The 93,315-nt window shown below is 41.1% G+C and carries 88 protein-coding genes and 4 tRNA genes (1 of these 92 cut by a window edge); 63 read left to right on the forward strand and 29 right to left on the reverse strand.

Annotated elements, in window-relative coordinates; genetic code table 11:
- The 8 genes from DAHG_RS18330 to DAHG_RS00665 all read left to right on the forward strand — a co-directional run.
- Positions 1-449 carry the 3' portion of a PDDEXK nuclease domain-containing protein gene (locus DAHG_RS18330; RefSeq protein ID WP_022936383.1) on the forward strand. It extends 133 nt beyond the left edge of the window, so 449 of the gene's 582 nt are visible here — the last part of the coding sequence; its start codon lies beyond the left edge, outside the window; it ends in the stop codon at positions 447-449.
- Between the two features lie 481 nt (positions 450-930).
- Complete coding sequence (locus DAHG_RS00635; protein WP_026880739.1) at positions 931-2,127, forward strand: ATP-binding protein; 1,197 nt, start codon at positions 931-933, stop codon at positions 2,125-2,127.
- Between the two features lie 199 nt (positions 2,128-2,326).
- Positions 2,327-3,871 (forward strand): PucR family transcriptional regulator, encoded by a 1,545-nt coding sequence (locus DAHG_RS00640; protein WP_022936385.1) that lies wholly within the window; start codon positions 2,327-2,329, stop codon positions 3,869-3,871.
- Positions 3,872-4,025: 154 nt separating this feature from the next.
- Positions 4,026-5,816: a thiolase C-terminal domain-containing protein gene (locus DAHG_RS18335; protein ID WP_022936386.1), complete on the forward strand. Its 1,791-nt coding sequence runs from the start codon at positions 4,026-4,028 to the stop codon at positions 5,814-5,816.
- 10 nt (positions 5,817-5,826) lie between these two features.
- Complete coding sequence (locus DAHG_RS00650) at positions 5,827-6,066, forward strand: acyl carrier protein (RefSeq protein ID WP_022936387.1); 240 nt, start codon at positions 5,827-5,829, stop codon at positions 6,064-6,066.
- Positions 6,067-6,116: 50 nt separating this feature from the next.
- Entirely contained in the window at positions 6,117-7,127 is a 1,011-nt protein-coding gene (locus tag DAHG_RS00655; RefSeq protein WP_022936388.1) for a phosphate acyltransferase, read from the forward strand.
- Complete coding sequence (buk, locus tag DAHG_RS00660; protein ID WP_022936389.1) at positions 7,120-8,229, forward strand: butyrate kinase; 1,110 nt, start codon at positions 7,120-7,122, stop codon at positions 8,227-8,229. The genes DAHG_RS00655 and buk overlap by 8 nt, the downstream gene beginning before the upstream one ends.
- Positions 8,230-8,239: 10 nt before the next feature.
- Positions 8,240-8,968 (forward strand): alpha/beta hydrolase, encoded by a 729-nt coding sequence (locus DAHG_RS00665; RefSeq protein WP_161650486.1) that lies wholly within the window; start codon positions 8,240-8,242, stop codon positions 8,966-8,968.
- 91 nt (positions 8,969-9,059) lie between these two features.
- Here the strand turns inward: DAHG_RS00665 and DAHG_RS00670 are convergent, their stop codons facing one another.
- From DAHG_RS00670 to DAHG_RS00690, 5 genes are all read right to left on the reverse strand, one after another.
- Positions 9,060-10,763 (reverse strand): sensor histidine kinase, encoded by a 1,704-nt coding sequence (locus DAHG_RS00670; RefSeq protein ID WP_022936391.1) that lies wholly within the window; start codon positions 10,761-10,763, stop codon positions 9,060-9,062.
- A complete protein-coding gene (locus DAHG_RS00675) occupies positions 10,763-11,530 on the reverse strand; it encodes a response regulator transcription factor (RefSeq protein ID WP_022936392.1) in 768 nt (255 codons plus the stop codon). The genes DAHG_RS00670 and DAHG_RS00675 overlap by 1 nt, the downstream gene beginning before the upstream one ends.
- A 72-nt stretch (positions 11,531-11,602) precedes the next feature.
- A complete protein-coding gene (gene msrB, locus DAHG_RS00680) occupies positions 11,603-12,733 on the reverse strand; it encodes a peptide-methionine (R)-S-oxide reductase MsrB (protein WP_022936393.1) in 1,131 nt (376 codons plus the stop codon).
- A gap of 20 nt (positions 12,734-12,753) precedes the next feature.
- A complete protein-coding gene (locus tag DAHG_RS00685) occupies positions 12,754-13,251 on the reverse strand; it encodes a TlpA family protein disulfide reductase (protein WP_022936394.1) in 498 nt (165 codons plus the stop codon).
- Positions 13,252-13,262: 11 nt separating this feature from the next.
- The gene (locus DAHG_RS00690) at positions 13,263-13,961 is read right to left on the reverse strand and encodes a cytochrome c biogenesis CcdA family protein (RefSeq protein ID WP_022936395.1); all 699 of its coding nucleotides are present in this window, start codon (positions 13,959-13,961) and stop codon (positions 13,263-13,265) included.
- A gap of 572 nt (positions 13,962-14,533) precedes the next feature.
- Between DAHG_RS00690 and DAHG_RS20335 the strand changes: the two genes are divergently transcribed.
- The 16 genes from DAHG_RS20335 to DAHG_RS21070 all read left to right on the forward strand — a co-directional run bounded on the left by DAHG_RS20335 (position 14,534) and on the right by DAHG_RS21070 (position 30,749).
- Positions 14,534-16,066, forward strand: coding sequence for a Na+/H+ antiporter NhaC family protein (locus tag DAHG_RS20335; protein ID WP_084744269.1), 1,533 nt, complete (start codon positions 14,534-14,536; stop codon positions 16,064-16,066).
- A 29-nt stretch (positions 16,067-16,095) separates the two neighbouring features.
- Positions 16,096-17,262 (forward strand): MalY/PatB family protein, encoded by a 1,167-nt coding sequence (locus tag DAHG_RS00710; protein WP_022936397.1) that lies wholly within the window; start codon positions 16,096-16,098, stop codon positions 17,260-17,262.
- 222 nt (positions 17,263-17,484) lie between these two features.
- Positions 17,485-18,132: a flavin reductase family protein gene (locus tag DAHG_RS00715; protein ID WP_022936398.1), complete on the forward strand. Its 648-nt coding sequence runs from the start codon at positions 17,485-17,487 to the stop codon at positions 18,130-18,132.
- Between the two features lie 86 nt (positions 18,133-18,218).
- The gene (locus DAHG_RS00720) at positions 18,219-18,539 is read left to right on the forward strand and encodes a hypothetical protein (protein WP_022936399.1); all 321 of its coding nucleotides are present in this window, start codon (positions 18,219-18,221) and stop codon (positions 18,537-18,539) included.
- Between the two features lie 153 nt (positions 18,540-18,692).
- On the forward strand, positions 18,693-19,124 hold the full coding sequence (locus DAHG_RS00725) for a DUF3795 domain-containing protein (protein ID WP_022936400.1): 432 nt from the start codon (positions 18,693-18,695) through the stop codon (positions 19,122-19,124).
- Positions 19,121-19,681, forward strand: coding sequence for a YdeI/OmpD-associated family protein (locus tag DAHG_RS00730; protein WP_022936401.1), 561 nt, complete (start codon positions 19,121-19,123; stop codon positions 19,679-19,681). The genes DAHG_RS00725 and DAHG_RS00730 overlap by 4 nt, the downstream gene beginning before the upstream one ends.
- Positions 19,682-19,783: 102 nt before the next feature.
- Positions 19,784-20,425 (forward strand): TetR/AcrR family transcriptional regulator, encoded by a 642-nt coding sequence (locus tag DAHG_RS00735; protein ID WP_022936402.1) that lies wholly within the window; start codon positions 19,784-19,786, stop codon positions 20,423-20,425.
- 59 nt (positions 20,426-20,484) lie between these two features.
- Positions 20,485-21,726 (forward strand): MFS transporter, encoded by a 1,242-nt coding sequence (locus tag DAHG_RS00740; RefSeq protein WP_022936403.1) that lies wholly within the window; start codon positions 20,485-20,487, stop codon positions 21,724-21,726.
- Positions 21,723-21,986, forward strand: coding sequence for a hypothetical protein (locus tag DAHG_RS00745; protein WP_022936404.1), 264 nt, complete (start codon positions 21,723-21,725; stop codon positions 21,984-21,986). The genes DAHG_RS00740 and DAHG_RS00745 overlap by 4 nt, the downstream gene beginning before the upstream one ends.
- Positions 21,987-22,163: 177 nt before the next feature.
- Entirely contained in the window at positions 22,164-22,919 is a 756-nt protein-coding gene (locus DAHG_RS00750; RefSeq protein ID WP_022936405.1) for a class I SAM-dependent methyltransferase, read from the forward strand.
- Positions 22,920-23,035: 116 nt separating this feature from the next.
- The gene (locus DAHG_RS00755) at positions 23,036-23,605 is read left to right on the forward strand and encodes a carboxymuconolactone decarboxylase family protein (protein ID WP_022936406.1); all 570 of its coding nucleotides are present in this window, start codon (positions 23,036-23,038) and stop codon (positions 23,603-23,605) included.
- A gap of 109 nt (positions 23,606-23,714) precedes the next feature.
- Entirely contained in the window at positions 23,715-25,130 is a 1,416-nt protein-coding gene (zwf, locus tag DAHG_RS00760; protein WP_022936407.1) for a glucose-6-phosphate dehydrogenase, read from the forward strand.
- 131 nt (positions 25,131-25,261) lie between these two features.
- Positions 25,262-26,899: a putative manganese-dependent inorganic diphosphatase gene (locus DAHG_RS00765; RefSeq protein WP_022936408.1), complete on the forward strand. Its 1,638-nt coding sequence runs from the start codon at positions 25,262-25,264 to the stop codon at positions 26,897-26,899.
- 121 nt (positions 26,900-27,020) lie between these two features.
- A complete protein-coding gene (locus DAHG_RS00770) occupies positions 27,021-27,908 on the forward strand; it encodes a fructose bisphosphate aldolase (RefSeq protein ID WP_022936409.1) in 888 nt (295 codons plus the stop codon).
- 147 nt (positions 27,909-28,055) lie between these two features.
- Entirely contained in the window at positions 28,056-30,455 is a 2,400-nt protein-coding gene (locus DAHG_RS00775) for a DUF2207 family protein (protein WP_022936410.1), read from the forward strand.
- Positions 30,456-30,551: 96 nt separating this feature from the next.
- Positions 30,552-30,749, forward strand: coding sequence for a hypothetical protein (locus DAHG_RS21070; protein WP_146211881.1), 198 nt, complete (start codon positions 30,552-30,554; stop codon positions 30,747-30,749).
- A gap of 58 nt (positions 30,750-30,807) precedes the next feature.
- Here the strand turns inward: DAHG_RS21070 and DAHG_RS00785 are convergent, their stop codons facing one another.
- The 5 genes from DAHG_RS00785 to DAHG_RS00805 all read right to left on the reverse strand — a co-directional run bounded on the left by DAHG_RS00785 (position 30,808) and on the right by DAHG_RS00805 (position 35,917).
- Positions 30,808-32,280, reverse strand: a complete 1,473-nt coding sequence (locus tag DAHG_RS00785) for an IS200/IS605 family accessory protein TnpB-related protein (RefSeq protein ID WP_022936412.1) — start codon at positions 32,278-32,280, stop codon at positions 30,808-30,810.
- A 253-nt stretch (positions 32,281-32,533) separates the two neighbouring features.
- A complete protein-coding gene (locus tag DAHG_RS00790; protein ID WP_022936413.1) occupies positions 32,534-33,427 on the reverse strand; it encodes a sensor histidine kinase in 894 nt (297 codons plus the stop codon).
- Between the two features lie 3 nt (positions 33,428-33,430).
- Complete coding sequence (locus tag DAHG_RS00795; protein WP_022936414.1) at positions 33,431-34,264, reverse strand: ABC transporter permease subunit; 834 nt, start codon at positions 34,262-34,264, stop codon at positions 33,431-33,433.
- Positions 34,257-35,168 (reverse strand): ABC transporter ATP-binding protein, encoded by a 912-nt coding sequence (locus DAHG_RS00800; protein WP_022936415.1) that lies wholly within the window; start codon positions 35,166-35,168, stop codon positions 34,257-34,259. The genes DAHG_RS00795 and DAHG_RS00800 overlap by 8 nt, the downstream gene beginning before the upstream one ends.
- Positions 35,169-35,257: 89 nt before the next feature.
- Positions 35,258-35,917: a response regulator transcription factor gene (locus DAHG_RS00805; protein WP_022936416.1), complete on the reverse strand. Its 660-nt coding sequence runs from the start codon at positions 35,915-35,917 to the stop codon at positions 35,258-35,260.
- Between the two features lie 116 nt (positions 35,918-36,033).
- Between DAHG_RS00805 and DAHG_RS18340 the strand changes: the two genes are divergently transcribed.
- From DAHG_RS18340 to DAHG_RS00840, 7 genes are all read left to right on the forward strand, one after another.
- Positions 36,034-36,858, forward strand: a complete 825-nt coding sequence (locus DAHG_RS18340; RefSeq protein WP_022936417.1) for an alpha/beta fold hydrolase — start codon at positions 36,034-36,036, stop codon at positions 36,856-36,858.
- Positions 36,848-37,759: an alpha/beta fold hydrolase gene (locus DAHG_RS00815; RefSeq protein ID WP_022936418.1), complete on the forward strand. Its 912-nt coding sequence runs from the start codon at positions 36,848-36,850 to the stop codon at positions 37,757-37,759. Before DAHG_RS18340 ends, DAHG_RS00815 begins: the two co-directional genes overlap by 11 nt.
- Before the next feature lie 64 nt (positions 37,760-37,823).
- The gene (locus DAHG_RS00820; RefSeq protein ID WP_022936419.1) at positions 37,824-38,075 is read left to right on the forward strand and encodes a hypothetical protein; all 252 of its coding nucleotides are present in this window, start codon (positions 37,824-37,826) and stop codon (positions 38,073-38,075) included.
- A 135-nt stretch (positions 38,076-38,210) separates the two neighbouring features.
- Positions 38,211-38,936, forward strand: a complete 726-nt coding sequence (locus DAHG_RS18345) for an HAD family hydrolase (RefSeq protein WP_022936420.1) — start codon at positions 38,211-38,213, stop codon at positions 38,934-38,936.
- 93 nt (positions 38,937-39,029) lie between these two features.
- Positions 39,030-39,239: a helix-turn-helix transcriptional regulator gene (locus DAHG_RS00830; protein WP_022936421.1), complete on the forward strand. Its 210-nt coding sequence runs from the start codon at positions 39,030-39,032 to the stop codon at positions 39,237-39,239.
- Complete coding sequence (locus DAHG_RS00835) at positions 39,236-39,715, forward strand: hypothetical protein (protein WP_022936422.1); 480 nt, start codon at positions 39,236-39,238, stop codon at positions 39,713-39,715. Before DAHG_RS00830 ends, DAHG_RS00835 begins: the two co-directional genes overlap by 4 nt.
- Before the next feature lie 57 nt (positions 39,716-39,772).
- Positions 39,773-40,453 (forward strand): N-acetylmuramoyl-L-alanine amidase, encoded by a 681-nt coding sequence (locus DAHG_RS00840; protein ID WP_022936423.1) that lies wholly within the window; start codon positions 39,773-39,775, stop codon positions 40,451-40,453.
- A gap of 63 nt (positions 40,454-40,516) precedes the next feature.
- Here DAHG_RS00840 and DAHG_RS00845 read toward each other — a convergent pair.
- The 8 genes from DAHG_RS00845 to DAHG_RS00880 all read right to left on the reverse strand — a co-directional run bounded on the left by DAHG_RS00845 (position 40,517) and on the right by DAHG_RS00880 (position 44,425).
- Positions 40,517-40,592, reverse strand: a tRNA-Ala gene (locus DAHG_RS00845).
- Positions 40,593-40,652: 60 nt separating this feature from the next.
- Positions 40,653-41,345, reverse strand: a complete 693-nt coding sequence (locus tag DAHG_RS00850; protein ID WP_022936424.1) for a dihydrofolate reductase family protein — start codon at positions 41,343-41,345, stop codon at positions 40,653-40,655.
- Position 41,346: 1 nt separating this feature from the next.
- Positions 41,347-42,210, reverse strand: a complete 864-nt coding sequence (locus DAHG_RS00855) for an AraC family transcriptional regulator (protein ID WP_022936425.1) — start codon at positions 42,208-42,210, stop codon at positions 41,347-41,349.
- Between the two features lie 126 nt (positions 42,211-42,336).
- A tRNA-Ala gene (locus DAHG_RS00860) sits at positions 42,337-42,412 on the reverse strand.
- 17 nt (positions 42,413-42,429) lie between these two features.
- Positions 42,430-42,506 (reverse strand) — tRNA-Ile (locus DAHG_RS00865).
- 83 nt (positions 42,507-42,589) lie between these two features.
- Positions 42,590-43,306, reverse strand: a complete 717-nt coding sequence (locus DAHG_RS00870; RefSeq protein ID WP_022936426.1) for an alpha/beta hydrolase family protein — start codon at positions 43,304-43,306, stop codon at positions 42,590-42,592.
- Position 43,307: 1 nt separating this feature from the next.
- A complete protein-coding gene (locus DAHG_RS00875) occupies positions 43,308-43,886 on the reverse strand; it encodes a nitroreductase family protein (protein WP_022936427.1) in 579 nt (192 codons plus the stop codon).
- On the reverse strand, positions 43,880-44,425 hold the full coding sequence (locus DAHG_RS00880) for an NUDIX hydrolase (protein WP_022936428.1): 546 nt from the start codon (positions 44,423-44,425) through the stop codon (positions 43,880-43,882). Before DAHG_RS00880 ends, DAHG_RS00875 begins: the two co-directional genes overlap by 7 nt.
- A 124-nt stretch (positions 44,426-44,549) precedes the next feature.
- On the opposite strand from DAHG_RS00880, the gene DAHG_RS00885 reads away from it, so the two are divergent.
- Positions 44,550-45,941 carry an MATE family efflux transporter gene (locus DAHG_RS00885; RefSeq protein WP_022936429.1) on the forward strand — a complete coding sequence of 464 codons (1,392 nt, stop codon included), beginning with the start codon at positions 44,550-44,552 and terminating at the stop codon, positions 45,939-45,941.
- 60 nt (positions 45,942-46,001) lie between these two features.
- Positions 46,002-46,077: transfer RNA gene (locus DAHG_RS00890), tRNA-Asn, on the forward strand.
- A 122-nt stretch (positions 46,078-46,199) separates the two neighbouring features.
- Here the strand turns inward: DAHG_RS00890 and DAHG_RS18350 are convergent.
- Positions 46,200-47,714 carry a GGDEF domain-containing phosphodiesterase gene (locus DAHG_RS18350; protein ID WP_022936430.1) on the reverse strand — a complete coding sequence of 505 codons (1,515 nt, stop codon included), beginning with the start codon at positions 47,712-47,714 and terminating at the stop codon, positions 46,200-46,202.
- A gap of 131 nt (positions 47,715-47,845) precedes the next feature.
- On the opposite strand from DAHG_RS18350, the gene DAHG_RS00900 reads away from it, so the two are divergent.
- Positions 47,846-49,312 carry a GntR family transcriptional regulator gene (locus DAHG_RS00900; protein WP_022936431.1) on the forward strand — a complete coding sequence of 489 codons (1,467 nt, stop codon included), beginning with the start codon at positions 47,846-47,848 and terminating at the stop codon, positions 49,310-49,312.
- Positions 49,313-49,343: 31 nt separating this feature from the next.
- Here DAHG_RS00900 and DAHG_RS00905 read toward each other — a convergent pair whose 3' ends face one another.
- From DAHG_RS00905 to DAHG_RS00930, 6 genes are all read right to left on the reverse strand, one after another.
- Complete coding sequence (locus DAHG_RS00905; RefSeq protein WP_022936432.1) at positions 49,344-50,384, reverse strand: MupG family TIM beta-alpha barrel fold protein; 1,041 nt, start codon at positions 50,382-50,384, stop codon at positions 49,344-49,346.
- Positions 50,377-51,798, reverse strand: coding sequence for a PTS transporter subunit EIIC (locus DAHG_RS00910; RefSeq protein ID WP_022936433.1), 1,422 nt, complete (start codon positions 51,796-51,798; stop codon positions 50,377-50,379). Before DAHG_RS00910 ends, DAHG_RS00905 begins: the two co-directional genes overlap by 8 nt.
- 1 nt (position 51,799) lies before the next feature.
- On the reverse strand, positions 51,800-52,705 hold the full coding sequence (murQ, locus tag DAHG_RS00915; RefSeq protein ID WP_022936434.1) for an N-acetylmuramic acid 6-phosphate etherase: 906 nt from the start codon (positions 52,703-52,705) through the stop codon (positions 51,800-51,802).
- A 155-nt stretch (positions 52,706-52,860) separates the two neighbouring features.
- The gene (locus DAHG_RS00920) at positions 52,861-53,715 is read right to left on the reverse strand and encodes a MurR/RpiR family transcriptional regulator (protein WP_022936435.1); all 855 of its coding nucleotides are present in this window, start codon (positions 53,713-53,715) and stop codon (positions 52,861-52,863) included.
- A 57-nt stretch (positions 53,716-53,772) separates the two neighbouring features.
- Positions 53,773-54,642 carry a hypothetical protein gene (locus tag DAHG_RS00925; protein WP_022936436.1) on the reverse strand — a complete coding sequence of 290 codons (870 nt, stop codon included), beginning with the start codon at positions 54,640-54,642 and terminating at the stop codon, positions 53,773-53,775.
- Between the two features lie 164 nt (positions 54,643-54,806).
- Complete coding sequence (locus DAHG_RS00930; protein ID WP_022936437.1) at positions 54,807-55,238, reverse strand: DUF2871 domain-containing protein; 432 nt, start codon at positions 55,236-55,238, stop codon at positions 54,807-54,809.
- A gap of 630 nt (positions 55,239-55,868) precedes the next feature.
- Here DAHG_RS00930 and DAHG_RS18355 point away from each other — a divergent pair.
- The 18 genes from DAHG_RS18355 to DAHG_RS01020 all read left to right on the forward strand — a co-directional run bounded on the left by DAHG_RS18355 (position 55,869) and on the right by DAHG_RS01020 (position 77,718).
- Positions 55,869-57,257, forward strand: coding sequence for an MATE family efflux transporter (locus DAHG_RS18355; protein ID WP_022936438.1), 1,389 nt, complete (start codon positions 55,869-55,871; stop codon positions 57,255-57,257).
- Between the two features lie 82 nt (positions 57,258-57,339).
- On the forward strand, positions 57,340-58,371 hold the full coding sequence (locus DAHG_RS00940) for a LacI family DNA-binding transcriptional regulator (RefSeq protein ID WP_022936439.1): 1,032 nt from the start codon (positions 57,340-57,342) through the stop codon (positions 58,369-58,371).
- Positions 58,372-58,489: 118 nt separating this feature from the next.
- Positions 58,490-59,950, forward strand: coding sequence for a sulfatase (locus DAHG_RS00945; RefSeq protein ID WP_022936440.1), 1,461 nt, complete (start codon positions 58,490-58,492; stop codon positions 59,948-59,950).
- A gap of 12 nt (positions 59,951-59,962) precedes the next feature.
- Positions 59,963-61,222, forward strand: a complete 1,260-nt coding sequence (locus DAHG_RS00950; RefSeq protein ID WP_022936441.1) for a PTS sugar transporter subunit IIC — start codon at positions 59,963-59,965, stop codon at positions 61,220-61,222.
- Between the two features lie 27 nt (positions 61,223-61,249).
- Complete coding sequence (locus DAHG_RS00955) at positions 61,250-61,708, forward strand: hypothetical protein (protein WP_022936442.1); 459 nt, start codon at positions 61,250-61,252, stop codon at positions 61,706-61,708.
- Entirely contained in the window at positions 61,708-63,135 is a 1,428-nt protein-coding gene (locus DAHG_RS00960) for a sulfatase-like hydrolase/transferase (RefSeq protein WP_022936443.1), read from the forward strand. The genes DAHG_RS00955 and DAHG_RS00960 overlap by 1 nt, the downstream gene beginning before the upstream one ends.
- Entirely contained in the window at positions 63,132-63,935 is an 804-nt protein-coding gene (locus DAHG_RS00965) for an alpha/beta hydrolase (protein ID WP_022936444.1), read from the forward strand. Before DAHG_RS00960 ends, DAHG_RS00965 begins: the two co-directional genes overlap by 4 nt.
- A gap of 11 nt (positions 63,936-63,946) precedes the next feature.
- Positions 63,947-64,249 carry a PTS sugar transporter subunit IIB gene (locus DAHG_RS00970; RefSeq protein ID WP_022936445.1) on the forward strand — a complete coding sequence of 101 codons (303 nt, stop codon included), beginning with the start codon at positions 63,947-63,949 and terminating at the stop codon, positions 64,247-64,249.
- Between the two features lies 1 nt (position 64,250).
- Entirely contained in the window at positions 64,251-64,568 is a 318-nt protein-coding gene (locus DAHG_RS00975) for a PTS lactose/cellobiose transporter subunit IIA (RefSeq protein ID WP_022936446.1), read from the forward strand.
- A 1-nt stretch (position 64,569) separates the two neighbouring features.
- Positions 64,570-65,982 carry a 6-phospho-beta-glucosidase gene (locus DAHG_RS00980; protein WP_022936447.1) on the forward strand — a complete coding sequence of 471 codons (1,413 nt, stop codon included), beginning with the start codon at positions 64,570-64,572 and terminating at the stop codon, positions 65,980-65,982.
- Between the two features lie 143 nt (positions 65,983-66,125).
- Positions 66,126-68,438, forward strand: a complete 2,313-nt coding sequence (locus DAHG_RS18360; protein WP_022936448.1) for an HAD-IC family P-type ATPase — start codon at positions 66,126-66,128, stop codon at positions 68,436-68,438.
- Positions 68,439-68,505: 67 nt separating this feature from the next.
- Entirely contained in the window at positions 68,506-68,760 is a 255-nt protein-coding gene (locus tag DAHG_RS00990; protein ID WP_022936449.1) for a zinc ribbon domain-containing protein, read from the forward strand.
- Positions 68,757-69,395 (forward strand): GyrI-like domain-containing protein, encoded by a 639-nt coding sequence (locus DAHG_RS00995; protein WP_110370580.1) that lies wholly within the window; start codon positions 68,757-68,759, stop codon positions 69,393-69,395. Before DAHG_RS00990 ends, DAHG_RS00995 begins: the two co-directional genes overlap by 4 nt.
- 109 nt (positions 69,396-69,504) lie before the next feature.
- Positions 69,505-70,716, forward strand: coding sequence for a metallophosphoesterase (locus DAHG_RS01000; RefSeq protein WP_022936451.1), 1,212 nt, complete (start codon positions 69,505-69,507; stop codon positions 70,714-70,716).
- A 72-nt stretch (positions 70,717-70,788) separates the two neighbouring features.
- Positions 70,789-71,544, forward strand: a complete 756-nt coding sequence (locus DAHG_RS01005; protein ID WP_022936452.1) for an alpha/beta hydrolase — start codon at positions 70,789-70,791, stop codon at positions 71,542-71,544.
- 2 nt (positions 71,545-71,546) lie between these two features.
- Positions 71,547-72,743 (forward strand): ATP-grasp domain-containing protein, encoded by a 1,197-nt coding sequence (locus DAHG_RS01010; protein ID WP_022936453.1) that lies wholly within the window; start codon positions 71,547-71,549, stop codon positions 72,741-72,743.
- A 184-nt stretch (positions 72,744-72,927) separates the two neighbouring features.
- The gene (locus DAHG_RS01015; RefSeq protein ID WP_022936454.1) at positions 72,928-74,691 is read left to right on the forward strand and encodes a flavocytochrome c; all 1,764 of its coding nucleotides are present in this window, start codon (positions 72,928-72,930) and stop codon (positions 74,689-74,691) included.
- 225 nt (positions 74,692-74,916) lie between these two features.
- On the forward strand, positions 74,917-77,718 hold the full coding sequence (locus tag DAHG_RS01020; RefSeq protein ID WP_022936455.1) for an ATP-binding protein: 2,802 nt from the start codon (positions 74,917-74,919) through the stop codon (positions 77,716-77,718).
- 119 nt (positions 77,719-77,837) lie between these two features.
- Here DAHG_RS01020 and DAHG_RS01025 read toward each other — a convergent pair whose 3' ends face one another.
- Together DAHG_RS01025 and DAHG_RS01030 are read right to left on the reverse strand one after the other, a co-directional pair.
- A complete protein-coding gene (locus DAHG_RS01025) occupies positions 77,838-79,058 on the reverse strand; it encodes an MFS transporter (protein ID WP_022936456.1) in 1,221 nt (406 codons plus the stop codon).
- 126 nt (positions 79,059-79,184) lie between these two features.
- Complete coding sequence (locus tag DAHG_RS01030) at positions 79,185-80,402, reverse strand: helix-turn-helix domain-containing protein (RefSeq protein ID WP_022936457.1); 1,218 nt, start codon at positions 80,400-80,402, stop codon at positions 79,185-79,187.
- Between the two features lie 119 nt (positions 80,403-80,521).
- Here DAHG_RS01030 and DAHG_RS18365 point away from each other — a divergent pair, with 119 nt between their 5' ends.
- From DAHG_RS18365 to DAHG_RS20340, 6 genes are all read left to right on the forward strand, one after another.
- Positions 80,522-82,468 carry an AAA family ATPase gene (locus DAHG_RS18365; RefSeq protein ID WP_022936458.1) on the forward strand — a complete coding sequence of 649 codons (1,947 nt, stop codon included), beginning with the start codon at positions 80,522-80,524 and terminating at the stop codon, positions 82,466-82,468.
- Positions 82,461-83,126 carry a selenium cofactor biosynthesis protein YqeC gene (gene yqeC, locus DAHG_RS01040; protein ID WP_022936459.1) on the forward strand — a complete coding sequence of 222 codons (666 nt, stop codon included), beginning with the start codon at positions 82,461-82,463 and terminating at the stop codon, positions 83,124-83,126. Before DAHG_RS18365 ends, yqeC begins: the two co-directional genes overlap by 8 nt.
- Positions 83,101-83,652 (forward strand): DUF3783 domain-containing protein, encoded by a 552-nt coding sequence (locus DAHG_RS01045; protein WP_022936460.1) that lies wholly within the window; start codon positions 83,101-83,103, stop codon positions 83,650-83,652. Before yqeC ends, DAHG_RS01045 begins: the two co-directional genes overlap by 26 nt.
- 172 nt (positions 83,653-83,824) lie before the next feature.
- Positions 83,825-85,171, forward strand: coding sequence for a magnesium transporter (gene mgtE, locus DAHG_RS01050; RefSeq protein WP_022936461.1), 1,347 nt, complete (start codon positions 83,825-83,827; stop codon positions 85,169-85,171).
- Positions 85,172-85,182: 11 nt separating this feature from the next.
- On the forward strand, positions 85,183-85,320 hold the full coding sequence (locus DAHG_RS21630; RefSeq protein ID WP_022936462.1) for a hypothetical protein: 138 nt from the start codon (positions 85,183-85,185) through the stop codon (positions 85,318-85,320).
- 28 nt (positions 85,321-85,348) lie between these two features.
- Positions 85,349-86,467, forward strand: coding sequence for a GGDEF domain-containing protein (locus DAHG_RS20340; protein WP_022936463.1), 1,119 nt, complete (start codon positions 85,349-85,351; stop codon positions 86,465-86,467).
- 55 nt (positions 86,468-86,522) lie between these two features.
- Here the strand turns inward: DAHG_RS20340 and DAHG_RS01065 are convergent, their stop codons facing one another.
- Positions 86,523-87,797 carry an HlyC/CorC family transporter gene (locus DAHG_RS01065; RefSeq protein ID WP_022936464.1) on the reverse strand — a complete coding sequence of 425 codons (1,275 nt, stop codon included), beginning with the start codon at positions 87,795-87,797 and terminating at the stop codon, positions 86,523-86,525.
- A gap of 294 nt (positions 87,798-88,091) precedes the next feature.
- On the opposite strand from DAHG_RS01065, the gene DAHG_RS01070 reads away from it, so the two are divergent.
- The 3 genes from DAHG_RS01070 to DAHG_RS01080 are packed head-to-tail and all read left to right on the forward strand — an operon-like array spanning position 88,092 to position 90,433.
- Positions 88,092-89,264 carry an aminotransferase class I/II-fold pyridoxal phosphate-dependent enzyme gene (locus DAHG_RS01070; protein WP_022936465.1) on the forward strand — a complete coding sequence of 391 codons (1,173 nt, stop codon included), beginning with the start codon at positions 88,092-88,094 and terminating at the stop codon, positions 89,262-89,264.
- 27 nt (positions 89,265-89,291) lie between these two features.
- The gene (locus DAHG_RS01075; RefSeq protein WP_022936466.1) at positions 89,292-89,987 is read left to right on the forward strand and encodes an HAD family hydrolase; all 696 of its coding nucleotides are present in this window, start codon (positions 89,292-89,294) and stop codon (positions 89,985-89,987) included.
- Entirely contained in the window at positions 89,987-90,433 is a 447-nt protein-coding gene (locus DAHG_RS01080; RefSeq protein ID WP_022936467.1) for an aminoacyl-tRNA deacylase, read from the forward strand. The genes DAHG_RS01075 and DAHG_RS01080 overlap by 1 nt, the downstream gene beginning before the upstream one ends.
- 32 nt (positions 90,434-90,465) lie before the next feature.
- Here the strand turns inward: DAHG_RS01080 and DAHG_RS01085 are convergent, their stop codons facing one another.
- Positions 90,466-91,839, reverse strand: coding sequence for an MATE family efflux transporter (locus tag DAHG_RS01085; RefSeq protein ID WP_022936468.1), 1,374 nt, complete (start codon positions 91,837-91,839; stop codon positions 90,466-90,468).
- Between the two features lie 142 nt (positions 91,840-91,981).
- Here DAHG_RS01085 and DAHG_RS01090 point away from each other — a divergent pair, with 142 nt between their 5' ends.
- Positions 91,982-92,494 (forward strand): PocR ligand-binding domain-containing protein, encoded by a 513-nt coding sequence (locus DAHG_RS01090; RefSeq protein WP_022936469.1) that lies wholly within the window; start codon positions 91,982-91,984, stop codon positions 92,492-92,494.
- Complete coding sequence (locus DAHG_RS01095) at positions 92,478-93,143, forward strand: tRNA1(Val) (adenine(37)-N6)-methyltransferase (RefSeq protein ID WP_022936470.1); 666 nt, start codon at positions 92,478-92,480, stop codon at positions 93,141-93,143. Before DAHG_RS01090 ends, DAHG_RS01095 begins: the two co-directional genes overlap by 17 nt.
- Positions 93,144-93,315 lie beyond the last annotated feature (172 nt).

A 93,315-nucleotide genomic window follows, 5' to 3' on the forward strand; every position in this document is an offset into this window, starting at 1 on the left:
AACCAATGATGGAGTCTGATTTGGAAGAAGCTCTTGTCAGACAAATTGAAAAGTTTCTTTTAGAATTAGGAAAAGGATTTATGTTTGTGGGAACTCAGCAAAGGGTAACATTTGGAAATACTCATTATTATGTTGATATGGTTTTCTATAATAAGATTTTAAGATCTTATATATTAATTGAATTAAAGACAATTAAATTGATGCCTGAAGCAGTTGGGCAACTTAATATGTATTTGAATTATTATGCAGCAGAAATTAATGATGAAAACGATAATCCGCCGATAGGTTTAATTTTATGTACTGATAAAGGAAATGTTGATATGCAGTATGCATTAGGAGGTTTAAGTAATAATATTTTTGCTTCAAAATATGTCACATATATGCCTGACAAAGAACAATTAATTGCTCAGGTTGAAGCTGTATTGTCGTCTAATGATAAAACAGAATAAGTGAATATAAGTTTTGTGAGTAGTTATGGCAATGTAACAAGTAAGAATCAAAATACTTATTGCATGCCACAGTTCTCAAACGTTAATCATTTTAATGAGAAGATTAAAGAAGTATTTGGATTTTGAGAGAAGTTTGAATGCTTCTTTTTTTGTTTTCTATCTAACATTAACTGAGTTGGAATTAAATTAAGTATATGATGATTTTTAATCTGAAAATTTCAGAATTTATAAATATAATATTAGCAAAAGGAAATTTTGAAAATTTTAAATTACATTTAAAACTTTTGTGTTGACAAGTCAAGTTAATGAATTAATTTGAGCATTTCTGGAATGTGTTTAATATGCGATGAAATAGTGTTACAAATATATGTAAATTTTGTTTTTTGAAACCAGATATTTATAAAGCACTAAATAAGTGATATACTAATTATGGTTTCAAAACTAAAAAAAATTAAAGTTTCGAAAGTGAGGCTGAGCTATCATGCGTGTTGTTCGTGAACAATATTTAAATCGATTAATAAATTTAAAGGATACTCCAGATATAAAAATCATAACAGGAATACGACGTTCAGGGAAGTCAGAACTAATGTTAGCTTATATGGATTATTTAAATAAGGATAATTCGGATATTAATATTATTTATATTGATTTTATGGATTTGTCCTTTGACATATTAAAAGAGTATCATGCGTTGCATGAATATGTTGAGAAACATTATAAAAAGGACTTAAAGAATTATCTATTCATTGATGAAGTGCAAATGTGTCCAAAGTTTGAATTAGCAGTGAATAGTTTATATTCAAAAAGAAAATATGACATATATATCACTGGATCAAATGCTTTTTTGCTTGGAAATGATTTAGCTACTCTCTTTACAGGACGTTACATTGAATTACATGTATTTCCGTTTAGTTTTAAGGAATATTGTAAATATTACAATACTATTACAGATAAAAATCAACTATTTGATAATTATTTAATAAATGGTGGTTTATCTGGATCATATGTATATAAAACAGAAATTGATAGAAAAACTTATATCAAAGAAGTCTATGAAACAATTATTAACCGTGACTTAGTTCAAAAATACAATCTACCTGATACTCAAGTATTGGGACACTTAAGTGAATTTTTGATGGATAATATTAGTAATTTAACATCTCCTAACAAAATAACCTCGACTTTAAATGAAAATAAAATTAATACGAATCATGTGACAATTGGAAAATATATTAAATATTTATGTAATGCTTTTGTTTTCTATGATATTAAACGATATGATATACGAGGCAAGAAGTATTTAGATACATCGGATAAATATTATTTATGTGATACAGGAATTCGTTATTCTATATTAGGTACACGTAACATTGATTATGGAAGAGCGTATGAAAATATGGTTTGCATTGAATTACTTCGCAGAGGATATGAAGTGTATATAGGAAAACTTTATGAAAAAGAGATAGATTTTGTTGCGAGAAAAGGAAGTGAACAAATCTACATTCAGGTAAGTGATAATATTTCAAATAATGATACGTTTAAAAGAGAGTATGAGTCTCTTTTAAAGATAAAAGATGCATATCCTAAAATGATATTGGCGAGAACACATCATCCCCAATATAGTTTTGAAGGAATAAAAATCATAGATATTGCTGACTGGTTATTAGAAGAATATTAATAAAGTAAAGGATTTATGGGGTGAAAACAACAAAGAATAATATTCTATCTTTATATACCTATGAAATTATTTAAGGTTATCATCTTGTACAGTGATTCTGCCAGCAATTAATTCATCAGCTCATACATCAAATCATTGAACTATTTGATTTTATTTAGTTTATAATGAAGGATATAAAGCTAAGTGCAAGGAGAAAGTTATGATTTCATGGAAAAAGGTCTTGCAGTGTTTTGAAGAAGCTGATTATCATTTGCTTAACACAAGCAATCTTTATCAAGAATATTGGTATTTGCGAACACTTTACAGAGGACTGAGAGCCGATGATGATACCGTATTGTATGTGATTCGATTAAGTGATGTCCCTTATGTATCCTTTGCTGAAAACATAGCTGTCATTGTGATCAATGACACTGAAGGACAACCTGATTCTGAGCAGCCCTCAATGAAGGGGAATGCTATATTGCTGAATGAACAGAAAGAACTTTCCAAAGGATTTCTTAATCTAGAGGCTGAATTTCATAATCAATTCAAGATTGGCTACATCATGCAGAAGCTATTGGACGTTGTTGCCTCTGATGGCGGTATCCAATTGATGATTGAAATGATCTCTGATTTTTTTAAAGAACCGATTGCATTGCTTGATACAGCCTTTCGTTTCATTGCCCGTTCTGAAACCTATAAACCGATCTCCGGTAAATCAATCTTTTCTGATGATGCTCATTATGGTGAAGGCTACAACAAAAGCATGCTCGAATATTTTAAAAAGAATGGTTTATTAGAAGCCATGCTTCATGCCAACGCGCCCTTTTATTTCAAGGTAAAAGAAGAAGAGATTGCGTATTATATGCCCGTTATAGTAAACAAGATCAAGGTCGCTTATTTAATTATCTATTCCAATCAGCCGGAATATGATCGAAAAGATTACTATTTAGAATTTCTGCCACTCTTCTCACAAATGATCAGCATTGAGCTTGCTAAAAGAAACTTTTATTTATTCAATAAGGGTACCTACTACAACTACATATTCTCTTTAATCTTATCGGATGCAAAGGTTGATGTTGAGGATGTGCGTATGCGGCTGAATATCTATGGCTATGACTTGAGATATAATTTATATCTGCTTGAAGTTGATTCCAATATAGAAGAGATTAAAAGTCTGCATAAGGATAAAATTGCTGAATCGATTCGCAATACCTTCCGCAATAGCTTTTATGTATTTAAAGAGGATCGGGTGTTTTTCTTAATCAGCAGACATAAAGATGAGCTTCTTACCTTTGATGAAATGGAAGGCTGGAATATGAGTTTAGAAAGTCAAAATCTGATTGGCGCAATGACTGGACCATTCACTGATTTTGCTGATATTCACAAACATATGAAAGAGGTAAGAATGGTATTGGATGCTGTTTTGCAGACAGATAATCAAAAAAATCTTTATACATTTGAAGAATATCAGACTAAGTCGATGATTTCATATTTAAAGCAGGAAGATATCAGTTTATTTTTATATAAGCCAGTGTTAGATTTAATCGCCTATGATGAAAGACATGGAACGGAGCTTGTGGAGACGTTAAAAGAATATTTGAAATATCCAAAGGAAATTGCATTGATCTGCGATGCTCTTTGTATTCATAAGAATACTTTATATAAACGGCTGGATCGCATTGATTCAATCATGAACTGTGATTATCGCAATGGTACAGAGATCATGAAAATCGAATTAACTTTAGAAATGCTTGGTAAATAAGCAAGGTGTGCTGGCGCACACTTTTTGTTTGCCTATATTGGTTTATGTTTCTATCCTGTCACATTGCAGCGATGCTGGAAAATAAATAGAATTAAATTAGAAATAGTTCCACTATTTACAAGCGAATTTTTTGGTTGAAAGCGAGGAAAAAAACATGAAACCTGGAAAAGTAGCAAACAGCACAACGATTAATCCGTATAGCCGCAGTGTATCAATCATTGGCGTAGGCTGTACACCTTTTATGTACACAATGGATAATCCTGAGACAAATGGTTTGACCGAAGGTGAATTATTCGGCTACGCGGCATTAAAAGCGATGGAAGATGCAGGTGTAAGTCCAAAAGAAGTTGATTTTTATTTCCATGGCCAGGCCAGTCCGCTGAACGGCTCTGATTATATTACACCGAATATGCAGGTAGCTAATTGGTTTGGTATGAAGGGCAAGGGCTCAATTCACCATTCAGAAGCATGCTGCACTGGATATTTAGCTTTGGAACAAGCGGTTAATGCAGTTGCCAGCGGCAAGTATAATTGTGTATTATCCGGCTGTGTTGAATTTGCGGATGGTATCGCGGTAAAGGGAATGCCTGCCTATGTGCATGAAAAATTCACGATGGATAAATTATTAGAGACTACCGCTTGGATTTATGATCGCGCTTATACCCGTCAGATGCTGTCAGGGCCTGTTATTTGCTTTGATGATCCGGCAGTAACTTATCAAAGACAGTATGGATTAACTGAGGAAGAAATGGACAGCGCAATGATCGGTATGGCATTGGCAAGCCGTAAAAACGCTTCAAAAAATCCATTAGCCGTGAATCAGGTACCTTATGAGGAAATGGCTAAGCAAATGGGAATGGATGTACAGACATTCATGAGATCTCAATTCAATCCTAAAATGGGCCATATGCTGCGTGTATCTGGCATGGAGCTAAAATGTGATGGTGCTGCAGCGGTTATCGTTGCTTCAACTGAATGGGCAGTCAAACATAATTTGCCGCATACACCGATTGAGGTGCTGGGTATCGGAAGTGCTGCCTGTGAAGGAAATACACCGCATCTTGAAATCCGCGGTACAGAAGAAGCAATCCGCCAAGTTTATGATTTGACGGATGTAAAGCCTGAAGAAATTGATTTGTTATATGCGAATGACTTTATCATTTCAAGTCAGCTGATTGCGGCGGAAGCCAGCGGTTATATGCCAAGAGGTGAAGGCTGGAAATATTTTGTTGAGGGCAGAACGGCCTACGATGGTGATAAACCAATCAACACCAATGGCGGACGTACCTCATTTGGACACGCTCATGCTGCCAGCGGTTTAGCCGATATTTATGAAGCTGTCCTGCAAATGCGCGGTTTAGCCGGTGAAAGACAAGTGAAGAAGCTCCCGAAGACGACATTGCTACGCGGCTTTGGCGGCGGTCAGAATCTGGCAGCCATCATTTTACGCACTGATGAGGCATTAAGAAAAGACGATCAGGCGGCTGTGGTAACAGATTCACCAATCAAATTAGAGACGGCGGTTAAGAAATATTATGAAGGTTTAGAAGCAGGAAAGATTTATGGCAGAAAATGCAAGGCCTGCGGACATATTGAATGGCCGCCACATTATGCTTGCAACGAATGCGGCTGTGATGAAATGGAATGGGTTGAAATGTCAGGCAAAGGTACCATTGAGACTATTATTCTGCCGGCGATTCTTAATGCCAAACCTGAGAATGCGGATTTGATGCCATATGCATTAACCAGCGTCACTATGGACGGATCATCTCAGAATGCTATCGTACAAGGGGTTACTAAAGAAAATGCCGAAGAATTATGGGCCTTAATGCCAGTACCGGTAAAAGCCAAAATTATTGAAAGAGGCCAGCCAGGCAGTACGTACAAAACCGTTATTTTTGAATTAGATCAAGAAGAATTAGCGAAGAAGAAAGCGCAGCAGTAAGGAGGATACTATGACAAGAGAAGCGTTAGAAAATAAAGTGCTGGAGTGTGTAGCCGTTACCTTTCGTAAAACAATTGATGAGCTGTCAGTAAATACTGATTTTAAAGCTGATTTAGGCGGTGCATCGATTTTAATGGTAGGCTTAGCTTCATTGATTGAAAATGAGTTAGATGTTTTAATTCCGCTGCCTACGGTTGCGACTTGCAAGAGTGTTAAAGATTTAGTGGATAAGGTAGAAGCAGAACTGTAAATATTATGAAAGGTATCGTAAAGATGCCTTTCTTAAATTAAGGAGGCATTATGTCAGTTTTAGAAATACTAAATAATAAAGCAAAATTAAATCCGCAGAAGGTAGCATTTCCTGAAGGAACAAATGAAAAAATTATGCAGGCAGCCTATGAATGCGGAAAAGAAGGTACAATCATTCCTGTGCTGGTAGGCAATCGTGAAGAGCTAAAGCAGCTGGCAATTGAAAGAGGCTATGATGCTTCGGTATTTACCTTTGTCGATTTGCAGGATGAAGCTTATCAAAATGAACTCATTCAGAAATATGTTTCACTGCCCAATACTTTGTTGAAAGAGAAGGCACTTCACCGCCGACTGAGTGATCCGTTAAACTTTGCCTTGGTGATGGAGGCCGTTGATGAGGCAGCGGCAACTTTTGCCGGTATTGATACTACAACCGGCGATGTGCTGTTTAGCGCTCAGCAAATTATTGGCATGAAGCCCGGAATATCAAATATTTCATCGATTGGATTATGTGACATACCGAATTATGAAGGCAGTGAGGGGTCATTGCTTGCTATTACTGACAGTGCTGTCGCAACCAATCCAACCGCTGAAGAATTAGCTAATATTGCTATTTCAGCGTGTGATACAATGGAAGCACTCTTGGATTGGGAACCGCGGTGTGCGATGATTTCTTATTCAACATTAGGTTCAGGACAAGGTGAATTGGTGGATAAGGTAGCTCAGGCGGTGAAGATTGCCAATGAAAAGCGGCCTGATTTAGCCATCGACGGCGAGTTTCAGCTCGATGCTGCTATAAAGCCGGAAGTAGCAGCTAAGAAAGTAAAAAAGGCATCAAAGGTTGCAGGCAGGGCAAACATTCTTGTTTGGAGCAATTTAGATGTCGGCAATGTTGCGGTAAAATTAATTCAAACATTTGGCAAAGCCAATGCTTATGGGCCGATGCTGCAGGGCTTTAATAAGGTTGTCTGTGACTGTTCGCGCGGTGCACCAGTTGCTGAAATCAAAGGCAATATCGTGATTTCTGCATTGAGAGCGGCGGGGGCTAAACATCATGGCTAAGTATCGGGTTCTAACGATCAATCCTGGATCGACTTCTACTAAAGTGGCCGTATTTGATGATGAAACAGAAGTCTTTTCAAAAAATATTGTTCATGCTGCAGAAGATTTGGCGGCATTTGCACAGCTGACGCAGCAGAAACCATATCGGGCGGCGTTGATTTTAGAAGCGCTTCAAGAGAATGGCATTGATTTGTCATCATTATCAGCGGTGGTCGGCCGCGGCGGCGGTTTGTTAGCGGTTGAAGGCGGTGTTTATATCATTGATGATCTTTTGCTGTCGCATGCTGAAAAGGGCGCTAATGGGGTTGTTCATCCAGCCCAATTGGGTTCCTTATTAGCGAATGATATCGCAAAGGAATATGGCATTCCGGCATATGTGGTTAATCCACCGGATACCGATGAGCTGGAAGCTGTCGCAAGACTTACCGGGATTAAGGGTGTTTACCGCAATGTTCATTTACATGCGTTAAATTTGAAAGAAACAGCGATCCGGCATGCTGCTGCCATGCATAAAAAGGTTGAAGAATGCAATTTTATTGTATGCCATATTGGCGGCGGTGTTTCAGTTTCAGCTCATCGTCATGGGAAAATGATCGATGGCAATGATATTGTCGGCGGAGAAGGACCGATGGCACCGACACGCTGCGGGAATGTTCCTGCATCAGAAATCATCGATCTGTGTTTTTCAGGCATCAGCCAAAAAGAAGCCAAAGCACTTTGTACGAAAACTGGCGGGTTCGTAAGCCATCTTAATACAAGTGATGCCAGAGAGGTAGTCAGACTGGCCGAAGAAGGCAATCAATACGCGGCGCTTGTCTGGGATGCATTCAAATATCAAATCATTAAGGAAATTGGCGCTATGGCTGCCGTTTTACAAGGTAAAGCTGACGGTATTCTGCTTAGCGGCGGTATCGTTCATAGCCAAGAACTTGTTGAATCGATTCGTCAAAGCTGTTCATGGATTGCGCCTGTCAGCGCGTACCCGGGTGAATTTGAAATGGAAGCAATGGCGGCTGGTGCGATTCGGGTATTAAATGGGAGCGAAGCAGTGAAAACTTATAGCGGAAAACCTGTCTGGAATCCCAAGGAATTAGGGTTATGATCCTGTGATTTTGAGTCAATTTAATGTTCCATCAGCATCATTGAAAGCAGATATCAGTGTTTATGTTCTGCTTCCTGATTGCATCACTGCTGATATGGATACGCTTTACTTATTGCATGGAGCGATGGAGAAGCCTTCTGTACTTTTATCAAAATCAACATTGAGTGAGCTGGCGGATCATTATCAGACAGCTGTCATACTGCCTGCTATGGGTAATGGCTTTTATGTCGATGCAGCCCATGAATTTCTATGCAATGAGCTGGTTAAGTATATCCAAAAAGAATACGCACTCTCACTAAATCGTGAACATACGCTCATCGGCGGTAACAGCATGGGTGGTTACGGGGCATTATATAATGGTATGAAACGTCCTGATATTTTTGGCGCTGTATTCAGTTTATCCGGTGCCTTAGATCTTTCTTATGGTATTACATTTGTGCGCTATTTAGATGCAAAGCTGCCTGATTATTTAAACAAGCCCAAGGCACAGCTGATAAGCGAATATGATCTAGTACCGCTTCTCTCCAATCAAGCCAAACAGCAGTATTATTTAAGCTGTGGTAAGGATGACTTTTTGATTGATATAAACCGCAAGTTTGTTTCAATATTAAATCAAAATAACATCGCATATACTTATGTTGAAGAAGCGGGGAATCATGACTGGGATTATTGGCGAAAAGCATTGGTTAATGTATTTGAGTGGAATCGTTTGAGGGAAAGATATGTCAATTCTATATGATCAAACCATTAGAAATTAAAGTGGTTATTTTCTGCATATAAAAGAACGCACCGATCTTATAGTCAGTGCGTTTTTTCATTTGCTAATTCTTTTATCGCATTTTTAAGAAACGATGAATATGAATGATTACTGTACAGCCTGTCTGCGGTTTACTGTTTATTGTCAAGCCATAATTTTCTCCATAATACAACTTAATGCGCTGTTCAACATTATGTAAGCCTACACCCTTAGTCTTTGCTGTCAGAATGGCTGGATCAAAGCCAACACCATCATCCTTTACCAACAGGTTGACTTCTTCATCAGTATATTCAGCACAGATTTCGATGTGACCGCTGCGTTCAGAATTTTTAATACCATGATCAATGCTGTTTTCAACAATTGGCTGTAAAGTAATTTTAGGTATAAGAATATCCTGAATTGCTTTATCTACTTTAATGGCGAAAGTCAGTTTTTCCCCATAGCGTTCCTGCTGAATCAATAAATACTGCTTTACATGTTCCAGCTCATCCTTCAATGAAACCAATTCTTTTCCATTGGCTAAAGAAAGCCGGAAAAAGGCAGCTAATGATTTTGTCAATGAGATTACTTTTTCATAATCCCTGAATTCTGCCATCCATATAATCGTATCTAATGTGTTATATAGAAAATGTGGATTAATCTGCGCAATCAGCGCACTGATTTCTGCTTCTTTTAAGCGTTCTTCATTTGCCGTTAATTCACGCATTAAGTTCTTAATCTTACGAATCATTAAATTATAGCTGTTCGTGAAAGCCTCTACTTCATAATAACTTCGATCCGGCAGCTGTATTTCAGAGAGCTGTTCAATCTCAAGCATTCCCTTTTCCAGCTTTTTCATTGGAGAAGACAGACGGCCAAGAAAAGTTCGGCCAATCAGAACCACCACTAAGAAAATGATGATAATAATGAAAATTACATGTTCCATTAACTGACGCTTTAAGATACTTAACGTATTCATCGGCAGAACACCAACAAGTGTCCAATCTGTATGGTCTATCTTTGTCTGATGGATCAGCAGATTGTTTTTTTCATCGAAACAGCTGCCTTTAGAGAGCAGAGCCTGCAGCTCCTTTTGCTTCGAGAGATCTTTTATATAATCAGGATCTTTATGATAAACAAGCTGTCCATTTTGATTGATGATGTACACATAACCGCCGTCTCCCATTTCAACAGCCTGCAGATAATGGGCAATCACATGATAATCCATATCAATTAAAAGCACACCAAGATTATTCCCTTCAGCATCTTTAATCTCTGTGCTTGTTGAGATTACAATATCATTCATATCGGATGAGAATGACTGCATTCTTGCACCCGTAAGAATCGGCATCGTATTATGAATCGCGTTCTTATACCAATCTTCTTCCATCATATCCGCTGAGGTTGTCATGCCCATATCTTGTTCATTGGAAATGATTCTTCCATCCTTGGCGACAATGATCACTGAACGAATATAATCATCATGATTTAATATAGACTGAATGTAATGTTCTATATCAGACAAATCATCTGTCTGGTTTTGCAGATAAGCCTGCAATGTCAGATTTTCAGCAAATACTGATGCTTCTGCTTTTGTTTTATCAATATAGGTTTCAATATTCATACTGCTCATTTCTAATACATTTTGTGTAGATACGATACTTTCATTAATCAGCAGCTGGGAAACTGAATAATAGATTGGTATACTGATCAAAGCAATAATGAATACCGCGGCACTAAAATAAAAAGCGTTTATTTGGAAATCAAAGCGATGAATCAGTTTTTTTAGCTTCTTCATTATAAAAGCCTGCCATTTCTGAATTCAGTCACAGTAACATGATATTTTCTTTTAAAGCAGGTGCTGAAATAATTAGCGTCTTTAATACCAACCGCTTCCGCTACTTCATAATTTTTCATCTGGGTTGTCAGCATCAGCAGTCTTGCCTTTTCCAATCGCTGTTCCAATAGATAATCACGGAAGCTCATCCCAAAATATTGTTTGAAGATTGAACTTAGATAGCTGATATTATAACCCATGTCAAAAGCGAGTTGCTGCAGGGAAAAGTCTTGATTTTCAAGGTTTTCACGGATAACATCCATCAGTTGATCTTTGATTGATTTGCTTCCTTGATGACTGAAAGCTCCCTGCAGCTTTTCGACTGTCCGCTCTAATTCATGGGCCTTTTTATTTTTCTGAAGATTTTCTGCCATATGCATCAGTAAAGCTTGAATATCATCCTTAGAGGCAGGCTTGAGAATGTAATCATCTACACCGATTTTTACCGCTTGGATGGCATAGTCAAGATAGTCGTAGCCAGTAATCAATGCAATCCGGCATGCGGGATAGTTTTGTTTTACTATTTTTGAAAATTCGAGTCCATTCATTATCGGCATATTTATATCAGCTAATATTATATCAATCGGATGCTTTGCCATAAGCGCAAGGGCCATTTTGCCATTGTCAGCCTCATAGATGGTATCGATGCCGATCTGTCTTAGATTGATTAATCTGGCAATTCCTTGACGGATGATTTTTTCATCATCTACTACAAGCAGTGTATACATTATGATCACCTTCATTCTCATTGTATAGCAAAAGGGTGCAGGATTCAATTACTTCATTCCTACACCCATTAATTACTCAAACAGGATATTCAAATAGTCATAGCCTTCTTTTTTCAGATCTTTTTTAGGTATAAAACGGATTGACGCGCTATTAATACAATAACGCAGTCCGCCTTTATCCTTTGGCCCATCATCAAAGACATGGCCTAGGTGAATATCAGCTGCCCGGCTTCTAACTTCAGTTCGATTCATATTAAAGGAATTATCCTGCTGCTCAGTAATCACTTCATCAATGATCGGCTTGGTAAAGCTTGGCCATCCGCAGCCTGATTGAAATTTATCGGCTGATGAAAAGAGCGGTTCGCCGCTGACAATATCAACATAGATACCTTCTTCAAAGTTATCAGTATATTCATTAGTATAAGGTCTTTCGGTATCATTATTTTGCGTAACGGCATATTGTATAGGTGTTAATGTTTTTAGTAATTCCTCTTTGGAAGGAATCGGATAATTTTCTGCCTTGATTTGTGAAGCCAAATCAACGTTTTTTCTGTTCAGCTGTTCTTCTTCGATAAATTCACCAGCTTTACTTAAATCAATGTGGCAATAGCCATTAGGGTTTTTATCCAAATAATCTTGATGATATTCTTCCGCGGGATAATAGTTTTCTAATGGTTTCACTTCAGTGATGATTGGTTTGCTGTAATGTGTCTGCTGATCTTCAATAACCTGATCAATGATTGTTTTATCGTCATCATCAAGATAATAAATCCCGGTGCGGTATTGGGCGCCAAAATCATTTCCCTGACGATTTTCAAGGGTTGGATCAATGATTTTGAAATAACCCTTTAAAACCTCTTCGGTTGTGATTTTAGATTGATCATAAGAAATTTTAACGGTTTCTGCATGTCCGGTAGTTCCGGTACATACTTGCTGATAAGTCGGCTCTTCCGTAATCCCGTTCGCATAACCTACTTCCGTATCATAAATGCCAGGCAGCTGCTTCATAAAGGCTTCAACTCCCCAAAAACAGCCGCCGGCTAAATAAATGGTTCGCTTATCTTCTTCTTTTACATTCATTTTTGTTTCCTCCATCGTTTCATTTCTTTGGATGTCAGACGGAACAGCTTTTGCCGTGCAGCCGCTGACAATCAGCAGTAAGCAAATACTTAATCGGTTAAAAATAGTATAACTCTTTTTCATTATAATAACCTCCTTTTTGACTATTCAATCGAATCCATAAATGACGTAATTGCATCATTATCCAGATGACCAGGCTGAACTTTAATCAAATTTCCGCCGGCATCGAAAAAGGCAGAAGTAGGAAAGCCGCGAACATTTAATGCTTCTGCCAAGCTTCCATTTTCATCAAGCAATACCGGAAGCTGATCCATTCCCAGTCCCTGAAACCAATCAATGAAAGCATCAGTATCTTTTTCACCATTCGCATTTGGCGTAACTATTGTTACGACTTCGAAATCATGATCTTCTGATGCTAAAGCTTGAACATCTTCTAAACCGCCAAGACAGATCGGACACCATGTTGCCCAAAATTTGATATAAACCTTTTTGCCTTGCAGATCACTCAGCATCACCTTTTGCTCATTGAGATCAAGCAAATCATACGATGCTGAATCTTCTGCGATATTCATCACTGCTGCCTTTTGACAGCCGGTTAAGGCAAGGCATGTAAGTGCTAATATAAATCGATATTTTTTCATAATTTTGCTCCTTAATAAAATAACGCGGCGAGTCGGTTAAACTGCCCGCTTAAAAAGATAAGACCCATTAAAATTAAAATTACACCGCCGATGATTTTAATGGTTTCCAGATGCCGGTTCAGAATTTTCAGTTTAATCAATAAGGTATCTGAAAACACAGCGAGAATCAAAAAAGGAATCAGCAGACCCAATGCGTAAACCATCATCAAAAAGATACTGTAGGTCACTTTGCCGCCGGCGGCTGACAAGCTGAGAATAGCGCCTAGTATCGGGCCGATACAAGGTGTCCAGCCAAAACTGAAAGTCAAGCCTAATAAAAATGTTTTCAAGTAAGTATTTTTGATTGCTGTCTTTAACTCGATTTTTCTTTCACGATATAGTAATGGAAAGTGAATCAAACCCGTTTGATGCAGACCTAACAGAATGATGATAATACCCATGGCTGTGCGAAACCAGCGGCTGCTGATCCAAGAACCGAGGATACCGGCGCCAAAGCCCAGCAGGATGAAACAAGCCGATATGCCTAAAACAAACAATAAGCTCTTGATCATGATCTGCTTTTTTCGAAGTAAACCATCTTGAAGCATCAAACCGTCACTCGAAGCAAAAACGGAGAAATAAACGGGTAATAACGGTACGATGCAGGGTGAGAAAAAGGAGAATAGTCCTGCCAAAAATACACTGCTTAGATATAGAACTTCAAATTGCATATCCCTTACCTCCTTGTATGACTTTATTATAGGCAGCAGCAGTAAGCATTACCATCAAGCCATTTTTGGTAAATCTTTAATTTCTTTAGGGTATGATCAGCGTTTTAGATTTTTGCATTCATCAGCATTTAATAATTCAGGTGCTTAATAATCAAATTTAGTAAGGAAGTAATAATTTATGAAAAAGGATTGAAGCCGTGGATCGATGGGCTGGCAATTTGTTGATAATACATGAAATTATTTCAATGCTAAATCGTTGACTAAGCAAGATTTATTACTATAATAAAGACGGGTAAACATTTCAGAAATGAATTAAATGGAAGATAATTTCAAGATGCGATAAATTATCTGCTGTCACCCATATTTACAGGTGACAGCTGATTTGTTATTGAATTAACGGCGGTGTTAACAAGGCCGTCATTCCTTTATACTAAGCAGTGAAATCAATAGGCTTGTCATTGCTTGGAACAATTATGCTGTATTTATTAAAGGTTAGCATTCCAGTGAAGGCTTTAAGGTTCTGTGTGAAGTTGGATGAATAAGCGTGTTTTAACAAATAATAGCTATGAAACATGCTGTACAGATGCTGGCATTATCAGATTAATTCAAAGAAAAAGTTAATATACAAGAAGAAAGGGATTAGTGAGATGGAAAAAGAAAAGAAAGTAAGAGAGAAAAATAGACCAAGTTTGCTGGAAGCACTTTCGATGATAGCAGTTTTGTTAGGAATGATTATTTTAGCTGTTCAGGCAGATATTTCTATCATTCCAGCACTGGTGATTGCAATTGTATGGTCTATGGCGATTGCTGTTAAATGCGGTTATAGCTGGGATGAAATTATGAAACCGATTTTGGACCGTCAGCGCGGTGTTGTAGAAATCTTTTTGATTATTCTAGCAATTGGTATGTTTGTTGCCTCAATGATATATTCCGGCACCATTCCGACAATCATTTATTATTTAATCAATATCATTTCACCAAACTTAATGGTGGTTTTATCCTTTATAATAACCGCGGTTGTATCATGCATCATCGGAACATCATGGGGTACAGCCGGTACGGTGGGGGTTGTTATGCTTTCAATTGCCCAAAGCATGGGAGTGCCGATGGCCATTGTGGCAGGTGCCGTTGCTTCTGGCTCACATGTCGGACAGATTCTCTCACCAATGAGTGATACTTCCAATGTATCAGCCAGTTTGGCAGATGTGGATACAGTAACGATGATTAAACGTATGGCGCACTATGCAATACCGGTGATCATTATCGCATCTGTTGTTTATGCGATTCTTGGTTTTGCCAATACCGCGGTTGGCGGCAATCTTGAATCGGCGGCACTGATCCGTCAGGAAATAGCAGCTGTTTTTAATGTTAATCCGTTGGTTATCCTGCCGATGGTATTTGTCTTCTTTCTGACATTTAAAAAGAAGCCGATCCTGATGACCTTAACCTTGACCTCACTGATTGGTTTGATTTTTGGCATGATTTTCAATGGCTTCTCTTTTGTGAATGGCTTGGACGCGTTATATAATGGCTTTAATTTAACCGGTACCGTGGGTATTGCGGAAAAGGGCTTTAATGATATTTTCCTAAATCTAGTTAACCGCGGCGGCGCGATGAGTATGATCAATGCGGCATTGCTGGTTATTGTCGCTACGATGTATGGCACGATCTTACTTGAAACAAAGGCTATCGATGTTATTGCCGTATCAATCTTCGGTAAGGTAAAGAGCCGCCCAATGCTGGTTACTTCCTCAATCTTTGTTTCTGGGTTAGTAGTGGCAATGACATCAAGCTCCTTTTTAGCAACCATGATGTCAAAAGATTTATTTATTGAAAAATTTGAAAAAGAGGGAATGGACAGCATGGACCTAGTATCAAGCTGCGCAACCGCAAGTACACAGTTCTTAACCTGCATTCCTTGGTGTGATACGGCAATCTTCCTGGCTGCGCTCAGCGGTGTTTCAACACTTGACGCACTGCCTTATAATGTATTTAGCTGGGGCTGTGCCGCAGCTGCTATCGGACTGTCAATCTTTGGCATCGGTTTTAAAAACGGCAAACGTTTCGTCGATCTGACACCGGTTAAAGCCAAAGTAACTGAATAAGTATTAAACAATAAAGAAAGTGTGAAAAGATGAACAATTTTGATACGCCTTTGAATCGCAGAAATACAAATACTTGGAAGTGGGATGGGGAAGGCTTTGGGGTTGATTTTCCAATGGGTACGGCGGATACTGATTTCAAAATGCCATTTGAGGTGCAAAAAGCGCTGCATGACAAAATTGATCAGGGTATCTTATCTTACTGCGCAGATAAAAGCTATTTCTTAGAAGCTTTCGCAAACTACCAAAACCGCCATTATGGTCTTAGCATCAAACCTGAAGAAGTATTTCCAGGCACATCATTAATGGCTGTTTATAAGGTCTTGCTTGACGCGTTTACGGCGCCGGGTGACGGAGTGATCATTCAAACGCCAACCTTTGGACACTTATATAACGTACCTAAAAATAACGGCCGGATGATTTTTGAAAATCGTTTGCTGTATGATCGTAAAAAGGGTGAATGGACGATCAACTTTCCGCAATTAGAAGCAATGGTTGAAAACCCAAGAGTCAAAATGCTGGTTATATGTAATCCAGGCAATCCGACATCCCGTGGCTATACGCGTGAGGAAATGCAGCGGATGTATGAATTATGCAATGCTCATGATGTTCTTGTGTTGAGTGATGAGGTTCATTCTGATGTGTATTATGATGGCAGAAAGCACGTGTCAATATTAAGCGTTGGCGACGAAGCAAAGCATAACTGCATTCTTTTAACCAGCAGCGGTAAGGTATTCAGTATCCCCGGCTTAAAAACCGCAGTTACCGTCATCCCTAATCCGCGCTTAAAAGCACAATATGAGGCAGCCGCGATGAATGCCCGCGTTGAAATCATCGATCTGGCCTTGGTGGGAATGGCAGCCGGCCTCAATCTTTGTGATGATTATATCAGTGAGCTTCAGCAGTATTTACAGCGCAATAAAGATTATGCCGTCAAATTCTTTAAAGAAAACAGCATGGATATTGTTTTAACTAAACCGGAAGCCTCTTACTTATTCTGGCTGGACTTCAATGATTGGCATATGAATTGTGATCAGCTTGCGGAATTGCTTAGAAAATACAGCATTGTTTATTCATCAGGCTCAGAATTCGGCCCTGGCAATGAAGGCTTTATGCGCATGAATATTGCCTGTCATTATGAGCAGCTGCAGGGAATGTGCAAAGCGCTCAAAAAGTGCTATGAAGAAAATATTAAATAAGGCTGTTCAGACATTCTATAAACATAGGCTGGATGCATCAAAAATCAAACACTGACTGCCTCCTAAGCTGAATATATCCTTTAACCAGAGAATCCGGGTCACACGATCCGGATTTAATCATGTGAAGGGCATTATTGTGTTATTATTAATTTATAAGGTAAAACATGACGGCTGTCATAAAGCTTATCTGATTATGCGCTGATCAGGAAAGGGAAACTCAAAATGAAAATTGAAATTGGCACGGCTTTTCCACAATATTTTAAATCTGCATATCCTGAAGAATTTGTTTTGTTTTCACATCTTGAAACAACATCGGCGATTCCATCAGTTTTATTTGCCATCACTACTTGGAAAGCAAATGGTGAACCTAATGTCTGCTTTCATGCTTGGAGCTGTTTTCATGGCGATAGAACCGCCTTTTTTGCGGTGATGGGCGGCTTGTATCAAAAAACGCATACTTATGCGAATATTATGCGGGACAAATGCTTTTGTATCAACTTTCTGCCAATCCGTTATTATGATCAGCTGATTGCGACAATTAATCAAAATGAGGATGAAGCTGATGAATTTCAAGTTGGGAATTTTACTTTGGAACACGCTGAAACAATTCATGCACCAATTATTAAGGAAGCTTTTCTAAACATGGAATGTACTTTAAAAGAGGTAATGGATTTAAGCGGCGCTCAGATTACTGCTATGGTTGTCGGTCAAGTTCAGCATATATTCGTTGAGGAAGCATATGCAAGGGGCTATGATAAACGCTATGGACAGGACGGTTTCATGATGCTTGTGCCGGCGATGCAGGATTTGATCAGCGGTGAAGCAGGACAATCAGCGATTGCAACGGTAAAGATTGAACGTTTTGATTAAAAAAGCATTATTTGTTGTCACAATATAGCTTTCTTATTGTCTAATTATATGTAGGGTTGAAAAATATCGACAATAAGGAGGAAATTATGTTTCAAGAAATTTTATTAACCGCATTGCTGGGTATCGTTGTCGGGCTGATTGATATTCTGCCGATGATCAAAATGAAATTGGATAAATTTTCTATCAGTTCTGCTTTTGTATTCTATTTTGTTTTGCCTTTTGTGATCATTAATATCGATTTATATGGTATAGCATGGTGGCTTAAGGGCGGCATCATCGGATTGGCACTGGCTTTGCCGACCATCATTATGGTTATGAAGGAAGATAAAAAATCAGCGATTCCAATGGTTATTATGTCAGTGATTTTAGGGACGGTTATCAGTGCGGTTCATTACTTTATTATGTGAATTAAGAAGTCCAATCAGGACTTTTTATTATTATAGGAACTTTCGTTTTCAAGCATCAAAGGTCCAATGGCATGATTTGATTGATGAAGGAAATCATTTTTTTGATTTAGCAAAGCTTTATGATACACTGAGGATAGAGGAAAGGAGTTTGCTATGAAAATGCCTGATACGGATATCGATACAAATATGTTTGCGCCCTGTGGGATGAATTGTATGGTTTGTTATAAGCATTGTTATCATAAAAAGCCATGTGCCGGCTGTTTGAATCATGAACAAAATAAGCCTGAGCATTGCCGTAAATGTAAAATAAAAGACTGCGTCAGAGAGAGGGGTATTAGTTATTGCTATGAATGTGGGAAATACCCTTGTTTGCAGATAAAAAATTTGGAGCGGAGCTATCGTCAGCGTTATCAGACAAGTCTTTTAAGTAATAGTGAATTTGTGAGAATAAATGGTTTATCAGCATTTATGGCGTGGCAGAAACAGCTGTATTCATGCCCTAAATGCGGTGGTATTATTTCAATTCATGACAAAGAATGCAGTGAATGTCAAAAAAAATTGAAAATGGAGGAGACGTTGGGATGATGATATTAACCTTTGAAACACGGCAGGCATTCAGGGATTGGCTGTCAAAGCATCACCCTTCAGAAGCCGGTGTCTGGCTGCGGTTTGGTAAATCAGCGCAGATTAAAACATTAAAAGCGAGTGAAGCGCTGGAAGAAGCACTATGCTTTGGTTGGATTGACGGACAGATGAAAAGTCTTGATGAACATTCATACATAAAATATTTCGCCTTGCGCCGTAAAAACAGCAAATGGTCAGCTAAAAATAAAGCGTTGTGTGAGAAATTGATAAAAGAAGGTTTGATGAGTTCTTTTGGTTTTTTAAAGATAGAAGAAGCTAAACAAAACGGTCAATGGGATCAGGATCATGCGCCAATGCCCATCTCTGATGAACAGCTTGATGAAGTCGCAAAGCAGCTTAAAGAAAATACAGCGGCTTATCATAATTTTATTAAAATGCCGCAATCTGTTAAGAAAACGTATGCCCGAGCCTATTTTGACGCTAAAACGGAAGCTGGCAGGAAGCGCCGTCTTGAGTGGATGCTTGATCGGCTGGCAAAGAATTTGAAACCGATGTAGGTTTTGATATAAAAGAAGATATTTAAATAAGGTTGACAGGGTAGGAGAACCATGATAGTATCTATACATACCAACGGTATGTATATGGTTCGGAGGTGGAATATGGCTCGAAATAAATATCCCGAACAGACTGTTGAGAAAATCCTGGAAGTATCGCTGAAGCTCTTTTCTGAGAAAGGGTATGAAAAAACTACGATGCAGGATATTGTGAATGCACTCGGCATGTCTAAGGGAGCGATTTATCACCATTTTAAATCAAAGGAAGAACTGGTGGACGCGGTATCTACTTACAGCTTTATGAAGCGTAACAGCTTTGTGGATGTCTATGAGCTGAAGCATCTAAATGGCCTACAGAAGCTGCGCTGGGTATTGATGAATGAATTCTCCAACACTGAGAAGCAGGAGGTTGACCGCTTCACAGCCCCATTAGCCGTTGAACCAAATTTCATGATGAAAATGATTCAGGATACCATAACACATAGTGTTCCTATGCTGATTCCAATGATTGAAGAATCCAAACAGGATGGCTCATCTCAGGTAGAGGATGTACAGATGACAGCTGAGATTTTCATGGTATTAGCCAATGTCTGGGCAAACCCGCTGTTTTGGGAGATGAGCGAAGAACAATTTGCTTATAAAGTTAAAACTATTGGTAAGATACTGGATACGCTAGGCTTACCGGTTATCAATGAAGAAGTAAAACAGACAATGATTGAATATTATAAGAATATACTGCCTAAATAGGGGCAGTTCAATTTTAATCAAATACATACCGACAGTCGGTATTTAAAGAAAGGGACTTTATGAATAAAAAACTATTCCACAAGGATTTTACGATGATGGTCATCGGTCAAATCATTTCTATTTTTGGCAATTCAATTTTACGCTTTGCAATCTCTTTATATGTTTTAGATCTTACTGGTTCTGCCAGTATCTTTGCCGGTATTCTGGCAATATCCATGCTGCCGACAATTTTATTATCACCGATTGGCGGCATGGTCTCTGACCGGCTAAGCCGTAAATATATCATGGTGATTTTAGACTTTGCCACGGCTTTGCTGATTTTGCTTTTCGTCTGCAGTCTGGGCAGCTCTTATATAGTAGTGGTGATAGCGGTATTTATGGTTTTGTTATCACTGATTCAATCCTTCTATCAGCCCTCGGTCCAAGCCAGCATTCCCTCAATTACGGATAAGGATAATCTGGTAGCTGCCAATAGTGTGGTCTATCAGATCAATGCGCTTGCTAATCTGTTAGGTCCCATTTTAGGCGGCTTGCTTTATGGCTTCTTTCCAATTCAGGTCATCGCCCTGCTCAGTGCTTTCTGTTTCTTCTGTTCGTCAATTCTTGAACTGTTTCTGCATATACCATATACCCGCCAGCCGCGCGCAGCCTCCATTTTTCGGACAGTAAAGGCAGATTTTAAAGAGGCAATCAGTTTTATTCTTCATGATAATCCAGCTATTTTTAAGCTCTTGATCCTGCTTTCCGGTTTGAATATGTTTCTGACTGCTATGCTGCAGGTCGGTTTGCCTTATATTATCAAGATTCAGCTAGGCTTAAGCTCACAGCTTTATGGTTTTGCGGAAAGCTCATTGGCTATTGGGATGATTATTGGCAGCCTCTATGCAGCCAATAATGCCGGTAAACTTAAGATTCAAATCTCACATAAATACTTATTGCTGGGCAGTCTGGCAATGGTTCCTATCGGATTAGGCATCTTAACCGAGATTAACGCTTATCTGGCCTATGGGCTGATTGTATTGTCATTGCTGGCTGGCATGAGCTTCATTGCTGTATTTAATGTTATAGCGCAAGCCTTCATGCAGGAACAGACGCCAACTCATTTACTGGGTAAAGTAAGCAGCTATGTAATGACACTGACAATGTGTGCCATTCCTGCCGGTCAGGCATTATATGGTCTGTGTTTTGAAAACTTCGCTTCACATTCCGCATGGATCGTACTCTTTGCCTGTTTAATGGCCGTGCTTTTATCGAACTATGCGAAAGGTGTACTGGCAGCTCAAAAGGAGGTGATCGCATGAACCCACTAAAGGAACAGCTGAATATCGCTCAGCAGCGAACTCAGAAAATTATTGAAAAGCAAAACAAGTATGTTCTATCATCAATGCCTAAGATAAAGCGTAAGAAAACACTGCAGATCAATTTAATTACCAATCTGCTGATGCTGATTCTATGTCTGATTGGTCTAATAATATTTAAAGCATTCTGGCTGATTAGCTTACTTATAATCATTATTTTATCACTGGCGGTTAATTTTTATTTACTGAATAAATATCGTTAGGACTATGTTATAATAAATTCATAAAGCGAGGATTCAATATGTACCTTCTACGAGATAACAACTCAGTGCAGTTACAAAACCGCCAAGCAGATTGCGCTGAGTTTGCGGATAACTAAACTTGCATTGGCGTGTCAACTGCACTGATTCTTTTAAATTATAAGAAAGGTGGAGTTACCAATGGATTTTACTGAATTAAAAAAACAATGGCTTGCTGAGGAACAGGCAAGCTTCAAGGGCTGGGATTTTTCACATATTAGAGGCAGATGGATGGATGAACAGCTGCCATGGGATTATGAGCAATTACTGCGCCGCTATTTAAGCTGTGAACATCAGCTATTGGATATGGGAACCGGCGGCGGCGAGTTTCTGCTGTCGCTTAATCATCCATATTCACAATGCAGTGTCACAGAGGGTTATGAACCCAATGTGCAATTATGTAAAGAACGGCTTGAACCGTTAGGAATTACGGTGCGTAAGATTGAAAATCCGCTTCATATTCCTTATCCAGATGCTTCTTTTGATCTTGTTATTAACCGTCATGAGGCTTATGATTTTAAGGAAGTATACCGCATATTAAAGCCCGGCGGTACTTTTATTACACAGCAGGTCGGCGGCAAGAATGATGATGATTTAGTCGCAAAGCTTGGCTGTGTAAAGGAGCTTCCTGATCCTAAGACTTTTGATTTACAAAATGCGATGCACTATGCGTTGCAGGCGTCATTCAATGTTGAATTGGGCTATGAAGCATTTACCCCGATTGAATTTTATGATGTTGGTGCTTTTGTCTACTTTGCTCATATTATCGAATGGGAATTTGGCGGCTTTCAGGTTGAATCACATTTTGATCAATTATGTACATTAGCTCAAGAGCTTGCGGAGCATGGCTGCATTCGCGGCAGCGAACATCGTTATCTGCTAGTCTTAAAGAAATAATGAATGAAAGGTACTTCACGGTACCTTTTTCTTTTCTGGTGCATTGTGTTTGACGTTTTTATGATGCCACTTCTATAATGGGCTGAAAGGGATCTGTGTGATCAGCCGGTGAAATCATGACACAAAAGCAGCGTTATAATTTAAAGGAAGCCTATGGCATTCTTGTGGACGCAATCCGCGCCATGCCTAAATTGAAAAAAGAAGCAGCCGACGGTGTGCTGGATCAGGCGTTTAAAGAGCGAATTATGCTGGCTGTGACCGAAGTTAATGGCTGTGCGATGTGTTCTTATGCGCATACCCAGATGGCCTTAGAGGCTGGCTTAAGCAGTGAAGAAATCAGCGGACTGTTAACAGGTGTTATGCATCATGTCCCAGAGGATGAAGCGGCAGCTATTCTGTTTGCTCAGCATTATGCGGATAGTCGGGGCAAACCATCGCCTAAGGCACAGGCCATCATCTATCAGACATATGGAAAAGCCAAAGCGGATGCCATCATGCATGCGATTCATGTTATCATGGCCGGTAATGTTTACGGCATAGCCTTTGGTTCATTAAAGGGAAGAATCACCCATAAAGGAATTGACAGCCGCAGCTCGCTGGGCTATGAAATTACCCTGCTGCTTTCATTGATTCTCTATCTGCCGGTGGGCTTAGTTCACGCTTTATTAACCAGTAAAGCATCATAAACGGCTTATCGCTTCACATAATAAGTATCGAAACATAAAAGTCAGGCATATGAGTATTCAATAAGCAGCATCCGCGTTATCATAAAATTAAGAAAAGAGGACTTGAAAAATGGAAGCATTAACTAAAAACCACAGCTATACATTTACCATCTTCGGCGGTACCGGTGACTTAACTTATCGTAAGCTGCTGCCGGCTTTATATAATCTTTTTGTCTCTAAACAGCTGATCGCATTTCAAATCGTAATTATCGGCCGCCGCAATTATCAGCATGATGAGTATTGTGAAATCGCCAATGGCTGGATCAGACAATTTGTAAGACTGCCATATAATGATGACTCATTCAGAGAGTTCTGTGAGCACCTGTATTATTATCAGATGGATTTCACTCAGGAAGCGGCTTATGCAGATCTGCATGCCTTTTATTCAGCGCATAATATGCATGAACATATCTTTTATTTTGCCGTAGCGCCGCGTTTTTTTGAACTCATTGCCAAAGGTTTGACGCATGTGCCTGACGCAAGACAGGGCCGGGTTGTCATCGAGAAGCCTTTCGGCAAGGATCTGGCCTCAGCCCGTGAATTAAATGCTCAGCTGGAAGCCTTTTTCGCACCGGATCAAATTTATCATATAGATCATTATCTCGGCAAAGAAATGGTGCGCAATATTCAGACAATTCGTTTCATGAATCCCATCTTTGCAAATATCTGGAATCATGACTATATCGAAAATATTCAAATCTCCGCAATGGAGGAAGTCGGTGTTGAAACCCGCGGCTCCTATTATGATCAAAGCGGAGCATTAAAGGATATGGTACAAAATCATCTCTTTCAGATTCTAAGCATTGTAGCGATGGAACCTATGCGGGATAACAGCCGTGAGGAGATGCATCGCTGTCAGCTTGACGCGCTGAAGCATTTGCGGAAAGCATCCGCCTTAAAGCTGGAAGATACATTAATTCTCGCGCAATATGACGGTTATTTGAAGGAGAAGGATGTAGCCGCTGATTCTAAGACTGAAACCTATGCCGCCTTACGTTTGTTTATTGATAATGAACGCTGGCAGGGAACGCCTTTTTATATTCGTACCGGCAAGAAGCTTGATCGCAGGGAAATGGAAATCATCATTACTTTTAAACGGCCGCTGCCAACTGCTGATCCCAATATTCTGATCATCAAGATACAGCCTACCGAAGGGGTATATGTACGCTTTAATATTAAAAAACCGGGAAATAGCGAGGAGATCGTTCCCGCCAGCATGGATTTCTGTCAAAGCTGTCAGGAAATCAACCGCATTAACACGCCTGAAGCCTATGAGCGATTATTAATGGCAGTAGCTTTAGGGGATGCTTCGTGGTTCTCACAATGGGATCAGATTGAAACAAGCTGGGAATATGTCGATCAGCTGAAACAGCGGGCTATCAATGAGTTTCTGCCAATCCATGTGTATCAGCCTGGCAGTGAGGGGCCAAATGAAGCGGCTGCCTTGCTTGCCAAACAGGGTCATGAATGGTTTAATCAAGAATAGAAAGAACGGCTGCAATCGCGGCCGGTTTTCTTTTAGGCAGAAAATAATCACAGCTTTCAAGAAACCTTGGTTAATAGGATTGCATTTTTCACAGTCTTCGATATAATTAAGACGATAAAGAGGAAGATTCCATGGATAAAAAAACAATTTATATCACAGGCCACCGCCACCCAGATACCGATTCTATCGTATCGGCGATTGCCTATGCACAATTTAAGGAAAGAAAAGGATTTCATGCTGTTCCCTGCCGTTTAGGTGAGATGAATGCGGAGACAAAATATTTGCTGAATCGCTTTAATGTAGAAGCACCGATGCTTTTTGAGGACGCCAGAGCGACGCTTGATGAAATTGAAATTGATGAACCCATCACGATTTCGCCGATGACGACAATGATGGAAGCATTGCAGATGATGAGCGATCAGAATAAGCAGTCACTGAGTGTTGTAACCGATCAGGGAAAGCTGATGGGAATGGTGACAAAGTCAGATTTAGCGAATATCGGATTGGGTGATACCGCCTTATCAATCCGTCTGCTGAAAGAAACACCGACTGAATTTATCGCAAAAACGATCAGCGGTCAGGTGCTGTATGATGATGAAGACCGTCATTTCAACGGAAAGGTAAGTATCATTGCCATCGCGGAAACAAGACTGCGCAATTATGAATTAAAGGATCGTATGGTAATTGTCGGCAATGATCAGGATGCTCAGATCACCGCGATTGCGAAAGGCGCGGGGATGTTGGTTGTTGTGTGGACGGATGAAGTTGCTGATGAAGTATTGGAAATGGCAAAGATATCACATTGTCCAATTATCAAATCCGGACATGGAACAATGAATACAACACGTTATCTGTTCTTTGCACCGCCGGTAAAATTGATTATGAAAACCGATTTAATCAGCTTCAATATCAATGAATTTGTAGAAGAAGTCGGTAAGAAATTAATGAAGTCAAGATTTCGCTGCTATCCAGTGGTTGATGATGATAATCGCTTATGCGGCTATGTATCACGTTATCATATTTTAAATCAGCATAATAAGCAGGTAATTCTTGTTGATCACAATGAATATTCTCAATCGGTTAAATCTATTGAAAAAGCCGATTTGCTTGAAGTCATCGATCATCATCGGGTCAGTGATATCGCTACCCACCGGCCGATCTTTTTCCGCAACGAGATTATCGGCAGTACAGCGGCGATCATTACTTCCATCTATATGGAAAATCAGATGAATATACCTAAGCAGCTGGCCGGTTTATTGCTGGGAGCAATCCTATCCGATACATTGAAGTTCAAATCGCCGACAACAACGGAAAAGGATATGGGAATGGCCAAGGTTCTGGCGGAAATTGCTGAATTGGATATTGAACAGTTCGCTAAGGAAATGTTTAAGGTCAGCAGCAATATTATGGGCAAACCGGTCAATGAATTGCTGAATCAAGACATCAAGCAGTTTGATATTGACGGCAAGAAGGTTGCTATCGCTCAGGTCATTGCCTATCAGGTTTCAGAAGCCAGAGAGATTGAAAAAGAAATAGCAGAAGTAATGAATGAGTATGCGTCAGATAAGGAGCTCGATCTGCTTGTTCTGGCATTTACGAGTATTCTTGAAAATGGTTCAGTGTTTTATGCGGCGGGTGAGCTAGCAAAAGCGGTCAAGGAAGCATTCCCGGATCATGAGGGAGAGGAACACAGCTTCCAGGAGGATATTCTTTCCCGTAAGAATCAAATCGTGCCATTGCTTTCAAGAGCGATTATTAATTCTATTTAATCAAAGCGGGTCAGCGCCCGCTTTTTCTTATTTGAATACTCTGAATGGTATTTTAAATCGAAAAGTGTTAATATAAAATTATCAAAGGGCTGTTGGTTCAGCCTTGGCAAAGGAGGCATCGATGATGAATGAACAATTAGTACGTATGCACACGGGCAAGGGATTTATCGCGGCGCTTGATCAAAGCGGCGGCAGTACCCCTAAGGCACTGAAATTGTATGGTATCGATGAATCACAGTATCATAATGATGATGAAATGTTTGATTTAGTTCATGAAATGCGGACTCGAATCATGACAAGTCCAGCTTTTACTTCTGAGCATATCCTTGCGGCAATTTTATTTGAAAATACGATGGATCGAAAAGTAGAGGGTGAATACACGGCGGATTATTTATGGCTTAAGAAAGGAATCCTGCCGATTCTGAAGGTGGATAAGGGACTTGCTGAGCTGGCCCATGGTGTTCAGCTGATGAAGCCGATTCCTGATCTTGATGATTTGCTGAAGCGCGCCAAAGAAAGGCATATCTTCGGTACTAAAATGCGTTCAGTGATTAAACAGGCTGATGAGGAAGGAATCAGGGCTATCGTGGATCAGCAATTCGAAGTAGGACTGCGTATTTATGCGGCAGGCTTTGTACCGATTCTTGAACCTGAGGTTGATATTTTCGCTGCTGATAAGGAAAAGAGCGAAGCAATTTTGAAACGTGAAATTAAGCGTCATTTATCACTGTTAGAGGATGATGTCAGAGTGATGTTTAAGCTCTCTATCCCAAGTGCTGACGGTTTCTATGCTGATCTTATGGAGGATCAGCATGTTGTCCGCGTTGTTGCCTTGTCCGGCGGTTACAGCCGCGATGAAGCAAATGAAAGGCTATCCCGCAATCCAGGACTGATTGCCAGCTTCTCAAGAGCTTTGTCACAGGGACTAAACGTTAACCAAACACCGGCTGAATTTGATCAGCTACTCAAGACTTCTATTGATTCAATTTATCAAGCGAGTATCGCTTAATGTTTATGGACAGGTTCGCCTGTCCTTTTTCTTGAGCTGAATCTTGTCATTAGCTGGCTTTTATTGCCTTATGGCTTGAAAAAGCATGACGAAACTCTTATGATAGAATCATCTTAAATTATGATGAAAACATCAAAGGGGATTGCGATGAAAAAAATACAGCGTGGGATCATAATGGTTTTAACCATGATTTTGATTTTGCTTTCAGGGCATGAAATAATGGCAGAGGATGTTGGTTATGTTTATGAAGATTTGAATGTAAAGGTAGAAATCAATGATAAAAGAGAATATCATGTGACTGAAACAATGGTTGTCGATTTTGAAAATGAAATGCATGGTATTATCCGTAATATTCCGTTAAAGAGTGATACGGAAAAGGTTCGAATCAAGAATATTGATGTATCCGGCATGCCTTTTTCAGTATCGGAAGAGCATGAGAATGCGGTTGTTCGTATTGGTGATCCAGATGTGACAGTAAGCGGTATACAGGAAATTACCCTGGAATATACGCTGACGCATTATCAGGATTATGATCATGAATATGATTATGCTTATGTGAATGTTTTGGGTACGGATTATGATACTGAAATTAAACATTTTCATGCGGAGGTCATTTTCCCGTTTGCTGATGAATTGATTAATTATAAGGTAACCTCTGGCACCCGCGGCAGTACATGGAATAATTATGTCAATGAGATGATGGCGGATGACCGGCTGATGATTGATGCTGATGAGACGCTTCCCGCGAAGGTGGGGGTCACTGTGCAGATGCGTTTTACGGAAGGTGTTTTTTCATCAGCGCCTTCATATCCATATCCTTATGTTTTAGAAAACAGTGACTGTCAGATTGAAATCGATAAGAATCAGGATCTGCATGTTACGCAGACCATTGATTATCAAACTGAGAACCGATATCTCGGTATTTCAATTCCTTTTATCAGTGCCGGCTGGGATGCTTCAAATTATCGCATTGATGATTTTGAAGCTGTTGGTGATGCTGAGGTGAGAGTTTCTGGCGATGCGTTCAGACTTCAGCCTGAGAAGGAAGAAGGCAGCGTTGTGGTAAGCTATATCATACATCCATATTATTTATTGGATCAAGATATCTCCTTTGTATTGAACGATCCTGATGAGGATACACAGATTAAACATTTCAGCCTTACTCTGACCATGCCGAGCATTCCTGAACTTAATGTCTATCTGCAGCGTTATGACGCCGATACAAATACGGATCGCTATCAGATAACCCAAGCGGATAATACAATTATGCTTGAGACAACCCAGCCAATTGAAGCTGCGGAAATTTTTAAGCTCACTCTGCCGATCAATGCTGCCGATTATCAGCGTGATTCAGGCTTTTATCCAAGGCTGGCAGCGAGTTTAGGCGGTTTATTAGTGATGATTGTATGCGCGCTGCGCTTTCTTGTATATCGAAAGAAATCGCTGACGATACCAGTGAACTTTTATCCGCCGAAGGGAATGAACAGTGCGGAAGCGGGTTATGTCATCGATCTCAAGCTCAGTGACAGTGATGTTACTTCATTGATTTTTAACTGGGCAGACCGCGGTTATTTAAAAATCCACTTTATTGACAGGGAATACAGCTTTGAAAAAATCAAAAATGCCGATTCATTGATGGCTGACTATGAACAGCGCTTATTTAATGCGATGTTTCGATATAGTAGTGATGGCTTTGTTAGCCATGCCATGCTCAGAGCCTTTTATTATGATCTGAGAGATGCGAAAAAGAGCATTGAGAGAAAGTATACAAGAGATAAATCGCTGACATTAAAGAGTGCTGATGTTATGCGTAAGCTGTTTATAAATCTTTCACTTTTACCTTTGCTTATCTTTCTGCTTTTAAATAATTATGAAATATATCGAGATAGCTTTAATTTGGTTATCTTATGTGTAATGCTTGTGCCGATGCTTTTGGCTGCGAATAGAATGCTCACAATGTATTTCAGGCAAAAGGAAGGCCGTAATAATAAGGTATATCTTGGTTTTGGTTTCCTGATGGGACTGCTGCTGATTTATATTTGTATTTTGATAACAGAAGTATCGCTGAGCCTAGAGCTTCTGATTAGTCTGTTTAGCTGCATGGCACTTTTGATTATTGCCAGCGGCATTCATAAAAATAGTGAATATCGAAATGAATTATTAGTTCCTTTGCTTGGTTTTAAGGAGTTTATTAAAGCAGCCGAAAAAGACCGCTTAGAAATGCTGTTAGAGGAAGATCCGGAATACTATTATCATGTGCTTCCTTATGCGCAGGTGCTGCATGTTAGTAAGATTTGGATCAATAAATTTAAAGATTTGACCGTTCCGCCGCCAACTTGGTATGTCGGTGAAGAAGCTTGGTCAGCAAAGGATTTCGATTTTATAGTTCATGACATTGAAAAAGAAATTGAGCTTGCTTCCAAAGCCAGAGCCCATAGCAGCTTTGATTCATCGGATGATTCTGGTTATTCAGGCGGTGACGGTGGTTTTTCATCGGGCGGCTCAAGCGGCGGCGGCAGCGGTGGCGGCGGCAGCCGTGGCTGGTAAGCGAACATAATAAAGAATAGCTGGCTTGATAATAAGCCGGCTGTTGTTATTCACCAAGCCCATAGTGATGTTTAACAATGGGAAGGCGGCTGAGCGATGAATATCAAGAAAATGATTTCCTTCAATCCTTCAGGAAATCATGCCATCAATGATGACACCCAGCTGCCTTTCTCGCGGCGCTGTTCCTTCCTGTATTTCAATGTCTCTCTCTTTCCACCTATCGGTATTGGAGTCGCACTCGAGCAAATCCATACAGGAACTCTTTTTATCAGTTCAATGATTTCTATCAAGTAAACAGCCTTTTCTTCTAGTTTGGGTCTATTCACTTTGATTCATTGAACTGATTTTTATGTTATCTGAATAATGCTAATATGGCGGTAAGCTGACATTCTTTGATACTCGCTTTTCCTACCTTCTCAGCAACCGCTGCCCATTGCTCTGCTCGTGTTTGCTTTTCTTTTACGAATACTCGATATTCTCTTAATATCTTCTCTTTATATCCGATCCCTTTTCTTGCGATCACATAACTCGCTGCCTGATGCACACTCATTCCCTTATCCCGTACATACTTCAATTTTCCAATCAGTGACGTATAGGCTGGATCGACTTTGATTACTTCTATTCTTTCATAAGCAGCTTTTCGTTCGATGGCTTCTGTAATCTGTGAATAAGCAAACTCACTCAGCATTCGATTCAGTCCTTTTGGCTGATAGCGCTGCTTCTGCTTTTTATCACTAAAGTCCAAGGCTTCCATCACTAATGGTTTTTGAGTATGTACACATTCATGAATGATCTTACTTGCTGTTTCCGCAATCTCATGCTTTCGCTGATTCCTTGTCTTTCCCTTTAACTTCATCGGCAGGATCTGCTGTCTGCACAGATTCCCTTGCCGATCAATGTGGGCAACCGCGATATGATCCACATTGATATCGATACCGATACTGCCTTCTTCCTTTTTGGTTATGATCACTTTAGGTTCCACCTCAATGATCGCTTTAATGATGAAATACTCACCATGGTCATAGAGTTCATAAGCTACGGCTTTACCGGCGGTATTATGCGGTAATCTGACTGCTCTTTCTAATTTATCTGCATGATGATAAAACTGGATCGGTAAATGAACTTCTTTCTCTGTGCCTCGATAAACTATGATCCCGGATTCAAGATGATATTTGAAGAGATTGTTGCTGTATTTTCCCTGCCGTCTTCCCGTTATCAGCATGCGTTTTCTTCGCTCGTACCGATAAGCTTCAAGATCATGATGCAGCTTCTTCCTTGAACCAAAGCAAGCGGCTCTCACGCTTAAGTTCAAATGATTCAGTTTATCCGTTTCCCGGTTTAATTTAAAGGTCAACAACCCAATTCTATGCTTTAGCTGTTTGATATTCGGACTGACGATCTGTACCTCATACAAATAGTCTGCTTCACTAATTTCATGTTCCTTGCTTTTTTGAATCAATTGTTCTTTCTGTTTCTGCCAGTTCTGTAAAGTTTTGTTTTCCTTACGAATCTTCTCTTTGATTCTTTCAATCCGTTTTGTACATTCTTTCTTCAATCGCTGATTAGTTTCAATATTACTTTTAAGCAGGGCTCTGGCTTCATGGATTGCAGATAAAGGAAAGTAATCATTCGTACCATATTTTGCTTTTAACTGTTTTTCTAAAGAGACAGCTTCTTTGACACCATAAAAACAAGTTAAATAGAGTTTCTTATAAGCGGTATGAAGCATAGAGTTATACAGAATCAAATCTTTTTTAATACAATTCGCATCCTCTTCTGATAACTCATTATAATAGAAGCGATTTGAATACGATAAACACTTCATGGATGTTCCCCCCTTGAACAAAAAAGCATCCACTGAGATTCGATTGATACAAAGGAAACTAGGTGATGCTTATATGAAATTTAATGATTAAATAGATTGTTTTTTGTTACTTATAGTATACCATATTCACACAATGATTTCATCTGTTTTTATTATTTTTTAGATACCTCTTCATAATGAGATATTGACACTTTGATGCTTGAAAATGAAATTTCCTATAATATAAAAAAGGCAGCTTGGACTGCCCATTTGGTTATACTGGAAACTGAATACGAATCGTTAACATTTGTTTTTCACAGACAGCGTCAATCGTACCATGCATCTGTTTTACCAGTTCTTTTGCGATGGATAGACCTAATCCCATTGAATCACCGCCGGTTTGTACTGTATAAAAGCGGTCAAAGAGCTGATTGATCATAACCTCATCCAAGGTTTCGGTATGATTGGTGAAACTGATCACGCCGTTTTCTGACAGGCTGATTAGTAAATCACCGCTGCTGTATTTTAAAGCATTGCCAAGAATATTTTCAATAACACGGCTGAGTGCTTGTTTATCGAGGCAGCGGGTGATTGGCTGCTTGGTGATGGTAATCTTTGGCGTTATTTGACGCTTTTTGAATGCCGCGTAATAGGAAGCTAAACATTCCTCTAAGAAGCGATTGAGATTTACGGCTTCAAGCTGGGGATGAGTGATTAACAGCGCCGTGCCTGAGGTATAAGCAAACAGCTCTTCAATCAGCTGCTTTAGAACATCACAGCGGCCTTTGATGATTGCCAGCATCCGTTTATCTTCCTCACTCATTTCAGCTAGTTCAAGCAGATCGAGATAGCCGCACATGGCAGTTAAGGGTGTACGCAGATCATGAGAAATGTTTGTCACTGCCGCCTTAAGCTGCAGATCTCCCTGCTCATAATGATGTCTCAGCCTGCGAAGCTGTTTCAGCTCTGTGTTAATATCGGCTGCCAGCTGACGCATATGCGCATCATGGGTGGAAATCGTAATCAAGGTATTGGTATCCTGATTCAGCCGTTCATGAAAAGCCTGCTTGATTTCATCCGCTCCTTTTCGCATTAAAGTCAGGCGGATCAGCAGGTATATGATTATCAGAATGAGGATGCCAAACAGGCTTACGGTTACGATTTCCATAGTTTAATTAATGTCTTTCTTTTTAAGCAGGCCGATACCTGCCAGCGTGGTTGTAATCAGGATCGTCAGCGAGTATAGCGGCAGCCGCCATGGATGAGCGACGCCCAGATTTGCCAGCTGAACTGCCTGACATGGGGGTACAAAATCATAAATAAATTCATAGACGGTTCGCTTTGCGCCTGTCAGATAGCGTGGATTAGGCACTGTCTTGCTTACACCTGGTTCATCGCCATTGTTAGTGAGCTCATAAGTTGCATAGGTTTCAGGCTGATTCAGCTGACTGTGTACATAGGTGGCGCCAATCAATAACACAAAGGCTCCCAATACACAGATAATCGCGCTCAGCGCTTTATTTTGACAAAGCATGGCAACCATCACGCAGCAGGCACTGCTGGCCGCGGCACACAGGATTGAACAGAAAATCAAAATCAGGATGATTTTAAGATCAACGGTAAAGAAACCAAGCAAAGGGACGCCTGCCAGGCAGTAACAAATAATAAAGCCAAGACACATTATCAGGCCGCAAAATAAGCAGACAATCAGATTAGACAGATAAATCGCTGATCGGCTGTGTCCGATAATCAGTTTATTGCGGATCGTTCCATCACTATATTCAGTGCCGGTAAACAGCGAGCAGAATACAGCAAGCAGAATATTGACAAACAGCGGATAGGCAAAAAAGGTACTTTCCAATACAGCAGATGTGCCATAGACCTGCATATTTCTAAACTGCATAAACGGTATGAGCAGTCCCAGCAGACACATGAATGTCAGACAAATCTGGAAACAGCGGTTTTTAATCATGCGGTGTAAATCAGCATTTAGTAATTTATTCATGCGATCCTCCTACAAGATTAATGAAATAGCTTTCTAAGCTTTCATCCTGTTCCTGAATGGATTGTACCTCACAATGCTGATCCGCAAGTTCCTGAATCAGATGGGTAATTGATGGCTTGCCATAGATTTCCGCCGTATTTCCGTTAATCAGCTTATAATTCAGCTTCATACTGTCTAACACCCTAATTAATGCCTGAATATTATCAACCTCAAGCCGCAGGCATTGCCGTGACATCATTTCAAGCTGTTCAGCACTGATTTCCTTAACGATGCGGCCATTGTCAATAAAACCAAAATGGGTTGCTAATTTAGATAATTCATCAAGGATATGCGAAGAAATCAAAAGGGTGATCTGGCGGTTTTGATTCAGCTTTAAGATCAGTTCTCTGATTTGAATGATGCCTTGCGGATCAAGCCCATTAGTTGGCTCATCAAGCACTAAAAAATCAGGATCATTGACTAATGCGATGCCGATGCCTAAACGCTGACGCATGCCCAATGAGAAATGCTTTGCTTTTTTATTTCCCGTCTGTTCCAGACCGATTAATTTTAATAGTTCATCAATACCATCAAAAGAAGGAAGACCGAGAATGCGGGCCTGCTGTTTCAAGTTTTCCTCAGCACTCATTTCCATATAAATAGAGGGTGTTTCAATAACCGCTCCCATACGTGCCCGCTGCTTGCTGATGGCTTTATCGTCATTAGCGGTGCCATAAATCGTGTAAGTGCCGCTGTCTGGCTCCTGTAAACCGCAGATTAAACGAATCAGCGTTGTTTTACCAGCTCCGTTTCTGCCGACAAAGCCATAAATGGCACCCTTAGGAATATGCATTGAGACATTATCCAGAGCTTTAAATTTTCCATAATGCTTGGACAATGACTCTGTCGTTAAAATAGTGTCCATATAATTCACTCCTTTTCTTTACACGGTACAGTTTATCAAAGAGAAGTTAAGCAGGCGGTAAAGAAAAGGGTTAAGATTTAGTAAAGAATCTAATCTTCTTTCATTTTAAAACCAATTCCCCAAACTGCTTCAATGTATTCCTCATTGCTGAACTCACGCAGCTTTCTTCTAAGATTGCTGATATGTACCTTTAAGGAGCTTTCCATGCAGTCATTCTCTTCGCCAATCCGATCTAAAATTGTTGATTTGGAATTGACCTGAGATGGGTGGGTCATCAAAAGCTTTAAGATTGCATATTCGGTTTTGGTTAAGCGCACCGGCTGATTTTTTATATGCACCTGATAGGTATGCGGATCAAGCGTCAAATCTTTAAAAACCAAGGCCGCGTTATGGCCAGGCGGTTCATTTCTTAGCTGTACTGCAACGCGGGCCAACAGCTCGCGGGTATCAAAGGGTTTTGTCATGTAATCAGCAGCCCCCAGATATAATAATTCTACCTTATCATTAATATCCGCTTTGGCGCTTAATACAATTACGGGAATGGCTTTGATCTTAGCCAGGACAGCCTCCCCTGACATACCCGGCAGCATCAGATCAAGCAGAATCAGATCAGGTGTCATAGTATCTAAAAATAATAGGGCTTCGGTTCCTGAGTAACAGCGGTAAATCTGATAATTATTGCGGCTAAGCAGCTCCTGAAGCAGATCGCCAATATAGACATCATCATCAATAATCAGGATTTTTTTCATTTTTCAGCCCCGCTTTCTATACTCTTTATTGTAGTGAATTACCGATATAAAATCAACCAAGTGAACGCTGATTGCGATATTATGATACAATAGAGCTAACAATTACGAGGGGCCCTATGATAAAAAAATATATTGATACTGGCCGCGGCCGTGTCTATTACTGGCTGAATCAGCCGGCGGTTTATAAAACAACATTGATGCTGACACATGGCTTAACAGCTGATCATTCATTATTTGATCTGCAGCTTGACGCATTGAATGATATACGCATTATCACATGGGATATGCCGCTGCATGGCGAATCACGGCCTTATAATGATTTTTCATTTATTCATGCTGCCCAGGATATGAAACAAATTCTTGATCAGGAAGGGATTGATTCACTAGTTATGGCTGGTCAGTCAGCGGGCGGTTATGCGGTTCAGGTGTTTGCACACTTATACCCTCATCTTCTTAAGGGCTTTATCGCTATCGATTCTACGCCGCTTGGCAGTCATTATTATAAGCGTTCAGAAACTTTTTGGACTGATCATTATGATGCTTTTGCGGCATTGCTGCCTTATCGCTGCTATTGCCGGCTGAGCGCAAATAACGCGGCCTTGCATGAAACAGCCAGAGAAGCTTTCTATGAATCATTGCTGCGCTTGGGAAAGGCGGATATGCTGAAGGCAGTACGCAGTATCTACCGTGATTTTAAAAAATATGATGAGGTAAAATTTCAATGTCCGGTTCTGCTTTGTCTTGGTGATCATGATCAGGTTGGCTATGTGCCAAAATATAATCAGATGTGGAGTCAGGCAACAGGTTATCAACTTTGCATTATCCCAGATGCCGGCCATAATTCAAATTATGATAATGCGCCTTATTTTAATGAAGTAATAATAAAATTTATCAATCAGCTGACGGCTGGACAGGAAAAGGGAGAAGCTTATGGAAATTAATGTGAATGAAATGATTGAAATTAACGGTGTTAAACAATTTATCGCAGTACGTGCAAAGCATGCGGGCAATCCGCTGCTGCTGTATGTTCACGGCGGCCCGGGTGATGCGGCCTTGCCTTTAGTGCTGAAATACAATGGTGTGCTTGCTGAACATTATACACTGGTTGTCTGGGAACAGCGGGGTGCTGGTAAGTCTTATTATCCGTTTACTGAAGCAGTAACGATTGACACCTTTGTGGAAGATCTTCAACTCCTGATTGAATATCTGCTAAACCGTTATCAGCAAAAGAAGCTGACCCTTGTAGGCCATTCATGGGGCAGTGTACTGGGGATGAAGATCGCTCTTATGGTTCCGCATCTTCTGCAATGTTATGTCGGCTGCGGTCAGGTAATTGATATGGCCGAAGGTTCAAAGCGGGCATGGGAATATGCGATGCAGGTTGCAGACCCTAAAACGAGAAAGCAATTGACGGCGGTTGATCCATCATATCAGGGAACAAATTGGTTTAATGATTTAATGCTGGTTACTAAAACGGTGGTAAAGTATAAAGGGTCCTATTATGGTCATCAAAGCTATAATCCGATGATCAAGGATTTCATCTTTTCAAGTTCTTATCGTTTAAAGGATCTGATCAATCGGCAAAAGGGTTCCCTGCAAAGCATTCAAGCCTTATGGCCTGAATTAATGTCAGTAAGCTTTAAGGATATCCATGAACTGCAAGTAAAAATTGTATTGATTGAAGGAAAACATGATCATCATGTTGACAGTGGGCTGGCCGTTGATTTTTATAATCAGCTGACAAGTTTGAAGCAGCTTTATCTCTTTGAGAAAAGCTGTCACTTTCCGCAATGGAGTGATGCGGAGCAGTTTAATCAGATTATGATCTCATTGTTGTCTTAAATGCGGATTGTTGTTTTTCTGATTTAGGTGTGCCATAATAAATACAGCGAAAGTGAGGAATAATATGCTTGAATTTAAATTTGATACTCAGCTTTTAATCGAAGGAAAAAATCTTTCAGAAGATGCAATTAATGATTATATAACGGAACACTTTAAAGGTGATTGTCTGCTGGCGGTAGGTGATGATGAATTAATCAAAATCCATTTTCATACCAATGAGCCATGGCAGGTGCTTGAATACGCGGCGTCTTTAGGTGAGATTTATGATGTCGTAATAGAAAATATGGAACGGCAGGCAAACGGTCAGCAAGGTTAAGTAAAGTCCTTTATGATTTATCATAGAGGATTTTTTATTATATAGGAAATTAAATGATTGTTCATCCTTTAAATGATGAATAAATATGATAAAATCAATAGTGATACATATTGATTACTAATAGGGAGCGATACGATGAAAAAACCAGTTATGATAGCATTTGATTATGGGCAGACAATTATTGATGAGCATCCGGTAGATTTTGTCAGGGGGACTGCCGAGGTTATGAAATATGCGGCGGTTAATAAGTTCAATAAAACACCGGAAGAAATTCAAAGCATATCGGCACAATTAAAAAAAGAACTCGGTAATTTTAAACCGGGTCATGACTTCGGTGATTATGGTGAGATCAGTAATTTAGCTTTTCAGGCATTTTTGTATGAATCACAGGGTATTGAATTGTCAATTTCATATGAAGAAGCTGAATTAATTTTCTGGGACAGCGCTGCCTGGGGGAAAGCGGCACCGGGGATTGAGGAATTGCTGGCATATCTTCATGATAATGACATCAGAACCGCGGTTTTAAGTAATAACGCGTATGGACAGAAGGCACTGAGCAGCCGTATCAACCGCATTCTGCCAAATCATCATTTTGAATTTATCTTATCGACAAAGGACTATTTATTCCGTAAACCCAATCGGCATATCTATGAGCTGCTGCTGATGAAGGCTGATTTACAGGCGGCTGATGTATGGTATGCGGGTGACAGCTTAATCAACGATGTCGATGGCAGCCGTAATGCCGGGCTAATGCCGATTTGGTATACCGGTGCCAGTGAAAAATGGGAGCAAACGGATAGGGAATGCCTGCATATTAAGCATTGGCATGACTTGATCGATTATTTAAAAGAACTGCAGTAGCAGTTTTTTTTTTGTATAGTACACTTGACATTTTGTGTAAAGTAAACTATACTAATAATGTAAAGTTAACTATACTTGAAAGGGTGTGATTGCTTGCAGACACGAATACAGGAATTGCGTAAAGCAAAGAAAGTAACACAGAGTGAGTTGGCTGATGCGGTTAATGTGACCCGTCAGACAATTATATCGCTGGAAAATGGCAAATATAAAGCATCGCTGATCCTTGCACATAAACTAGCTCAATTTTTTGGTGTAACGATCGAGGAAATCTTTATCTTTGATTTAAAGGAGGAAAATCTATGAAAGGAATCTTATGTGCCACAAAGGCAGTGACGAATGAGGAGTATCGTCAGGAGTTGGCTAAGAAACGTATTTATTATGTGCTGATAATTATGGTTGGGGTCATTACCTTGGCGATCACTTATTTCGCATCAGCTAATGGCATTGAATTCAATGAGCATCTGCATGGTACATTTGCGGGCATGGGGACTGGTTTAATTTTGGCTGGGGTTGTGCTGATTATTAAGACACAGATGACCTTAAGCAGTGAGGAGAAGCTGAAAGCGGCCCGTTTGAATAATTCTGATGAACGCAATATGGAAATCAGCAGCCGTGCTTTCCGCAGTGCAGCATTGATAATGATTATCTCATTTTATGTGACAGCCCTGATTGGCAGTATCATGATTGATGAACGTCTGATTCAGTTATTGTTGTTGAATATGAGCGTGTTATTAGCGGGTTATATTCTCTCATATAATTATTATAAACGTAAATTATAGACCGTCTGACGGTCTTTTTATTTGGGTGTATTCATATAGTAAAGCAGGGTGAAGCTTATGAAACAAATGAAACTATTAATCATCTGCGTGGTGGCTGCGGCTTGCTTTTTTATCAGTGAGCATTTTGTTGCGGCCGTTCAGGATGTAATTTACGCACCATTATCAGGAGCAGTGATTGTTTTGGATGCCGGGCATGGCGGTAAGGATGAGGGGGCGATGGCTGAGGGGGTTACTGAAAAAGCCATTAATATGGCTATTGTCACAAAGCTGCAGGCGCTGTTTGAAGACGCGGGGGCTACGGTTGTATTAACACGTAAGGATGAAAATGATCTCTCCTCACCAACAGCTGCCAATCATAAGCGTGAGGATATGAAGAATCGTATTGATATTATCAATGATGAAAAGAATGATTTGCTGCTTAGCATCCATCTGAATAGTTATAGTGATTCTTCAGTGAAAGGAGCGCAGACCTTTTATCCAAAGGATAGCTTATCCAGTGAATTATTGGCAAGCTGTATTCAGGTACAATTTTTAGCGATTGACAGCCGGATGTCGCCTAAACCGGGTGATTATTATTTATTGAATAATTCCCGGATTCCCGCAGTATTGATTGAGTGCGGTTTTCTCTCCAATGCTCAGGAAAGGGAACAGCTTTCGCAAGCAGATTATCAAGATAAGGTGGCTAATCTGATTTTCGCGGGTACGCTGAATTACTTTAAGGAATTGAGTTATGAATAAAGCTGGTTCGCCAGCTTTTTGCATAATAAAAAAACGCCCTTAAGCAGGCGTTTATTTGTATAATGGTGGAGCTTAGGGGGATCGAACCCCTGACCTCCTGATTGCGAACCAGGCGCTCTACCATCTGAGCTAAAACCCCATTACTTTTACAATTATAGCACTAATCGTAAAAAAGAAAAGGGGTATTTTATTTTTTGTATCATGATTCATAAATTACTTTATATTGCAATCTGAGATATGAATCTTCAAGTACGGTGCAGGCTTCAAGCTTCAGCACACCAAGCTGATCCAATTGCTTGGGATCATGGATGGCTTCACCGTCAATCAAGGTTGCGACATTCTTGCCGCCGACTAAAACCGGGGCGATGACCAGATCAATCTGATCCAGCAAATGTTCTCTTAAGAATAAACCGTTCAAAGTACCGCCGGATTGAATCGTAATGCGTTCAATCTGATAATTGACAGCTAAGCAATCCATCAACTTCGGCAGATCGAGGACTGGCTGTGAAATAATATGCAGATTGCTGATGGATAAATCATAGGCTGGGTGCTTGGGATTGGTTGTGACAAGGATCAGCTGTTTCAGTTTTTGGCATAAGGCCTTGACGCCATGGGCGTTCAGATGCGGCTGATTATCGATGATGACGAAGGACACCGGTGTCTTGGCAAGATCCAGCGCTGCTTCATTCATGCCGATTTTCGCCATTACCCGCCCGGTATTCAGTGACCAGAGATCCTGACATTGTTCGATTTCATAATACTGATGCAGACCTTCACGAACCCCTTTAACTTTAGGAAAATCACGATCTACGTCAAGATGGTCATTATCACCGGTGCATATTTTACCATCGGCTGACATCAGCATAAATAATGTACAAAAAGGTTTTTTCATTTTATATGTTCCTGCTTTCTTTAATTGCTACCCATATTTCAAAGGGATAAGCGGATTGATCCATTTGCTTATCAGGGTAAATTTCTAAATCGTAATTGCCCAGCGGCTCAAAATTGCTGGCTGGGAAATAATCGGTATATATTTGATGCCATGCTTGCTGGATCACTTGCGGAAGCCGGCCGCTGCCCTTAAAACAAAGCCAGGTACACGCTGGGATTTCAATGCTTGCTGAATGAATGGGGCAAGTATTACTGGCGGTGCCTATCAGATAATTTAAATGACTTTGATCGGCTGCTAAGCAGCAGGCAGCAATTCCTTTGAAGAGGGTGTCGGCGCTTGAATCGATCAGCGTTTGAAGCGTCTGATCCTTTTGACATTGCTTCCAAAATTGAGGGATATCATCACGGTAGATGGATTCTGAAATCGGAAAACGGCAGCTTGTGCCAATAAGTGTGAAGCCGGGCAGCTGGCGTTTGCTGACGTGAAATGCAAGCGGTGCGGTGCTATGGCTGACAATGATTCGCGCAAAGCGTTTGGCAGGCTGTTTTTGCTGTCTGATTTCAGAGGGGGACGCGCCGTGAAAACGGTGAAATGCCTTCGTAAAGCTTTCCGGTGTTTCATAACCGTATTTATAAGCCAGCTCAGTAATTCGAAGATCACTGTTCAATAGCTCTGCGGCAGCGATGCTCATGCGGCGGCAGCGGATATATTCACCGAGTGAAACTTCACAGACAGCTGAAAATAAGCGTTGGAAATAAAACTCAGAATAACCGCTCTGTTTTGCCAAATCACTGATTGACAAGGCATCTGCCAAATGATCCTCAATATAGCACACGGCGTTTTCAATTGCGGATAATGTACTCATTTTTTGCTTCCTTTCCTCATCATTATAACAAAGTCAAAATCTTTCTGCCTGTCTGTTTCTGCGCAATGCAGGCAAACTTTTTTAGCATATAAAAAAACACTTGCGAACAAGTGTTTATCTTTTAATTGGTGGAGCTTAACGGGATCGAACCGTTGACCTCCTGCGTGCAAGGCAGGCGCTCTCCCAGCTGAGCTAAAACCCCATGTATATTAAATTCGATGGTGGGCCTGAATGGACTCGAACCAACGACCTCACCCTTATCAGGGGTGCGCTCTAACCACCTGAGCTACAGGCCCATACTCATCGAATGCTTGTATATATTACCATGGAGATTTATGATTGTCAACAATAAAATTAAAAAAAATCTAAAAATATTAGTTTATATTAAATGGCGTTTCATGAACGCGCAAGTATGCAGGACAGCATCATCTAAACCCTTGCCTGCCAGCAGCTGACGGCTGTCTTTAATCAGCAGATAAGCGGCGTCATGACTTGAATTGACAAGCGTTTTAGCATGATTGCGGCTGTCAGCACTATCTTCGCTCGCATTAACGCATAGCAGGGAACCCTCACTTAAAGCTGTCGGTTCAGCTATATCCAGATTCCATAAGCAGCGGGCAAGGGGAGCGTGTTTGCCGCTTACAGCCATCGCTTCCCGGCAGCCTTTGCCGATACCGATTACACCCATCTGTTTCTGATTGACATGCAGTTGGTATTTAAGCTGCCGCATGGCCGATTGGGCAATATCTAAGCGCTGTTCATCACTGAGATCGGCTGTTAATGGATAACGCAGACTGATAATGCCTTTAGAAGCCAGAGCCTCAGCAATTTTACGGCTGTTTTCCTGCGGATAATCAGCATCGGTAAGAATCAGCACACAAGGATATGTGCGCAGCCGTTTCATATTGACCGGCATGGAAAGCACGGCAGGAATCACTGTACGTTCATGCTGGAAATTAAGCTTTCTTTCATTCGATGTTTTTAATTTAGCCTTTGTCACATGGCAGCCCACATGATAGGCACAATAAACCGCACCGCCTAAAGCAAGCACACTGCCGGCTTTTTTTAATCGTTTGATCTGTTTCTTAAAAAACATTCTATTCACCTATCTTTCTGATAATTAATTCATTCAGCGGCCGCTTTGGTACATGATGAAAGCCATTTTCATCCCGATAATATTTGATATCATCAACACTTTCTTCAAGTATGACTGTTTCAGCCGGCTTGCCAAGGGCAATCACAAAAGCAATCTCATAGCGTTCAGCATTAATTGCCAGAGCTTCCATCAGTGCCTGACGTTTACAGCTGCCGATAATACAGCCGCCATAACCCATCTCAACCGCCGTTAATAGGATGGACTGCGCTGCGATGCCCTCACTGTGCTGACTTTGTTTCTTTAAGGTTTTATCAAATAAAAGCATGATATAAGCACTCGGCTGTTCATTTTCCGCCGGTCCCTGCCAATCGGTAAGATAGCCGGCCCAGACACAATTTTCTGTAATCAATTTACAAGTCTTGGAATCGTTAATCAGAATATACTTGGTTGACTGAATATTCATTCCATATCCTGACAGTCTTGCCGCCTCACACATTTCACTTAGTTCATCCATTGTCACATGTACCGTTGGATCAAACCGCCGATAGCTTCGATTCTTTATAATTAAATCTTTCAGCATGATGTCTCTCCCTTCCATTGTTCCAGCAATGCCTGCTGAATGGCAATAATTGTTTTGCTGTCTTTAATGATTCCCTGCTGAATCATTTGATAGGCTTCATTAGGATCAATCAGCATGACTTCAATGCATTCATCTTCATCCATCGCTTTAGGATGCGGCAGCTTATATAATTGCTGGGCTAAAAAGATATGCAGTTCTTCTCCGCAGAAGCCTGGTGTAGGATAAAAAGAGATTATTTTTTCAATTTGTTTAGCCCCATAGCCGGTTTCTTCTTCCAGCTCTCTTAACGCGCAAAGCTTAAGATCTTCGCCTAATTCAATCTTGCCGGCTGGAATTTCAATAGTTTCCTCACCGACAACATAGCGATATTGCTTGACCAGCAGCAGCTTCTTTTCAATAAAGGCCAGAATCGCTACGCCGCCGTTGGCATAAACACATTCCCGAACTGCCGTTATGCCATTATCGGTCTTTACCTCATCCTTTGTGACACGAATGACTTTACCGTTAAAAATAGCTGTGCTCTTGATTTTAGTTTCCAATTTATCCCTTCTTCCTTTGGTTCTATTATACTACGAATTCATGCTTGCTTAACATAAAGGGAAGTAAAACATCTTGCCTTTCGGAAGGCTTTACGATATATTAACGGTATTGCAGAGGTGGTTTATGAAAAAATTTATGACAAAATATTTTGGTGACCGGCATTTCTACAAAGAAGTGCTGATTGTCGCTGTTCCCTTAATGCTGCAAAGCCTGATTACCACATCGATCAATTTGGTGGATAATCTGATGGTGGGTCAGCTGGGTGATGCGGCCATCGGCGGTGTCGCGGCGGTTAACCGATTCTATATGATTGGGATGTTTGGTACCAATGGTATGATTACTGCGGCGGGTATTTTTATCGCTCAGTTTTTCGGCGCGCGGGATAAGGAGCATATGCAGCAGTCTTTCCGCTTTTCCATTCTTTCCGCTTATGCGATTACGCTGCCGATCTTCATGCTAGCCTACGTGTTTCCTGAACAGATCGTCGGCTTCTTCACTAATGAACCTCAGGTTATTGCGCTGGGGCTAGATTATGTGAAAATGGCCTGTTTCTCTTTTCTGCCGACCGGACTTTCATTGGCGATTACCGGCGCCCTGCGGTCAGTCGGTGAATCAAGGCTGCCGCTTTATGTCAGCATCGCTACTGTCTTTACGAATACCTTTTTAAATTACTGCCTGATTTTCGGTAATTTTGGTTTTCCGATGCTGGGCGTTGTGGGAGCGGCCATCGCGACATTAATCGCTCGTTTAGTTGAAATGTCATTGCTGTTATTCATTGTTTATCATTTCGATTTTGATTTCACGACTAAAATTAAAGAGCTGTTTCATATCAGCGGCGCATTGGCGAAGCGCATCGCAATCAAGGCAGCCCCGCTGGCATTAAATGAAGTGCTTTGGGCATCTGGAATGGCAACGATCTTTAAGCTGTACGGCACGCGCGGCCCTGAGGTACTGTCAGGCTACTCTGTGGCTAATACAACCACCGATTTGTTTTTTACGCTTTTTCAAGGCATGGCAATCGCTACCACCGTCATGGTATCGCAGCGGCTGGGGGCAAATAAGCTCAAGGAGGCGAGAGTCAACGGCTACAAGATGGTCGGTACCGCTACTTCAATTGCTTTGGCTGTCAGCGTCCTGATGTTTGGTTCAGCGTTTTTAGTGCCTAAGCTTTACTCAATCAGTGAAGAAGCGCTCAATGTGGCCCGCATGCAGATAATCATTCAATCTTTCTGTTTCTGGATCTATACGATGAATTGTCAAAACTATTTTATCTTAAGAGCCGGCGGCGATACGAAAAACACCTTGATTACAGACAGCTGTTTTATGTGGCTTGTGAATATCCCTTTATTGGCAATTCTGGCCTATTTCACAAATCTCAATATCTTCTGGATGTATCTGATCGGCCAGTCAACAGACCTGCTGAAACTATGTGTATCGACTCATCTGGTACGAAAGGAAAAATGGGTTGTTAACCTGGCTCAGCATCCGGAAGCGGAAGTTATTTCATCGACATAAAGAAAATTTAAAAAGCTCTTGAAACAAAACATGGACTATGCTATTATAATTAAGCAAGTTGCCTAAATAGCTCAGTAGGTAGAGCATTCGGCTGTTAACCGAACGGTCACAGGTTCGAGTCCTGTTTTAGGCGCCATGTAAAGAAATATCGGATTTCTAAGTAATTAGAAGTCCGATTTTTTTTCTTGCTAAATAAAAATTGCTCCCTCATGAAATAACAAGGGAGCTTTTATTAACGAAATATTCTTTATTAAATGTTTAATCAATATGTACTTCACTGGCTGCATGGTTTGCCTGCCAGACACTTGCCCACTGTTCAAATTCATCAACGGGAAGGGGTTTAGAATATACATATCCCTGTATGAAATCACAGTGAAGCTGCTTCAGATAGTCTGCCTGCTGAATGTCTTCAATGCCTTCCGCAACAATAGCAACATGAAGTTTTTTTGCGAGATCAATCAGACAGCCAATGACATCTTTAGCTTTCTTATTTTCTATATCCAAGAAAAAAATTCGGTCAAGCTTTAAAGCATCAACTTCGAATTCTTTTAATAAACCTAAGGAAGAGTAGCCTGAACCAAAATCATCTAAAGAGCATTTGAAACCAAGCTCATGCATCTTTAAGATACCGTTTTTGACAAGATGTATTTGATCCGGATTCAAAAAGATTGATTCTGTTAATTCAAATTCAAGAAAATTACGGGGTATCTGATATTTTTCGGCTATTGCGTCAAATGTGTACAAGAAATCAGCTTCATAAAAATGCTGCCTGGACAGGTTAACTGAAATGGGAATCAGCTCTTTCCCCTGAAGAATCCATTTCCTCATTATGATACAAACCTGTTCAAACATATATAAATCCAATTGACGAATTTTGCCATTGCGTTCAAACAGCGGCATGAATTCAGCGGGGGAGAGCAGTCCCGCTTGAGGTATTTGCCAACGTATGAGCGCTTCCGCACCGCCAAGTTGCTGCTTCGCCAGATTGATTTTGGGCTGCAGATAAACGAGAAAATCATGGTTCCTGATAGCTTCATCTAAAAGCAGATTCAATTCCTGTTCACGGTTCATCTGTTTCAATATCACAGCATCATAAAAGGCACATTCTGCACCTTGATTAAATTTACAGGCGGCATGGGCCCGGGCCTGTATGATCTCAATGGGCAGCGCTGGATCGTCAATTACGCAGACCCCGATTTCAAGTTTAATATAAGATTGGATATAAGCGGGCATCATTGATAAGAGGGTTTTAGTAAGATGATGTAATCTGGCATGAATAAGCGCCTGATTTCCTTCATGAAAGAATAAATAGAATTGATCACCGTTAACACGCGCTGTAAATTCATCATCGCTGATTGTCTGATTCAAACCATGACTGATTTGTTTCAGTATTTCATTGCCGGTATTTATGCTGAAATTTTCATTAATCAGTCTGAAATTCTGCATATGAATGAAAATGACTGCACAGCTGTCTGGCTGAATCGCTGCTGCCGCATGCTTATAAGCCATGGCAAAGCCGGTTTCATTCAGACCGCCGGTCAAAGAATCAGTGATCGTATATTTTTCAAGCTGTTTTTGGTGTGCGTATTTAAACAGGATACTAAAGATCATTTGGTTAATAAGTATACAGCTAACATAAGCAATCAGCAGCATCATGGGTAAGGATTGCCAATTCATAAGATAAATCAACAAAAATAAGGCAGCTGTGAGTAATGTTAAACTGATGATTGAAGTTAATACATATTTTTGAACCGGTGATTTCCAATTATTCATATCAACAATTCCCAATTTATACTATCAGCATTATGACCTTCAAACAAGATTAAATCTGTGTACATAAGCATATAGCAATTGATTTTTAAGCTGATTAACAGTATAATGACAGGCTGAAAGAGGGGATAGCAATGCATGAAAAACAGACACTGCATGATTATGTGTATCATCATCTGCGTGAACAAATCATATCCGGACAGCGTCCTTATGGAACGAAGCTGCCTTCAATGAGCCAGTTATGTGAATTTTATCATGTTGGTATCCGTACCGTCCGCGATGTTTTAAGCCGTTTAAAAAATGAAGGGTATATCGTCAGTGAGGAACGTAAAGCCGCGGTTGTGATTTATTGTCAAAACGATCCCCTGCATCAGGAAACTGCCGTGCATACCATTTTAGCAAATCAGGATAATATTCGTGAGGTTTATCAGACACTGGCTGTTGTGATACCGCGGCTGCTGGCTTTTTCGGTGCAGTTTTATGATGATGAGGATTTAAAAGCACTGATATACAAATTGACAAGGCTTAAAAATAAATCCATCGAGGCACGGACTCAGATATGTTCATATGAATTCTATCGGCTGCTGGATCGTTCGCATAATCTTTTATCACGTGATTTATTTGCCAGCTTGGAAATATTTACTTATATTACTTTTTTTCGAAATCAGCCGCATTTTTTAGATTACATTCTTAAGCATAACGCATTTCATAATATCGGCTGGGTATTAGCGCCGATTGCAAAGAAGGATCAGGCAGCGATCATTGAACGCAGTCAAATTATGTTTGATTCAGTGGCGGCCGCTATTAATGACTCGATGATCGATTTAAAGATTCAAAATGATGAACATCAAGGTCAGACAAAGCTCTATCAATGGTCTGCCAACCGCGGCCGTGATCAGTATTATACAAGCATCGTCCGTGATTTGATTGATAAGATCGGTACTGGATATTATAAGGAAAATAACTATCTGCCGCCGGAAGCAGAACTGGCCAAGCTCTACGGCGTTTCAGTCGCCACGATCCGCAGTGCTTTAAAAGTGCTGAATGAATTAGGCTTCGCGAAAACGATGAATGTGAAGGGAACTAAGGTAATTCTTCAAAATACGGCAGATACTTATCGCTGTATGCAGCATCACACGTATCGCCGTGATACTCTGCTTTATCTGAGCGGTCTGCAGCTCATGGCAATCTTGATTAAACCGGCGGCCAGACTTGCATGGGATCAGATTGACGCGAAGACAAAGGCAGCATTGAGTCAGCAGGTGAAGCAAGGTACAGCGATACCCTTGGCTTTGATCAGCGAATGTGTCATTGCCCATCAGCCGCTGCAGCCTTTAAAAGAAATACTGCGGCAGGTGAGTTTGCTGCTGCATTGGGGCTATTATTATTCATTCTTCGCTCAGGGCCCGGCAAGCGAGCAGACACTTGCCTCACGAAGCTGGCTGGCGATTGAGGCACTGCAGGAAAAGGATGCTCAGCAATTTGCTGAAGCATTGGCAGACTGTTACTGCCATGTCCTTGATTATGTGCGTGATGCTCTTGTTAAGTGCGGGTTAGCGGCCGCCGCGGCATTAATTACACCTGATTGCAGCTTTTATTAAAATAGAAAAAAACGTTCCGAGTTAGAACGTTTTATTTAACAAACATAATTTTACTGCCGTTTTTAATACAATCAAGCAAAGCCATATAATCTTCATGAAGCTCACCGATTACATTAACCCGATCATCCTGCGGATAGTCATCAATAGGGATCATGATTTCACCGGAATAACGCTGATAGCGTTCATTGTCCATGACAATAGACCCGCGCTTGCGGTAAATACAGTTATCCGGCTTAATTTTTTCACCGGCAGCGGCATAGCCTCGTGATTCCGCGAGTCTTTTTAATCCCTTTGGACTGTCTGAACGGATGGTGAAGGTCTGATTGTAATATTGTTCATAACCATGATGCAGATGGCAGGGCAATGAAATGATTCCCTCACTGTTAAATTTGGAAATCCGCTCAAAGCTAATTGAATCAATCAGTGAATCACCGACTAAAATATTTTCAATGCCATGATTTAAACATAGATCGAGGTAGTTCACATAAGGATTTTGATGACGGTGCTTTTCAAGTGTCACCAAGCCCTCATACAGCGGCCCGCGCAGCACTTCATTCCCATTGATAAAGGCCATAATCTTGGCATGATGTGCCAGCAGCATCGCGTTCATGGCATCAAAGGTTTCATCATCAAGACCGGTTTCTGGACGGGGATAGAAATTATGGATAAAAAGAATATCAGGGTTGACTGCCAGCAATTCTTCACATTCTTTTTCACTGATGGTAGAAGCATTCAGACAGATAGCCGTTGTTTGAGCCAGCGCTTTACATTCTTCAAAGCTGAAGCCATAATCAATTCTCAACGCGTCGATGCCAAAGTCATTCTTAAACTGAAGGATATCGGTATAGTTAAACATTTCTAAAGTTTTTCTGGAAACGTCGCAGACAATCTGAAAGCCCATTTTTTTAAGTGCCTTCAGCATATGTTCAACATCATCAAAATAGGCTGCATTCATTTCCTCCGCGATATGCAATGAGGTAAAAACAAGAGAACCCTCCTGTGCATAAGAGGGAAGTCTTGTTTCAATTTCTTTAAATGTTGAACAATAAACAGAGAAGCCAAGCTTAGACATTTATAACATCTTCATCCTTAATCACAATTTTAGTAATACAGAAGCCTGCGATATAAGAAATCACTAAACCGATAAAGAAATTCATCATGCCGGAAGTACCCTGCATCAGCGGAATAGCAACTAAACCGCTTGGTCCCCACGCGTTAGCCATTACTTGAGTCAGCATTACATAAGCACCGCCGAAGCCAGCACCTAATCCAGCTGTGATAAACGGTTTGCCCATCGGTAATGTAACACCATAAATCAATGGTTCACCAACGCCTAAGAAGCCAGCCGGCAGCGCACCGGTGATAACGCCTTGTAAACGTCTGTTTTTTACTTTTTTAGCAACTAAGTAAATCGCGATTGCAGCCCCTACCTGACCCGCGCCGGCCATTGCCAGAACTGGGAATAAAGAGACACCGCCAAAGGTTTCAAGCTGTACAGCATAAATCGGAATTAAACCATGATGTAAACCGAGCAATACCATTGGCAGGAATAAAGCGGATAGGACAAAGCCGCTGATTACCCGGATGACTGGGTTTGTGGAATTAATGATAATAGTTAATACAGAAACTAAGCCATCACTGATGAAACCAGCAATCGGCATAATGATAAAGATAAATAAAAGACCGCCGATTAATAAACTTGTAAATGGTGTAACGATCAGATCTAAAACATCAGGTACACGTTTACGGATATTCTTTTCAATTTTGGAAAGTACCCAGACACCGAAAATGACACCGATGATACCGCCTTTGCCAGTGGTTAGGATTGATTCAAGAGGTATTGCTTCATTGTATAAACCGATCATTTTTGAGATTTCTACAATATTGCCGCCAATGCTGATAGCACCGATCATACCGCCCAAAGCAGGGGTAGCGCCGAATACTTCAGCTGAACGTATACCAGTATAGATTGCGAAGTAGCTTAAGAAGGCACCGCCTGTCAGACTGAATAACAATTGAATCATTGTCCATGCCTGTCCGGCAATAACACCATCGCTCATTAATTGACCGATCAAAGAACCAAAGCCATTAAATAAGCCGGCTGCGATAACAGCAGGAATCAATGGAATAAAGATTTCAGCAATCAGCTTCATGCCGTCTTTTAATTTACTTTGTTTCTGCTGACCTTTGATTTCAGCCTTGTTTTCCTGCCAATCGGTCGATACCGCATCTCTTGGCAAGCCTAATTCTTCAACACAGATATCGGTTACTTTTTTAGCCTTGCCCGGCCCTAAGATAATCTGATAATAATCACCCTCATTGACAAGGCCCAAAACACCTTCAAGCGCTTTGATCTGATCTTTATCAACAAGCTCTGTATTTCTGCAAGTCACACGCAGGCGTGTCATGCAGTTAGCCGCCTTTACAACATTTTCTTTACCGCCAAGTAATGATACGATCTGCTTGGCTAATTCAAGATTGGTCATGTTAATCCTCCTTTGTATCCATGATTTCCTGAATACGTCCCTTTGCTTTGCATAAAGCTTTTTCAGCACTGTCCTTATCACAATCAAGCAACACCATGACAATTGCTGTTTTCACTGATCCATCTGCTTTTTCCAGGGTTGCCTGCGCAGTTTCTTGACTGCAGTCAGTTACCGAGCATATGATGTTTATGCCTCTGGTAATCAGCTTCTGGTTTGACATTTTCACATCTACCATATAATTGTTGTAGACCTTGCCGATGCGGATCATGCTGATTGTTGAAATCATATTCAGCACCAGCTTGGTTGCGGTACCGGCCTTTAAACGGGTAGAGCCGGTTAAAACTTCAGGCCCTGGTTCAACGACAATCGTATGCTCGCACATTGCTTCAATTTCACTGCTGCGGTTACAAACCAGACCGCAGGTGAAGGCATTGATGCTTGCCGCGTATTCAAGACCGCCGATGACATAAGGCGTGCGTCCGCTGGCCGCTACACCGATTACGACATCTTTTTCATTTAAGCCGATCTTTTTTAAGTCATCAACCGCAAACTGCTTTGAATCCTCCGCGCCTTCTACTGCTTTCACAAACGCGTTGTCACCGCCGGCAATCAGACCGACCACCGTGTTATAATCAACCCCAAAGGTAGGCGGGCATTCAACCGCGTCCAAAAGTCCCAAACGGCCGCTTGTACCTGCGCCGATATAAATAATTCGGCCGCCGTTTTCAAGGGCATCACTGGTTATCGTTATCACTTTTTCAATCATGTCAATCTGACTTTCAATACATTTTACAGCATTGTAGTCTTCTTGATTCATTGTTGTGATGGCCTCGCGAATACTCATGGCACTCAGGTGAACGGTGTTGGGATTCACCTGCTCAGTTGTCATTTTACTTAAATCTATCATTGAATTACCTCCATGACTACACAATAAACAAAAGCGCTTTCATTTGCAATAGATTAAAAATAATGTGAAACATTGTTTCATATATTGGCATTTTCTTGTGCCTATAAATGTTAAAATTTCAATCTCAAGCGAAGAAAAACACTGGCGAACCAGTGCTATTCCTCTTCCTTTTTCTCAAGTAATTTATTAGTGGCGATAATCTTATCCATGGATTGTGAGTGTACACTGGCAAGATATGCCTGATAGAGAATATCAACTACGCTTAGCTGTGAAATACGGCTTGATCCGGCACTGATTCTCAGCGGTGCTTCAATCTGAGGTACATATAAATTATAATCACTCAGTGAGATCAGCTTGCTGCTGCCATATTTAGTTACCGCTATGATAATGCCGCCGCGCTGCTTGATATTGCGGGCCATTTCGATAATTTCCTTCGTTAAGCCGGAGTAGGAGAAAATAATGGCAACTTCACCCTGTTCGATGTTGGTCGATGAAACAAGCTGTAAGTGAATATCTTCATATAAAATTGTTTTTTTGTTAATACGCTCAAGCTTTTGCTGTAAATCACGGGCAACTAAAAAGCTGGCGCCGATACCAAACAGATAGACATAACGGCATGCTGACAGCAGATCAACAATGGTATTTAATTCCTGAAAATCAAGCAGACTGAAAGTATTTTGAATGGCATGAATGTTTTCATTCAGCGCGTTGATAATGATTGTCTGCAGATTTTGACCGCTGCTGTTTTGAATATTTGCCTGTTCCAGCTCTCTGGAAAAATCAAGGTCATTCAGCAGGGCAAGCTTCAGTTCCTTAAAGCCCTTGAAGCCATTCTTTTTGCAGATACGGACAATCGTAGCCGGTGAACAATAGCATTTCTTAGCCAAGGTATGAATATCGATCGCCGTAGCTTCGCGTGTTTGATTCAATAAGTAAACCAAAACATCACGCTCACTGGCGGTAGCTTTCTGTTTATAATAGGTTTCTAATCGATAAAGGGCTTTTTTCATACAGCACATCCTCTCACCGCCTATTATACACTAAAAAAGCTCAGCGCTGTCTTGGTGTCACACATTGTCACTTTCCGGATGATAGTATTTGATACAGATGCCGTTAGCTTTCTGCAGTATTCTGCCGGATAATAAAAGCTGCTTGGCATTTTTTTGAAGTGTTGTATTTTCTTCATAATTCACATAATCGCTGGCTTCATTTTCTCTGTCGGGCCATACCCGTTCAATGAATTGATCAGCGTTATCTTCAAGCGAATAGATTAAATAATCCTTTTTAAACTGCATGATACGAGTGCTTTCATCAAGGCATTCATCAAGCTGAGGAGAGAGCAGCCAGCTGGAACAATGAAAGATTGGGACAATGCCATTAAAGTAATGAAGCGCTTGCTGATACGCATCGGTTATATCCGCACTTGTCAGACGTGGTCCTGCAGGCACATGGACATTCAGCAAAACGCTGTTTTTAGGAAGATAAATTTCTGGTAACCGTATCTCACAATCAATCGCTTTCGGTTCAAATTCAAGCCTTCCCAAACGTGTGATTTTACCTTCAATCAAGCGGTCAAGAAACATCCACATCATCGGGAGAATGCCGTACACATTAAAATAGTGATGACAAAGTATTGCCCATTCATACAGATCCTTGCAGCCATCAAGACATAGAGCTGCTTCCTGATTTGTTTTGGCTTTTAAATAGCGCTGATAGAATAAATGGGTATAGAATTTTAAATACAGCTGGTATTTTAATAATTCATCGTATTGCTCAAAATGCTGAAATAAAGCATCCTTATGCATATAAAACAGATGAGTTAAATAAGCCTCATCCATTAGCTCAAGCGTGTCCAGCGTCTGCAGCATTGCCTTTGTAAAGCCGGCATTTTTTAAGTATTCATTGAGTGATAATTTCATAGTTTCCTTTCTTTCCATCAAAAAAAAGACCTTCTCAGAAGGTCAGACAAACACACTGATGGAAATCATTGGCAATGATGAGTGTTCGTCATGATTCTGAAGCTTTGTTTTCCATTTTTCATAACGATCACCTCATCTTTCTTGCCTTTATTGTATTTCAAAACACTCTATAATGCAAGGTTTTATTGTTTTTCAGCCGTCAGCTTTTTCAGCATCAGGAAATATAAAATCATACCGATGCCGACTAAGATGTGTCCAATACCCGCAATGCCGGAGATTGCGGCATCAAAACCGCGGCTTAATGCGATACCTTGAACTTGCGTAACACCGCGCACGATCAGCATAATTACCATGATTGCAACACCTAGATTGTAAATCAGATAGAATTTCTTGAAATTTTTATGTCCGAGTAAATTCACATTCATTTGAAATAATGCGGCCAGCAGGAAGAAAACCATACCTAACAGAAACAGGTGAGTGTGTACGACACCTAAGGCTGTTACACCGCTGAAAGCATTGAATTTAGTAAACTCGCGATAGAATACACCGCCAGCCATTGCAAGCAGCGCATAGGTGAAAGCTGTATTAATTAATAAATTTTTAGATTTTTTCATAATGAACCCCTTTCGTTAATATGAACAATGTTCATTATAGAGTATCAAGGGGAATGCGTCAATTTGAATGCTCATATAAATCAGAAAGCTTTCACCCATTGTTCAGCAAATGTTCACAATCAGCATCTATAATGCAGTTATCATTAAAGATAAACATCCGATGCGGATTGAAAGGAGATGATGGTAAACTAGTAATTATAATAAAGAATCGATTTCATTTTATCAGGAAGCAAGCCCCCAGCTTACCCTAAGCTTCCTGAAACTATTAACTCCTATCCCTTAATTAAATGATAATTAATAAACATCATGAGTAATCCTCATGATGTTTATTATTAGATGGGAAAGCAGCTATCCGTGTGACGCCGTATCCATTCTTTTAATCTATTTAAACCAATCATCATTAAACTAATGATAATAATTATACCTAATCCAGACATTGGTTCACCTCCAATTAGTTAGCTAAGGCTAATCTTTATTCAATTTTAGTATAACCATTCCTGTCATGTGTGTCAAGCTGGATGCGAAATAATATTTGTGATAAAAAGCTCTGCCTTGACAAAAGGTAGCTGAGAAGCTACTATAAATAATGTTCATTAGTAAACTATTTAAGGAAAGTAAGGATGATAGAGGATGAAAAATGAAGCAAATCTAGGCAGCGAGAGTGTCGGGAAGCTGCTGTTTAAGCTGTCTCTGCCGGCCATTGTCGCGCAGCTGATCAATGTTATGTATAATATGGTTGATAGGATGTATATCGGTCATATTCCTAATGTTGGTGCCAGCGCATTGACCGGAGTCGGGGTAACGATGCCGGTCATCATGGCTATTTCGGCTTTTGCGGCTTTAGTCAGTATGGGCGGTGCGCCGCGCTCATCCATTATGATGGGTAAAAATGATAAGGAACACGCGGAACAGATTCTTGGCAACTGTACAATTCTGCTTTTTGCCTTAGCATTAATTTTAACCATTGTATTTATGCTGTATGGAAAATCAATTCTAATGCTGTTTGGCGCCAGTGATACGACCATCGGCTTTGCTTGGGATTATATGCGCATTTACACATTGGGTACTTTATTTGTACAGATTTCTTTGGGCTTAAACGCATTTATCACATCACAGGGTTATGCGAAAACAAGTATGATGACAGTGTTGATCGGTGCTTGCTGCAACATTATTTTAGACCCGATTTTCATCTTTGTTTTTGATATGGGAGTAGCCGGTGCTGCATGGGCGACTATTCTCTCACAGGCGGTTTCTTCAATCTGGGTGTTAAAATTCCTGTTCTCAGAAAAGAGCTTTCTAAGAATCAAGCCTAAGTATTTTAAATTATCTGCACGGGTTGTACTGCCATGTCTCGCCCTTGGCTTATCACCATTTATCATGCAGTTTACTGAGAGTGTTATTTCCGTCTGCTTTAATACGTCTTTATTAAAATATGGCGGTGATATTGCGGTCGGCGCGATGACAATCTTAACCAGTGTTATGCAGTTTTCAATGCTGCCGCTGCAAGGTCTGACTCAGGGTGCGCAGCCGATTATCAGCTTTAACTACGGGGCTGGCAACGCGGATCGTGTGAAAAAGGCATTTAAGCTTTTGCTGATCAGCTGTCTTGTTTATTCTACGGCGCTTTGGGCAATCGCGATCTTCTTGCCGCAGGTATTTATCGGTATCTTTACCAATGACGCGCAGCTGATGGTATTCAGTGAAAAAGCGATGCGGGTTTATATGGCAGTATCGTTAATGTTTGGCGCGCAGATTGCCTGTCAGCAGACATTTATTGCCTTAGGCAACGCCAAGGCTTCGATCTTTTTGGCACTGCTTCGTAAGGTGTTGCTGCTGATTCCATTAATTTTTGTGCTGCCGATGTTTATGAGCGATCAAACTATGGCTGTCTTTATGGCTGAACCAATCGCTGATTTCATTGCTGTTTCTGTCACCGTTACGATGTTTACGATTTCCTTTAGGAAGCTGATCAATAAAATGAATCAGCCCATCAAGGAACAGCTTGACCCAGCCTGTTAATAAATGAGCATTGACCCCATCGTCAATGCTTTTTTGAGTTTTATCATAAATCTGTTATAATAAGAAAAAAAGAGGGATTGAAGTGGCTACTATAAAGGATATTTCGCGTGAATTGAATCTGGGGGTTTCAACCGTGTCAATGGCATTGAATGGGAATCCCCGCATTTCTAAGGCAACTAGAGAATTAGTGCTGAAAAAAGCTAAAGAATTAAAATATGTGAAGAATACCGCGGCGGTTGATTTGCAGAAGGGTAAAACCAATCTAATTTTATTGGTTGTTAATGATCCGGCGCGTACTTTCTTTGCGGAAACAATTAACCGGATTCAGCGGGAGGTTGCCCGTCACGGTTATGATTTTTTGATTGCTACAACCTTTGAAGGACATGATGAGACAGCGAAGCGTTACATCAAGGAACGGCGCGCAGATGCGGTGATTGTTTATACTTCGACAATCTCAGAGGAGTTTATTATTGAAAATGCCTCGGAGTCATTTCCGATCTTTATCTTAGGCCGCAAAATCTGCTCAGAGCATGTATACAGCTTTCAAAAGCCCAATGATGTGCAGTCTGAGGGGGTTAACTATTTGATTGAAAAAGGTCATCAGCACATTGCGTTTGTGAAAGGCTCCCCTTATTCATTAGGTACTCAGCGTAAATTTAAAGGCTATTTAGCTGGTTTGCGCGATCATGGTCTGCCGATTGATGAAACGCTGATTTTTGATGCGAATGGCAGTGACCGCATGGATGGTTATCGGATTACTGAGAAGATCATTCCGCATATCAGTGAACTGGATGCAATCATATACAGCAATGATGAAATCGCGATCGGCGGCATGGAATGTCTGAAAAAGCATCAAATTAACATTCCTGAGGATGTTTCAATTCTTGGCAGCAACAATTCACCCTTGGCTGAATATGTATCACCGAAGCTGACCTCCGTAGGTTCTAATTATTCCAGTGATGCCTTTCCAATGATTATCGACGCATTGGTTGCGCTGATTGAAGGGGCGGATGTTCAGAAGCAGATTCAAGCACTTTCAGATATGCCGGTGAATATGCAAATCGCAGAACGGGAAACGGTTAGCGACCGACGTAAAAACAAGGCTGATTCTTAATCAGCTTTTTATTTGGTCAATTATTTGTTGAAACGTTTCAAATTGATGGTTGACAACGCTTACATTTATGCTATTATAATATTGTGAAACGTTTCAACTAATCGAGAGGGGGTATTGAATGAAAGCAGTACTTGTCATGTTTGATACATTATCCAGACGTTATTTGTCTACCTATGGCAATGACTGGGTTTTGACACCTAATTTTAAAAGACTTGAAGAGCATTGTGTGGTTTTTGATCAATTTTATTGTGGTTCACTGCCATGCATGCCGGCTCGCCGTGAGCTGCATACCGGACGATACAATTTTCTGCACCGCGGCTGGGGCCCGATTGAACCCTTTGACGTATCTTCAATTGAAATGATGAAGGCAAAGGGAATCTACACGCATATCGTCACTGACCATTCACATTATTGGGAGGATGGCGGCGCTACTTATCTGACTCGGTACAGTTCCTGGGAGGGCTTTAGAGGTCAGGAAGGGGATCGCTGGATGCCGGCCTTAAATAAGGATGAATTAAAGATTCCAAAGCTTGCGGCTGCATCGAAAGTATCAGATTCACTTTATCACAACTATGCGAATCGCCTTCAGCAAAGTGAAGAGGCGGAAATGTCCAGCGTCAAGACGATGCAGGCCGGTCTGTCCTTTCTTGATCATTATCATGATCAGGATAATTGGTTTTTACAGATTGAAAGCTTTGATCCGCATGAGCCGTTTGTCGTACCGCAGCGTTTCCTTGATCAAGTAAAGGATACTTATAAGGGTGATTATTTTGATTGGCCGGCTTATAAGCAGGTCAGTGAGACTGAAGCGGAATGCGATCATCTGGTGAAACGCTATGCCGCGTTAATTGCCATGTGTGATGAATATTTGGGCAAGGTGCTTGATGCCTTTGACCGTTATGATCTCTGGCAGGATACAATGCTGATTGTCAATACCGATCATGGCTTCCTGATGGGTGAGCATAACTGGTGGGGTAAAAACGTTCAGCCTCAGTATTTAGAAATTGCCCATCTGCCATTTTATCTCCATGTGCCAAAGCTTGCGCCTAAACGCACGGATTTATTGGCGCAGACGATTGATATCGCGCCTACGCTGTTAGATTATTTTGGCTGTGAAATCCCAGCAAGCATGCAGGGGAAATCATTGATTAACGCCTTGTCCGCACAATGTGAAATCCGCGAGGCTGGCTTATATGGAACTTATGGCGGTCATGTGAATGTGATAACTAAAGATACCTTGTATATGCGTGCCAGCAATGAAGCGAATCAGCCATTGTATATGTATACGCTGATGCCGACCAGCATGCGCGGTTTTCTGCCGAAGCGGTGTTTATCACAAGCGGAATTGTATAAGGGATTTAAGTTTTTAGATGATCTGCCGGTGCTGAAGCTGCCGGGCGGTACTTTTGTGAATTCTTATGTTTATGGAAATCTGCTGTTTGATATTAAAAATGATTATAATCAATGTCATCCAATTAAAAATGAAGAGCTGGAACAGCATATGATTGAACTGCTGAAAAAAGGGCTGGCAGAATCAGAAGCTGATGAAGCTCAATATATCCGTCTTGGATTAAAGTAAAGGGAGAAATATATGAGTGACTTTCTAAATAATAAGGTTATACCTGCAGTTACAAAATTTGCACAGTTTAAGTTTGTCAGAGCCATGCAGGCAGCCGTAACAGCTGGTTTAGGCGCTACGGTTGTCGGTTCTATTTTCATGATCATGATGAATCCGCCGTTTCCTGCCGATGTCAGCAATGTCTTTATTGACGCTTGGCGGGCTTGGTCAGCGGCCAATGCTTCATGGCTTGGTTTAGGATATCAGGTAACGCTTGAATTTGTCGGCTTATATGCACTGATCGGTATGGCAGTTGTTGTTTCCAATATGAATGATGTCAGACCGACGAATATGGTGGTAATCAGCTGCGCTTCTTTCCTGATTCTTTCCGCTAATTTAGTTGAAGGCAATATGGCCATTGGCTTCCTTGGCGCTAAGGGCTTGGTTACAGCGCTGCTAGTCGGTTACTTTGTTGTGGAATTGAGCTGCTGGCTGATGAAGCATGGTTTTAAAATCAATCTGCCGGAAGCGGTGCCGCCTTTTGTCGCGGAGCCGTTAAACGCGCTGATCGTAAATATTGTGGTTATTGCGGCTGTAGTTGCGGTGCGGTTAATTGTGGGCGCACTCAGCGGCGGTGCTTTATTGCCGGCGGTTATTAATTCACTGTTTGCGCCATTGTTTGTTGCCAGTGATTCCTTATTAGCGGTTGTATTATATTCGGTTATCGTGCGTCTGCTTTGGTTCTTCGGTCTGCATGGCGGCAATATTGCCGGCGCGGTGATGACACCGATTTTATCTGTAACCTTAATTGAAAACGCGACAGCTTTTGTGAATAATGAAGCAATGCCGTATATCTTCACGCAGATGTTTGTCCAGACATGGACGGTTATGGGTGTTTTAGCGATTGTCATCGCAATGCTGATCGTCTGCAAATCAAAACAGCTGAAAGCTATTTCTAAAGTAGCCATTGCACCGGCGTTATTTAATATCGGTGAGCCGATTACTTTCGGTCTGCCAATTGTTATGAACTTTAAGATTTTAGTGCCTTATCTGCTTTGTTTCGCCTTAGACGCAGCGGTTCCTTATCTGGCAACTTCAGCGGGTTTAATCAATCGTTCCTTCGTGAATATCCCATACACAGTACCGGCGATTTTCAAAGCCTTCTTAAGTACAATGGATTTTAGGGCTGTCATTCTATATGTTGTATTATTAGTCGTTAATGTATTGATTTTTATTCCATGGCTTAAAAAATATGATCATGAACTGTTGGTGAATGAGGAGCAGTCCGCATAAACTAAAGGTCTGAAAAGGAGGATGCTTATGAGCTGGATGATACTCTTGATACTAAAAGGCGCAATTATTTATCTGCTGTTTCATTTTATCACCAATCTGTCACACAACCGCAAAAAGGAGCCGACACTGCATTTCAGTGCTGATTTTATCAGCATTATTGAGATTGGCAGCGTAGGAGCGATTACGGCAGCGTGTTTGTTTTCTTCACTTAAGGCAGGCAGTATCTTTATCAGCCTGATTGCCTTGCTTGATTTAATCGTGCTTTATTTTGAAAGCAAACGGGTCATTCTGATTGGTGAGCAGGCGATTCAAATCAGAGAAGAATTGGTGCCGATAGCCGATATTGTCCGTGTTGAAACCAGTTTGTGGATGCTGCATGTGCATACGGTGAATAAGACTTTCAAGGTGATGAATCCGCTTGTGACTTCCTGGCAGTTTCAGGAACGTGTTTATAATAAATTAAAGCCGGTGCGGGGGAAATGCTGATGAAAAATATCGTGATGATATACTGCGATGAGCTGCGCTGTGATGCGTTAAGCTGTTACGGCAGCCCTTATGGTATTAAGACGGAAAACATCGATGAATTGGCAGCCCACAGCGTCATGTTTGATGAATGCTACTGTGCCTCTCCGGTCTGTGTGCCTTCCCGTTATTCAACCTTAACCAGCCTGCCGCCAACACAAACCGGTGTTTATCATAATGAGGCGGCAATGCCTACCTTTAAGCTGGATCATGATTTTATCACATTTCCTCAGGTTTTAAAGGATGCGGGCTATTGCACAGCCAGTTTTGGTAAGACACATATTCCCGCGGTGCAGACACCTGTTTTTGATGTGAATGATGAAATGGGCGGTGAAATGAATCTGGGAATCAATATTAAGGAAGAAGCAAGTCAGATTATGAAGCTGCCCGGTCAGTTTCAGTCTGTGTTAGCGGCTGATTATCCGGCTGATAAAAGATTTTGGCCAGAGCAGGTTACGGATCACGGCATCGAGTGGATGCTTAAACAGCGGCAGCCCTTCTTTATCCGTTTCAGCTATCTGCAGCCGCATACACCTATCGTTGTACCTGAAAAGTATGTCCAACGTCTAAACGACATTGAGTTTGATGATTCACTGACGTATTATTCAACCAGTGAATTTGAAAAGCGTTTTGGTGAAATCTGTGACATTCAACGGATGTGCGCTCAAGATGTCCAACGGATGCGTAAGTATTACTATGCGATGGTGCTGTGGATTGATGAACAGGTCGGCAGAATTATGCAGGCGTTAAAGGATCATCATCTGATGGATGATACAATTCTTGTATTTACCGCCGATCATGGCGCAAACCGCGGTGAAAACGGTGCCTTGGCGAAGCAGACATTCCAGCCTTCCAGTCATCGGATTCCGCTGCTGATCAGCAATAATAATTGTAAAGAACGCCGCCATGATATCTGCAGTAATCTTGATTTGGGACCTACCCTGCTGGCGATGAATGGTATCGCAGTGCCTAAGTCTTTTATGGGTATCAACCTCTTTGAAAAGACACAGGAAGAAGTTTATTCAATGGTTGGCTACGGCAAACGCACCAGCAAAGCATTTCCCAATAAAAATCAGGGCGCATGGTCAATGAATCATGGCTGGCCGCAGCGTGTCTGCATTCGTACAACCCGCTTTCGGTTGGACATGAACAGCATGATGGATGGTGAATTTGTCAGTGAAGCGGATGAGGATATTTGTTTCATAGATCGCCTTAAAGATCCTATGGAACAGGTTAATCGAATCAATGATCCAGAATATCAGCCATTCATTCATGAGTTAGTGAAAAAACTGAGGGCATACAGCCGTTCACAGAAACTTGTTGATGATGCCATGGTTGAGATGGATATGGAAAAAATAAAAGCTTATAAAAAAGCGGGGCAGACAAAATGACAGCAATTAATGTTCAAAGTGAGCTGGGCATGTTGACAATGGAAATGCTTAAGCCTGACGATGGGTCTGTCAGTGATTTGCGGCCTTGTATAATCTTTTACTTTGGCGGCGGCTTTGTAAAGCGCAATTTAAAGCATTTCAAACGCCAGGCTGAATATTTTAGAAATTTGGGTGTCATTTGTATTCTTGCTGATTATCATCTGGCAAATGAAGGTGATGGCTTAGCTGTTTGTTTTGCAGACGCGCAGGCTGTATTGATTGAGGTGGCTGAGAAGGCGGAACAATTAGGCATAGACCGACATAAAATCGTTGTCTGCGGCGGTTCAGCCGGCGGCACATTAGCCTGCTGGTGTTCATTAAATTCATCGATCCCATGTGCTCAGGTATTGTTTAATCCGGTCTTATTTTTTGGTGAACAAAACATCAAGAAGATTTCGCCTAAGGAAATCATGGTTCAGATCAACGGGGAAGCGGCTGGGTTAAATAAGGTTGAAACCTATATGCAGGCATGGGGTGAAGAATTCAAGCTTTATCCGCAGCATTTTTCAGCTTATCATCAGCTGGCTGATGCCGTAATTCCGCCAACATTGATTCTGCAGGGCAGCAATGATCCAATCGCTTATTTGGGTGTGATTCTGTTTCATCAGAAAGCATTGGAATCAGGCAATGACTGCCATTTGGTGCTGTATCAGGGCGAAGAACATGGCTTTTTTAATTATGACAAGAATGATAATAAATTCTGTTACGAGGATACATTGAAACAGATGGAAGCATTTTTAAGAGAAAGAAACTTAATTTAGAGGACAATAAAATGAGAAAAATCGTATTATTATGCGCGGCCGGTATGAGTACCAGCATGCTGGTAACAAAGATGAAAAAATATGCGGAAAGTGAAGGGTATGACTGTGAGATCGATGCTCATGCCGTATCGGAAGCAAAGCAATACGGCGCTGAGGCGGATATTGTTTTACTGGGGCCGCAGGTTCGTTTTAATCTGGCAAAGGTAAAGGAACAGTGTCCTAACTGTCCAGTCGAAGCTATTGATATGGCTGCTTATGGCGCGATGGACGGTTCCAAGGTGATCCGCCGGGTCAAAGAAGTGCTGGGTGATTGAAATGGAAGGTATTGAATTAATCAGTTTTCAAATTATCAGCGCGGTCGGCACTGCCCGCTCAATGTATATCGAAGCGATTCAGGCAGCCAAGGCAGAGCGTTTTGATGAGGCGGCAAAGCTGTTGGAGGAAGGACAGGAGCTTTTTGTTCAGGGACATCACGCGCATGCTCAGCTGATTCAAAATGAGGCGAATGGTGAAAAAACTGAATTTGCTTTATTGCTGATGCATGCTGAGGATCAGCTGATGAGTGCGGAAGCTTTTGGTATCTTAGCTCAAGAGTTTGTCGATGTATATAAGAAAATGAAAGGGAACATGTAAGATGAGCCGATTACCGGAAAACTTTTTATGGGGCGGCGCGGTAGCCGCCAATCAGCTTGAAGGTGCTTGGAATGTTGATGGCAAGGGAATCAGTACAGCGGACTGCATGAGCGCCGGGGCTGTGGATAAGGAAAGAATCTACACCGACGGCATTCAGGAGGGTGTTTATTATCCCAACCATGAGGGTATTGATTTCTATCATCATTATCAAGAAGATATCGCCATGTTTGCGGAAATGGGATTCAAATGCTTCAGAACTTCGATTGCCTGGACGCGCATTTTTCCGCAAGGCGATGAAAAAGAACCGAATGAGCTGGGACTGCAGTTCTATGACCGGGTTTTTGATGAATGTCTGAAATATGGCATTGAACCAGTAGTCACAATCAGCCATTATGAAACACCCTATGGCTTGGTGAAAAAATACGGCTCTTGGCGCAGCCGTTCAATGATTGATTTCTATACGCGTTTCTGTGAAGTAATTTTTAATCGTTATAAAGATAAAGTAAAATATTGGATGACCTTTAATGAAATTAACTGCATCTCTTTGCATCCTGCAATACCGACTGGTATTCGTATTGGCACTGATGAAAACTTCCATCAAGTGACACTGCAGGCTGCCCATCATATGTTTGTGGCTTCAGCAAAAGCTGTCAAGCTGGGACATGCAATCAACCCGGATTTTAAAATCGGTATGATGATGCTTTATCCGCAGACTTACGCGGAAACATGCAATCCGCTTGACGCGCTGAAACAGATGCAGGCAATGGATATGCAGTATTATTACAGCGATGTTCAGGTGCGTGGATATTACAGCTCTAAGGCTAAGAAGATGCAGCAGGCATTGGGTGTCAAATTAGCCGCTGAACCTGAAGATGATGCGATTCTTCGTGAGGGTAAGGTCGATTATATTGGCTTCAGTTATTATATGAGCATGGTCGCGTCAGCGGATTTGAATAAACAAGTCAGCGGCGGCAATATGCTGAAAGGAATTAAAAATCCATATCTGAAAGCCAGTGAATGGGGCTGGCAGATCGATCCTGTTGGCTTGCGCTTAACCTTAAACAACCTCTATGACCGTTATCAGCTGCCGTTGTTCATTGTGGAAAATGGCTTGGGCGCAATAGATCAAATTGAAGCCGATGGTTCTATTTGTGATGATTACCGTATTGAATATTTAAGAGAGCATATTAAAGAGATGATAAAAGCTGTTGATGAAGATGGTGTTGAGCTGATGGGTTATACGCCTTGGGGCTGCATCGATTTAATCTCAGCCGGCACAGGTGAAATGAAAAAACGATATGGCTTTATCTATGTTGACCGTGATGATGAAGGGCATGGCACACTGGCTCGTTCTAAGAAAAAGAGTTTTGAGTGGTATAAGCAGGTGATTGCCTCGAATGGTGAGAAGCTGTAGAATGAAAAGCGTTGATTTACATCACGCTTTTTTATTATGAAGCAACAGCATTACTTTTGCTTTTTAAACAAATCTTTTGAAATTCTTAACATTTGACATCTGTAAAATAGGCTATAATAAAAATAGAAAGCGCAGGGATTTGAATGAACAAAGAGAAATTTAGATTCACAGGTTTATCAGCGGCTGAAGTTACACAGCGGGAAAATGAAAATAAGGTCAATGTGGAAATCCGTCCGGAATCAAAAACGATCAAGGATATCTGCAAGGATAATATCTTTACATATTTTAATCTGATCTTTTGTATACTGGCCTTGATATTAATCGCTGCCAGGTCTTTTCATAATATGCTGTTTATGTTTGTGGTTGTCATTAACACATCCATTGGTATTATTCAGGAAATTCGAGCCAAGAAAACCTTAGATGCCCTGCGGCTCGTTTCAGCGCCTAAGGCCCATGTGATCCGTGATGGTGAATTACAGGAAATCAATGCGCATGCGCTGGTGCTTGATGATCTGGTGGTGTTTGAGGCAGGAAATCAGATTTATGCGGATGCCCAAATTGTGGAGGGACAGCTTGAAGTAAATGAAAGCTTGCTGACTGGTGAGGCAGACGCGCTGGTTAAAAAGGCGGGCGATGAGCTTTTGAGCGGCAGTTTTGTGATCAGCGGTCAATGCAGTGCCCGTTTGATTCGTGTCGGCGCCGATGCCTATGCATCACGGTTGATTAAAGAAGCCAGTAAAAGTAAAGTCGTTCAGTCAGAGATGATGACATCGCTGAGAAAGCTTGTTAAGGGAATTGGTATCGCGATTATTCCAATTGGCGTGCTGATGTTTCTTAAGCAGACTTGGCTGCTGCATCAGGACTTTTCGCAATCCGCGGTTTCAGTAGTAGCGGCACTGATTGGAATGATTCCCGAAGGCTTGGTGCTGCTGACCAGTGTGGCGCTGGCTCTTTCAATTCTGCGCTTGGCGAAACGTCAGACTGTGGTTCATGAGCTATACTGCATAGAAACACTGGCACGGGTTGATGTGCTTTGTCTTGATAAAACGGGTACGATTACAGAAGGCAGTTTATTGTTAGAAAAAATTATCGCTTTGGATCATCATCCAGAGAAGCAGATTTTAGAAATATTAAATGCCATGGCGCACAATACCTCAGATAATAACGCGACCGCGCAGGCTATCAAAGAATTTTTTAAGCATGATACCAGTGACTGGGTTAAGATTGATGAACAGCCCTTTTCTTCACAGCGCAAATTAAGCTCACTGACTTTTGAAGAGCATGGACGTTTTGTACTGGGAGCTTTTGAATATGTAATTCCTTCACTGGCTTCAAATTATACAGCTGAAATCAATCGTTATCTTGAAGAAGGACAGCGGGTTTTACTGCTTGCGAAGGAGGATGAGCCTTTGGCCTTTCTGCTTTTCTCAGATAAGATTCGTGATCATGCCAATGAGACATTAAGTTATTTTGAACAGCAGGGTGTTACCTTAAAGGTAATCTCCGGTGATAATCCGATTGCCGTAAGGCAGATTGCCAGCCGTGCCGGAATTAAAGATGCGCATCGGATGGCAGATGCTTCTAAGCTTGATGATGAAGCCTTGATTCAGGCGGCTGAGGATACCGTTGTATTCGGCCGTGTTTCTCCGAAACAGAAAAAACTGCTGATTCAGACGTTGAAGCAGAATGGACATACAGTAGCGATGACTGGTGATGGCGTCAATGATATTTTAGCCATGAAGGAAGCCGATTGTTCGGTTGCGATGGCCAGCGGCAGTGAAGCGGCATCCCATGCGGCTCAGCTTGTTTTGCTTGATTCTGATTTTACGGTAATGCCGAAGATTCTGGAAGAGGGAAGAAGGGTTATCAATAACATTCAGCGCTCTGCTTCTTTATTTCTGGTTAAGAATATTTATTCCTTTTTAGTCGCAGTCTTACTGATGTTTTTTGCTTTCCCATATCCATTTACACCGATTCAGCTGACGCTGATCAGTTCGCTGACCATCGGTATTCCTTCCTTCATTTTAGCGTTTGAGCCTTCTACCAGCCGCGTGCGCGGAAAGTTTATGGAAACCGTGCTGCTTAGGGCGCTGCCGGGCGGTTTAACCAATGTCACAATTATTATCGCGGCGGTGTGCGCGAGTATGATCATGGGGATTCCCAGCGACCATACCTCATATATCTGTATGGTAAGCGCCGGCACATGCGGTTTGTTGGTTTTGCTGGTTACATGTCTGCCGTTAAGTCAGATGCGTAAAATCCTTTTAGCTGTCATGGCCTCTTTATTTGTTGGCTTATCGATTTTATCACTGCCATACATCATTCAAACACCGATGCGGTTAACATCCTTTATTTTGCTGGCTGTGCTGCTGGCGGCGATTCCTTTTATCCTGCGCGGATATACGCTGCTGATCCGGCGCATTGAAAAGCTTTATCAAAGTAAAACAAAAAAATAAAATATGACACAGGGGTGTCACAGTCATCACTTATAATAAGGGCATGAAAGAAAGTGAGGATATGAAAATGAAATTTTGTCAATGCTGCGGTATGCCGATGGAAGGCGCTAATTATGGTAAGGAAAAGGATGGAACATTGAGTGAAGATTATTGTGAGTATTGTTATGCGGATGGTGAATTCACTACTCAGTGCACAATGGATGAGATGATTGAACAATGTGTGCCATTCTGTGTTGAGGCTGATCCAACTATAACAGAGGAACAGGCAAGAGCTTCAATGAAGGCATATTTTCCAACCTTGAAGCGATGGGCTTTGAAGTGATTGTCGATTATAAGAAAAGCTGTAAAGACATTTATCTGCCCAAAACCGAGCCTTCGCTTATTACATTGACGCCTATCGCCTATGCGGCAGTGAAGGGCTCTGGTGATCCTAATACATCCAAGGCTTATAAAGAAGCCTTGGAATTGCTTTATGGTCTTTTGTATACGATTAAGATGAGCAAGCGCTCAGATCATTCATTTGCCGGTTATTTTGATTATGTCGTGCCGCCGCTGGAGGGCTTATGGGAGAATGGCGGTGAATTGAATGATGCTATCGATAAGCATCAGTTTGTCTGGATTTCGATGATCCGTCTGCCTGAATTTATCGACGCGCAAGCATTTGATCAGGCTGTCGAAATGCTTCATGCAAAGAAACCCAAGCTTGATGTCAGTAAATTATTTTATAAGGTTTATGAGGAAGGACTCTGTGTGCAATGCATGCATTTGGGTTCCTATGATGATGAACCGGCAACCTTAGCGAAAATGAACGCGTACCTTGAGGCTAATGGCTATTGTACTGATATTAATGAAACACGCTGGCATCATGAGATCTATCTCAGTGATCCGCGTAAGTGTACTTCAGATAAGCTGAAAACCGTTATCCGGCATCCAATCCGGAGTATGAAAGCAGAATAAGCACTAAAGAAGCAGCAATGCTTCTTTTTCTTTACCGTAAAGATTATGCTGGGCAAAACAGCACCTAAAATATGTGGTCTATGGTATGCTTATGCCAAAGAGGGATCGTATGAAAAAGTTATGTCTTGGTTTGTTATGTATATTATGCGGCTGCGGGAGTATTAATGCTGTCGAAAGCGCCGCGCCCGCGCATGAGCTTAAGCTGATGATTGCCAGTGATCTGCATTATCAAAAGGAGCTGAGTTCTGTCAGTGCCTCGATTGTTGGCCAGATGGTCTATAATGATGAAATTGCCGATGCCTTATGTGAAACAGCGATTGAAAATCAGCCTGAGGCTTTGATATTGCTTGGCGATTTAAGCAATGTTGGCGCTTATGCCGATCATGAGCGGATGGCGGCAAAACTGGCGCGCGTCAAGGCAGCGGGTGTTGATGTTTATGTTGTGCCCGGCAATCATGATCTTCAGCAGTCTTCAGCGGCTGATTTTGAAAAAATATATGCTGACTTTGGTTTTAATCAGGCTTTTTCAAGAGATCGTGATTCCTTGAGCTATGCTGTTAAAATCAATGATGACTGCTGGCTTTTGGCTTTGGATACCAATGAGGAACAAATGGCTTATGGACACTTAAGTGATAATACTTTAATGTGGGTGGAGAAGGTGCTGAAAGAAGCTGAACAGGCAAATGCTTATGTATTGGGAATCTCTCATCATAATCTGCTGCGTCATTCCATGCAGGGAACTGAAAATAGCTTTATGATTGACAAGGCAGATGAGCTGGCTAATTTGCTGCTGCATTATGGCGTACCGCTTTATCTGAGCGGGCATCGTCATGGCCGCAGTGTTCAGACAAAGACATTAGGTCATGCTGAAATCACTGAAATTGTCAGTGATATGCTTTTAAACTATCCTAACATTTATGGCGTTTTAGATTTTAGTACCGATCGTACAATTACTTATGAAGGCAAAGAGCTTGATGTTTCCGCGTGGGCGGTGAAGCAGGCAAGCCAAGATGAAAAGCTATTGAATTTTAAAACATATTCATACGATTTGTGCGCGGCGAAAGCGGCCGGCATGGGCAGCACAGCACTTGCTTCTAAGCAGCTTGATGATCTGGACATTCAAGCGATGCAGACTTTTATGGAACAATTTTATCTGGCCTATGCGCAGGGTGAAATCTATCAAGTGCGGGAAGCGATGCTGGCAGATCCGGCATATGCTTTATGGCAGCAGAATTGCAAGGGAGAAACTTATCAGCGCTGGATTGAATATGTGCTGAATAATTATAAAGAAAATTATGATCGATGGGAAATCCGCTATTAAAAGTGGATTTTTTCTTTTGATTGAGGTTGAACGTGCTATAATAATTAAAATAAAATGGCTGGAGGAATGTGTATGATCATTAAGAAAGAAGTGCTGATAACCCCCTTTAATCTGAACCGCATGCTGCATATCTATGTGCCTGATGGTGCTTTTCGCAGTAAAAAGCGTTATCCGGTAATGTATATGTTTGACGGTCATAATCTGTTTGATGATGAGGAAGCGACTTATGGCAAAAGCTGGGGATTGAAGGAGTGGCTGGATGAAAATAAAATGAATTTAATCATTGTCGGTATTGAATGCAATCATGAAGGCAATGAGCGGCTTTCAGAATTTTCACCTTATGATTTCACTTATCGGAAAAGCAGAATCAAGGGTAAAGGAAAACAGCTTATGAAATGGGTCTGTGAGGAATTAAAACCATTGATTGATCAGGAGCTGCCAACTTTGCCGGATCGTGCGCACACAGCTGTCGGCGGCAGTTCAATGGGCGGCTTGATGGCTTTGTATACGGTGCTGCATCACAATGATGTATTTGCCTTGTCAGCCGCTGTTTCTCCGCATATCTTTGGCATGAATGATGCCCTTGATCGAGAAGTAAACAAAACGCTGCAGGATGATACCAGGATTTATATCAGCTGGGGTGCTAAGGAATGCCGTTCTAAACAATCCCTTGCCCAATACAGCGCTGCTTTAATCAATATCGCAAACATCCATCCAGGTCAGGTTTATTTGAATCTTAAAGTAGAGGGTGAACATAATGAAGCCAGCTGGGAAAAAGAAATCCCATGCTTCATGAATTATTTGTATTTGCATCAAAGGAGGCATTAATCATGAATTTTGTATTTATTTCTCCTAATTTTCCAGATAATTACTGGCTGTTTTGTCAGGGCTTAAAAAGGTTAGGGGTCAATGTGTGCGGTATCGGAGACGCGCCGTATGAAACATTGAGTGAAGAATTGAAACAGAACCTAAATGAATACTATCGGGTTGACTCATTGGCTAATTATGATGAGATGATAAAAGCTATCGGTTATTTCACTTATCGTTATGGAAAGATTGATTGGCTTGAATCAAATAATGAATATTGGCTGCGTCAGGATGCCCGTCTGCGCCGGGAGTTTAATATTCAAACCGGCATTCAGCTGGAAGCCATTGACGGCTATCAGTGCAAGTCGCGGATGAAGGAATATTACGCGAAGGCGGGTGTTAAAACAGCCCGCTGGTGCTTATCTGAGAATCTGGAAGAGTTGGAGGCCTTTGCGAATCAGGTAGGCTTCCCATTGATTGCGAAACCCAATATTGGTGTGGGCGCCGGGAATACGCATAAGATTAATTCGATGGATGAGCTAAGAAGCTTAGTGGCTGCCGGTTTTAATGAAGCGATGATTTTTGAGGAATTTATCAAGGGTGATGTGACTTCCTATGATGGTATTGTCAATGAGCGGGGAGAGATTCTTTTTGAGACCTCTCATGTCTATACCGCTTCTATTATGGATGCGGTGAATGAGCATCAGGGAATTGGCTGTTACTCACGGCTTTCGCTGCCTGATGAGCTGAAGCAGGCTGGCCGTAAAACGGTTGCCGCTTTTAATACCCGCAGCCGTTTCTTTCATTTTGAATTTTTTGTATTAAGTGAGGATCAGCCAGGGGTTGGCAATCAGGGTGATGTTTTAGGCTTGGAGGTAAACATGCGGCCGCCGGGTGGCTTCTTGCCGGATCTGATTAATTATGCCAATGATTTTAATATCTATCAGCTATGGGCAGATATGATTGTTACTAATCAGACATCCATGACCAGTGAGCGGCCATATTCAGCTGTCTTTATGGGCCGCAAGGATTGTTTAAGCTATCAATATTCGCTGCAGGATATCCGCGATGAATTTAAGGAAGCGGTTTTGGATATCCGGCGTCTGCCTTCCGTGCTGGCAGAGGCAATGGGTGATGTAGTCGTATTAGCCCGCTTTAAAACTACCGCTGAGGTTGAACGGTTTGTAGCCGCATGTTCGCGGTTAGCTGACAATAGTTAACAAATGAACGAATGCCGTAGACAGTGATGTTTACGGCATTATTCTATTAAAATCAGGTATTGTTTTGATTTATGGCAGGATATCAATTTTATATATCAAAAGCAGTTGAAATTTAAAGAAGGGTTCTATATAATGAGATTGTTAAAAAGTGGATAAACATTTTTAACATAGGGAGGTATAGAACATGAAGTTCAAAAAACTTGCCGCTTTAGCTGTTTCAGCAATGCTTATTGCTGGCTGCTCAACAGGCGGCGGTACTGGTGATGGAGCTACTTTCAAAGCTGGTACTTATGAAGGCAGTGCTGCTGGTTTTGGCGGTGATTTAAAAGTTGAGGTTGTTTTGAGCGATGAAGCGATCGATTCCGTAACGGTTACTGAAAACAGTGAAACTGAAGGTATCGGCAGCAAGGCGGTTGAAACATTGCCGCAGGCTATCGTTGACGCTCAGTCAGTAGACGTTGATTCTGTTTCTGGCGCAACGGTAAGCTCAGAAGCGATTAAAGCAGCTGTTACAATGGCATTGGAGGCAGCAGGTGTTGATGTTGCCAGCCTGAAGCCAGTTGTCAGCGGCCCAGTAGAAAAAGAAGATAAAACAATGGATGTTGATGTTGTTATCGTTGGTGCCGGCGGTGCTGGTATGAGTGCGGCTATCACAGCTGCTGAAGAAGGCAAAAAGGTATTGCTTATTGAAAAAGCGCCGATGGTTGGCGGTAATACTTCAAGAGCAACCGGCGGTATGAACGCTGCTGAAACAAAATATCAGAAGGAAGCTGGTATTGAGGATTCAGTGGACTTATTTGTAGAAGATACAATGACAGGCGGACATAATTTGAATAATGAAGAATTAGTTCGTACATTAGCTGAAAATTCAGCTTCAGCGATTGACTGGCTGGATTCAATCGGCGCTCACTTAAATGACGTTGGTAAGGCTGGCGGTGCCAGTGTGAGCCGTTCTCATCGTCCATTAGATGAAAATGGTAAAATCTTATCTGTTGGCAGCTATTTAGTACCAATTATGGAAAAAGCATGCGCGGATAAGGGCGTAGAAATCATGCTTGAAACAGAAGCAACTGAAATCATCATGAAAGATGGTCAGGCTGTCGGTGTTAAAGCTGAATCTAAAACTGCTAATCTGACAGTAAACGCGAAATCAGTAATCATTACAACTGGCGGTTTCGGCGGCAACTTAGATATGGTTGTTGAATATAAGCCTGAATTAAAAGGTTATGTAACAACGAACGCACCGACAATTACCGGTGACGGCATCAAGATGCTGGAAGCAGCAGGTGCTGATTTTGTTGATATGGATCAAATTCAGATTCACCCAACCGTTGTACAATCTAATGGTGCATTAATTACCGAAAGCTTACGCGGTGACGGTGCAATTTTGATTAACAATGAAGGCAAGCGTTTCACTAATGAAATTCTTACTCGTGATGTTGTATCAGCAAATGTTATTGCTCAGCCTGGTTCAACTGCATGGCTGATCGTTGATGATGCGATGTATCAGGATTCTACAGTTATTCAGGGCTATGTAAATAAAGGCTATATGACTAAAGCTGATACGATTGAGGATCTGGCTAAAGTTATGAATGTTGACGCGGCTGTGCTTCAGGAAACTATGGATGCTTGGGCAGCTGATATCGCTGCGCAGACAGATGCAGAATTTGGCCGTGATGATTTAGCGGAAGTTAAATATCACCTTGATACTGCACCTTATTATGCAGTTATGATTGCTCCTGGTATTCACCATACTATGGGTGGTGTGAAGATTGACACATCTGCAGAAGTATTGGATAAAGACGGCAATGTCATTCCTGGTTTATTCGCTGCTGGTGAAGTAACTGGCGGTGTTCACGGCGGCAACCGTTTAGGCGGCAACGCAGTTGCTGATATCGTTGTATTCGGACGTATTGCGGGTGCAAACGCGGCAGCTTACGCTAAATAAATTGATTATTGAAAGAGTTCATCAGCAATGATGAGCTCTTTTTTTGTTTTGTCTTATTATCTTTATTTCAGCGGATAATTCATACTTTTTCAGCATTGGCGCAGCTTGTGCAAACCTTGACACATGGGGGTTAATCATTTATATTATAGATAAAAGCGGCTGCTAAATGTCAAAAAAAGGAATCTGCAGTGGCTGGATGTCTTTTCCAAAGGAGTGTACACCGCTATGGGCAAATGGATTCGTATTAAACGGGGTATTGCTGTACTTCTGACAGTAACCGTAGTTATATTATTCAATGCAGTACCAACGGCGGCTCAGCCAAGGGTGCTGAAGGTTGCTTTTTCACCGGTAAAAGGGATTACGGAAATCGCGGAAGACGGCAGCCGTCAGGGGTTGGTTGTTGATTATCTGAATGAGATTGCCAAATATACCGGCTGGGAATATGAATATATTGATACTGACGGCGATTACATGGTTGATGAATTCTTAGAAGGCAAATATGATTTAATGGGCGGTACTTATTATTCACCAGGATTTGAGAAATATTTTGCTTATCCTGATTTTAATATAGGATACAGCAAATCAGTGCTTATTGCACGTTATGATGACAAGCAAATCAATGGCTTTGATCTGCGCAGTTTAAATGGCAAGACGATTGGTGTATATGAGCGGGCAGCCGAAAATATCCGCCGATTGAAGGAGTTTCTCACAATCAATGATCTGGAATGTGAACTCCATGCATACAGCTACGAGGAGCTTTCAATTGACGGTAATTTATATCCATATTTAGCAAGCGGTGAAGTAGATATGCTGCTTGGCAATGGCTTTGAAGATCCGGATGGTTTCCGCACTGTGGCTGCTTTTGATTCACAGCCGTTTTATATCGTAACCCAAGTGGGTGATCAGGAAGTTCTTGATGGCTTGAATATGGCAATGGCAAAAATTTTGGATTCTGATCCTAATTTTAGTGAGAATTGTTATTTAGAGCATTTTCCAACTGTATCATCGATTGATATTGTACTGAATGAGCAGGAACGCAGCTACATTCAAAACCGTGAACCTGTTAATGTTGCTTTGCCGAGGAAGTTTCATCCGCTGATCTGTCTTGAATCGGAAGATGATCTTCACAATGGCATCATTCCTGATATTCTTGAGAAAATAGCTGATTTTACAGGGCTGACATTTAATTTTGTATATACTGATACTTATATTGAGGCGGTTGAGCTGGTTCAGCAGGGGAATGCTGACATGCTTGGCTTTTACTTAGGCACTGAAGCCGAGTCTATTGATACGGGTCTGGCTTTGACGTCACCCTATGTAAATATGAACAGCATCGTGGTGCGCAATAAGGCTTCTACCTACCCCGATGATGATTTAATTTGTGCGATTGTGGAAGGGCAGTCACTGCCTTCAGATATCACAGCTGCCAAGGTTCAGACTTATCCAACCATCACGGAGGCACTTAAGGCCGTAAATAATGGCAGCGCGGATTTTGTCTATGGTTTAGCGGTGCGTCTGGAACAGGATATTCAAAGAAATCATTTTACGAATGTGGTGCCGGTGACATTAGTGAATGATCGCAGCAATCTTAATTTTGCGCTGAAACGGCCGGCTGATATTGATCTGCTTTCAATTATCAATAAAGCTATCAACAGTATTTCAGAAAAGGATAAATCGTTGATTCTGGATCAAAACATGATTTCTATCGGTAATACGCAAATGTCTTTGACGGAAATTATTTATGCCAATCCGATGACCTTTATCGCGGTGCTTTCATTATTTCTGTTAGTGCTGGTAGCGGCAGTTTTAGGTGTAAACCGGGCACGGACGCGGGCGGCGCTGATGCAGAGCAGCTTAGAACAGGCGGAAGCTGAAAGCAAAGCGAAGGGAGAATTCCTGTCTCATATGAGCCATGAGCTTCGTACACCGATGAACGCGGTGCTTGGGCTTACTGATCTTACTAATATGATGGAAGGTGTACCGGATGATGTGAAGCGCAATCTGGAAAAGCTGAGGGCCTCTTCACATTACATGCTGGATCTGATTAATGATATTCTTGATATGAGCCGGATTAACAGCGGCAAGCTGACACTTGAGAAGGAAACTTTCTCCCTAAAGCGCATGTTAAGTGAAATCAATACAATGATGGAAACTGAAGCTCAGCGTTTGGGCTTAACATATGTTTTAAAACAAGATGTCGTTCATAACAATCTCACCGGTGATGTTCTCCGCTTGCGGCAAGTATTAACGAATCTGCTTTCTAATGCCTTTAAGTTTACACCATTGGGCGGTTCGGTAACGCTGAGTGTCAGTGAAGAAGCTCAATCTGAAAATGAAGCAGCATTTACATTCAGGGTAACTGATACCGGCATCGGCATTTCTTCAGAGGATCAGAAACGAATCTTTGAAAGCTTTGAACAGGTAGGCGCCAGCTTCACTAAAAGTCAGGGAACTGGACTAGGCTTGCCGATCAGCAGCAGTATTGTTGCCATGATGGGCGGTGAGCTGAAGGTCAGCAGTCAGCCGCATGAGGGCAGTGAATTCTATTTCACCATTATCCTGCCGCTGAGTGCAGAGGCTGAGCAAAGCAGCAACGCGGATGAATATTTGAATAATAATGTGCTGGCTGGTGTAAATATTTTGTTGGCCGAAGATAATGATTTAAATGCTGATATTGCTGTGCAGCTGCTTGAAATTCAAGGCGCTGAGGTGCATCGCTGTGTCAATGGCAAACAGGCGCTTGATGAATTTAGCGGCAGTAAGCCAAATACATATCAGCTGATCCTCATGGATATCCAGATGCCGGAAATGAATGGCTTAGCGGCATCCCGTGCGATTCGTTCGCTGGCGCGTAAAGACGCGGCCGTTATACCTATTGTGGCCATGACCGCCAATACCTTTAAAGAAGATGTGGAAGCGGCAATGGCAGCTGGTATGAATGGTTTTATCCCAAAACCGCTGGATGTGAATTATCTCTATCATTTACTGCAGGATATCTTGCGTAAGAATAAGCTTAAGGATGATTAAATCATAAAAAGTACCTCTTTTATCATAAAGGAGGTACTTTACTTTGCTTTGGCATTAAAAATTGGTGATTTGAAGCATGTCGGGAATTCTTAATGATTCATCTTTTAATGCCAAACCATTTATGAATTAGCATACAATGGTTCAATATCCTTACGGTTTCTGACAACAAATAATTGGATACAAATGAAGCCAAAGACAGCACAGAAGACGGCGACTAAGCGATAAGGCAGGAATTCACCTAATACACCAACAATCAGCTGCATAATCAATACCATTAAACTGATTGCAACATTCAATAGGGAATTCACTCTGGCGCGCATTTCCGTAGGCAGATACGACTGCACCGCGGTTTCCCGCAGGGTTGCGGAATTTACACCAAGGAAGCCGCATAAGGCTCTTAAGGCAAGCATGAGCGGATAGGGCAGAAAGAGAACGATGCCGTCAATGAATTGATAAATACGATATACAAATACTGTCATCGGATAACGCAGCGGCTGGGGAATCTTGATCGCGTAGTGGATAAAGCCGCCGATCATTCGGCCAAAGGTCACCGCACTGGTCAGCAGCGCATACATCGTTGTTGTCAGCCCCGGCGCGGTTTGGAAATAAGTCATCGTCATCAGCTCAGTACCATTGCCGCAGGCATTGGTAATAGCCATGTAAGAATAAATATTCCGCAGTCCCTTTTCCTGTTTCATATAGCTGAACCCTTCACTGATTTGATGCCGGTACGCTTTAAAGTTAAATTTTTGCGCACTGGCCTGCTTCTCTTCAATACGGATCTGTGATTCAAAAGCTGATGCCAGCAGCAATAAGCCGCCGACAATACAAAACAGAAAAGGAATTCCCAGCTGCACATAGATCATCGTAGAGAGCGGCGCGGTAACGACAGTAACCGTCGGATATATCAGAGAAGATACAGAATAACCTTTCTGCATAAACCCTTCACTGATCAAATCGGGATAGAAAGCATTATAAGCCGTAGAATAGATCGAACTGATGCCGTTAGTCACAAAGCCAAACAGCATATACAGCAGATAAGAGAAATCATGCTTCATCAAATAGAAGGCAAATAATAAATAGATACTGCCCATCAATGCGTCTAAGCCAAATATAAAGGGTTTACGCTTATGTGAATCCATATACGGGGCAACTAAAATCGGCAGCAAAATCGAAGGAATCATGATCGATGCCTGATAAAGTCCAGTAAGCAGGGCTGAGCTTGTATTGTCAAAAACGACTAAACCCAATGCCAAATTCATCGCGACACCGCCCACACAGCTGATAATCGTACCAATTGTAATAATCGTAAAATTTTTAGTCCATAAAGTCTTTTTCATAAATGCCCTCTTTTCTATGCAAGAAAAGTATAGCATTCATTTAAGTAATTAAAAATAGCGCATATTTGGGAAAATAGCGCTTATAAAATAGTGCTTAAAATACTTAAAATTATATTTTTAGGAAAATTATAAATTCATCAGCATTTCCTGCATCTGCATCGCCAGCTGCAGGGCTTCTTTATAACGCCGATTTGCCTTATAGGCATCAATCAGCATATGGCCATGAAATTGCTGGAAGCCAAAGATGATTCGCTTGCCGCAGTCTTCATATACTTCTTCCAAAAGCTTTAAATATTCCTCATTCATTTTACCCTCCGACATCATCCTGACCACCTGAATCATTTTCGCATAGATATCTTCACAGTGATCTTGAATCTGCTTTTCATTCAGAACCGCTTCCGCTTTTTCAATATAATCCAAACTTTCTGAGTGCCGGTTCAGATAATATAAAACGAGGGATAATTTATGATAAGTAAGAAACTTGCTTAACGGATCAAGCCGTCCTGGCTCAGCCTCAATTAAATATTCATATGCTTTTTCATAACAGCCGGTTTCTAAATAAGTCGCACCGATATTATACTTAATATCACTGCGCAGATGAGAATTATCACGATTAAGGTTTAAACAGCGCTCATAGGTCTGAATCATAAGATCAAATTGATATAAATTACAGTAACAGCCGCCCTCAATGATGCTGACCTCACTCATCACAGATATATTTCCTTCATAAGCTGCCAGATCATACGCTTTCTTACAATATTGCAGGGCTTTTTGAAATTGTCCTTTTTCATAATACAATGAGGCAATCTTTAATTTGGAGATACTGCATGGATTTAATTGATCCGCTTTCAAAAAGGCGCTTTCCGCTTCTTCATTGAACGCTTTGCCAACCAGCAGTTCATAAACAAAAAGCATTTTTTCATCCATGAAGCCAATAAAGGGATGCAGCTGATTCAGCTGTTCTTTCATTGCTTCAACATTGAGCTGAAGCTGGGCTTCCTGTATTTCAAATAACTTAAAAGCAAGGTACAGCGGATTGATTTCCGCATCTTTCAGACAAGCTCTTATCGCTTCAGAGCTTTCACTTGTATCTTCATGATGAAAGACTTGATCAAAATAAGCGGTAAGCAGTTTCTCGCCTTGTTTTAAAACAGCTTCATTCCAGCATGATTTGATGCCTAAAGCCTTAAACAGCTGTTCAATGACTTCCTCACTGGGCTGGGCCGTACCATTTTCTATCTTGCTGAGATAAGAAACCGTACAAATCCCCTTACAGACTCCGCTTTGTGAGAAATTAAGCTTTAATCGATAGTGCTTTAATAAGAAACCAACCCAATTTTTCATTCTTTATCACCTAGCTTTAAGTGTAGCATTTAAGCTTGCATCAATCAATGATTGAATGGCTTACCGGTGGTTTTAACCATTGAATTGTGATACAATTTTAACGACAGGCTGGTGAAATTATGAAAAAAGATTTTGATGATATTTTAGCGGGCATCAGAGGTTCGGCTTCGGCTGCGACACCTTCTAAGGCCAAGCAATATCTGGAAACGATACAAAAAGAAAAAGAGGCGCTGATACGATCCAACGAGGAGCAGATTGAAGCGTTAAAGCTGCATACTTTGGATGCGGATCTTGATCGGATCAATAAAGAAATTGAACGTGATTTTGGTTTAGTGAGTGAGGATTCGCTGCCGGTGAATGAGCTAGAGCGTTTTCAAAGCATCGCAGCTGAGCTAAAGAATGCCTTGATTGGTCAGGACGCCTTTATTGATGCGCTGATTTTAGCCTTTAAACGGCCTTTAGTCATGGGTGAGGGCAAGGTTAAAAATAATATTATTATCGGATCATTAAAAGGCAGCGGCCGGCATACAGCCTTGAAGCTGATGGCTCAGGGGATGAAAAAACAGCGGCTGTTAAGTGTTGATGAAGTCGCGTTTATCGATTTGAGTAAATATCCGACCAGCAATGAAGAAAAGCTGTTTCTTCAGGATTTGTATACGGCTTTAAAAAAGGAAGGCTCAATCATTGCCTTTGAACATTTAGAACAAGCCTATCCCGGTTATTTAAAGCTGCTGGCATCATTGGCCTTCAGCGGCAGTGCGCCTTTGAATAAGCGCTATGCAATTCAAAAGGATTCCCTTGTTGAGGCGGGTAATGCTTTAGTGAAAAGCGCGGTATCAAGTTTTAGTGCTAAGGATAAATATTTAGTATTTATCACTGAACAGAAGCCGGAATCGCTGGGTTCTATCTTAGGCAGAGAATTTATGGCTTCCGTGAATGATATATGTGTGACTAAAGCTTTAGATGCGGCAGACATTGAACAGATACTGGCTCAGTTATGTTTGGCATTAAAGCATAAGGCTATGAAATATCTGCGTTTTGATTTGATCTTTGAAGACAGCTTTATGCAGGCGGCAGCCACTTATTATCGGATTGCTTTAGGTGTGCCTTCTTTGCAGCAGCTGCTTGATGATGTATACAAGGCCTTGTCACAGTTTGCTTTACTGAATCCGGAAAAGATAGGAACCGTTACCTTAAAAGCGGAGCCTGATTTAAAAGCGGTCATCGGCGATGATGTGATTGAGCTTATAAAAGCTATGGATAATGATGAAGAACTGCGCTCAGTTAAAGAAGAATTGAGCGGCATTGTCGGCTTGGATAATGTGAAGGAATATATTTATGCGATTGAAGATCATGTGAATGTACAGCGGCTGCGCAGCAGCAAGGGTTTAAAAACCTCACCGTTAAGCATGCATATGATTTTTACCGGCAATCCAGGTACAGGTAAAACGACGATTGCGCGCATCTGTGCCCGTTATCTGAAAGCGATCGGTGTATTGAACGGCGGTCAGCTGGTCGAGGTGACAAGGGCTGATCTGGTTGGCAAATATGTCGGACATACGGCTCCGCTGACGCGTGAAATCATTCAGTCAGCCTTAGGCGGCGTGTTGTTTATTGATGAAGCGTATGCGTTAGTCAGGGGTAAAGATGACAGCTTCGGTCATGAAGCGATTGATACATTAGTTAAAGAAATGGAAGATCACCGCGATAATCTGGTTGTTATCTTGGCTGGTTATACGAAAGAGATGAATGAATTCCTGCAGGCAAACAGCGGCTTGAAATCAAGATTTCCCAATATCCTTGAATTTAATGATTATACCGGTGAGGAGCTTGTGCAAATCGCCTGTTCCATTGCGAAAGGCAAAGGATATGTTATCGATGATGAAGCATGTGAATTGCTCGCCAAGCGTTATGCGGCGGTTCAGCTTGAAAAAGGCCGGGACGGCGGCAATGGGCGGCTGGCGCGCAACAGTGTGGAGGCGGCTATTCTCAAGCAGTCTAAACGGGTGCTGAAGGATGCCGATGCTCAGCTGGAACTATTGATGAGCTGCGACTTTGATGATTAAACGTCAGTGTATCTGCGTAATCGGGGCGGGTGGCAAAACGTCTCTGATCAGGTTGCTGATGGATAAATATAAGGATCGCAAAGTCATTGTATCTACGACGGTACATATGGAGCGGCCGGCTTGCATGATTGTTGAAAAGGAAGATGTTAATCAAGTTCAAAAAGCATTAATGCATGAAAATGTCATTGCCTGTGTGCATGACTCTCTGCGGGGTGTTACAGGCTTTACAAAGGAATGTTTAAGGCAGCTTTATCCGCTTTGTGATCTGATGCTGATAGAAGCGGATGGAAATCACAATCACCCCTTTAAGGTTGATCGTGACCATGAACCAAGCTTGGTTGATTTTATGACATTAGGTATCGCGGTGCTTTCCATGAGCGCTTATGGTCAAAGCTTTGCTGAGGCTGCATATCCGGCGGCATTCAGCGCAGAATATTGTCAGTGTAAGATAAATGATCCAATCGATGAGGCGGCTTTCATCAAGGCAGCTAAACAGCTGATCAGCCGGTTTAACAAAACGGCTTCCTGCTTGCTGTTAACGCATTGCAGCAAACAAACAGCGGCAGCCGCAAGGGCGATTCGCATGGCGCTTGATGTTGAGGTAATCATCTGGTGGGAAGGAGAAAAGGAATATGAAGAAAATAGTTTGTGTCTATAACTTAAGCAAGGAGCATGAACAGGTAATTGAAAGCCTGCTTGCAAAACAAAATATCGCAATTGTCAAACTAAATGAAAGGCTTTTGAATCAGAAAATCGGCGCGGCTGCGCAACTGCCTGATTTTCCATATGAGGATCGGCCGCTGGCAGAATCAGATTTTGATGAGGAGCTGCTTTTGTTTGCTAATCTGAGTGATGCGGAGGTAGATCAGTTCGCCGATGAATTGAAAAAGCATTTCCGCTTCAGCGGTGTAATGGCAATGCTGACTGAACATAACCGCAACTGGTATTTTATTGATTTCTTTGATGAAGTAATGAAAGATCATCGTCTCTTTAAAGCCATTGATGAATTGCGGGAAGAAATGAAAAACTGTGAATCTGCTGATCCATCAAAGGTAGAGAATCTTAAAAAATTGAATGATACATTGATGGAAGCCTTTCTGTATTTAAAGGCTCAGGACTATGAAGAAAAAAGACTGCTTGCGCTTAGTTCAGAATTAAGAAGACTGCGGGGAGCTGCAATTTAAACTCTCAGCGAAAGCAAAAAGTGTTATAATAAAAAAGTTGATAAGGAAAAGAGGTGGCCGGTATGGATGCGTCAGTACCCGAGCGATTGCAAATTGAACCAGATGAAATAAGTACGAGCAAACCCAGCCGGTGTTAAATCACGGTCTGGACACTCAGATAGGAGAGGGAAACGTGACACCTGAAGAAAGTAAAAATCTGCTTCGCGAATTGTTGCTGAAGGGGAGCAGCGAAGAATTAAATCATGAATTGGAGCATATCCATCCGGCTGATATTCTTGAAATTCTGCATGAGGATGATGACGCTAATTTTGAAACCATCTTAAAGCGGCTGCCGGAATCCTTTGTGGCTGACTTGATTGATGAGGAAGATGAAGAAGAAAAGTATGAAATTTTAAAAGTATTATCTGATTATCAGCAAAGTGAAGTTTTAAAAGAAATGTCTTCCGATGAATTAACCGATTTAGTCGGTTCCTTGGAAGATGAAGAATTAGACGATGTTTTAAATAAGATGAGCGATGAGGACAGGGAAGATGTCAAACAGCTGCTCGCTTATGATCCAGATACCGCCGGTGGTATTATGGCTACTGAATTTATTGCTATCTGGGAGAATAAGACAGTAAAGAAAACCTTGGAATATCTGCAGTCTATTAAAGAGGAGATGGAATCCTCCTATTACTTATTTGTTACTGACCGGAATTTTATTCTGAAGGGCGTTATCTCCTTAAGAGAGCTTGTATCAACACCCTTTGATACGTTAATTTCAGAAATTACGAATCCCCATGTCATATCGATTGATGTGAATATGGATCAGGAAGAAGTAGCCCATAAATTTGAAAAATACGGTTTTGTGACGATGCCGGTTGTTGATGAAACAAATAAAATGCTGGGTATCGTTACCGTTGATGATATCGTTCAGATCATTCAGGATGAGAATACCGAAGATATTCACCAATTAGGTGGTGTCTCCGGTGAAGAGCGTGTCGATGGCACGCTGGCGGAGTCAATTCGTTCCCGTCTGCCATGGCTGATGGTAAACCTTCTGACCGCCATTTTAGCGGCCTCTGTGGTCGGCGCTTTTGAAGGCACGATCTCTCAGGTTGTCGCCTTAGCGACGATCATGCCGATTGTAACGGGAATGGGCGGCAATGCCGGAACCCAGTCTTTGACCATTATCGTGCGTGGTATCGCGTTGGGTGAGCTGACCGGTGATAATGCCCGGCGCATCTTATTTAAAGAGCTGGGTGTCGGTCTTATAACCGGTGTTGTGATTGGTTTACTGATGTGTATTATTGGTTTGATTTTTCAGGGGAAAATGATTTTTGGCTTGGTTTGCGGTGTCGCGATGTTTTTAAACATGGTTGCTGCTACGATGGCTGGATACTTTGTTCCGCTTTTATTAAAGAAGATGCATGTTGATCCGGCATTAGCTTCCGCGGTCTTTGTGACAACGGTAACGGATGTTCTCGGCTTCTTCTTCTTTCTGGGACTGGCAACCATGTTTCTGCCATATTTATTATAGGAGGTGAAAGAATGGAAAAGAAAAGTGCTAAGGAATTGCTTGAACAGATACGTCAGGCAAAAAAGAAAAATACTCATAAGAATTTTGATAAAATTGTTGGCAAGCCTAAAAACACTGCTGAATGCCGGCGGGTGAATTTTAATAAATAAATTAAAGTAAATAGGGGAGCTGATGCACATGGTACAATTTATTTTGCAAATGCTGGTGGTTATAGAGATGATCTGCATCAATATGATTACAACCGGAAAGTGCTGCACACGTAAGAAGACAAGACCTATTGTCATAGCTGTCTTTGTATTATGGAGCTTTTTGGTAATATCTTCAGCGATTTTTATTATCAAGGCATTAGGTATCTATGGCAATGGGAATGGTTTGTTTGTGCTTTTTGGTTTCTTATACCTGATTCCCGCTGGCTGGGTATTTGAAGAATCCATTGATTATATCCTTATTGTAATTTGTACCTCATGGATTTATACGATGTTTTGTTTTTCTATCAGTGTTAATTTTGCGAAGATGTTTGATGAAGCCTATTTTGAAATCATAGCCCTTACTTTGCAGTCAATAATTTATCTTTTTACGGTCAGACGCTTTTGGCGGCTGGTTCAGGATAAATTTCTTTATATCCTGCATCATACCTCGGCGGAGACATACCGCTCTTTACGATCATTAAGCATCAGTTGGTTTTTAACCGCGGTCATGGTTAATTTCTCCTTAGTTATGCAAGCTGGCGGCGTATTTAACTTTCTGATTATGATAATTCTGTTAGTTAACAGTTACCGTACCTATATTCTGCTTTATGATACCGTTCGTAATTATGAAACAGTGGGCTCTCTGCAGAAACTGGCGATGCGGGACGCGTTGACTGAGCTTGGCAACCGAAACAGTCTTTTAATTGAACTAGACAGGCGTCTGCATGAGGATACGGCTTTCTTCCTGCTTTTCATGGATCTTGACCGCTTTAAAGAGATTAATGATACCTATGGCCATCTTCAGGGTGATCAGTATCTGAAGCTATTCAGTGAAGAGCTATCAAGATTGTTTAGCGGTTCAGAGAATATATACCGCATCTCTGGGGATGAGTTTATCTATCTTGGACAATTAAGTGATAAGACTGAAATTCTGGAACGTTTAGCTGTTTATGAATGGCCGCTATTTAAAAAGCGAAAGCTGAAATTTCTTGGCGTTTCCTATGGCTGTGCCGATTATCCGCAGGATGCCTTCCGATATGAAGAGCTATTGAATAAGGCCGATGCCCAAATGTATGCGATGAAAGAAAGCCGGCAAATTGAACGCTGAATAAGTTAAATATTTATAATCAATAACACAAAATAAAAAGCGCTTTTCGGCGCTTTTAGTCTTTTTCATTCTTTTCACTTTCATCCAATGATTCCTGCTCATTGATTTGAACCCACTTAATCTTGCGGTCATCAGCTTCAAGAATTTTAATATGCATTGTTTTAAAATCAAATTCTTCACCCACCGACGGCATCTTTTCAAAAAACTCAATAATCCATCCGCTCAGCGTATTGGAAGTATAAATATCTTCTTCATAAAGATGAAATAAGTCAAAGATATCATCTATATTAGCTGTTCCGGCAATCTTATAAGTCTTTTCATCAAGCTGAATGATCTCATCGACGACTTCATCATGTTCATCCCAGATTTCACCAACCAGCTCTTCAATAATATCCTCTAAGGTAATAATTCCAGCTGTACCGCCAAATTCATCACAGACAACCGCCAGATGCACCTTGCTTTTTTGAAGCTGCTTTAAGGCATCAGAAATCGGTGTTGTAAGCGGCAAGTATAATGGTGTCTGAATGATTGAGGTCAGAGCTTCATGTTCTTTATCTAATTCATAGAAATCACGCTGATGGATAAAACCGATAATATTATCGATCGTATCTTTATAAACCGGCAGTCTTGAAAAATGATTTTCTTCAAATTTTTCTGTGATTTCATCTAATGTATCATCAATATCAACCGCGATAACATCTACTCTTGGTGTATAAATATCTTCAATGTCAACATCGCTGAATTCAATCGCGGAACGAATCAATTCACTTTCTTCTTTTTCAATGTTGCCGTCTTTTTCAACTTCTTCAATCATCGTAATTAATTCTTCACCGGTCATACCCTGCTTGTCACTTGATTTAAACAGCAGCATAACAAGCTTCTGCCATAAATTGAAAATAAAGGTAAACGGTGTAAGAATCACAAAGATAAATTTAAGCAGCGGATAAGCAAACATTGCGAACTCATCGGCATATTCTTTAGCGATGGTTTTTGGTGTAATCTCACCAAATAATAAAATTACAATAGTCATTACAGCTGTTGAAATGGATGGCCCATTATTTAAAAATAAAGCTGTAAATAATACGGTTGCTACAGTAGTAGCAAGAATGTTGACAAAGTTGTTGCCAACGAGAATAGTCGATATCAGTTTATCATAAGTCTCACAGAATTCAAGAACGGATTCTGCTCGTTTATTTCCGCGGTTAGCCATCTGACGCAGACGAATCTTGTTGCAGGTTGAATAGGCTGTCTCAGTTGCTGAGAAGAAACCTGAAAACAAAACGCAGAGAATTAAAACAATGAGTAAACTCGATAAGGGTACATCTTCCATGATGAATAATCATCCTCCTATATTAAATGTAAAACTGAAATAAACAAAAATTCATGCTCCGCATGATTTCTTTAAAGGATTCTTTTTTCGTATCGCTCGTGTATGTCCAAGGGCTGTATCCTTTCAGTTTTTCAATCATATTTTATGATTTATGGGTAAAATATAGCATTTATGCGTATAATTGTCAATATTAGAACTTGTACAAGCATGATTGGTTGTGCTATATTATTAGCAATGAGACAATGAAGTCCATCGGAATTTGATGGGCTTTTGTTGTATTTTGGAGGCAGAACTATGGAGAAATATCATTTCGCGAAGCGATTTCAAGAAAATTGTGAAGGCAGTGTAATTGCTGAAGCGATTAAGGGTGCAGATCATATGGCAGATCTGATTAACTTCAGTATCGGTGATCCGGATTTTAATACCGATCAGGAAATCATTGAACAAACTTTTCAGGATGTGAAAGCAGGTGCGACTCATTATACAGATTCACAGGGACTTTTACAGCTTAGAGAATTATTGGGTGAGTTTTATGCGGAAGCCTATAATTTAAAGGTGACACCTGAGGAAATTATGATTACCACCAGCGGCTGTCATGCGATGGTGTTGGCTTTAATGGCTATTTTAGATCCTGGTGATGAGGTGCTGTTGTTAGAACCGTATTTTTCATTATATAAGGAACAGGTGGAGCTGGCTGGCGGCCGTGTTGTAAGCTGTCCAAGTGATCCAGACAAGGGCTTCAGATTGGATATTCAGCAGCTTGCCGCCTGTGTCAGTGAAAAAACAAAGGCTTTAATATTGAATACACCGTGCAATCCTAGCGGTGTGTGCCTTTCTAATGATGAAATGCAGCAGCTGGCTGATTTTGCTATTCAGCACGATCTGATTGTGATTGCCGATGATATCTATACGCTTTATTCATATGAAACGGCCTTTACACCAATCATGAGTTATCAAGGAATGCGGGAGCGTACTATTACGGTATCTTCTTTTTCCAAGGATTATTGCATGACTGGCTGGCGTATTGGCTATATCGCGGCGGATCAATCATTGATTCAGATTGTCAGAAAGATCAATGATGCCATTGTATATTCAGCACCGGCACCATCACAATGGGCTGCGATTCATGCCTTACAGCTGCGGGATAAGATCCAGCCCTTGCTTAAAGCTGAATTTGAAAAGCGCTGCCGCTATGCATATGAGCGGATCAATGCCTGTTCATATTTATCTGCGATAAAACCGCAGGGAAGTATTTATCTATTTGTAGATGTGCGCCAAACTGGCTGCACCAGCAAGCAATTCTGTGAGCGGCTTTTAAAGAAAGCACATATTCTTGTTCTGCCTGGAGATGACAGCGGTAAGAGCGGAGAAGGCTTTGTACGCTTTGCGATGACCTTAGGAATCGATAAGATGAAAACTGCATTTGATCGAATTGATCAGCTTACAGTGACTGATTTTATGTTATAATCTTTTTAAAAAGAAATGAGGAACAGCATGAAAACAGTATTATTTGATTTAGACGGCACATTGCTGCATATGGATATCGATGAATTTGTGAAAGCATATTTTAAGCTTTTAGGTAAGACCTTCGGACAGAAGGGCTATGATGTAGAGCGGGTCATGAAGGGCTTAGGCGCTGGCTTAGAAGCCATGATAAAAAATAATGGTTCAGCAACCAATGAGGAAGTATTCTGGCATGTGTTTACACAATATTCCAATTATCAGCTCGCTGATGTCGAAGAAGACTTTTTGTCATTTTATACCCATGAATTTGAAAACTGCGCTTCTTTAGCTGCCAAGATTCCATTAGCTGACGCGATGGTAAAGAAATGCAAAACCTTGGGTTATCAGGTCATTCTGGCAACCAATCCGTTATTTCCAAGGATTGCGACACAACAGCGGATTCGCTGGGCGGGCTGTGATCCAGAGGATTTTGAATGGATTACAACCTATGAGAACAGTTCTTTCAGCAAGCCCAATCCTGCTTATTTTAAAGAAATCATGGATCGTTTCCAGCTGCAGGCGGAAGACTGTATCATGATTGGCAATGACCTTGATGAAGACGGTGTCATTGAGACATTAGGCGTACCCTGTTATCTGACTACGGATTGTCTGATTAATAAGCATGGCAAAGAAATCAAGGTTAAGTGGCAGGGCAGCTTTGAAGAATTATATAATCAAATTAACTAATGAATATCGGTGAAATCCAGCAGATTCTTGATCTGCATAAGTGCTGTTATGAACTGATCGCCCAAGATAAACCGATTTTGTCAGCAGCCGATGCCAAGCAGTATTATCCAATTGAAAAGGCCGCACCAATGTTGGTCTTGCAAAGTGAAAAGGGCTTGCTTGGCTGTATTGTGTCTTTTCAGCATGGTAAACTGAACTTTGATGAATTAAAGCGTCAATTTGGTTTTATACAATTAAAACTAGCTGATCGAAAAGTGATTAAAGAAGAAACCGGTTATGATATTGGCACGATTCCGTTGGCAGGCTTAGGGCTTGATTGTATTTTTGATAAAAAGCTTTTAAAGCATGATTTTGTCTTTGGCGGTACCGGCAATGAAAGGCTGACGCTTAAAATAAAACCCGCTGATTTGCTGCGGGTAAATATCATTTTAGGACAATTTGAATAATTTAAAAAATAGGTGGTACCGATCGGTATCACCTATGATGCTATTAGGGAGGTTAAATCATTGGCCCATAAGCCGCTGTTAAAGCGTTTCATGCCAATGACCAGACGTACCAGCTGTTCTAATTGAACAACGAGGAATACTAAGGCGATATCCTGCATCTTAAAGAGATGAACACAGATAAACGCTAAAGGAATGCCGATTACCCACATGATGCCGCTGTCAAGAACGGAAATAATCTTTGAATCACCGCCGGAGCGCAGCACTGAGAAAATCATGAAATTAAAAAGCCGCATTGATATTTTAACCGCGAATACCATTACCAAGGCTTCGGCATATCCAATAACCACCGGGTCCTGAAGCTGGAAAATCGAAACCATCGGACCGGCGAAGACAATCATCGCGGTTACGAGCACTACAGCCAGTATCGCTGACAGACCACAATAATAATCACCCTCACGGCGCGCTTCTTCAATCTTGCCCTGACCGAGAATACCGCCCAATAAAACTGAGATCGCATTGCCATAGCCATAGACTACAAATAGAAAAACATTGCTGATTTGGTTGCCGACATAATAGGCATCCATGGCTTGTGTGCCTAATACACCAAAGGCCTTGACAAATAAAGTGGAACCAAAACCAAATAAAGTTTCATTAAAAATAAGCGGCGCAATTTTGCGTAAAATAGGCATTACAAAGTTTCGGTCAAAGCTAAACATTTCAGTGAATGAACCAAGGAAGGGCTGTTTAGTAATAAAGCCGTGAATCGTATAAACAGCTACCGCAAAGCATTGTGCCAGAACTGTACCTAAAGCCGCGCCTTGGACACCCATTTCCGGGAACGGCCCGACACCGAAAATTAAGGCATAGTTTAATCCGGCATTGACAAGCATAGATACAATACTGACCTTTAATGGAATTGATGCTTTTTGGATACTGCGGTAAATATAGCTGAATGCAAAACTGATGCAGCTGGGTACAAATGAAAACATGGCGATATTCAGATATAGAAGTCCATTCTGAATAATTTGCGGATCATCCATGTAGAATCTTAAGATAAATTCACCAAAGAACATGGAAACCACCAGCCAGAATAATGCATTGATCATACCAAGTACAATGGAGAAACCAAAAACACGTTTTAAATTCCGATAGTCTTTGGCTCCATAGAATTGTGATGAAAACATACCGGTACCGCCAATTGAACCATAAGCAATCATACTGCATAAAGTATCAATCTGTGCGGCAGTCCCTACGGCGGTAACCATGCCAATCCAGGATACCATCAAGGTATCGACGATTCCCATGGCTGATGAAAGCAATTGCTGCAGAGCCAGCGGAATAGCGACTCTCGCGGTTCGCTGATAAAAATCTTTGGGACCAAAATAACGCTGTATCAAGCTTTGCATATTTTACCTTCTTTCAGTTATACAAGCTATTATAGCTTAAAAATAAGATTTATAAAAGATACTATTGCCATTGAGAAACGACGCTTTATTTGATAGAATAAAAAGAGATGGAAAAAAACAGCTTAAATGCAAGGGGGCTCATATGGAAATTAACAAAAGTATTCAGAACGCAATGAATGATTATCAAAAAATTACTGGTTTAAGAAGTTACATGGTATTGAATAAAGAAGATTTGAATAGTCCTTCAGAAAAGAATTATTTTTGTAAATGTTTGAAGATTTCAACAAAGGCAGTGAAGCTATGTGAAGAATGCGCGGCAGAAGCAATTGATATTATATTGAAAACTAAAAAAGAATATATTTATTCTTGTCATGCCGGTATTATTAAAGTGGCGATTCCTGTGGTTGTGAATGGTGAGATTGTATCTATTGTAATCGTAGAAGGTATTTTAAACAGCAAGCAGCTGGAATCAAGTGATCAGTGGGCTCAGTATCTGAGTAATGAATATGATGTGTCTGCAAGTATTATGAAGAAAACCTTTGAGACAGTAACAGTAATGAATGAACGTGAATTAAACGCGTCGATCAAGCTGCTGCATGATTTGATTGATTATCATATTAGTAAGGAAGTTTGGGTGAATGGACAACCTGCTTAGTTTTGATTATTTGCCGGGTACTGATATTTATTTATATCAGCGCCGGGATATGTTCAGGATGAATACGGATACTGCCTTGCTGGGTCATTTTATGCGTGTCAAAGAGAATGATACAGTGCTTGATATTGGCTGCAATAACGGGGCTTTGTTACTCTATGCTTCACAATATACCAAGGGTAAGCTGATCGGTGTTGATATTCAAAAGGAAGCTTGTGAGCTTGCGGAAAAGAATTTGGCATATCATAAACTGACTAATTCAATGATCTGCTGTGCGGATGCGGCGACGTTTGAATGTGAACCCTGTGATGTTGTTGTCTGTAATCCGCCTTATTTCAGGGTTACACATGAAGATCAGCTGAATGAGTCATTGGCCAAGCGAATCGCGCGTCATGAAACAAATTTGGATTTTGAAACATTGGCGGCGAAAGTGAGTCAATGTCTGAAAGAGAACGGCAGATTTTATTTGGTTCACCGCTGTGACCGGTTAACGGATTTATTATGCGGTTTAAGAAAAGTTGAATTAGAAATGAAGACCATGCAGCTGATTCGGGATGAAAATAAGGAACATCCGCATGGGGTATTGATTGAGGCGGTTAAGCATGGCAAAAGCGGCTGTGTTGTGTTGCCTGAGCATATTGTAAGACGTTAATTAAGAGAATATATTGCATAACCTAAAGTTACCAGAAATTGGGTTCTAAAGGTTATGCTTTTTTGTGTGAATTTTAGTAAAACAGCCTAACATTAAAAAAGTACAGCCAGACTGTACTTGGTTTGATAATATTCGACATCTTGTATTACTGTCTCGAAAAGTATACCTTATG

Origin of the sequence: Dielma fastidiosa (assembly GCF_000313565.1) — a bacterium.
Classification (GTDB): Bacteria; Bacillota_I; Bacilli_A; order Erysipelotrichales; family Erysipelotrichaceae; genus Dielma; species Dielma fastidiosa.

Excerpts from the sequence above, each read along its gene's own strand:
- yqeC (WP_022936459.1), top strand. The coding sequence starts at position 82,461 with ATGATTAAACGTCAGTGTATCTGCGTAATCGGGGCGGGTGGCAAAACG.
- DAHG_RS01010 (WP_022936453.1), top strand. The coding sequence starts at position 71,547 with ATGAATTTTGTATTTATTTCTCCTAATTTTCCAGATAATTACTGGCTG.
- DAHG_RS00740 (WP_022936403.1), top strand. The coding sequence starts at position 20,485 with ATGAATAAAAAACTATTCCACAAGGATTTTACGATGATGGTCATCGGT.
- DAHG_RS00885 (WP_022936429.1), top strand. The coding sequence starts at position 44,550 with ATGAAAAAATTTATGACAAAATATTTTGGTGACCGGCATTTCTACAAA.
- DAHG_RS00815 (WP_022936418.1), top strand. The coding sequence starts at position 36,848 with ATGGAAATTAATGTGAATGAAATGATTGAAATTAACGGTGTTAAACAA.
- DAHG_RS00965 (WP_022936444.1), top strand. The coding sequence starts at position 63,132 with ATGACAGCAATTAATGTTCAAAGTGAGCTGGGCATGTTGACAATGGAA.
- DAHG_RS21630 (WP_022936462.1), top strand. The coding sequence starts at position 85,183 with ATGGAAAAGAAAAGTGCTAAGGAATTGCTTGAACAGATACGTCAGGCA.
- buk (WP_022936389.1), top strand. The coding sequence starts at position 7,120 with ATGGCTAAGTATCGGGTTCTAACGATCAATCCTGGATCGACTTCTACT.
- DAHG_RS00750 (WP_022936405.1), top strand. The coding sequence starts at position 22,164 with ATGGATTTTACTGAATTAAAAAAACAATGGCTTGCTGAGGAACAGGCA.
- DAHG_RS00785 (WP_022936412.1), bottom strand. The coding sequence starts at position 32,280 with ATGAAGTGTTTATCGTATTCAAATCGCTTCTATTATAATGAGTTATCA.
- DAHG_RS18335 (WP_022936386.1), top strand. The coding sequence starts at position 4,026 with ATGAAACCTGGAAAAGTAGCAAACAGCACAACGATTAATCCGTATAGC.
- DAHG_RS00775 (WP_022936410.1), top strand. The coding sequence starts at position 28,056 with ATGAAAAAAATACAGCGTGGGATCATAATGGTTTTAACCATGATTTTG.
- DAHG_RS00910 (WP_022936433.1), bottom strand. The coding sequence starts at position 51,798 with ATGACCAATCTTGAATTAGCCAAGCAGATCGTATCATTACTTGGCGGT.
- DAHG_RS18345 (WP_022936420.1), top strand. The coding sequence starts at position 38,211 with ATGAAAAAACCAGTTATGATAGCATTTGATTATGGGCAGACAATTATT.
- DAHG_RS00655 (WP_022936388.1), top strand. The coding sequence starts at position 6,117 with ATGTCAGTTTTAGAAATACTAAATAATAAAGCAAAATTAAATCCGCAG.
- zwf (WP_022936407.1), top strand. The coding sequence starts at position 23,715 with ATGGAAGCATTAACTAAAAACCACAGCTATACATTTACCATCTTCGGC.
- DAHG_RS00820 (WP_022936419.1), top strand. The coding sequence starts at position 37,824 with ATGCTTGAATTTAAATTTGATACTCAGCTTTTAATCGAAGGAAAAAAT.
- DAHG_RS01045 (WP_022936460.1), top strand. The coding sequence starts at position 83,101 with ATGAAGAAAATAGTTTGTGTCTATAACTTAAGCAAGGAGCATGAACAG.
- DAHG_RS00755 (WP_022936406.1), top strand. The coding sequence starts at position 23,036 with ATGACACAAAAGCAGCGTTATAATTTAAAGGAAGCCTATGGCATTCTT.
- DAHG_RS00765 (WP_022936408.1), top strand. The coding sequence starts at position 25,262 with ATGGATAAAAAAACAATTTATATCACAGGCCACCGCCACCCAGATACC.
- DAHG_RS01005 (WP_022936452.1), top strand. The coding sequence starts at position 70,789 with ATGATCATTAAGAAAGAAGTGCTGATAACCCCCTTTAATCTGAACCGC.
- DAHG_RS00730 (WP_022936401.1), top strand. The coding sequence starts at position 19,121 with ATGATGATATTAACCTTTGAAACACGGCAGGCATTCAGGGATTGGCTG.
- DAHG_RS00870 (WP_022936426.1), bottom strand. The coding sequence starts at position 43,306 with ATGTTTTTTAAGAAACAGATCAAACGATTAAAAAAAGCCGGCAGTGTG.
- DAHG_RS00960 (WP_022936443.1), top strand. The coding sequence starts at position 61,708 with ATGAAAAATATCGTGATGATATACTGCGATGAGCTGCGCTGTGATGCG.
- DAHG_RS00715 (WP_022936398.1), top strand. The coding sequence starts at position 17,485 with ATGAAAATTGAAATTGGCACGGCTTTTCCACAATATTTTAAATCTGCA.
- DAHG_RS00930 (WP_022936437.1), bottom strand. The coding sequence starts at position 55,238 with ATGAAAAAATCTAAAAATTTATTAATTAATACAGCTTTCACCTATGCG.
- DAHG_RS00720 (WP_022936399.1), top strand. The coding sequence starts at position 18,219 with ATGTTTCAAGAAATTTTATTAACCGCATTGCTGGGTATCGTTGTCGGG.
- DAHG_RS00745 (WP_022936404.1), top strand. The coding sequence starts at position 21,723 with ATGAACCCACTAAAGGAACAGCTGAATATCGCTCAGCAGCGAACTCAG.
- DAHG_RS00835 (WP_022936422.1), top strand. The coding sequence starts at position 39,236 with ATGAAAGGAATCTTATGTGCCACAAAGGCAGTGACGAATGAGGAGTAT.
- DAHG_RS00685 (WP_022936394.1), bottom strand. The coding sequence starts at position 13,251 with ATGAAAAAATATCGATTTATATTAGCACTTACATGCCTTGCCTTAACC.
- DAHG_RS21070 (WP_146211881.1), top strand. The coding sequence starts at position 30,552 with ATGAATATCAAGAAAATGATTTCCTTCAATCCTTCAGGAAATCATGCC.
- DAHG_RS01070 (WP_022936465.1), top strand. The coding sequence starts at position 88,092 with ATGGAGAAATATCATTTCGCGAAGCGATTTCAAGAAAATTGTGAAGGC.
- DAHG_RS18365 (WP_022936458.1), top strand. The coding sequence starts at position 80,522 with ATGAAAAAAGATTTTGATGATATTTTAGCGGGCATCAGAGGTTCGGCT.
- DAHG_RS00900 (WP_022936431.1), top strand. The coding sequence starts at position 47,846 with ATGCATGAAAAACAGACACTGCATGATTATGTGTATCATCATCTGCGT.
- DAHG_RS00925 (WP_022936436.1), bottom strand. The coding sequence starts at position 54,642 with ATGGAAAGAAAGGAAACTATGAAATTATCACTCAATGAATACTTAAAA.
- DAHG_RS01065 (WP_022936464.1), bottom strand. The coding sequence starts at position 87,797 with ATGGAAGATGTACCCTTATCGAGTTTACTCATTGTTTTAATTCTCTGC.
- DAHG_RS00805 (WP_022936416.1), bottom strand. The coding sequence starts at position 35,917 with ATGAAAAAAATCCTGATTATTGATGATGATGTCTATATTGGCGATCTG.
- DAHG_RS01095 (WP_022936470.1), top strand. The coding sequence starts at position 92,478 with ATGGACAACCTGCTTAGTTTTGATTATTTGCCGGGTACTGATATTTAT.
- DAHG_RS00850 (WP_022936424.1), bottom strand. The coding sequence starts at position 41,345 with ATGAAAAAACCTTTTTGTACATTATTTATGCTGATGTCAGCCGATGGT.
- DAHG_RS20335 (WP_084744269.1), top strand. The coding sequence starts at position 14,534 with ATGCTGTACAGATGCTGGCATTATCAGATTAATTCAAAGAAAAAGTTA.
- DAHG_RS01020 (WP_022936455.1), top strand. The coding sequence starts at position 74,917 with ATGGGCAAATGGATTCGTATTAAACGGGGTATTGCTGTACTTCTGACA.
- DAHG_RS00840 (WP_022936423.1), top strand. The coding sequence starts at position 39,773 with ATGAAACAAATGAAACTATTAATCATCTGCGTGGTGGCTGCGGCTTGC.
- DAHG_RS00975 (WP_022936446.1), top strand. The coding sequence starts at position 64,251 with ATGGAAGGTATTGAATTAATCAGTTTTCAAATTATCAGCGCGGTCGGC.
- DAHG_RS00955 (WP_022936442.1), top strand. The coding sequence starts at position 61,250 with ATGAGCTGGATGATACTCTTGATACTAAAAGGCGCAATTATTTATCTG.
- DAHG_RS00970 (WP_022936445.1), top strand. The coding sequence starts at position 63,947 with ATGAGAAAAATCGTATTATTATGCGCGGCCGGTATGAGTACCAGCATG.
- DAHG_RS00710 (WP_022936397.1), top strand. The coding sequence starts at position 16,096 with ATGAACAATTTTGATACGCCTTTGAATCGCAGAAATACAAATACTTGG.
- msrB (WP_022936393.1), bottom strand. The coding sequence starts at position 12,733 with ATGAAAAAGAGTTATACTATTTTTAACCGATTAAGTATTTGCTTACTG.
- DAHG_RS00875 (WP_022936427.1), bottom strand. The coding sequence starts at position 43,886 with ATGCTGAAAGATTTAATTATAAAGAATCGAAGCTATCGGCGGTTTGAT.
- DAHG_RS00790 (WP_022936413.1), bottom strand. The coding sequence starts at position 33,427 with ATGGAAATCGTAACCGTAAGCCTGTTTGGCATCCTCATTCTGATAATC.
- DAHG_RS00945 (WP_022936440.1), top strand. The coding sequence starts at position 58,490 with ATGAAAGCAGTACTTGTCATGTTTGATACATTATCCAGACGTTATTTG.
- DAHG_RS01080 (WP_022936467.1), top strand. The coding sequence starts at position 89,987 with ATGAATATCGGTGAAATCCAGCAGATTCTTGATCTGCATAAGTGCTGT.
- DAHG_RS00635 (WP_026880739.1), top strand. The coding sequence starts at position 931 with ATGCGTGTTGTTCGTGAACAATATTTAAATCGATTAATAAATTTAAAG.
- DAHG_RS18340 (WP_022936417.1), top strand. The coding sequence starts at position 36,034 with ATGATAAAAAAATATATTGATACTGGCCGCGGCCGTGTCTATTACTGG.
- DAHG_RS00800 (WP_022936415.1), bottom strand. The coding sequence starts at position 35,168 with ATGGACACTATTTTAACGACAGAGTCATTGTCCAAGCATTATGGAAAA.
- DAHG_RS00855 (WP_022936425.1), bottom strand. The coding sequence starts at position 42,210 with ATGAGTACATTATCCGCAATTGAAAACGCCGTGTGCTATATTGAGGAT.
- DAHG_RS01030 (WP_022936457.1), bottom strand. The coding sequence starts at position 80,402 with ATGAAAAATTGGGTTGGTTTCTTATTAAAGCACTATCGATTAAAGCTT.
- DAHG_RS01015 (WP_022936454.1), top strand. The coding sequence starts at position 72,928 with ATGAAGTTCAAAAAACTTGCCGCTTTAGCTGTTTCAGCAATGCTTATT.
- DAHG_RS00950 (WP_022936441.1), top strand. The coding sequence starts at position 59,963 with ATGAGTGACTTTCTAAATAATAAGGTTATACCTGCAGTTACAAAATTT.
- DAHG_RS00650 (WP_022936387.1), top strand. The coding sequence starts at position 5,827 with ATGACAAGAGAAGCGTTAGAAAATAAAGTGCTGGAGTGTGTAGCCGTT.
- DAHG_RS01085 (WP_022936468.1), bottom strand. The coding sequence starts at position 91,839 with ATGCAAAGCTTGATACAGCGTTATTTTGGTCCCAAAGATTTTTATCAG.
- DAHG_RS00670 (WP_022936391.1), bottom strand. The coding sequence starts at position 10,763 with ATGAAGAAGCTAAAAAAACTGATTCATCGCTTTGATTTCCAAATAAAC.
- DAHG_RS00920 (WP_022936435.1), bottom strand. The coding sequence starts at position 53,715 with ATGAAAAAAGCCCTTTATCGATTAGAAACCTATTATAAACAGAAAGCT.
- murQ (WP_022936434.1), bottom strand. The coding sequence starts at position 52,705 with ATGATAGATTTAAGTAAAATGACAACTGAGCAGGTGAATCCCAACACC.
- DAHG_RS01025 (WP_022936456.1), bottom strand. The coding sequence starts at position 79,058 with ATGAAAAAGACTTTATGGACTAAAAATTTTACGATTATTACAATTGGT.
- DAHG_RS00690 (WP_022936395.1), bottom strand. The coding sequence starts at position 13,961 with ATGCAATTTGAAGTTCTATATCTAAGCAGTGTATTTTTGGCAGGACTA.
- DAHG_RS00675 (WP_022936392.1), bottom strand. The coding sequence starts at position 11,530 with ATGTATACACTGCTTGTAGTAGATGATGAAAAAATCATCCGTCAAGGA.
- DAHG_RS00725 (WP_022936400.1), top strand. The coding sequence starts at position 18,693 with ATGAAAATGCCTGATACGGATATCGATACAAATATGTTTGCGCCCTGT.
- DAHG_RS20340 (WP_022936463.1), top strand. The coding sequence starts at position 85,349 with ATGGTACAATTTATTTTGCAAATGCTGGTGGTTATAGAGATGATCTGC.
- DAHG_RS00990 (WP_022936449.1), top strand. The coding sequence starts at position 68,506 with ATGAAATTTTGTCAATGCTGCGGTATGCCGATGGAAGGCGCTAATTAT.
- DAHG_RS18360 (WP_022936448.1), top strand. The coding sequence starts at position 66,126 with ATGAACAAAGAGAAATTTAGATTCACAGGTTTATCAGCGGCTGAAGTT.
- DAHG_RS00770 (WP_022936409.1), top strand. The coding sequence starts at position 27,021 with ATGATGAATGAACAATTAGTACGTATGCACACGGGCAAGGGATTTATC.
- DAHG_RS18355 (WP_022936438.1), top strand. The coding sequence starts at position 55,869 with ATGAAAAATGAAGCAAATCTAGGCAGCGAGAGTGTCGGGAAGCTGCTG.
- DAHG_RS00795 (WP_022936414.1), bottom strand. The coding sequence starts at position 34,264 with ATGAATAAATTACTAAATGCTGATTTACACCGCATGATTAAAAACCGC.
- DAHG_RS00640 (WP_022936385.1), top strand. The coding sequence starts at position 2,327 with ATGATTTCATGGAAAAAGGTCTTGCAGTGTTTTGAAGAAGCTGATTAT.
- DAHG_RS01090 (WP_022936469.1), top strand. The coding sequence starts at position 91,982 with ATGGAAATTAACAAAAGTATTCAGAACGCAATGAATGATTATCAAAAA.
- DAHG_RS00735 (WP_022936402.1), top strand. The coding sequence starts at position 19,784 with ATGGCTCGAAATAAATATCCCGAACAGACTGTTGAGAAAATCCTGGAA.
- DAHG_RS18350 (WP_022936430.1), bottom strand. The coding sequence starts at position 47,714 with ATGAATAATTGGAAATCACCGGTTCAAAAATATGTATTAACTTCAATC.
- DAHG_RS01000 (WP_022936451.1), top strand. The coding sequence starts at position 69,505 with ATGAAAAAGTTATGTCTTGGTTTGTTATGTATATTATGCGGCTGCGGG.
- DAHG_RS00980 (WP_022936447.1), top strand. The coding sequence starts at position 64,570 with ATGAGCCGATTACCGGAAAACTTTTTATGGGGCGGCGCGGTAGCCGCC.
- DAHG_RS00905 (WP_022936432.1), bottom strand. The coding sequence starts at position 50,384 with ATGTCTAAGCTTGGCTTCTCTGTTTATTGTTCAACATTTAAAGAAATT.
- DAHG_RS01075 (WP_022936466.1), top strand. The coding sequence starts at position 89,292 with ATGAAAACAGTATTATTTGATTTAGACGGCACATTGCTGCATATGGAT.